The organism is Carboxylicivirga sp. M1479 (assembly GCF_007097485.1).
GTDB lineage: Bacteria > Bacteroidota > Bacteroidia > Bacteroidales > Marinilabiliaceae > Carboxylicivirga.
The window spans coordinates 57672-173014 of sequence record NZ_VKDE01000005.1 but is presented as its reverse complement, the minus strand read 5'-3'; the positions used below and the strand labels follow the sequence as shown (position 1 = coordinate 173014).

Below are 115343 nucleotides of genomic sequence, written 5' to 3'. Positions count from 1 at the left end.
TTAAGCGATACCATTGTTCCATACTCACCTCGCTGTATTAATTCTGCCGCGTGGGCTCCATAACGTGTTGCAAGAATTCTATCCTGAGGACTCGGACTTCCTCCGCGCTGTATGTAACCTAAAATGGTTTCGCGGGTTTCCATACCTGTCATCTTCTGGATTTTTTTACCAATATAGCTGGCTGCCGATTTCTTTTTAGGTTTCTCAATGCCTTCTGCAACCACTACAATTGAGTATGGCTTGCCAACTTTACTACGTTCCATCAGGCAATTACAAACATTATCCAAGTCAAAATCTAACTCTGGTAATAAAATCACATCTCCTCCACCAGCTATTCCTGAGTGTAAAGTAATCCAACCAGCATGATGCCCCATTAACTCAATAACCATAACTCTTTTATGCGAGTTAGCCGTAGTATGCAAGCGGTCAATTGCCTCGGTGGCAATATCCACCGCCGAATCGAAGCCAAACGTTACATCGGTACCAAATACATCGTTATCAATTGTTTTTGGAATACCAACCACATTTAAGCCCTCTTTTGACAGCAAATTAGCCGTTTTTTGGGTGCCATTACCTCCGATGCACACCAAGGCATCTAAACCAAGCTTATCGTAATTTTCCTTTATTATTTGAGGCTTATTTTCGGTTTCTCCATCTTCTACTTTAAAAGGTTTGAATCGCGATGTACCAAGAATTGTTCCTCCTACAGTAATAATACCCGAAAGTGCTTTTTCTTCCATGGGTGTAGCTTCCATATTCATTAATCCGCTAAATCCATTGGCAATTCCAACCACTTCCATGCCGTATTTTACAATTGCAGTTTTACCAACACCACGGATAGCTGCATTTATACCCGGACAATCGCCCCCGGCAGACAATATCCCAATTCTTTTTTTACCTGTTCCCATAGTATGATGTTTTGATGCTTAGCCCTGTTGGCCAATGCATGTTTGATTTCTTAATATAGCCTTGCAAACTGTTAAATTACTGCTTTTATATAAAATAAACACTGTGCCTATTTTATTGTTTCGATCATTCGTGAAATACTAACAATGGAATATCGGTATGAAACAGCATTTTACGTGTAATGCTTGGATGCAAAAAATTTGATATCATCGTACGTTTATGCCTTGTCATTGCAATAAGGTCGATGGAATTTAATTCAATAAAGGCATCTAAATCCGACACAAAATCTTCTCCCGAAATAATATCAAAATTAATGTGATAGTTACGATATGTTTGTGCACAATATAATCGCATTTCTTCCATGCGCTTTTTATCCCATTTATCGGGTTGAGATGCTTTAAAATGCGTGGCGAAAATTTTGGTTTGAAAAGGTGTTATTAAACGGATTAGTTTGTGCAAAGAGCGATAATCTCTTTCGCCAAAATCAGTTACAAACAACACATGGCTAATTTTTTCAGTATCAACTTGCGAAGCCGCAGGAACAGCTAAAACAGGTACTTTGGCATTTTTTATAACATCGCTGGTAACACTACCCAAGAGCTCTTTAATGGTTTCTCCCTTGCTAAGAGTTCCCATAATAATTACATCGGGATCGTCAATATTCCCGATTTCAACAATTACATCTTCGGGGTATCCGCATTCGACACGATAAATAAAATTAATTGAATCAGAAGCAGAGGTGTACTTTTGGATAGTAGACGCAACAAATTCCTTTAGGCGATTTTCGGTTTTAGCCAGATCACTTTCTTGATCTTTTTCCTGAAGAACATCACAACAACTAAGGAGGGTTATTGATGAGGGTACTTTTTTACCAAGATTTATGGCATATCGAAGTGCATTGATAGAATAATCGGAGAAGTTTATTGGGACAAATATTCGAACCATCATCTTTTTTTTAACTGTCTTAATCCCAAGTTACAAAAAAAGATAGTGGGCAAAAAATAAAAAAGCCGACCCAAGAGTCGGCTTTAGAATCAATATATGAGTTAATTAGATGATCAACATAGCATCGCCATACGTACCAAAACGGTATTTCTCTTTCACTGCTACTTCATATGCTTCCATAATAAAATCATAACCGCCAAAACCGGCAGCCATCATCATTAAGGTAGAAAGTGGTAAGTGAAAATTGGTAATCATTGCATTAGCAACCTGAAATTCATATGGAGGGAAGATAAACTTGTTGGTCCAGCCTTCAAATGGTTTAACATGACCATATGTTGACACAGAGCTTTCAAGCGTACGCATAACAGTAGTACCTACGGCACATACACGCTTCTTCTTATCTTTACCTGCGTTAATAATTTTAGTCGCTTCTTCGGTAATAAAGATTTGCTCCGAATCCATTTTATGCTTGGTCAAATCTTCTACGTCAACCTGACGGAAGTTACCTAAACCAACATGGAGTGTAATTTCAGAAAAATCGACACCTTTAATTTCCAAACGCTTCATTAGCTCACGACTAAAGTGCATACCAGCTGTTGGTGCAGCTACAGCTCCTTCGTGCTTGGCATATATCGTTTGGTAACGCTCTCTGTCTTCAGGTACCACCTTACGACCAATCATTGATGGAATAGGCGTTTCTCCCATTCCGTAAAGCGTTTCTTTAAATTCTTCGTACGAACCATCGTATAGAAAACGTAATGTACGGCCACGAGATGTGGTGTTATCAATTACTTCAGCTACAAGATTATCATCATCGCCAAAATACAATTTGTTACCAATACGGATTTTACGTGCCGGATCAACCAATACATCCCATAAGCGCTGCTCACGATTTAATTCGCGCAACAAAAACACTTCAATTTCAGCACCCGTTTTTTCTTTGTTTCCATATAATCTTGCCGGAAATACCTTAGTGTTGTTAAACACCATTACATCCTCATCATCAAAGTAATTGATCATATCTTTAAAGATCTTATGCTCAATTTCTTTGGTTTGTCTGTTCAGCACCATTAAGCGTGACTCATCACGGTTTTCCGCTGGATGCAGGGCAATTAACTCTTCCGGTAGGTTATACTTAAACTTTGATAACTTCATATATATTTCGTTTTAATATATTGCTTTACTACTTATCTAAAATCAAAAAAAACATCTCACAATGTAGCAAGATGATTATTTGTTGATAGATACCTGTTAACTATACACTTGAAGTGCTATTTTAGTTCAAACAGGCGTACCTTATACGTGGCATTTTTTATTTTGTTGCAAAAGTAGCAAGATTTTTTTCAAATTCCTCAATTGACATGGAATCTGACAAAAGATAAGGGCCAATGCGTGTGCGAATTAAACCTGTTAAATGAGCTCCTGAATCCACTTCATACCCCAAGTCGCGTGCCAACGAACGGATGTAAGTTCCTTTGGTGCATCCCACATCAATTTTCAGGTTGGGATTATTCCACTTCATTACCTTTAACTCATTAATGCATACTTTACGAGCTTTTAGCTCCACCTCTTTTCCCTGGCGTGCCAAGTCATATGCTTTACGACCATTTACTTTAAGCGCCGAAAACATTGGAGGTACCTGCTCAATTTCTCCACTTAATTTTTCAATTGCTGAATTTAACAACTCATCATTGATGTGTTCGTGAGGAAAATGCTTGTCGGCCTCTGTTTCCAAATCAAAAGATGGTGTGGTGGCGCCAAATTGCACATCTGCAATATATTGCTTATCCATCCCCAGGTATTGATCAATTTGCTTGGTGCCTCTTCCAGTACAAACAATTACCAAGCCCGTTGCCAATGGGTCGAGTGTACCTGCATGACCAACTTTAATTTTTTTAATGCCCAGGTAACGCTTTAAAGAGAGTCTGATTTTATTAACAACATCAAAGGAAGTCCATTCCAATGGTTTGTTGATGAGCAACACCTGTCCTTCACGGAATCGCTCTTCAGTATATTCAATATTCATCGATGAAATAATTTAAAAACAAACCTAACTTAAAACCATAATTGATGCACAATGGCTATGGTTCCCACGATGGCGCAATAGATAGAGAAATAAACCAACTTGCTGTTTTTTACCAGTTTAATCATCCAGGTACAAGCTAACAATCCTGTTAAGAACGCAGCAACAAAACCGACTACAACAGGCATTATTGATACATCGGCAGTTGTAAATTCACTGGATAACAAATCCTTGGCCATTTTACCTAGAATTAAAGGAACAACCATTAAGAACGAAAAGCGTGTAGCACGCGTTCGGTCAATTCCCAATAGCACTGAGGTAGAAATTGTAGCCCCTGATCGTGAGATACCTGGTAATATGGCAATTGCTTGGGCAATACCAATTACAACAGCATTGGAAAATGAAACACCCTTATCAGTTGTTTTGGCTTTATCGGCCAAGAAAAGAAGTCCTGCTGTAAGAATAAGCATGCAACCAACCAATAATATTTGGCTATCAAACAAGGCTTCCATTTGATCGTTGAACAATACACCAATAACAGCTGCTGGCACCATTGAAACAATAATCTTCAATGAAAAAATTGTTTGCTCGTTCCATTTAAACTGAAACAAGCCACTAATTATTTCAAATATCTCTTTACGAAAAATTACAATCGTACTAATGGCCGTTGCTCCATGCAACATTACCGTCATAAACATGCTCTCTTTGGCCATTGCATTATCGCCAAAAATAGCTTTTACAATCTCCAAATGCCCACTGCTACTAACAGGCAAAAACTCCGTTAACCCTTGGATTATTCCAAGAATTAAAGCTTCAACAATTCCCATAAATTAATGTGTATTACTTGTCTGTTTTTGGCTTTTTCATGATGGCATAGATTTCAAACATGAAACCAAATAACACGACAATTGGCGCCAGTGTAATTCGCCTAAAACTAAAAATCTCTTCGTTAAATACGGTTGGATCATCGCTTCGACCCCCTATCATTAAAACAAAGCCTAATATGATTATTGCAAAACCAATGGCTAATAATATGTAGTTTTCCTTTGCCAATGCAAATTGGAATTTCTTATCCTGTTCTTTCTGTGACATGTGATTATATTTATTAAAGTATCAATGATTTAATATAAATCATCGGTACGTAAATTCAAGTATTTATTAACGGCAAAAAAGGTTGATAAAAAGGTGATAAAAATACCGAGTAAGATCACAATTCCGAATAGGATGAGGATGAGATCCATGCTATTAAACCCGATTACTCCAGCCAACTCTTTACTGGTAAAATAGATCATTACAGCCAATAATGATATGGCCATTACCGAACCGACAAATCCATGCAAAACACTGCCTAATAAAATCGGTCGGCGAATAAAGCCTTTGGTAGCGCCTACCAACTGCATTGTTCGAATAATAAAACGTTTTGAATAAACGGATAAGCGGATTGTATTATTTATTAAAGCAATGGCAATTAACAAGAGCATTAAGGCAAAGCCTCCTAATACAATGGCAATTCGCTTAACATTTTGATGAACCAGATGTATAAGGTTTTTTTGGTAGATGATTTCCTTCACTTGAGGAAATTCCATAATTACCTTTTCAACTTTTACCAAACTATCGGGGTTGGCATATTGAGCAAACAGCTTAACATCGATGGACGACAGCAATGGATTGTAGCCTAAAAACTCAACAAAATCTTCGCCTAACTCTTCTTTAAGCTCATTCGCCGCCTGATCTTTATCAATGTATTCGGTTTGCTTAATAAACGGAGAAGTACTCATAAGCTTTTCCAGACGCTTTACTTCGGCTTCACGCGCATTGTCTTTAATCAAAATTGTAAAGCCAATGTTTTCTTTAACGTAAGTAGATAAGCGTTGCGCATTTAAAAACAGCAAACCAATGATACCTATAAGAAACAAAACCAGTGCAATACTAATGGTTGTGGTTATGTATGAACTGCGTAATTTACGCCCGCTTGTTATTTGTTTTGTTTTTGCCATTGTTCAGAATTACTGCAAAAATATAAAATGCCTTTAGATCAGCGGGAAAAGATGGCAATTAATCTTTGAATTAACAAAAATTAGCAATATTGCCTGATTTAGAATACGAGGAAATTATCTTCCAATATCTATAGTTTGAGTATGGATATGTACACAATTCGTTTGTACCAGTTTATTAGTCGTCTAATAGGTGAGTTACGCCAAAAGCTTCGCATCTGATCCGAGATAAGCTTATTCTCTTCGGGATAAGCATCAATTTGAATCACTTTATTACTGGCCGAATCGCCAAAGTTATTGTTTGCACTAGCATGTGTACCTGAGCCATCGTACCCTATGTGAGCCAACATTGATTCGAGTGGATAAACACACATTTTATTTTGCACCGAAGAAGCATAACAAAAACGAACTGCCCATGAATTGACTTTACCTACTTTTTGATGGAGTAACATGGGCGATAAATCAATTCCTCCCCTATTAAACTGTTGACGTTTCTCTTTAGATTGAATAAATGTATTGAAAGTATCCATTGTCCAATCAACACTTTGCCAACGATCAATCCAGGTACCCCAACCATATGAACTGATGCGTGGATATAAAAATAAAGAAGCTTTAAAATCCTTTGGAACCTTAATTGGTGGACAGAATGCACTCGTTGAAAATACCTCTTGATGCGGTTCAAAATAAGAAAGCATTGTATTCTTATTTATTAAAAAACTCTCTGAGCAGATTAAATCATCTTCTAAAACAATTACTTTTTTATGCTTATCTATTACTTCTGAAACGCCACTTATAATTGATTTTGCAAGGCCAAAATTATCTTCTCGCTCTGTTATTGTAATTGATTCAAAACCTGTAATAGCGCTGATAACTTTTCTCACTTCAGCAACTGCCACCTTTTCAGTCTCGTTACGAGCACCATCACTATAAATATACAAATCAGTCTGCTCGGCCAAAGTACATTTCTTTAAGGCATCAAGTGTTTGAGAAATATGTTTTGGTCTATTAAAGCAAAATACAATTACAGGTGCTAAAGCCATTATCGCTTTTTTAATTGTTCAATATCAATGATTCCAATGTCAAAAATATGTAAAAACAATTAAGCATTATTAGAATTTACGTTTCTTTGCTTTAAATTCAATCGCGACTCACATTGGGAATTGTACTTAAACAAACAATAAAAGGATCTCTCTACTCTTATTTGGGGGTAATATTAGGTGCACTTAATGTCGCTCTACTTTTTCCTATCCTTTTTTCCGAGGCAGAAATTGGGCTTATCAATATCTTTGTTTCGATATCAGCCATGCTGGGTCAAATCAGTTGCTTAGGCTCCAATGGTATTATCAGTTACTTCTTTCCAAAGTTTGAAGACAAAATAAGCCATCATAATCGCTTCTTCTCATTTATTTGGCTATACTCAATGCTGGGTTTTGCAGTGCTATCAATAATCTTTTACCTGATTGCCGACAAATGGCTTATTGAACGAATGCCCGATTCAGAAATACTGAGAGAATATAGCATATTAATACTTCCTCTAACTTTTTTCACTTTATCGTTTCTTATAGTAGATACTTTTGCTAGCTCAACACTAAAAGCTACTCTAGGCTCATTCTATAAAGAATTAGTAATGCGTATTGTCATCACCGCTCTTATAGCTTTATTCTATTTTGAACTAATTGACTTTGAAAAATTCCTTTGGCTATATGTGCTTAATTTTGCCATCCCAGCCATGGCTGTATACATTCATTTATATTATAAAGGAGACATTTCACTTAAACTTCCGTCTTTAAAAATATACCGTCCCCACATGAAGTCGATGGCCAGCATTGGCCTGTTTTTTATATTAAATGGCCTAAGTAACTCAATAGCCATTTATATTGATAAGCTAATGATCACCTATTATATAGGATTAAGAGGAACAGGAGTTTACTCCATTGCTAACTTCATTGGAACCATTGTAAGAATCCCTCGGTTAGCCATGGGTAAAATTTCAACGCCTATTATTGCACAGGCTATAAAAGATGAAGATTATGGTTCATTACAAAAATTCTTTCGTCTCTCGGTTATCTCACAAGTGCTAGTTGGTTTTCTAATATTCATACCAATATGGATCAATATTGATATTTTTCTTTCACTTTTACCTCCATCATACGCAGAAGGCAAATGGGTTGTGTTTTTTATATCGTTATCATTTCTGGTTACCTGTTTTCTGGGTATTGGAACTCAAATCATTCAATTATCAAGCTATTACAAACTCATCACATATTTTAATTTGATAATGGGCCTTGCTATCGTACTCCTAAATATTGTCTTTATTCCACTTTGGGGCATTGTTGGGGCAGCTTTTGCCACCCTCATATCAAAATCTGTACTTGTAATATTATTCTTGTATGTCATTCGGAAGAATTTTAAATTCGTCATCTTTATAAAAGAAAACTATTCTATAGTTTTAATTTCAACTCTTATTATAGTTGGCACAAGCTTTATTCCTGTTTTTCAGATACTAAATCACAATATCATTAATAGTATAGCTAACATCTTAATACGAACGATAGTGGCATTATCAATATGGGCGTACAGCATGAAATTACTCGGTATTTTCAATCAAACTGAACTAAAAACTTCCATTTTCAAGCGTTAGCATAAAAAACCATTTCTTAATGAGCACAAAAACAAACGAACATTTTTCAGAAGATACCATCTGGTATGACTATGACAGCAGCGGCTCAATTACGGAGAAAAAAATCCCATGGGTACTTCAAAACATACCGGAAGACACTTCATCAATACTAGATATTGGATGCGGCAATGGCATAATTACTAATGAATTATCAAAATCATTTAAAACTACTGGCGCAGACATGTCTGATGCGGCTTTAAAACAAGTTAATTGCCCTACAATTAACTGTTCCTCAGAATCAATACCTGTTGAATCTGAAAGTTTTGATATGGTATTTTCGAGTCAACTATTGGAACACCTGAACAATGAACAACTCGAAGCAAGTGTTAAGGAGTTTAAACGGATTGCCAGCAGGTACATTCTAATAACCGTACCACATAAAGAATTTTTAAAGTTTTGCGAAACAAAGTGCCCAAAATGCAATGCCGTCTTTAATACAAATGGTCATTATCAAAGTTTTGATTTATTGAGAATTAAAGAATTATTTTCTGATGACTTTGAATTGATAAAACATAGTTTGGGAGGGAGCTTGCACCAACAATATAATCCATTTTTAATGGACATTAGACAGAATCTAGGTAATCGATACTATAATCCGGTTAAATATACCATGTGTCCAAACTGTAAGAATGATGATTTCCCATTGGTAAAAGGCAATCTCATTTCAAAAATATGTAATGGCCTCAACAGAATTGTTTCGCCACGTGCTAACTATTGGATATTAACCTTATTTGAGCGACGAAACCATGATAATACTTAAGAAAGAAGACCGCTTAAGAAAACAGAATTTTTTTTACAGAAAGTACTTCATGAGACCAAATGCAAGATACTAGATATAGGTGCAAGCAATCCATTATGCACCTATTTTATGCCATAATGCTTTTATTATACAATGTATCAATCCACCGATTTTGATGTACTTGAGCATTTGATTTATCCAATGAAATTTTCGAATTAATTACAAAAGTATAAGCTAGTTATTGAAGTACAATTATGATTCAGTAAACCTTACATACACATTCCCCTAATAAGGACAGAACTATTGCTAATGGTTAAAGCACAAAGTCATTGATGAACAATTCAATATGTTATAGCAAAAAATTATACAAAGAAGTGGAAATCAGCTCCGAGAAAAGCTCTTGGATTCAGACCAACTCTTCGTTATTTTTATTACAATGTTTATGCTGTATCTTGTGAAAAATTCGTACCATATACAACAAGAAATTACAACGTTATAAAACCAATATAGTGATAGATAAAGAAATACTATTAATCGCACGCAACTTTCCACCCATGGGTGGCGTTGGAACCCGTAGATGGAGTAAATTCTGTAAACACCTTGCGAATAGAGGCTATACGATTCATGTTATCACTATTAACTATAAGAATATAGATACTGTTAATTGGCTGCACGATGTACAACACCCTAATATAATCATCCACCGCTTAAAGGGAATATACCCTAATTGGTTATTACGCCATAAGAAGCGTGGCTTTTTTGAGAAAAAAACATACGAAATATTTCGATTAATTTACCAGTTCAAATGTAACTGGATGGATAATGCACAGGGTTGGGAATCACAACTGATACCTTACGCTCGAAAACTTATTAAATCAAAATCGTTAAAAAACGTAATTGTTACTGCTGCTCCTTGTTCGGTAGCCTACATGGCAAGTATTATAAAGGTTGAAAACCCCAACATAAATCTCATTGTCGATTTTAGAGACAAGTGGAATGACGAGCCTCAATATGCCTATGGATCGGCGATAAAATCATTTGCCAAGAAAGAAAAAGCTGTTAACATGGAATTACAAACCATGCTTCATGCTGATAAAATAGTGGTTACTACTGAATCAATTAAAAAAGCATTTTCTAGCATTTACAAAACTTGTCAAGATAAATACGTCGTTATTCATAATGGCTACGATACAGATGAATATCTCACCACAAACACAGAATTGAACACGAATAAAGATGTATTGAACATTGTATATTTTGGCTCTTTACTAGGCCAAAAGCATTTAGCTATTGACCTATTAGCAAAGGCCATTAAAAAACTCGATGATCCATTTTTTACGCATCAATTTAAAGTGGATATTTATGGCATCCCCGCAGCAAACTACTCAAATCCTATACCTGATATTGTTAGATACAAGCCTCTCATTAACCCCAAAGAAATTGCAGCGACACTCAGCAAATACCAATGTGGTTTATCAATTCTAGACCCTCATCAATCTGATTTTATTGGATCAAAAGCATTTGATTATATGGCCACGAATAAAGCAATACTTCATATTTCAAATGGTGGCGACTTATTTGAATTATTAGAAAAAGAAAACCAATACTGCTCTAATTTCAAGTTAGATGAACTTGTAGAAACATTACTAAAGCTTAAAGTTGATTTTGAAAACAAACAATTAAAACAAGGAGATTTTAAAGCATTTGACATTAGTAAATTAACATCAAAATACGAGCAATTATTTGTGTAGAATCTATAATTATTTAGCCCATTTTAATAAACGATATTTCTTCAACTAAATCAGAAACCGCATAAACTTTATAACCTTTTTCAGATAATTGCCTGATGGCATTCTGCGTTTTCTTATTTCCTCCTTCGTATAGGCGATGATGAAATTCAATAAGAAATTGTTTCACCTCAATACCAGAGGCAAGAATATCGCCAATTACATCATATTCAGCCCCCTCAATATCCATCTTGAGAACATCAATACATTTATGACCTAGCTCTTCAGCTATTGTTTTTAAATCCTTAACTGGTACAGCAATTACATCTTCGGTATTGGTAATGTCATTATCAACCAAGCTACCTGATACATGCTGACTATTTTTCGGAAGAAAAAAAGATAAGTCTCCACATTTATCACTTATCCCAACAGGAATAAAATTAAACCCTGGAATTTCGTCCTGATTCTTAACCCAAGCAATTGATTTCGGTGTTGGATCAAAGCCAAATACATTACATGAAAATTGCTCAATAAGAGATTTATCAAAACTTATATCATGACCGATACCGAACGAATAAATAATAGAATTTTCATTTAAGTGCTCAGAATTAACATAAAAACCCCCATTTTTCGAACCTACCCACTCCTTTTTAACACTTACCTCACAAGAAACCCAAGGAGATTTCTTTGTGAGCGCTCTATAAAAATGAATTATTTTTCTAGTAAACTTATTCAAAACCTAACATTATTTAATAAACAATCATTCACAAAAGTGAAACTTCAATAATCCTTACAAATATCGAATAATCTCACTTATCATTCGGTATTATGCCGATAAAACATGACAATTAGCTGTTTATAACTCACACTAAGCATACGTTTGTGTGCAAATTTCGTATACGCCTCACAAAACATATCGAAATACTATTGGATACAGTAACCAGATTACCTAGCAGCTATTTAGACCACTATATTTTTATACTTAACTATTGACTTAAATGCAGATATATAACCTCTTCAATATCGCTCAAGGTTAACACTTGCGTTACATTGGTTTTTAAACCGTCAACATCAACCCCGCCGGCAACAATAAACTTGCCATCTACTTCGGCTCCTCTAAGACCATATGCACCTTCAGTTAAATCACCAACAATACTTATCCAACTATTACTTTCTGTGGAAAATAGTTCTGTACTATTTATGTGCTCACCGTTGTATATTCCACCAGTCACCACCAGGTGGCCACCTATGGTGCCAAGAGCAAAGTCCAAGCGTGTAGTATTTAATGGAGGATGGGTCTTCCACTCTTTCGTATTTATATTATAAGAATAGGTATTTAAACCATTATCCTCTTGTGAACTATAAACAAAATAGATGATACCATCTAACATGGCCATTTTTGTTCCAATATGCAGTTGTGGCAAAGTAAAAATTGTGGTCCAAGAATCCGTGGTAAAATCATACTCTTCAATTGAATTCACAAAATTGCTATTTGATAAAGCATCTTGACCGCCCGCTGCATATAATTTATTGTTATAAGCAAATATGTTATTACCCCAACGTCCAGTATTCATTGGAGAGATAGAGCTCCACACCTGATCGATAGGATTATAAACATCAACCCTAGTTGTTCCAAAGTGAGAATTATCTTCAAAACCACCTGCCATGTATATGAAGCCATTCGAACTAATAACAGACGCATGTACCCTTTCAAAAGGCATAGCCGCCCGCGTTGACCACTGATTTAATACCGGATCGTACACCTCAACATGGTCAGTTGTGAAGTCACCTTGCTCCTCGCCTCCAAAAGCATATAATTTACCTTCATATTCACAGGCTGCCACATAACGACGTTTAATATTCATAGGTGCTACACTTGTCCATTCTCCAGATTTCTTTTTTGTAACAATGGTATTTCCAGAGAAATCGTATCCATTGGGCGCTTCAGCCTCAAAACTTAATACTCCCGTACCTACTGGAACTGTATTTTGTTGACTCGGCACCCAGTTGGAACCATCGTACACTAAAACATCACCAATCGCTGGTTCTGATGCTTCAACAGGCTTATTTTGTAGGGCATTGGCGTTCCAAAGTGGACTCGTAGTTTTAGCACTTACCTGTTTATTATCTACTGTTATGCCCTCCCCTTCTTCAAGTTGAACATTAGCATCTTTGGCATACAAGGCATATGGAACACTGCTAAACGGGAATGCTCCCATATCTTCGTAAACACCAGTATTACCAATTGACACCTTCAATGCTAAGAAAAACTGTCCTGAACTCCAATCTATATCGCCAAACACATCATTGCTCAGTCCTTCTCCAATTTTCAAGTTGATCAGTCCGTAATCATTGGTTTGTGCAACATGCATTTCACTGTAAATGATTATTCCGCTTGGGCTATCTTTTACGAGATTAAGCTGTAATGAGACACTTTCATTTGAAACATACTGACCATTTGTATTTTTAATTATGGTCTGATAATTGACACTCTCTGGCACTTGCTGAGCAAATAGCACAGAAGCAATCAAAAATACGATAATACTTAATTGGAATTTTTTCATGACTGGGTATAAATTGACGGTATCCTATTGCTTAATGAGCAAATTCTTAAATACAACTTGATTATTATTAGTAAGCAATAAATAGTAACTTCCTGGACTTAAGGATGACACATCTATTTTGCTTGTTTGTAGTTCATTTTTAGAAACCAAACGGCCTTTGGCATCAAACAAGGAAATGAAATGCTTTTTATCCATGTCAACTCCTTTCAATATAAGAAAATCACTGACTGGATTAGGATAAAGCTCAATCCTCAAAGCATTTTCAGCTAAACTAGCTGGGGTACTTACTACTTTAAAGGGAATAAAACCTTGATGGAGTTGATAAGCACCTATTGCTACAGAACCAATTATGGGCTCCCCAACACTAGAGGTTAAAAGATATTCTCCTACTTGGTGATTGATGCCCAAAGAAGACACCAGTACCCGATCTTGTGAATAAAGACCCGCACTAAAGAGCAAGGTAATTAGGAAAAAAGTTATTTTCATTGACTTAGATTTTGATAAACAAAGATATAAGTATTTTGCAGCTAAACTAATAGCAACTTTTTTCTCTAATAGATGCCATTCGGCATAATATTTGCTTCAAATCAGACCTAACTTTAACACTAACTTTATGAAAAGGAATCAAAAAAATGGCCTTATCCGCCTTTTGAAAAACCCAGATTTTCCGCAGGTAATGCTGTTATATCAATTAATAATACTCATTATAATAACGATATTAATCATCTTCTAGCAACCTCCTTAACCAAGAAGTTCCGCCTCTGCAAACAAACTTTCCATACTTAGTTTTCCGATTAGCAGAGGTGGAATTTTTACAAAACCCCATCTGATTGCATCCAGGCTTGAACAAATTTTATCTCAGAGTAAGAGAATTTGTGATTCAGGTATTCTTTAATCTCCGACAAGGTGGTTCCAGCGCATTCTTTTACTCCCTTTGCAATCGCCTCGCGCTTTTCATAATCCACAAAATCGTTTAAAGACAAAATATCCTCCTGAATACAACGGGCAATATGCGATTCAATGGTTGTTTTAACCAAACCCCGTTCCTCAGCAATGGCGGCTATATCATTACCCTGCTTATATAGGGCACAAGTAACCAGATAAGTCGCTACTTTGGGCGTTTTTACAGCTTTCTCTTTCTTCTCTGCTTTTTTAGCTTTTGCCGATTGAGCTTGCTTCTGCAAATCGGGCTGGTCAATATCCTCTTTATTAACATCAATGCCTTGCAACGATGACTCCAGAAGAGCTTTTGCTTTTAACATGTTGTGCAGGATGGCGTAATACTGTGCCGCCAAATCCTTAAGCTCGGTCTGGTAAGCTTTAATGCCTTTTTGCTTACCCAATTCATCAATATGCTGAATGATAGAAGAATGGCATTGCTTAATTGGTGGCTGAAAATACCCAATGGCCTTATTAATTCGCTCAATAAGGTGTTGCACGTAATCAGCATCGTTGCCATGAACAATGCGTTGCACTTGATTACGAAAGCTATTGGCTACGCCTTGCAAAGGCTCCGTATCTTTCAGCAATTGTTCGGCCCATGATTTATACTGCTGCTTTTTTGAGCGCTTGGCATCCTTGGTGTAGGAGTTAACATGCTTGTGTATTGACACCACCAAATCGGTAAAGTCAAAAGCAGTCAGTACAAAGCTATTGAAGTATTTCTGCGACTCTTGCTGCAGGATTGGCTCTAACTGATCAGCATCCATTTTTTGCTGCACAAAGCCTTGCAAGGCAGCATCGGCGGCAATTCCCTGATGCGCTATGGGTGTTAACAACACCAATCCGTTTAATGATGTCAGGCGCGACAGGGCCACATAAACCTGACCAGCAGCAAATGCCTTGCCCACATCAATTATTGCTTTTTCAAAGGTCAAGCCCTGACTTTTATGCACTGTAATAGCCCATGCCAGCTTAATAGGGTATTGCTTAAACTCACCAACCACTTTCTCTTCAACCTCATTGGTTTCTTTATTAAGCGTATACTTTTTATTTTCCCAGGTATAATGCTCTACCATAACCGGATCACTACCATCAGAAAAGCTTACTTCAAGCTCATCGTTTGTTATGTGTGTGATGCTACCAATTTTACCATTGAAGTAGCGCTGCTGACCAGAGAAATCGTTTTTTATAAACATTACCTGAGCTCCTTTTTTAAAGGACATGGACTCCTGCAAAGGGAATTGATGCTCTTTAAAATCGCCCTTTACCTCTGAACGGTAGTTATACACTTTTTCGCTAAGTGCCTGAAGACATTCGGCATTTTTAGCGTCGGCAATGGAGTTATGCGTGGTCAATTGTATGTAACCATCGTTGTTTTGCTGATTAAAACCAGGCTTATAATACAGGTTTAGCAGCTCAATATCTTTGTTTGTTACTTTATTGTCGCGCAAGTTATTGAGTAAATCAACAAAGGTTTGATCTGTTTGGCGGTAAACCTTTTGCAACTCAATGTGCACAGGTTGATTATTTTGTAATACCTGTGCATCAAAAAAATAAGGACTCTTATAATAAGGCTTTAAATAGCTCCACTCATCGTGCTTAACCACTGGGGGCAACTGCAACATATCGCCAATAAACAGCACCTGCAAACCTCCAAAGGGTGTATTGTGCTGTCGGCGTACATGACGACAAATTAAGTCAATGGCATCGAGTAAATCGGCCCGCAACATACTCACCTCATCAATCACCAACAATTCCATTTGCTTAATCAAGTTTCGCTTTACCGTATGCATCTGAATATTCTTGATTAATGAGCGGGGCACATTAATGTGAGCGAGAGTTTGCATCCGACTTGGGTCAACACCATTATTATCTGGAATAAAAGAACCAAAAGGCAACTGAAACAAGGAATGTAAGGTAACTCCACCTGCATTAATAGCGGCAATACCTGTAGGTGCAGCCACCACCATGTTCTTATGTGTGTGTTCTTTAATACGATGAAGTAAAGTGGTTTTACCAGTTCCTGCTTTACCAGTTAGAAAAACACTTCGGTTGGTGGTGTTGATGTATTTTGAAACTAAAGATTGTAGTTCGTCGGACTGTATGCTCATTAATGCGGTATTAAGGTAAATGAAACGGCAAGATACAGCAAAAAGTCGTGAGTTAATAGTTCAACCCGCAATATGCATTAGAAAATCTATTGCGTAATGAAACTACTGCCAATCAAGACATAAGTCAACTTCTTTCAACTCACCATAGCGATGCTATGACTCGTTTCAAAAAGTTCTTGATTGTTTGTATTTTCATTCCTCATTACGATATTCTAATACATAATCCGAGTTCAAAGTACGAAGAGTTAGATAACAAGAAAAGCATCAATATTTATGTTTTTCCTATTACAATGCCATTGTTAAGCCTACCTTTGCCCAAAATTACAGGACGATGGCTCAAACAAACGATTACCGCACTTTAAGAGATGAGATAGATTCTTCAACCATTAAGTTATGGGATGAGCATGAGCAGAACATGGCTTGCAAGAAAGGTTGTGATAAATGCTGTCTTAATTTTGATGTTTTCCCCATTGAGTTTGATTATATAAAGGAACAAATGCAAGCGCACTACCCTCTTGTACTTGAGCAAAAACGTCCAGAAAAGCTTGGCGAAGCCTGTTTCTTTCTAAACCAACACCAGTGTAGTATATACAGCGTTCGTCCTATAATTTGCCGCACCCATGGCTACCCCCTATTGTACATGAATGAAGAGGGTGATCAATGGGAGCTTTCGCATTGCGAGCTTAACTTTACTAAAGTTGATGAAGAGTACTTTCATGAGGACAATTGTTACCTGCAAGACACCTATAACAGCCGATTGTTTATGATGAATAAGGAGTACATTAAAACAGCACATCCTGATAAAGGGGAGTTTGATTTGATTCCTTTAACAGAGTTGCTTAAGTAATGGTTTAGTTTAGGTTGATCCAAAAGTGATAGATAGCAATGTCTTCTTTGGCAACTCTTTCATGCTTAGAGATGTAGTCAGATTGAGGAAGATTACTAACTAATTTATCTTGCTCTGACCAAACAATGTCGGTTTCTTTTTGAATATTGAGATCAATCCATTTATTGATTTTAGATAGCCAATAGTTTCTATCATGATCCTGAATATAGCCAAGGATGGCAGCGTGGTTTAATGCATGGTCAAAACCATCTTGTTCCCTTTTCAATCGCTCAATGCCTCCATTTGGGTTGTTTACATAGTCGTAATGAGCTTTTTCTAAACGTTTAGCTTCAATCATAAAAATTGGTTTTGAAGCTACCTGATAAGGGGAAACATGGATCGTTATATCAATGCCTTTTTTCTCATGAAAGCGGAATAGGAAATTCTCTTTTCGCGCATGATCTGAAAAGAAAGAAAGGAGTTCCTGTGTAATGTCATCCTCATAGCATATGTTACTCTTAGTAGCTTTAAAGCTTTTGGCAAATAGTGGTGCTTTATTCTTGATGAAATTAAGGATGCTGACGATTGTTTGATTCGCAGGAATCGAAAAGTCATTAATGATGGGTGCATTGTGCTTTACTTCTTTTCCTATCATTAATATCCGCTATTTATAAGATCTGCACTAATGTCGCTGGCATCACGTAAGGCCACCGATTTTAACCAATACCTTAAAGTATTTGGCTTTATTAAGTAGATAATATCTTGCTTGTATAAACGTAGGATTCGTCGGTAAAGCACTGACTCTTGCTTGTTCTCAATCAAATCGCTTAAGTCACCATCTTTAAGTTTCTCCTTAAGCTCATTGCTTATTTTAGCATTTCCATATGCAAAAGGGAAGCAGGTGTAGGAAATAGTGTGGATGGGCTTCAAAGCTTTAAACTTTCGGTTCTGTGCCTGGTAAATCGGATTAAGATTAGTACATAGTATTTTGCCAAATTCTTCTAGTTCTACTTTAGAAACAGTTTGCGTATTAATCGCAGCCTTTTCTCCTTTCGATAGCTCTTCTAGTTTGTAATTTAAAACATCGTTTCTGATGATTGTCTCATTTTCTGAAAGCTCAAGAACTTTCTCTTTTAGGGGGTATGGCAGGTTTAAGAAGTCCTTTTTTAGAACGACATAACCTCCTGATCTGCTAATTCCTGCTTCTGCACTAGAAGATAGTATGAGAAGTTTGAAAAGTTTGTAGTTTTTCTTTAAGACACTCTCAATCTTTTTAAGCTCTTCTTGTCCTTTGGGAGCATGAATACCTAGTATACGGTGTTTAAAAATAATGTCTTCCTCAAAATACTTGATAATAAAATTATTCTTTCCAATAACCTCTTTGATTAACAAGTGAGGTGATGTAAAAATTTCTTTTATAGATTTTCTTGAACGTAAAAATTTTGTCTCTGTTTCTACTGATTTCCTTAAAACACCGTCTTCTGTAAAATCTTTAGTTTCAACTTTTGTTTTTCCTGTTAAGTGCTCAGCGTATTCTGTTTTTGTTGAAACAATGTAACCTTCACCATAAACCCAATTGTGATTTTCTTTTTTTTCTTTGAGGTACTCTCCTAGGGATCTTAGTTTAGCTAATCGGTTAACCAAGTAATATAATTGATTACCACCCATTAAATTTGCCTTCCAGATAAAAGGATCATGACAAGCGATTTCCTGCGATAGATAATTGATGTCGTAGTGATCAATCTCAAAATACAGTTTTTCATTGGTGGCCTTGGTGCGCTTTACACAAATATGAGCGATGCTGTTATCAGGCTTAGGTTTTTTGTTGCAAGCAAATACAACAGCAGTGGCGATCGTTTTTTCAAATAGTACACTGGCATTTCTTAATTCTGAGAGATCAATAATCTGCGGTACTTCATATCGCGAGAAAAACTCTTTTCTAAAATCAAGTGTATCATTGTAGAGTAGAGGACCCGATGGCATCACTAATGACAGCAGCCCATCAGGCTTTAATAACTTCATTGCTTGTTGCAGAAACAGCATTGCAATTTGATTCCGCGGTATATGGTAGTCACTTTGTATACTATATTGTTCAAATAACAGTTTAAAGTCTTTCTTCTTATCCTCAAACGGAGGATTACCAATAACTAAATCGAATTGACCATTGGGTGTTTTTTGCAAGTATTCAAAGAAATCACCATGATAGATATTCTTTTCCCGAAGGTTATCAAAGCGCAAATCCTTCCATATCTCCGTTGGCGTAAGCAGGTCGCAAAGGGCAATACTCAAACTAAAAACTGATAAGCGAACCGATGTTTCTTCAATATCAACACCATAAACCGATTGACGAAGAATCTGTTTCAAATCCTTTATCTCAGGATGGCATAGCTGACCTGTTTTGTCGAACTGCTTTTTTTGCCACCACTGCACCAATCGTTTAAATACCGAGACAAGAAAAACGCCGGAACCACAACTGATGTCGATCACCTTGTAGTTGTCCTTTGGTTGAGATATGGGCATACATTCATCAACCATTAGGTGAGCCAGATGAATGGGCGTAAACACGGCATCTTTTCTTTGGTCAATAAATTCTTCGTAAATACGGCTAATCAATTCAACCGGTAAATACTCGAACGAATAAAGCGGCCAAATCACTAATTGTTCTCCATCGTGTTTGGCGCCAAGATAGTTCGCCAATGAATTTAATGAGGTATTTTCCAGTGTATATCTTTCCCAATTATCTAATTCAAATATTTTACCGTTAAAATGTTTACTTAATTCATCAAATAGATTAACCGTTTTTCCACTTTTTAATACCTCACAAAAAGACGTAGCACCCTTATAGACTTTGAAATAATCTGATGGGAAAACATGATTCCCTTGTTCGTCCTTTCGTTCCTCAAGGTATTTAACAAGTATGGACAGTACAAGCAATTTATTGGCCAGTTCACGTTCCAGACCACTTTCTTCGATAAAGTGCTTGCGTACATTTTTAAGGCCTTCAATTAGTTTGTTTTCAGCACTTTCTTTATTTAAGAAATGCTTACTTACTTCTTTTTGCTCCCAAAAAGTTCCATTAGCAAACAGCTGAGCCGAAAACTTTTGGTATTCGTTATGAGAGTCTTTTACAAGTGATAATTGCTTAAACGGATTAATGCTAATGGCACCTGTTTCATCATTATATTTTACTTGCTTACGGGCATCGTAAATATTGATGTTTGTTTTATCAAAAACGTAGTATAAAGGCACAATGCCACTGCTCCATATTTTTCGATGGATATTCGCAATATCGTCATCAGATAATTGCCCGTTAGAGTTATCGAAAATAAATAACTGAGGTTTTGATGATTGATTGTTGGCAAAACGCCTGAAATAAACGGCCGATGCATTTAACTTTTTTGCGGTATTGAGAATTAAGCGTTCTTCAAACCTAAGTAGATCGGAGTTGTAATTATTATCGGTAAAAAACAGAGTAGAGATACTAGTGTCAGTATCAAATCCCAGATTAGAATATATTTTTTGGGGCTCAATCATTATTACAAAAATACACTAAAAATTGGCATCATCAAATGAGTGAATTACACTAAAAACATCAATGTTTATAATGAATTCAGAAGTCGATGTATTGAATGTAATTATAGCAACAAAAAAGGAGACAGCCTCAACCGTCTCCTCTCAAACCTTAACTCTTGGGTTAATAATTCTTTAGTTTTGTATAAGTTCTTCAGTTCGCTTACGGGTTGCCGGGTCCACAATCATGCGGGCCGACTTATATTCGAGGTAAAATTCCTTATCTTCATTAAAAAGCTCCATAAGCGGGTCAATCTTATCACTTAATATCTCCGTTGCATCGCCTATTAGCTCACCAATTAGTTCGTTGTTGGTTTTGCGTTCTGTTATTAACTGGCGAGGCTCCGAAAATGTAGTTTTGAAATCTTCCACTTCTTCTTCCAGTTGGCTTTTCAATTCAGGTGTTAAGCCATAAGGCGTAAGCGTTTCACCCATTGAATTAAGCAGTTCAAGCAAATTCTTGCAATAATCAAGTAACTGCTGATGACGCAACTGAGTGCTTAAAGCTGTTTCTGTCGTTTCCAATGTGCTAGCCAGATTTTCGTCTTTCAAAATAACAGCGTAGACCTTTAAAATATTACTTATTTTAAGTGCAATAGCTGCTAATTCGGCCCGGGCTACTTTTTTATTGGCAGCCGTTTTTACTGGTAAGGACTTCACTTTAGTTATTAGTGCTACGGTCTTTTCTATATTGGATTTCAGTTCTTCAACGCTTTGTGCCATCACCGGAACAAGCGCGACTTTCTCTTTGTATTTTTCCAGAGAAAGCAAGACAACCTTATGAGAGTGGTGTCTCGATTCAAGAGTTTTGTTCATTCCTTTAGTTTTTGTAGAGTTAAGGTTTATTATTAAAACTAAATTATAAAAATGTTAAATACTATTCAAACCTTATTCAAAATAAAATCTTCGAAGTACCACTAAGTTCCTGTGATAAGTTAATAAGTGATGATTAGATGGATGTTAACTAACACCAGTGTCTAATAAGCTTGTGTTAGAAGCAGCTAAACAAAGGTTAGGTGCTATACATTCAACATTATAGTCTGTTAAATGAAGATGAATGCCTATTAATTCATCATCAGGCTCTGCTAAATAGGCATGAGAGTTTATTAGCTACAAATTAGTGTGAATTAAATAAACATTAAGGTCTATTAATTAAGCATGAGAGTCTATAAAATTGAAATTAGAGTCTATTAAAAGATGATGAGCATCTGTTAAACTGACATTATACTAATATAATTGAGCATTAGCATTGACTAAATAGGTGAATAGTAAGCTACAGATGCAGCGAGGGTTTATAAAATTAAATTAGACCTTGCAATGCAGCTTATAATCTGAAATTGAAAGTAACTCCAAGGGTTGGTTCACTATTTGTGATGTTAATTATTCCTGGAGTTAACTTTAATGACAAGTCATCTGATATATTAAAGTCAAAGAAATGCGCATCTACGGCAGCTTCAATAATTTGCAGTACATACACTGCTGTTAATCCTATGTAACTTAAATCGCGATAACGTTTATAATATTGTTTTTTGCTCTGCAGTACTTCCTCGAACCATGCATCGTGTTCTGTTCTTATTTGTACTTCGCTGTAGTTTGGAGGTATAAAGCGTGTGTAGCGTTTGTTAAGATGGTCGTTAATTACCCAATCTTGATAAGCATTTTTGTATAGCTGATAATGTTTACTGTTAAAATCAATAGCATACACAAATGCTCCTATTCCTGCATAAATAATCGGTATCTTCCAATACTTTTTATTGTATGCTTGTCCAAGCCCGGGCAATATGGCTGAATAAAGTGTTGCTTTATGGGGCGAATGTTTAGGTGTGTTTGTAGACTGCTGTGCTTGGGCAAACAAACTAATCAACAGAAAACTAATTAGGCAAATAATGAATTTTGATGTATGAGTCATGGTTATGTAATATTATACGGTTAACCATCTGACAATACATCAATATTTATCACACACTTAATTTGTGTTAAATAGGAGCAATGCGTGTTAAATTAACAACACATTTTTCAATCTATAGCTGTTAAGGATCTGAGCTTGGTTAAGCAAGCTGCACATAAAGATCAGAGCCTAGTTCATTGTGTACAGTAGGTTGAATAGTTTATAGTTTAGGTCTCGCATCTTAGTTGTAAAGTGCCAACAAGTTGCCATCCCTTTTGCGTCAAAGGAAATTAATAATCAAGTTTTGAATAAAGATACGTTTCTGAGTTTTGTTATCTGTGTTGCAAAATCATCTCATTACTCATATCTCACAACTTCTTTTATGCTTTCGACTCACTCCACCCTATTCTCGTTACACCATTTCCAATGTTTCTCATGTACAGGATAATTACGGCATATGCCAGCACGAGCCTCGTATACGCCACAAGTAAAGTAGCCATTATCCACCTTTAGGAACATACAATCACCATTTTCCTTTGTTTTAAGAAAATGACCATCGTCGTAACTAGCTCCACGTGGCTCAGTAAAATCGTAACGGCTTAATTTGGTATACTTTTCAAGGGCTGTCATTTCAGCATCGTTTACTTCAACAAAAGGGAAATCGCGGCAACAAACACCACAGTTCTGACAGGTAAGCGAAGAGATCTTGTTTTCCATATTACAATTCATTTTATAGTGAAAATGATTAATTGCGAATGGAAAAGTAAGGGTATTGTAATATTGATAAATATTATCCCATCCAGTGCTAAGGTAAGGCCAAATAGCTGATGAGCCTAATTAATGGGGCATTTAATCGCTTAATTTAGTTTAAGGAATTTAAGGCAAAGAGGGCTAATTCTTATCGCGAAGAAGCAACATGCTATGATACACATTAAAAAAATGGCATCTACCCTACTTGTACCGATTACTATTCAAAATGCGCTTTTCGTTCTTTTCACTCCTAAAAGCACTATGAATATGTAGCGGCATTATACCAAGGTATTTTAAAATTTAAATGGTATTACTTGCAGTGCAAATGCCATATTCAATTATTCACTTGATAATATTCAATCTTTTCGCTAAAGATTTGGTGCAACAAGATGTTTATGTCGGTAAGCTGATAATAAATGACTTACTATTATTAATGACTGATAGTAACTTCCAGTTCGTAACCATCCAACTCAATTAGGGGCGATGACTCATTAACATTCAGATACTCGTAATGGAACGTTAAACGATTACTATCCCCAATTTTTGTTCGTGTGGCATAAACATCATCATCAATGTCTAAATCGAAGTATTGCCCCTCTCCTTTTAAGTGATATGGCTGGGGTGCTTGCATAGCTATGGAAGCTTCAATGTATTTACCCGATAGCTTCACTTGTTTAAAAGTACTTGATAAAGCACCTATATTCACCTCATCTTCGTAACCCGATAACTTTATTGACTGATTTACACGATCAATGTTAAAGGTATTGTATTTACCATCGTGTGAGTTTAATTGATTCAGTAGTCCTATTGACAATTGATTTTCATAAGCATCTCGCAGGGTTAGTTGATCTACCTCATCGGCATTGAATCGCATGTACTTGGCATCGATGGTCATATCTCCCACTTTCTCAAGCGTGCATCGCCCCTCATAGCCTGCCAAGCGAAAATCACCAACGCTGGCCAACTGCAATTGGGCATATTTTTGACTGATAGTGGCTGTTTGTACAGTGCCAGCACTAAATCGTCCCTCGTACATATCCAATTGAAGCGATGTGGCATTGCCTGCTTGTATGTTAGAATACTTGGCTTCCATATTAAAGGCAGTTGTTTCGCCACAAGCCAATTTAGTTTCATACAAACTAAGTTCGATAGCATCCGATGTATTTAATTTTACCTGTGAGTACTTTAGCTCTCCTTTAACAGAGCCGCTAACGCTGGCAAAACGAGCTTGTGTATCGTACAACATCAGCTTTAAGTCGCCCATTATATCGCTTTCGTAATTTACTTTAGAATACTTGGCGTCAATAGTGGCCATTACCGTTTGAGGAAGCCACACCTGGCACTTGGTTATTTTAAATTCCTTAAGCTTAATGCTTTCCTTTTTATTGGATTTGAAAACAACTTTACTCCATTTCATACCCATTATTTCCAAGTCAAAGTTGTTTTGAATAGCCAAGTCAATTTGGGCTCTGTTACCACCCAACACACCCGTTAAAATACCCGATTCAATGGCCTCGTTCAGCTTTTTAAGCTCCTCAGGCTTTCCATCGGCTATGTAACTCATCTCTATCTTTACCTTGTTGCCTTTGGCAGGCAATACATCCACATTAATTTGGTACAGTTCCAGTGCCACAGAGGGTGCATCTCCCAATGACAATTCCTTGCTAAACACTTTTGGTTCGCTGGTTTGCCCAACTGCCAACTGCCAACACATAAAAAAGGCCAGAAGAAAAGCTAAACTGGACTTAAATTCTAATCTGCTTCGATTTATTTTCATCTTTTTGTAGTTTACGTTTTTCATTAATCAGCCGCTCAATTATTCTCAGCCGCTTCTCATATGTATCCAGCATGATGATAACGGCGCGCTCGTTATACCCATGTTGTTTCATATCGTTCAATCCTTTTGTATAGATGGTGTCCAATAAGCTCAGCTCCTCCAATAAGGCCTGCTCAAAAACCATGTCTTCTGATGGCATGGAGATAAACTCATCCCACTTAAGGCTCACTGCTTGTATGTACTGACTCTCCTGTTTGGCCAGCTCTTCGCTTATAAAGGCCAAACTATCCAGTTGTTTATTCATCATCATTTCGTGACGAATAAATACGCCGATGCTGAGAAAGATGCCCGCCACAACAGCCACCCTAATAGCCCATTGTTTAAGCGAGAGGCGCTTTTGCTTCATGCGTTTATCGATCTGATTCCACATGCGATCCTCATCAGGCACAAAAACATCTCGTTCAGACTGCTTATCTTTGAAATAATTCTCCCAATTACCCGACATACAGTATGCTTTTTAATTTCGTATTCAACAATTTCTTAGAGCGATGAAACTGTACCTTACAATTGTTTTCAGTAAGGCCTGTTAGCTGCGCTATTTCGGCAAATTTATAACCCTCAACCACCCTCAGTGTAAACACCACCCTGGCTCCTTGTGGCAAATCAATTATTGCATTCATAACTTGCTCCATGGGCAGGTCATTATCTGGCTCATCACTTTCACTATCGGGCAATTCATCAACCCACTCCAGCTTAATTTCTTTATTTTTGTTTTTTCGAATAAGACCAATGGCCTCATGTATCACAATTTGCTTTAACCAAGCTCCAAAAGCCTTATTTTCTTTAAGGTTTCCCACTTTTTTAAAGGCCTTAACAAAAGCATCCTGCACCACATCTTCGGCATCGAACTGATTAGCCACCATGCGATAAGCCACATTGTACATTGCCCGTACATATTGCTTATATATGGCATGCTGTGCGCGCTCATCTCCACGTTTGCACTGCTCTACTATCCGTTCGGTCAGATTCGTTGATTCACTCAAGATTTCGGTTCTTTACTTTAAAGATGCCAGAATTAGCAAAAGGTTAAAAAAGGAAGATAAAATTTTTATTGATCCAGTAAATGCTGGTATAATCGATGATTTTCTTCATCGAAACAAACAAATATGACCAAAGAAACGGACTCACTTCTATAGTTTTTTACTGTGTTGATGGCAAGTTTTGCTGCTTCGACCTTTGGGTAGCCATACACCCCTGTGCTGATATTGGGAAAAGCAATTGTTTTCAGCTTATTGGCTTCGGCCAACTTTAATGAATTGATATAGCAGGCTTTTAGTAGCTCTTTTTCGCCCGTATTGCCTCCTTGCCATACTGGTCCAACTGTATGAATCAGCTTTTTGGCCGCTAACAAACCACTGCTTGTAATTACGGCCTCCCCTGTTGGACACCCACCTTGTTGTTCACGTATTTGTCGACACTCATCCATTATTACAGGGCCACCAGCCCGATGAATGGCGCCATCAACTCCGCCTCCACCCATTAACCTGGTGTTAGCAGCGTTAACAATGGCGTCTACTTGCAACTGGGTAATATCGCCTTTTATAACTTGCAGTTTCATACCGATCTATTTTAGGTATTTATCGTTTAAATAATTCATTATTTTGATGATGCGCTTTGCTTTTGTTTCTTCTTTTTTGGCCTCATAAATCCAGGTAACAACCTCGTGTTGCCAATTGGCTGTTTCTTTATTAAAAGCACCTAATAAACGATTATCTTCCAGCTCAAAGCAGTCAATTAACTCTTGTGGAATTTCAGCAGGCAGGTTATTGGGGAATAGTTGAATGCGAACACAATCGCCAGCCTCCTTTCCAATGGCTTTACGAATGGCTGCTTTAAGTGGCAACATCATTCGACCGTTACCAATCGGCATTAAGCGACCATGCTTCAATTCAAAATCATCAATAAAACCATGTACCTTAATCCAGTTAAACCACGCTTTCGAGTCGGGCTTTACTTCAGCAATTTCAGCATAGGTCCAGCCGCCTTTACCCGGAAACTTTTGGAGTACGTAGGTTTTATCAACCAGAGGCACAGTGTCTGTTGGTGTCATAAGTTCAAACTTTACCTAATAAAAAAAGAGAAGAACCAGGTCTTCTCTTCCAATATCGTTATTTGCTTGCACATCTACCTGACGGAAGCCGAAAAATTATATTTAAACGAGAATTGTAACTTCACAATGTCAGAGCTAAAACCATCGGAAAAATTTTCGCGCTTACCATACTGCAATTCTACACCCGCCATAATGTTTTTGGCTGGATAATACAGGAGGTTAGCTACGGCATACTTTCCTGTGGCATATGAATCAGGCGCTTGCCCGTTGGCATGGTCGGTATCTAACATGGAGAACCCTGCTGAGCTACTAAAACGCTCACTCCAATAATGATCGATAAAAGCCACAATACCCAAAACTGGCTGTGTCACTCCCTCAATGGGCTTTTCTGCGTTACCAGGGTTGTTTTTAATGCCAATATCGGTTCCTCCATCATTCATGTAGTTTTGAATAGCCTCGCCATACACCACCTGAAAGCGACCTGTTGTTGACTTGGAAAACTTGATGTTAGAACTAAGGTTCAATCCCCAACCTAAAACCGAATCAGATAGGTCCATGTTATCATCATCATTCCTATCTTCCCACTCAATATAGCGCAACATAGTAGCCAATTCTAAGTAGCCCCAATCAAAGGCCTTGCGATACTCAGCAGAGAAGTCTGGCAAGGGAAAACGTCCGTGCACCTGATCCCAATAGCCATCTTCGGCATACACACCACCATCGGCACTGGCACCTGGGCGCTCCAAAGCCAGTGTTAAGAAACTATCTCCTTTAATGGGCATCCATCGAAACTGAATATTACGGAAAAACACCATACCAGTTGGCCCCCAGTACTCAATAGTATTAGGAAAAACATCGATATCCATAAAAGGACTCCAATATTGACCAGCACCAAAATGCCCCAACTCGCCATAGGCGTGTCGCAAACGAAAAGTTGTTTGACCAGCATCTACTCCCGTTCCGAATAATTCAAATTCAAAAATAACCTTTAGATCTCCCAGGTCATTAGGCACTATACTCTCAAAACCTAGGCGTGTTTGACGCACACTATAGTAAATATTACCATCGGCACCATACTCATTTTTATAAGTTGGCAATTGCGATGGCCGAATAACATCTGTCCAATCGGGATGAATCTGATTAAAATTATAACCAGCATCCATCATAGCATGACCGTAAATACGAAAAGACAGCTCTTGACTCTCTTCCTGAGCAAGAGCTGTATTCCCTAGCAGTAGCACAGTAATTATTAACGAGTTGATGATTGTATATTTCTTCATGGCTACGCAATTATTTAACTCCAACCGATTGTGGATCGAAAATATTTACCTCAAGTTGCTCCGAAATATAAGCGATGGCCTTTTGAGCACGTACACTATTTCCAGCTGCATCTACCCTTGGCGAGAAAGCAGCAATTGCACCTTTACCCGGCACAATGGAAACAATGCCACCACCTACACCACTCTTCGACGGCAGTCCTGTTAAGTACGACCAGGTACCAGAATAATCGTACATGCCACAAGACAGCATCACCGAAAGTATTTGAGGAATGTTATCAGGGTTAATTATTTTCTTACCTGTAAAGGGATTGGTTCCATCGGCAGCTAGAGTGGCTCCCATGGCAGCTAGTTGTTCGGTAGTAATACCTACTGAACACTGTCGGGTATATAAATCAACGGCATCCTCAGGATCATCGTACATAACACCATAGGCATCTAACAAACGGGCAATGGCTTGGTTGCGACCGTTAGTTGCAGCTTCCGATTCGTATACATCTTGAATAATAAACAGCTCAGAACCAGCGCATGCACTATAATAGGCCAAAATATCTTTCCATTTTTGTGATTCAGACTCCCCTTTTAGCAAACTGGTTGTTGCTATAGCACCTGCATTAACCAATGGATTACCCACGCGGGTCGCTTGTTGCTCAATGGCGGTTACCGAGTTAAAGGGCAAACCTGTTGGTTCAGCACCCAACTTTTCTAAAATGGCTTTTTGCCCCATTTCTTCCATTACCATGGCTAGGGTAAACACTTTAGATATCGATTGAATGGAGAAACTAGCTTCTACATTACCTACGCTAAACACCTTTCCATCGACTGTAATTACACAAATGCCAAATAACTCAGAATCAACTTTGGCCAACTCAGGTATGTAATCGGCCACCTCACCTGTTTTATCATCTTTGTATTGCTCGTAAGCATCGTTAATAATTTTTTCGAGCAACTTATAATTTGGTGCAACCGGACTCTTTTTAACCTGAGCAAAACCCATGTTTCCAATGGCAAAAAATAGAATTACCATGGCATTAATTACATGTTTATTCATTGTGTTTAAGTTTAAATGTTAGTTAGTACGCTACTAACAACAGCCATATTATAGCCTATGTTTCAGTATGGAAAATGAAAGTTAAGTAAACGGCCTTAGGAAATCAATACAAGCAGCTTGATCCAGGTTTTATTTCCAAATTACAATTTAGGGTTCTCCATTTACCAAATGAATCTATCTTTGCGGCATGAAAAGGAAACTGACGAGGCCAGAGAGAGCATTTATACAAAAGGTAAGACAAACAGCCGGCAAAGCCATTAATCATTACGAAATGATTGGCGCTGATGACACTGTTATGGTGGCTGTTTCGGGAGGTAAGGATAGCTTAGCTTTGTTGGACATCCTTTCAGCACGCCGTAAGGGTATGCCCATTCATTACCACTTGCATGCCGCCCATATTATTACCGAAGATGTACCCTACGAGATCGATACCGAATGGCTACAGCGGTTTTGCGACGAACTGGATGTCACTCTTCATCTGGTGCGCACGCGTGCCAATCTGGAAACAGCTGGCAACAAAAAACCTTGCTTTGCCTGTTCGCGCAACCGCCGTAAAGAACTGTTTCAGCTTACGCACTCATTGGGCATTAAAAAGCTTGCCTTTGGTCATCACCTGGATGATGCAGTTGAAACCTTAGTTATGAACATGGCTCAGCATGCTAACATATCATCTATTCCTCCTTTTTTGAGCATGTTTGACGATCAACTGCAACTTTTACGACCATTGATTTTGCTTACCAACGCCGAAATGAAACAGTATGCAGAGATTATGCAGTTTCAATCACTAAAAAAGGAATGTCCCTACGAAGATCATACCATCCGCCAAAAGGCAAGAGACATTGTTGAACAAATGACAGCCATCAACCCAAAGGCACGCATTAATTTATTTAACTCAATGAAAAAGATTGACTTTAAGTATTTACCGTAGGTATTACATTAATATGATCATTACTTATTCATCAATCAACAAGTCAATAAACGCTTTCATCTTTTCTATCTCGCCTAAATAAATGTGAAAATAAGATGACCAGGCATTTTTGGATTTGTAAATAGGCATATCTACCTCTTTACCTCTGGCGGATTTGCAGGGATAATCGGCTTTTTGATTGTCATCTTCAGAAATTAGTGAATAATGAAACTCGTGCCCTTTGAACTCCACGTCATCTGCCCATACAGAGCGATAGCCTAATTTGAGTTTCATATTTTTTAAAGAAGTTGAGTAGTTAAAAACTCCTAACATGCTATGACTTGTTCCATCTTGCAGTTCCACTGATTTGCCCAAATACATCATACCTCCACATTCGGCTAGCAATTTACCGCCCTCCTGCTCAAACTTTTGAATGGATTGTATCATTGATGAATTAGCAGCTAATTCTTTTGCATACAATTCTGGGTACCCTCCTGGGAACCAAAGAATATCACACTTTGGTATAACACTATCAATTAATGGACTAAAATATATTAGTTCTCCTAATTGTTTAAGGCAATCGATATTGGCTGGATACATAAAATTAAAAGCCTCATCGTTGGCAATACCAAATCGCAAACCTGTATTTTTTTGAGCAGAGACATTTTCCTGCTTAGAAATTGAAGTCTCAGAAATTGAAAGCAATTCATCCAGATCAACATGACGATTAATTAAATCAGCAGCAACATCAACTGCCTTTTGCATGTGCAAATTATCGCTTAGGGACAAGCCTAAATGACGTGACTCTAATATTAAGTCTTCGTTTTTAGGCACATAACCTAAAGATTCAACACCTGCATCTTCGGCTGCCTCTTTCAGAAACTGGTAATGAGAATCTCCTGAAACTTTATTAAAAATTACTGCTTTAACCTTTACATCAGGATTGAAATTTTTAAATCCATAAAGTAATGGCGCTACTGAGTAGGCCGTGGCTGCAGCATTAACCACTAGTACAATTGGTAATTCCAAGGCTTGAGCAATCTCGGCCGAACTTCCCTTATCGCGTTTGGCTCCATCGAACAAACCCATTACTCCCTCCACAATGCCCACATCGGCATTTTGCATTTTTTGCTTATAAATTTGCTGAATGTGTTCCTTATCAGACATCCAAACATCTAAATTATAAGATTTTGCACCTGCAATTTTCGAGTGCTGCAATGGGTCAATATAGTCGGGACCGCATTTGAAAGCTTGTATATTAAAGTTTTTATCACGAAGAGCCTTAATAAGACCCAGTGTAACAATTGTTTTACCCGAATTACTAGATGGTGCCGCAATTAAAAAACTATGCTTCATAAATAGGTATTTGTTAGTGTTATGGTGGCGCAAATATAACTAAAACACAGAGCTGATAACAAACTTACACAAACCCTCAAAGTCTTTTTTAACATTGCATAACGCTGTAAACCAAAAAATAGCAGTACCTTTGCGGCTCATTTGGATTTTAGTTATGCAAGAGATTAGAAACGTTGCCATCATCGCTCACGTCGATCATGGTAAAACCACGCTGGTTGACAAGATGTTAATGGCTGGAAAGCTATTTAAAGAGCACCAGGAAGTTGGTGAACTCATAATGGACAATAACGATTTGGAGCGTGAGCGTGGTATCACCATCCTATCGAAAAACGTGTCGGTAATGTGGAAAAACACCAAAATCAACATTATTGATACCCCTGGTCACTCCGATTTTGGTGGTGAGGTTGAGCGTGTATTAAACATGGCTGATGGTGTATTACTTTTAGTAGATGCATTTGAAGGACCAATGCCGCAAACGCGTTTCGTATTGCAAAAAGCAATCTCTCTAGGCTTAAAACCAATTGTGGTTATCAACAAAGTAGACAAACCAAATTGTCGTCCTGAAGAAGTTCATGAGTCAGTATTTGACTTAATGTTTTCATTGGAAGCAACAGAACAACAGTTAGATTTCCCATCGGTATACGGTTCAGCCAAAGAAAATTGGATGAGTACTGATTGGAAACAAAAGACAGATAACATTGAAGCTATTTTTGATGCTATTATTGAGCACATACCTGCTCCTGAATACAACAAAGGAACGCCTCAATTACAAATTACCTCTCTTGATCACAGCAAATACCTGGGTCGTATTGCTATTGGTCGTTTGCACCGTGGCGAGTTAAAAGTTAATCAGGACGTAAGCTTGGTTAAGCGTGATGGCAGCATCAAACGCACTCGCATTAAAGAACTAAACGTTTTTGACGGTCTTGGACGCACCAAGGTTGATCAGGTTACATGTGGTGAGCTATGCGCCCTAATTGGTATTGAAGGATTTGATATTGGTGATACCATTGCCGATTTCGAAAACCCAGAGCCATTGGAGCCAATCGCCATTGACGAACCAACCATGAGTATGTTATTTACTATTAACAACTCTCCTTTCTTTGGTAAAGAAGGAAAATTTGTGACATCGCGCCACATTAAAGATCGCTTGGACAAAGAGCTTGAGAAAAACCTTGCTTTACGTGTTGAAGAAACAGATTCAGCAGATGCTTGGAATGTATACGGACGAGGTGTGCTTCACTTATCGGTATTAATTGAAACCATGCGTCGCGAAGGTTATGAATTACAGGTAGGTCAGCCTCGTGTAATCATCAAAGAAGAATTGGGTGAGAAGTTGGAGCCAGTTGAGGATTTAACCATTGATTTACCAGAAGAGCACTCAGGTAAAGCTATTGAAATGGTTTCTCAGCGTAAGGGTGATCTTAAATCGATGGAGAAAAAAGGGGATCGTGTTAATCTAGAATTCAACATTCCATCACGTGGCATCATTGGCTTACGTAGCAACATGCTAACAGCCACGCAAGGTGAGGCTATTATGGCACACCGTTTTATTGAGTTCCAACCATGGAAGGGTGATATTGAAAAACGTATCAATGGTTCTTTAATCGTTATTGAGTCGGGAACTTCAATTGCCTACGGAATGGATAAACTTCAGGATAGAGGCAAATTCTTTATTGCACCTCAGGAAGATGTTTACATGGGTCAGGTTATTGGTGAAAACAACCGCGAGGGCGATTTAACCATTAACGTAACCAAAGCGAAGAAGATGAGTAACATGCGATCTTCGGGTGCTGATGACAAAGTAAAATTAGCTCCTCCTATTCGTTTTAGCTTAGAAGAGGCATTGGAATATATCCAAGGAGATGAGTATGTTGAAGTAACACCTTCAAGTATTCGTTTAAGAAAAATATTCCTTTTGGAACACGAGCGTAAGCGTTCAAATTTAAAGTAAGCGATATAAACGGTAATTCTCGGATTACCGCTGAAGATACAAAGGAGATGGCGAACAGTCATCTCCTTTTTTATTATGGCATAGTCATTTCTTCTGATAAAATAAACAAGCGAGCATTTTCCTTTGCTTAGCGAGTAATTTGCAATAGCTAGCGAACATCCTCTCCCATCTAGCGAGCATTTTACAGCAGGTAGCGAGCACTATTCGATAGGCAGCGAACTAAATTACCAAGGTAGCGAACAATTTCTCAGTCGGGAAAATCCTCGCTTGCGAGAGAAAATTGCTCGCTAGGTAAAGGAATACTTTCGCTACTCATACATCAGAGCTCGCTATCGACAAGAAAAAGCTCGCTAATGTCCATAACGGTTAGCTTTAAGATGTTTACTTTATCAAGCTAGCAATAAAACGGGGTTCGATTCTTTTCTTACTCACTTTCTCATACAAGTGCGCAATTTGAATCAAACGACTTTCTGTCCAGGGCTTACCAAAGAAAGATACTCCTATTGGCAGACCTTTAATATTACCCGCTGGAACTGTTATACTAGGATAACCAGAGATAGCAGCCAACTGTGAACTGCCTCCTCCAAAATTATCTCCATTAACGTAGTCAATACTCCAGGCAGCCCCATTGGTAGGCGCCATAACAGCATCAAGCTTATTGTCATTCATCAACTTATCAATGCCTTTATTACGCGCTAGCTCCAAACACTTCTCTTTGGCTTCTTTGTATTTTGAATCATTTAAACCATCAGTTTCATTAGCCGCCTCAAATATCTCTTGCTCAAACCACGGCATTACCTTATCAGCATTCTTATTATTGTATTCTATTAGCTCATTAATGGTACTAAATCCACAAGCAGGGTGTGATTGAAGATACTTTTCCAATCCATCTTTAAATTCACAAATCAGAACCGTCCACTCATATTGCCATAACTGATTCACTTCTTCTGAAACGGCCAACTCAATAACGTCTGCCCCCTTACTTTTCAACTGTTCAACAACCTCATCCATAATTGACTCTACTCGCTTATCAAAGGCTGAACTTTTACTTAGATAACCTATCCGCGCGCCCTCCAAAACTGTGTCATCAAAATTGAGATAGACTGCTGGTTCTTGTGGTTGGCTTTTTGTTTTTAAATCATCAGCATCAACTCCTGTTAAAGCAGATAATAAAATAGCTGCATCAGTAACGGTTCTGGCCATAGGACCTGCTGTATCCTGACTGTCAGAAATAGGAATAATACCGGAGCGAGACAACAATCCAACGGTTGGCTTAATTCCCACCACACCATTTATTCCTGAAGGACATACAATTGAACCGTCGGTTTCGGTTCCAATAGCTAATGGCGCCAAATTAGCCGAAACGGCCACAGCAGAACCTGCCGAAGAACCACAAGGCGTGCGATCCAACACATAAGGATTACGCGTTTGTCCACCTCTACTACTCCAACCACTACTCGAATTAGTTGAACGAAAATTAGCCCACTCACTTAAATTAGCCTTAGCGAGTAAAACAGCACCCGCTTCACGCAATTTGGTTACAATAAATGCATCTTTGGTAGCAACATGATTAACTAAAGCCAATGAGCCAGCCGACGTTACCATCGAACCAGCCGTATCAATATTTTCTTTAATAATAACGGGAATTCCGTGCAGAGGACCACGTACATTTCCTTTGCTTCGCTCATCATCTAAAGCCCTTGCTATTTCAATAGCATCGGGGTTTACCTCAACCACAGCATTGGTAGCAGGGCCATTTTTATCCACTTGCTCAATTCGCGTCAAATACATCTTCACAATCTGTTCCGATGTTAATTCTCCAGCTTGCATTTTCTTTTGTAACTCAGCAACTGTCATTTCCGAAAGTTGAAAATCATCAACAAAATTATTGCTTTGCGTTTTTTGATGTTGCTTAGACTGACAAGCTGTAATACTTAAACCTAGTCCAGCCATAACCGAACTCAAAAGAAAATCGCGACGTTTCATGTGGATATATTTTACTTTTTATTGTCACATGGAACTCTCAAATAAATTTAATCATCCTCCTGTGTGAAAATTTGGATAATCAAATTTACATGGTCGTTTCATGTGCTAAAATTTGGATTCATTTGCCATATGGCACTCGCCAATTTTGTCATCCTCCTGTGAGAGAAGTAATTCTCATGGCTCGTTTCATGTGGATTTATTTAATAACTGCTCAAAATAGCAAAATACTTACACGTGAACAAAACCACTCGGTTCAAATCATCAAATCTGCAAGTCATTTATAATCATTAAGTAAAAAATTATTAAAGAAAATTTGGAATTGACAAAAACCTCTTTACATTTGTAGTGTACTATTTCACTATAACAGTAAAATAATAGCAATGATAGAAATCAATAACCTAAGTTTTGCATACAAAAAGCAAGCATCCCTATTTCACAATCTTTCAATAAACGAAGATGATGGTCAAATAATTGGTCTATTGGGAAAAAACGGCGCTGGTAAAACCACTTTACTTCAGTTAATATCGGGCTTATTAAGCCCAAAAGACGGGCAAATTTCAGTTAACAACTATCGCCCCGAACAACGCCATCCAGCATTTTTAGAACAGCTTTATTTTGTGCCAGAAGAATTTATAATGCCATCGGTAAAAGTGATGGATTTTGTTGAGGCTATGTCTCCATTTTATCATCGCTTCGACACAACTCTACTACACGACTTGCTCAAGAAATTTGAACTTGACTTGAACAAAACACTGTCAAAAATGAGTCATGGGCAAAAGAAGAAATTCCGCATTGCCTTTGCACTCGCAACCAAATGTCAAGTTATCATACTTGATGAACCAACTAATGGTTTAGATATACCCTCTAAAGTCATTTTTCGTCAAATAGTTGCAGGTTCGCTTGAAGATGATCAAACAGTTATTATTTCAACGCATCAGGTAAAAGATGTTGAAACACTAATTGATAAAATTCTTTTGGTTGATAATGGTCAAGTCATTTTCAATAAAAGCATTATCGACATTTCTGAGAAGTACGACTTTAAAATCGTTAGTCACTTACCAAGTGATGCCATTTACAGCGAACTCAATCCTATGGGTTACAAAATTGTTACTCAAACCAATGGCATGTCTTCAGAGGTAGATATTGAGCTTTTGTTTAATGCAATAAATAATGGCATAACGTTTAACTAGCAAACTAATAAGGAATGAATCATATTTTTAATATTAACAGATTTGGTAAGCTCATTAAACAGCAATACCATCTTTCGAAGAAAACTGCAGCTCTTACATTATCATCTTTATTTATTGTGTATACAAGCATCTCATTATTGGTAATTCTGGCAGATAGGCATTTTAGAGCTGATCATTGGATTCCGATGTTTATCATATTTACAGCAGGTGTAGCGATCCCTTTTGCTGCCTACGGATTTCCTTCTTTTAGAAGCAAAGACAAAACCTTTGACTTTATTCTATTACCTTGTTCAGTAACTGAAAAGTTTACCCTTAACATCATTATTAGAATACTTGCTCCAGGTTTGATTTTACCAGCCCTATTTTATGTCAGCGCTAACCTTGCTGCAGAATTAGCATTATGGCTCTCTCCCGACCGTTTTCTGGAACCATTCAGATTCTCAATACTCTACAAACACATCGACAGCGATCAATTTCTATATTTTGCAACGGCTATTATTTTATTGGTCACTATCATACAGTCTCTATTATTTGCCGGAGCTAGTGTTTTTAGCAAACGCCCACTCATTAAAACCTTAGTTATTTTTGGCATCACAACAGCCATCGTCATTTTTTACTTTTATGTTATTATCGAGGTTGCTGATCTTTACAAGGGCAACAAACAACCCTGGTTTACCGATTTAAACATAAAAGAAACAACTGCTGCATTACTGTTGATATGCATTGAATTATTTGTATTAATCAGCACTTGGGCATACGCCTTTTTCAGAGTGAAAGAAAAACAGATAGCATGATGGAATTTAAAAATAACAAGGGCATCTTTCAACAGATAGCCGATAATATTTGTGAACGTATTTTATCAGGCGAATTTAAGGCCGGAGATAAAGTGCAGTCCGTTAGAAAATTAGCAGCCACCTTAGGTGTTAATCAAAACACCATAATGAGAACTTTTATAGAATTGCAACACAACAACATTGTTGATAACCGAAGAGGCATTGGTTATTTTGTAACAGATAATGCTCCTAAAATGATTCGAGACATGCGCAAAGAAGAATTTACCCAAGAAATACTCCCTGCTTTTATTCAACAAGTTAAATTACTGGAAATTACAAAAGAAGAACTTGAACCTTTGTTTAACCAATTAAAAGAGAACGAAGATGAAAACAAGTAAGAAAATACTAATCGGTTTTATGTCAATTATTTGCTTGAGCCTTTTATCATTTATGATAACCGTAGACAAAGGCAGTAATCTCGAATTTGTAGAAAAAGAGGAGTCCTTACCAAATTTTACAATTATTAAGGCCTATAACGACTGCAAGGTAACATTAGAAACAAACGATGTTGCCAGCATTAACTTTTCTCACATAAAAGATTCAAATGCACTAAAGCCCTATACACTCAGTGGCGACACCTTAATTCTTAATCAACTTAAATCTGGTAAACACAACTTACACTATTCAGTAAAAAGTACTAATATTCAAGAACTTATTATTGACAAAGCCAATGTAGGCATAAATATTCAGCAAGATTCAATTAAAATCAGCAGCTTAAATAATGGATGGTTAAGGGTTTACAAAAACAGTTCAATTAATCATTTACAACTTAATGTCATTAACAAATCAAGGAGTAATTTTTATACCGATCAGATCAACACGCTTGAATTACATGCTAACGATTCAGATGTAACCTCAAACAACCGCATATCAAAGGTTAGCTTAAAAGCAGAAAACAACGCAAGTGTAAGACTACAGCATGTTAAAAAATTAAGTGTTGAATGTGACTCTACTTCTACTTATCAAATTTATTAACAATAAATTACAACCTTTAAAAACAGTATCTTAGGCATATCAATGTACATCAACCTACATACACATCATCCTACTGGCAGTGTTACGAATACTGAAGTTATCAACTTAAACATCAACTCTATTCGAAATACACTGCCCAGATACTGTTCTGTAGGCCTCCACCCATGGGACATTGACTCATCACACAAACAACAGTTATTGTTGCTTCGTAAGGTGGCCAGTACGAAAAACATTGTGGCCATTGGAGAATGTGGTCTTGACAAACTCAAAGGCCCCAATTTAGCTGTACAACTTGAAGTTTTTAAGGCACACATTGAAATATCTGAACACACTCAAAAGCCTTTGATTATTCATTGCGTTAAATCCTATAACGAGATTATTAAATTAAAAAAAGACATCCAACCAAGTCAGGCATGGATATTCCATGGTTTTAATGCACCAAAAGAAACAACTGAACAAGCCCTAAAGCATAACTTCTATTTCTCACTAGGAGCTTCATTATTTAATTCCGAAGCAAAAGCCCAGCAATCACTACCATATATTCCGCATAATAGACTATTTTTGGAAACCGATGACAATCCACAGCTAAGCATTGAATCCATTTACAAAAAATCCGCATTATTATTAAATCTTGATACATCTCAATTACAAGAGATTGTTAAAGATAACTTTAAGCGTTTATTCAATGTCGATACTCAACATCATCAATCCATTAAATTCTGACTGGACAACCTGGGCAATAACCATTATCTGTGCTTTTTTTATTGGTGTATCCAAAAGTGGATTAAAAGGACTCTCCATGTTTGTAATTCCTCTATTTGCTCATTTATATGGCGGAAAAGCATCGGTTGGAATCATATTACCATGCCTATTAATGGGTGATTTAATGGCTTTACGCTTTTACTACAAGAGTGCCAATATCAAACTCATACTTAAACTAATACCTCCTGCTATAATTGGCATTATTATCGCCGTTATAATAGGTTCTAAAATTAGTGATGCACAGTTTAAAATAACCATGGGTACGGCCATCTTATTTTGCCTTGGGCTACTTCTTATTAACGAATTTAAAGGAAAAATAGACATCTCTGGCTCAAAGCTTTTCAGCAACTCACTTGGACTAACAGGTGGTTTTGCAACCATGATTGGAAATGCGGCAGGTCCAATTTTCAATTTATACCTATTATCTATGCGCTTACCAAAGGCGGCATTTATAGGCACTGGAGCATGGTTCTACCTCCTACTAAACTCCTTTAAAATACCTTTTCATGTGCTAAGCTGGCAAACCATCAACGGGCAAACATTTCAACTCAACCTGCTTATGTTTCCTATTTTAATACTCGGCACCTTTGTTGGCAAAAAAATAGTTGGCTACATCCCAGAGAAACCCTATCGTTATTTTATCTACACTATCACTTTGTTATCAGCTATCTTACTCTTTATCAAATAACATACAAACATCAACTATCATTAGATGCCTTTTGTCATTTAAATTATAAGTTGATTGTTGTACCTTTATCCGCAGATATAGAAAAATTACACTCGTACTAAATCATACAGAAATGAACGATATCAATTGGAGCGACTTGTCTTTCAGCTATATGAAGACAGATTACAACGTTAGATGTTACTACCGCGATGGAAAATGGGGTGAGTTAGAAGTACACTCTTCAGACCAGGTAAGTATTCACATGGCTGCCACAGGTTTACACTACGGACAAGAAGCATTTGAAGGACTGAAAGCTTTCAAAGGTCAAGATGGAAAAACACGCTTATTCCGCATTGAAGAAAATGCAAAGCGCATGTACAACTCTGCTGTTGGAACAATGATGGCTGAGATTCCTGAAGATATTTTCGTAAATGCCGTTCTTAAAGCAGTTGAGCTAAATAAGCGTTTCGTTCCTCCATATGAGTCAGGTGCATCGTTATACATTCGTCCATTATTAGTTGGAACAGGTGCTAAAATTGGCGTTGCCCCTACCGACGAATACCTATTTATGGTATTTGTTATGCCTGTTGGACCTTATTTTAAAGAAGGTTTCAAACCAACTAACATGATGATTTCACGCAAATACGACCGTGCCGCTCCTCTTGGAACAGGTAACATCAAAGTTGGTGGTAATTATGCAGCAAGCTTACGTGCTGGACATGAAGCTCACGACAAAGGTTATTCGGCAGTGCTTTTCCTTGATAGTAAAGAAAAGAAATACATCGACGAATGTGGCCCGGCCAACTTCTTCGGTATTAAAAACAATACATACGTTACGCCTAAATCAGACTCTATTCTTCCATCAATTACCAACATGAGTTTGTGTCAGTTGGCAGAAGACATGGGAATGACAGTGGAGCGTCGTCCTATTCCTTTGGAAGAGTTAGGAACTTTTGAAGAGGCTGGTGCTTGCGGAACTGCTGCCGTAATTAGCCCAATTGGTCAGATTGATGATATTGAATCAGGTAACTCTTTTGTGTTTAGCAAAGACGGCAAACCGGGTGCTATATCTGAAAAAATCTATAATAAATTACGTGCTATTCAATATGGTGATGAACCAGACACACATGGTTGGGTCACTGTTGTTGAGTAAATGAAGTGCAATTATAAGATACTTTAGCAATACATAAAAAATGGGATTCGTAGTTACGAGTCCCATTTTTTTGTTTTACAACAGCATTTTATCTAAAAATCTTATAATCTATCATTACCTTTGAACCTTTACAGACGATACGTTATGACCGATTTAAGAATTGAGAACCTCAATATCATTGCTGAAGAGCCAATAATTACACCCGACGAGCTAAAGCGTCAATATCCCCTGAGCGATAAAACCACCAAAACAATTTTGGATGGACAAAATACAGTCAAACGCATTCTTCACAAGAAAGACAAACGTTTATTGGTGGTTGTAGGTCCGTGCTCTATTCACGATATTAATTCGGCAAAAGAGTATGCTGGCAAACTCAAACAATTGGCTGATGAAGTACAAGACACACTTTATCTGGTAATGCGCGTTTATTTTGAAAAACCACGAACAACAGTTGGTTGGCAAGGACTAATAAACGATCCCTATTTAGATAACAGCTGCCAGGTAGAAGACGGCTTAAAAATGGCTCGTGAACTATTGCTACACATCTCTGAACTTGGATTACCTGCAGCGGGCGAAGCATTGGACATTGTAACACCTCAATACATTCAGGATTTATTTTCCTGGACCGCCATTGGCGCCAGAACAACAGAATCGCAAAGCCACCGAAACATGGCCAGCGGACTTTCTTCGGTTGTAGGTTTTAAAAACGGAACCAAAGGAAGTATCGACATTGCCATTAACGCCAGAGCATCGGTTGCAGCTCCCCATAATTTTGTTAGCATTAACCCCGATGGCAAAGTAGCGGTTGTTAAAACAAAAGGGAACCCCAATTCGCATATTATTTTGCGCGGAGGAAAAGGTCCTAACTATTCTGCAGAACACATTGCAGAGTACGAATCGGAACTTAAAAAAGCAGGTCTAGAGCCACGAATTATGGTTGATTGCAGTCACGCCAACAGTGGCAAAAATGCCAATAACCAATCGGTAGTTCTAAATGATATTGCCCAACAAATTAGTAATGGTAACAACTCCATTATGGGTGTGATGATCGAAAGCAACCTGAAGCATGGCAATCAGAAGCTAGACAATATATCAGAACTTGAATATGGTGTTTCTATTACCGATGAATGCATTGCGTGGGACGAAACCGTAAGCATCATTAGAGAGCTTCGAGAAAAACTCAAATAAAGAAGATTAAAAGCGCTTATTTTTAATCACATACCAAGAAAAACGTAAACTAATAGGTACATGCCTTAATGAAGTTGGAATTAAGCCGAAATAACGGCGCATAATATCAAAGCGCTCCTTGAGTCCGGGAACGATGTTTTGCTTGGTTAAACCACCCTCTAAAAAGCGAGATAAGACCATGTTGGTATTTTGAACATACTTGGCATCTTTCAAAGCCCTTAAGCACCATTCAAAATCGGCAGAAAATCGATAGCTGGTATTGTATTGGCTCGCAATTTTTGTGGAGACCAATATGGATTGATGACTGACCAACATTCCATTTTTAAAACTTTTCCAGGTCAAGTTAGCAGGCGGCTGCAGTCGCCTCTCTCCTATTTCATTACCGTTAATATCAATCAGCAAGGTATCGCCATACGCCACATCTGGCCAATTTCCTCCCCAGGCATCCACCATGCTCTGAACCGTGTCACTTGCATAAATTTCATCGCCTGAATTAATAAACCACACATAGTCTCCTGTTGTCAAGTTCAGACCTTTATTCATGGCATCGTACAATCCACCATCAGGCTCACTAATCCACTTTGAAATAGATGATTGATTAGCTTCTATTAAACTAACAGTTCCATCATTTGATGCACCATCAATAACAATGTATTCGATATGAGGATATGACTGACATGCGATACTGTCAATGGTTTTTTGAAGCGTATCAATCCCATTATAAACAATTGTAACAATGGATATAACAGGATTATTATTCATCTTTTACTTTAATACCGATTCATAAACCGCTTTATACTGCTGTGCCACCACCTCCTCAGAATAACAATCAACAGCTTTTTGACGTGCATTTACACCTAATTTATTAATATCAGACACAAATAAAGTCTCGTAAATACCAGTGGCTAAACTAAGTGAGTTCTTCACTTCAGCCAAATAACCTGACTCTTGGTGCGAAATCATTTCAGGAACTCCACCAATACTAAAACCAACTACGGGCGTGCCACATGCAATGGATTCCATCACGGTATTGGGTAAATTATCTTGTAAGGATGGCAACACATAAATATCGGCTGAACTGTATAAATCAACCAAGGTTTCAGGGTCTGAAATAAACTTAAGAGAATGAGTTTTAAATGGAAAAAGTTTAACTGTTTCAGCATTTGCCTTTCCAAAAACCACCAACTCTGTATTATCCTTAACAACCGGAAAGTTCTCAGCTAATATATTCAATGCCTCAATAAAATAGCGCATCCCTTTTCGTGGATCATTCACATTTGCCGCACCAAACAGAATGAGTTTTTTATCTTTTGGTAAACCCAACCTTTCACGCACTACATCCTTATCTCTGGGAGCATACAACTCAGTATCAATAGGATTGGGAATGTTGTAAAAGTTTTTCCTACGTAGTAATTTACTCTCTTGAGAAAGAGTTCTTAACCATTTACTACATGTAACAATACTTAAAGGTGCTTCGTTATATATTTTACGTTTCTTAGCAAATATTTGAGCTGATAAATCCTTTTTACCCGACTTGCGCAAAAAAGGACAATAGGAGCAAAATTCTAAAAACTCCAAGCAGGTTCCTGCATAATGACATCCTCCGGTGAAACTCCACATATCATGCTGCGTCCAAACAATTGGCTTTCCGCACGACAATAATTTACCAAGCGTTTCAATGGACAAAAAACCCTGATTAACCCAATGCAAATGTATCACATCGGCTTCCTGAACCAAGGGGTGTTGAGTAATGTCAATTCCTGTATTTGCAGGCGAAAAAGCGAAGCGAACTGAAGCATTGCGTTCATAGGGCAAAAACGTTAAACGCTCCCAGGCAAAGCGAACAAAAGCTTTCTGTTTATAAGTAAAACCTGTTCCAACAGGGTAAACACCTTCTTCATCGCGATGCTGATCTTGAACCAATAACTTGGATTCAACTCCATTACGTCGCAAAGCACGGTTTAAGCGATTAGCAGCTACTGCTGCTCCACCTCCTGCATCAGTCTTATTAATTTGTAAGATTTTCAAGCTAGTGATTGTGAATTTGGATTGTAAAAGTAACAAATCCAAGCATTATGCAAAGCCTTAGCAGGTAAATACATCAATGATCCAATTTTGTTGGATAATCAATGTTATAATGCAGCCCCCTACTTTCTTTTCGTTTACGTGCCATTTTAATAATGAGGTAACCCACATTAATTTTATTGCGCAAATGGCATATTTTTTCCGATACTTTTGAATCCTGGTACAAGGCTTCCGTCTCGCGATACAAGACCTCTAATCGATCATATGCACGGTTTAGTCGGATTTTCGATCGTACAATACCCACATACTTACTCATGATTTGCTGCACTTCCTTGTTCGATTGGGTTATCAAAATCATCTCCTCGGGGTGTGATGTTCCTTCATCGTTCCAATCTGGAATATGCTGATTACAAACCGAATCCTTCAGTTTTTCAATGGCATCTTCAGCAGCTGCATTGGAAAAAACCAAGGCCTCAATCAAGGAATTACTTGCCAAACGGTTGGCACCATGCAAGCCAGTTGAAGCACATTCGCCGGCTGCATACAAATTATTTATTGAGCTACGCCCTTTTAAATCTACTTTAATACCACCGCATAAATAATGAGCTGCAGGCACAACAGGAATCATCTCTTTGGTTATATCAATTCCTAAAGACAGGCATTTCTTATAAATATTAGGAAAATGCTGCATGGTTTCCTCAGCATCTTTATGTGTCACATCAAGATACACATACTCCTCTCCTCTGTTTTTTAACTCATTATCGATGGCTCTGGCCACAATATCACGTGGCGCTAAACAACCACGCTCATCATACTCCTCCATAAACTCCTGACCATTCTGACGGCGTAATATACCGCCATAACCACGCATGGCTTCAGTTATTAAAAAAGATGGTCGTTCCGATAGATTATACAATGCGGTTGGGTGGAATTGTACAAATTCCATGTTTTCGATAATGCCTTTGGCCCTAAAAACCATCGCAACACCGTCACCAGTGGCAATTAAAGGATTAGTTGTTGTTTGGTAAACACTGCCTATGCCTCCTGTAGCTAATAAGGTGGTTTTAGCTAAGAATGTTTCAATCTGACCATTATCCTTATTAAGAATATACGCTCCATAACACTCAATATCGCGCATCCACGGTTCAGTTACCTTACCCAAATGATGCTGGGTAATAACATCTACTGCAAAATGATTTTCATAAACCTGAATGGAAGAATGGTTTTTAACCTCATGAATTAATGCACGTTGAATCTCCTCACCTGTATTATCCTTATGGTGCAGGATACGATGCTCTGAGTGACCTCCCTCACGATGCAAGTCAAACCTACCGCTTTCATCCTTATCAAAGTTAGTTCCCCAATTGAGTAATTGTTGAATTTGCTCAGGCGCCTCTTTTACCACCTTTGTTACCGCTTCAATATCGCACAAACCATCACCGGCTATTAGGGTGTCTTTCACATGCTTATCGAACGAATCAGGCTCATACATTACTGATGATATACCTCCCTGAGCATAAGCAGTATTTGTCTCCTTAATTTCAGTTTTACTTACAACAGCAACAGAACCATACTTAGCCACTTTTAGTGCATAACTTAAACCTGCTATACCTGAACCTATGACTAAAAAATCAAATTCTCTTCTCATTAGGAAAATCTTTGTACAGGATACAAATTTATAATAGTCCGTTAGTTTTTAGCTAGTGACGGCTAATTAATTTTACGATTATTCCTCAAGAGCTTTTAAATTATCATACGAAAGCATCCATACTAAACCTTATTCTACGCGCATTTTAGTTCTTGATATTAGCCGATCGCCATCCGCTTTTATCTGAGTAACTTCTACAATATAATCCGATGAATCATCTCCTGTATAGAACTCTACCACGTCGTTTTCATTCATCAATTGACTTTCGAAAGTTTTAAAAAACAAAAGATTCCGATAATCGGCCAACGGAGAATTCTTTACTTTTTCTATAGAATAATCTGGACTAATAAAACAATATGAATTTTGGTAGCCATTGTGAACCTGTCGAAAAATTCGCGTATCGAACTCCATATTACCCATATCACCGTCTTTGGTAAAAAACAGAAGTAATCGACCTAAGTTCTCATTCAACAAGTAGTAATTGAGATTCAGAACATCAATCTTACTCAGGTATTCAGGACTCATCTTTAGAATGCGATCAATATCAGCTATTGGTACACCATCCATAAAAACCATTGTTTTACCATCTCTTGGATAATAAGAGTCATCTTCATAAACACGAAACTCATACTTTCCTTTTGATTTGCGAAGTACAACACTTGGCACTATCTCTTTGATAATTTCCTCAACCGTTGGTAGTTCAATGTACTTATCGATTAAAACTGACTTTTCAGGGTAATGGTAAAATGCATGCTGACTCTCAATTGAATCCATCATTGCCAAATCTGGCAAATGCCTGTCGTAAACAGCACTAACCTGCATATTAACAATGGCCTTGTTTATGGCATTCACCCGAAGCGAATCCATGTATAACAAGGGCATTTCATCGCTGAATTGATTACTAAAATTATCTAATAAGGTAATTTTATAATTTAGTTTGGCTGTATCAATCAAATAGGGTTGAATAACCATTTCTTGCTTTCCATACCTATTTGCTTCAAAAGCAAAACGCCCTTGTTCATCGGTCGTTGCAAACTCAAGAATTGGATTGTTACCAACAAAGCTTAAAGTTAATTTTTCATCTACGATTGCGTGGCCATCATCAATATTGGATATTGTTCCACTAATAATTTCACCTTTAAGTTCTGGCGCCAGAAGCTGCTCGTTCAATTGCTGACTTTGCGCAGGCTGCTTTTGCTTCTCTAAGTTATTATACAAACATGCCTTTGCTACTGAAACCACAGTGCTAACAACATCTTTTTCATATTCTATCTGGAAGCTTACTTTTTGTCGATTAGCATATGTTGTTTTTAAGCCAGTTATCAGCTCACTTGATTCTGACATTAAATCCACCTTATCATCATTATTTTTATTGGCTTCATTAATATTAGGCAATGAGTTTTTTACAAAAGGATTAATGACGGATACTAGTTTAGTATCGAAATAGGAAGCGTCAAAATTCGTCATCCAACGGGTGTAGGTTCTTAATAAGTAATTTCCTGTTGATATTGTATCGGGCAACAGAATTTTTGTCGCTGCCCGCCCATTATGAAGCAATACTTTCTCTTGAATAACAGGTTCATTATTGGAGTTTATCAATTCAAGATAGGCCACCTTACTGGAAATTGTATGAGAATCTTCACTTAAAGTAGTACTCGTCAAATTGAGCCACAACTCTTCTCCTCCTATATAAACATCACGATCACTTGTTAAAAGAATTCGCTCTTGTCCCATGGCTAGCTTGGTTAGGCAGGTAGCAATGAGTATTAATAAAACTATTTTTTTCATTTGTTTAAATTTTGTTTGATTGCCGCATGGAACTCGCCAGAATTAATCCAACTCCTAAGTGAAGTAAATCTCATGACTCCATTCATATACTTAATCTTCCCAAAACCAGGGTTTATTTATGTTACCTGTAACTTGGCAGTCGGCACACTTTGGGCTAGTAAGTAAAAAACCTGCTAATCTTCCAGAATTTTCGTCGAAAATTCCATCGTGCATATAGTAAGACCCATTCAACACCTGCTGTTCATATATCTCCATTAATGAAGTGTAAGGCTTACCATCAACTTTAAACGAATCCACTCTGCAATTATGGTCATATGGAATTATTGGTAAACCTAAGTCCGTCGCATCTGATCGATTAATGTATAGCCGCTTAGAGCTAACACTTCCTGTTTGAAAGAAACCTAAAACAGGTTCTTTGGGATTGTTTATATTCTTTATATTTCCAACGATAGAAAATGGTTGGGTTCCCGCAAAATCACCAACATCTTCAGATGAAACCTTTAATTTACTCCAAAAATCAAATTCATTTCGCGAGATACTTAGTTGTTTAACCAATATACTATATCGAACAGAAAGTTTATCAGTGGCTTTTGAAGGCACAAAACAAACTTTTTTGTTTTTTATTTGTGTATTTGATTGATTGGCAAAAGAATGAACTACCATTTTATTCGATTGTGAGTGCTTCCAGCATTGTACGTTCTCCGCTGGTATTAAAACCCAATCATCGCTTTCTTCATCGTATGCCATTTTGGTTGGAAAAGGTACTTTAAACTTCCAATCCTCGTCATAAATCCATCTAACAAAGCCACCATTATATGAACCTCCATCAACCATAATATCAAGGCCAAGAAACTCTTGCGTTTGATCTGCACTCCAATCTTTCCCTCGTTTGTAATGAACCTTATTGATAGATGATTTTGGCAAAATTTCACATGCCACAGATTCATATTCTTGTCCATCGGTTGTTCTAATTGAAAGCACATAAGTATTACCGACCTGAACTTTGAATTGAAATGAATCAGTCTCATATATACCAGGCGCTATTTCCGTCAACACTTCTTCATTATTGAATTGATCTCTAATAATTACCAGAGCATTCGACACTTTCTGAGGTTCTTCGTCTAAATTAGAAATTGATCGGGATAAATAAACTTGGTGGTTCTTATCTTCATCCGTAATTAAAGCATCTACAATTAAAAGATTTTCGTAATCAGAAACATCTAATTTATAAGGTTCTAAACAAGAGTACAGCGCTATAGAAATAATAAGCGCATAGAATAGTTTTCTATACATTGAGAGTAGATTAAGTATTGGTCATGTTTAATTGTGATTCAAAGCTGCAAAAAATAATTTAGTTATAAAACTAAAATCTTAGTTCTAATTCATTAACAATCCAGTTGTTTTATTAAATTTGCTCCAAACACAACAATTAACCTATTTATGTTACGCCCTAATCTACAGCATTTTTGCTGTTTTGCTATACTTTTAAGTATAAGTTTAGTAAAACTAGCAGCCCAAAATACTGGTGAAATAACTCAAAGCAAAAGTAAATTAGCTATTGAGGTGTACGAAAACCAGTTTAAAAATGAGTTTTTATTCATTAATGGCAGAGAATACAAACCTTACCATCTTCCAAAACACGAGAACCCATACCTTGAATCCGTTGCAGGTTTTGGAACCATTTATATGCAAGGTTATGTTTTTGAGGATAAAAAATTAAACTATGACATTTACAAAGATTTGCTGATTGTTAATCCTGAGTATTATGACTTTGCGAATGTTTACATCGAACTAAATAAAACACTGGTTGATTCATTTAACATTCAACTGGAATCCAGGTCCTACCAATTCATCAACTACAAAAAAGAAAATTGCCTAAACACCTTGAATACCGGTTTTTACGAATGTCTTTATAAAACCAGTAAAACTGAATTACTAATTAAGCATATGGTACTGCTTGGGGTTGATAACGCTCTTGACACCTACCAATACAAGCAACAACGATTTCTACGTATCGACAATCGATATTATAACATTACCAAAAAGAAACAACTGCTTGCATTATTTCCTGATAAAAAGAAAGTCGTACGAAAAAAAATTAAATCCATCTACTTCTCTTACAACAAGATGTCTGGAAAGCAATTAACCCAACTCATACAATTCACCGCGACCCTATAAGCCTAAGCCATGAAGCGCCTCTCCGTATTATTTTTATTACTCCCTTTTATTATCATTAAAGGTCAAACAGTTAGTTTCCAAAAAGATTCTGTTTCATTTGAGAATATAATTAGTCAAATTCAAAACCAAACAGAATACCATTTCTTTTATTCTCCGGAATGGACCGACAGCTTGCACTTTGATGTCAACTTCCAAAACAGTAACATTAAGCAAAGTATTGATTGGTTAGCATCAGTTAGCCAGTTAAAATACACCATTATAGAACCCAATAAGGTTGTATTTACCAAGAATTACCAAGTAAAAAATAACTATTCTACTCTTTTTGCCAATTACATAAAAGACAAAGAATCCATTCAACTCGACTCTATAGTATATGAGGCACCCAAAAGAGATAAAGAAGAAGAAACGACAATTAGTAAAGAGTATTTAGTTTTTTCCATTGGTAATCAAGGCCAAGGCACACATACAAAACAAGCCACATTAAGCGGTAAAATAACCGATATAGAAAGTGGCGAACCCTTGGTAGGAACTGTCGTGTATGTTAACGACTTAAAAAACGGCACCATTACCAACCTATATGGGCACTATTCATTTTCCTTACCCAAAGGTCGCTATAAGGTTGAGTACCGCTCCATTGGAATGAAAACAACATTTCGAAATATTGTCATCCACTCCGATGGCTCATTGGATGTGGAGATGAAAAGTAAACCAACATCACTAAAAGAAGTAACCATCACTGCCAAAACAGAAGACCCGGTGCGCAACCTAAGAATGGGGATGGATAAAATAACCATGAAAACACTTAAACAACTACCGTTAGGTATGGGTGAGGCTGATGTTATAAAAACCACATTATTATTACCCGGTGTTCAAAGTGTTGGCGAGGCATCTAACGGTTTTAATGTAAGAGGAGGAAGTACCGACCAAAACCTAATTCTATTGAATGATGCGCCGATTATGAATACCTCCCATTTTTTCGGGTTCTTTTCGGGATTTAATGCCGACCTAATTAAGGATATTACACTTTATAAAAGTGGCATACCAGCCAAGTATGGCGGGCGTGTTTCATCGGTTATGGACATGACTGTAAAAGAAGGAAACCGAAAAGAGACCAAACTTAATGGTGGAATTAGTCCGGTTTCTGGTCGATTAACACTGGAGTCGCCCATTGTAAAAAATAAGAGCTCATTTATTATTGCAGCGCGCACCACCTATTCCGATTGGGTTTTAAAGCTTTTAGATGATCCAAAACTTAAAAATAGCTCAGCTAATTTTCATGATTTACAAGGTAGTTTCTCGTGGGATGTAGATGATAAAAACAGCCTTTATTTATCTGGATATTATAGTCATGATGATTTTGATTATTATACCGAAGATGCTTTTGCCTATAATACAATTGCTTCAACCATTAAATGGAAACATATTTTTAGTCCAAAATTGTTTTCCACATTTTCTGGCATCATAAGTAATTATGACTACACCAACGAATCACGTGCCGACTCAAGCCTATTGCACGAAATCGATTACCAACTGAATCAATATAGCTTTAAATCCGATTTCTCCTATTTGTCAAATAAGAACCATAAATTTGATTTTGGATTAAATGCCACTTGGTACAACTTAGCTCCTGGCACCCAAACACCAACATCCACTCAATCGTTAATAGCTTATAAAGAACTGGAAAAAGAACAAGCATTAGAAGCAGCTCTTTATATTAGCGATGAATTTGAGTTAACTAACTTCATGTCTCTATCAGCTGGATTACGGTATTCGATGTATACCAATTTTGGTCCTAAAACCCAATTCAATTATACATCAGGATTGCCCCGAACGGTGGATAATATAAGCGATACTACACACCATGGCAACGGAGGTATTACCTTTTATTCAGGTCCCGAATTGCGTTTTTCATCCAATATACGCTTAAGTGGAACCAGCTCCATTAAACTCGGTTATAATCGCATGTATCAATACATACAAATGATATCTAATACAGCCGCCATGGCGCCAACCGACATTTGGAAATTAAGCGACAAATACCTTAAACCACAACGTGGCGATCAATACTCCATTGGTTTTTATAAAAATATGAGAAGCAACAGTATTGAAGCATCAATTGAAACCTATTATAAAAAGCTGGACAACATTATCGATTATAAAGGCGGGGCTCAACTCGTGATGAATGAACATTTAGAAACCGATGTGTTAAACGGAAAAGGTAAAGCCTACGGTGTTGAAATGATGGTTCAAAAGAAAAGAGGCAAATTAACCGGATGGGTCAATTATACCTATTCCCGTATTCTGCATAAAATCGACAGTGAATTTGATGAGGAACAAGTTAATAATGGCGACTATTTTCCGGCCAACTACGATAAACCACATGATTTTAAATTTGTTGCCAACTATAAATTTAGCCGACGTTTGAATGTCTCATCCAACTTTTTTTATAGCACAGGGCGACCGTTTACGGCACCAGTTGCTTATTACGAATTTGGTGGTAGCCAAAAAGTATATTACTCTGATCGAAATACCATGCGCATGCCCGATTACATCCGTTTAGATATGGCAGCAACTATCAATGGTAATTTAGTAAAGAAAAAAATGAACCATAGCTCCTGGACTTTTGCAGTTTATAACCTAATGGGACGACAAAATACTTACAACATCTTCTTTAGAACGGAGGGAGAACAAGTGCAGGGCTATAAAATGTCAATTTTTGCTCAACCCATATTCACTGTTACTTACAACTTTAAATTCCGAGGTAACGCCAAAAATGATTTTTAAGATATATTGTTAGAAACAATGAGGATGTGCCATTGTTATTAAGCATAACACATCCATCATTTTTTGAAAAAAACTCTCATCATATTACTTGGCATCACCAGCTTAACAGCTTCACTTGGAGACTCGTTTAACATCTTTGTTTTTAAGCTGAATCAAGAATACATTGCCAAATATTTATGTGTAGAAAAAGATGTGGAAGATAATAGTTGCCAAGGTTGCTGCCATCTGAAAAAGCAAATGGAACAACAAAATGAGCAGGACAAAAGCAACCCTAATCCTGTCAAGCGAAAACTCATCATTGATTTTTTTAGGATCAATAAGCTGATGCTTACACCAATAAATCCTGTTCAATCCATTAAGTATTGTTGGACACTTCTATTGATAAAGCAATCGTTTTACAGCGAAGTTTTTAAACCTCCCCAAGTACTGATGTAACATATAATCAATCTCTTACTCATACACTATCTACCTTTGAAGTGATAGCTGTGTGCGCGCCTATGTTTCATCATCTACAATCGTAAAATGAAAAATATAAACGTATTGATGGTGTTTTGGATGTGTCTTATTTCATATCAAGTATCTGCTCAAACAATACAGCTACTTGATCAGAAACATCAAACACCTATTATTAATGCCAGTTATTCGTATGGCACAACGCGAGGTATAAGCGATAACAAAGGAATGATCGCCATTACCAATGATCAGCAATCCACATTAGTTATTTCGCACTTAAACTATGGGCAACTAAGTATACCAAGTGCTGAAATAGCGTCCATTATTCAACAAGGAACAATTTATTGGTCGAGGCTGAAATTTGAAATACAGCCAGTGAGAATTATCGCCCTACACGAAAACCTTGACGACTCATTATCTATTCTTGTTAATAATCAACACCGCTTATCGCATGATGCAACCCAAGTTTTGGCCCAAGTGCCCGAAATAGCACTGATTCGTAAAAGTGGCAACTATGGCTTTGATCCTGTACTTAGAGGATTCAAATACGAGCAACTGAACATTGTTTTGGATGGTGCCCAAAGTGCCAATGCCGCTTGTCCTAATCGGATGGATACGCCCAGCAGTCAAATACCAGTTAACATGCTATCGCAAATTAGCATTTTAAAAGGCCCCTATTCCTTACGCTATGGCAATGCTTTTGGAGGCACCATTAACTTTCAAACCGAACAAGCCACTTATGGCCAAACACCAAAGGTAAACGGTCGTTTGTCGGGCAGTTATGAGAGTAATGGTACTATTTATCGCAGCGAAGGACGTATTGGCTTCAATGGTTCAGCATACGATATTAAACTATTTGGAGCTTTGTCGAGCGGAACGAATTATGAAGATGGCGATGGACGAGAAGTACAGTCTGGCTTCTACCGTAACAACTTCGGTAGCATAATGAATTTTCGACTAAACGACAATCAGAACATCCGTTTGAATGTGAGTCATAACTACGCCAAAGATGTTGACTTTCCTGCATTACCTATGGATTTGCGCAAAGATGATACTTGGCTAGGTAGCATCCACCATAACACTCGGTTTAACGGCCATCTGCAAACATGGAGTACGAGTATATATAGTACTTATGTCGATCACTTGATGGATAACTTTGACAAACCAACTGATCCACGCATGGTTGATGCCGTTACAGCTGCTAAGACGCTTAATTATGGTGGTCGAACCGAAGGGCATTGGGTATTTGATAGCAATCAACTTTATGTGGGTGCCGATTTTAGGGGCGACAAAGCAGAGGGCGAACGGAGCCGTCATTTTTTAATGGGTCCGAATACGGGAAACACCGTTTACGACAATGTGTGGCAAGATGCAGCAATTAATAAAATGGGCATTTTTGGAGAGTTCCAGCAGAATTTTCAGCACTGGCAGTTGGTGTATGCAAGTCGCATTGAGTATAACCAGGCCAAAGCACACAAGCCAGACGATGCTTTTGCCGCCTATTATAGCAGCATGAGTTCTAACACCATCAACCCCTCATTCAGTATTGGGATTAATCGTTCATTATCATCCAAATGGCGTGCTGAGTTATGGTTGGGTCATGCCCAGCGAAGTGGCAGCCTAAGTGAACGCTACATTAACTTTTTACCAATAGGAGTTGATCCCTACGAGATGCTTGGTAATCCACTATTAGACTCGGAAAAAACAATCAAGTCGACCTTAGTATTAACTATAGCAGTGGTTCAGCACAATTGCAACTCACGGGTTTCGCATCACTAATAAATGACTACATCTCGTCGGAGATACGGGATGATATACCACCTAAAATGCCGAGTGCTCCGGGTGTGCGACAATATACCAACATTAAGCAAGCTCAGTTAATAGGTTTTGAAGCAGTATACCTACAAAAGCTAACTGCTCGCTTGCAACACCGCTTAAGTTTAGCTTATACCCATGGCGAAAATAAAGACAGCAACGAGCCTTTAGCAGAGATTCCACCCTTGGATTTTCGTTACGTTCTTAGTGGTCGCTATTTTAATAATCGCTTACGACCACAGCTTAATTTACGTCATGCATGGCAACAAAAGCGCGTTGCATTAAGTTATGGCGAAAGTAGCACACCTGCTTTTACTTTACTTGATGCATCGATTAATTACCAGTTCAACAAGTTTATTGAATCAAATCTGGCCATTCACAACATATTGGACAAAACCTATTACGAACATTTATCACGTTCAGTAAAAGGAAGTAGCGAAGCCATTTATGCACCTGGCAGAAGCTTTGTATTCACTCTTGTAGTATACCTTTAAACCATCGGATGTGATCTTTACTTGTAGTGTTCAATAAAGATCACATCCTTTCACTGGCTTTTTCGCACTTTCCTTATAATTTTGAAAGCCATGAACAAGGTTCTTCTAAAACACTACAAAAAAAAACTGTGGGCACTCCTACTATCTGCACTAGCAGCTTACTATTTTTGCTTACCTACTACCTTGTTTCAAACACCCTACTCTTCTGTATTAAGCGATAGAAATGGAGAATTATTATCTGCTCACATCGCCGACGATGGCCAATGGCGATTTGAAGCATCTGATAGTGTTGCCGATAAATTTTCCCAGTCTATTATTCTTTTTGAGGATGAGTATTTCTATTATCACCCCGGGTTTAACCCCGCTTCATTTGCGCGAGCCGGCTACCAAAATTTACGTGGAGGACGAATTAAAAGTGGTGCCAGTACCCTTTCGATGCAAGTAATTCGATTGGCTTTTAACAAAAAACGAACGCTTTGGAACAAGCTGATTGAAACCATACAAGCCACCCGTTTAGAATTGCGCTATTCAAAGGATGAGATACTGGCATTATATGCTGCCCATGCCCCATTTGGTGGAAATGTGGTGGGCATTGAAGCAGCCGCATGGCGCTATTTTGGTCGTTCATCACACGAGCTTTCGTGGAGCGAATCTGCACTATTAGCTGTTTTACCTAACGCTCCGGCTTTGATTCACCCAGGAAGAAACAGAGAAACCTTATTGCAAAAACGCAACAGGCTACTGAATAAATTATTAAACAAGCACATTATTGATTCGACTGAACATTATCTGGCTTGCGCCGAGCCATTGCCCGAAAAGCCACTGCCATTACCTCAAGTAGCTCCTCACCTGCTCCATACACTACACCAAACAAAAGCTAAAAACAGTTACCGCTCAACACTTGTTAAAAGCCAACAAGAACAAGCTAAGCAGCTGGTCGATAACTTTTACAGCATTAATCGACATAACGCTATCAATAATTTGGCCGTTATTATCATTCATAATCCCAGTGCCAAGGTATTGACCTACGTTGGTAATTCTGCCTTTAATTCAAATGAACACGGGCACGATGTGGACATCATCCAGGCACAAAGAAGTACAGGTAGTACCTTAAAGCCTTTTTTATATGCAGCGGCTTTGGACGACGGTTTATTGTTACCGCACATGCTTCTGGCGGATATACCAACCTATTACAGCGATTTCTCACCCAAAAATTACACACGCCAATTCGATGGAGCTGTGGCAGCCCACTCGGCTCTTTCACGTTCCCTGAATGTTCCCTTTGTCCGCTTACAAAATAACTATGGAACCGAGAAATTCCATGCTTTACTGCCAAAACTTGGTTTATCCAGTATTAGCAAATCAGCCTCACATTATGGATTATCGCTAATATTAGGAGGTGCCGAAACCAGTTTATATGAATTATCATCGGCCTATTCATCCATGGCACGTAGTTTAAGCACCTATACCTCCCATTCGGGGCAATATATTACTTCTGACTATCGCTTAGCACAATTAACTGAAGAACAAGAGGTAAAGACAGGTGGATATACTTTTACACCGGATGTAATATCAGCAGCATCGGTTTACCATACTTTTGAAGCACTAACCAATGTGCAACGACCTGATGAAGAAACTGGATGGGAAAACTTTACCTCGGGCAGAAAAATTGCCTGGAAAACAGGCACCAGTTTTGGTTATCGCGATGCCTGGTCAATTGGAGTAACACCCGAATACACGGTTGGTGTGTGGGTGGGTAATGCCAGTGGCGAAGGACGACCAGGAATTATCGGTGGTAGTGCGGCTGCTCCCGTTATGTTCGAACTATACCGCCAACTGCCAACTACCTCATGGTTTGAACAACCCTTTGACGATATGCAATTAACCGCTATTTGTCAGCAGAGCGGGTACAAAGCCTCACAACACTGCCACGATATTGATTCACTTTACATTACAGCAGTCAAACACGACTTACCAGTTTGCCCTTATCATCGCTTAGTGCATTTAGATAGCAAGGGCCAGCAACAGGTTAATGCCAATTGTTATCCACCCCACTCCATGCATCACAAAAGTTGGTTTGTGCTACCTCCCGTTATGGCCTGGTATTATCAATCTCGCCATCCGCTTTACAAACCTTTGCCACCTTTCAAACAGGGATGTAAAGCCCAACAGCAAACAATAGAAATCATCTATCCCCAGGCCTATGCACAGCTTTATGTTCCGCGAGAAATAGATGGCAAGCTGGGCCGCATCATTTGTAAAGCCACACACCAAAAGCGGTCGGCACGTTTGTATTGGCATCTCGACAATGAATATTTGGGAGAAACAATTTACACGCATCAAATGGAAATTGCACCTGATAAAGGCTCGCATACCCTACTCATTACTGATGAAGATGGAAACTCAATAAGCAGGCAGTTCGAGTGCCTCGGGAAAGGCAATACCGTTCACTAATCAAAATGTGCCTTTAGTGCATTCCATTTCTAAAACCACCTTGATTATGTGACGGCATTATACCAGCGCATTATGAAATATAAATGGTATAATTAGATGTTTATTCATTCATACTTATCCCTTTAACCCGGATTATGTATTAGAATGTAGTTATGAACATTGAAAGTGCAATAAAACAAGGTTTTATCGAAACGAGGCATAGCACCGTTCTGGTGAGTTGAGATGAAATAACGAAGTGACTTGTTATGAAGCAATTTCAATGTGTAATAGATTTTCTAATGCATATTGCGGGTTTAACTCAACTTTAACTTTTAATGGGAGTCCCTTTATAATGCAAAGAAATGCACGATGAACTGCGTCATTAACAAGCTTATCCACTTCACATTTTGAACTTTCACACACATTATTTGCTTATCTTTAACGGTATCATTTGCCTTTGTACCTAACAACTTGGTACTTTTGTATGAAATATTAACTTTGTGAACCACTCTAAAATAAGAGCTTTAATGAGATTTACTTTAAGCTAAAAGCTCGACAACTCAGGTAAAAAATTAGAAAAACAGAATATGAACAACTTTTTAAGAACCGGTAAAGTGAAATGGATTGCAAGCATGTCGCTTGTAGCAGTGATGTTGTTAGGACTTTACAGTTTTAATGATGATAAACGCAACTTCGATGTTATAAAAAACCTCGATATTTTTTACACGCTTTTTCGTGAGCTTAACAGCTACTACGTGGATGAGACCAATCCTGAGAAATTAATTTCAACAGGTATTGATAACATGCTGGAGTCATTAGATCCTTATACAACCTACATACCCGAGTCGGACATGGAAGATTTCCGTTTTATGACCACAGGTGAATATGCTGGTATTGGTTCATTAATTTCAAAGCGCGATGAGTACGTTGTAATTGCCGAACCTTATGAAGGTTTTCCGGCAGCAATTGCAGGCTTAAAAGCTGGTGACAAAATACTCGAGATTAACGGCAAAGACATGGTTGGGAAGGCTACCTCCGATGTGAGCGACAACTTAAAAGGAGCCGCTAACACAACCTTAAAAGTTAAGGTGGAACGTCCGGGAGAGAAAAAACCTTTAACCATTGAAATTGAACGCAAGAAAATACAAATTAATGCGGTGCCTTACTATGGAATGGTCAACGACGAAACCGGTATTATTCAACTGAATAACTTTACGCAAGACTGTGCTCGTGAAATTGAAAAAGCATTTTTAGATTTACGCGATAAGCAAGGTGCCAAAAGCATTGTACTCGATTTACGTGCTAACCCAGGTGGTTTATTAGATGAAGCAGTGAAAATTGTTAACCTTTTTGTGCCATCAGGCTCTGAAGTAGTTAGCACACGTGGTAAGGTTAAGCAATGGGACAAAAGCTACAAAGCCATGCGTCAACCAATTGATACTGTAATGCCTTTGGCTGTACTCATCAGTCGTGGTTCAGCATCAGCTTCTGAAATTGTATCGGGTGCTTTACAAGATTTAGACCGCGCTGTGGTATTGGGTCAGCGCTCCTTTGGTAAAGGATTGGTTCAAACAACACGTCCTCTGTCGTACAACGCCAAGCTTAAGGTAACTACAGCCAAATATTATATTCCATCGGGCCGATGCATTCAGGCAGTTGATTATACACACCGTGATGAAGATGGTGCCGTTGGTCTTGTTGCCGATTCACTCATTAGTGAGTTTAAAACAAAAAATGGTCGTTCTGTATTTGATGGTGGTGGTGTATCACCCGATATTAAAGTTACATCGCACAAATACGCCAATGTAACTTTTGCACTGGTTGTACAGCAAATGATTTTTGATTATGCCACTGAATTTGTATTGCGTAACAAAACAATTGATGCGCCTGAAACATTCACCATTTCTGATGAAGAGTATACTCAATTTATTGCTTTTGTTGAAGCTAAAGAAGATTTCAAATACGAATCATTATCGCAAGAAAAGCTGAAAGAATTGGTTAAAACAGCCAAACGCGAAGGTTACTACGAAAAAGCTGAAGAAGATTTTACCGCTATGGAGGAGATTCTTAAGTTGGATGTAGCCAAGGATATGAATCAATTTGAGGACGAAATAAAGGAGCTAATGGTGCTGGAGATAACCAAGCGCTATTATTACCAAAAAGGTTCTATTAAAGCCAGCTTACAGAATGACATTGAATTGGAGGAAGCTAAAAAGCTTTTAAAAGATATGAGTCAGTACAATGGCTTACTGGATGGATCAGTTGCCAGCCACGCTGGTGACAGACGATCGCGTTCGAAGAAAAGCTAAGATATAAATTACAATGAAAAATCTAAAGCGCTTGCCATACTGGTAAGTGCTTTTTTTGTGTTTATAACCCACTTGTAGTAAGGGTTTTCAATTTTGGCATAGGAATTGATTACTAGCCACCTGTCTAAAACAATTCGATTAATTATTTGTCATTACATTATTGACTAACATTAGAAAAACTCATCATGAAACAAAAAGTAACTTTTATCATCGCTACCCTATTGTTTGCATTCTTAAGTAGTGCTTATCAACCGATACAAGCTCAAGAAAAGGATGATGCTAAAAAGGAAAAAAACCTTAAGAAACAACGTAAAAAGTTCGAAAAGAACAAGTCGGTTGCCGTAAAGGAAATGTACAAGGCTTATCCCTCTTCTCAGGCAGAAATGGCCAAATCCTATGGTTATGCTGCCTTTGCCAATACAGGTGTTAACCTGTTTGTTTTGGCCTCGGGTAATGGAGGTGGTAAAGCGCACAACAATGTAACTGGTGAAGAAGTATATGTAAAAATGCTTTCGTTTGGTGCAGGAATAGGCATCGGTTTTAAAAAATACTATGCCGTATTTCTATTTAGCGATAAAGCGGCCTACGACAACTTTTTAGAGAGTGGTTGGTCAGCCGATGGCCAGGCGGATGCGACTGCTGACAGTGGTAAAGAAGGTGAAGGCGGATCTGTGGCAGTAGGAATGACCGTTGCCGAAGGTGTTACCTTGTATCAAATTGCTGATAAAGGCCTAGCCGTTCAAGCCACCGTACAGGGAACCAAATTTATTGTTTCAGAAGAATTAAATGCGCAGTAGTTTACTGCTTACTTATAATAAAATATTTTGTTCGGGTGTGAGCACTGATTATTCAGGAGCTCACACCCGATTTTTTTTTTGTTCTTTTACTTAGCTCGAAAGTAATCATAGGCTAAGCTGGCTATCTCGGCAATTATCACTTGACTTTCTTCGGTACTTTCCATTGAATTACTTACAAAAACACTTAAATAAAAATACGATCCATCGGGCATGTAAACGATTCCAATATCATTTAAAGCTCCCGTTAAACCAGTGTTATTTTTACCTGAATGACCAGTTTTATGCGCTATTATAGTTTCAGTAGGTAATTGTCCCCGAATACTTTTTTGACCCGTTTGCGTGTCTTTTAATGTCTGCAAAAGAAAATCGTAACTATCCTTACTTAAAAGCTTGTTGGCATTGGAGTGGAACAAACGTAATAATTGCTTGGCTGCCTTTGCCGTGGTCCAGTTGTCATACTGATTGATCCAATTAGACTGCATACTTATTTCGTTATGCACAATGGCAATGTCTTGAATCCCCAGCGCGTGTAAATAATCTTGTAGCACATGCACCCCTCCTAGTCATTCAATTAGCATATCGCAGCCCAAATTATCGCTCCAGGCCACCGTATTGTACAATACCTCTTGTATACTTAGCTCTGCCCCATTGGGGTATTTTTTGCGCAGCGGACTCCATAAATGAGCATAATTACTAAGCATCTCTTTATTAATTACCAATGTGTCGTCTATTCGTAAACGGTCTTTATCAACCTGATTGAGAACAGCCAATGCCAAATGAAACTTAAAAACACTTTGCATGGGTAAGTGCTTATCGCCATTGATCGAAAGCGTATCATTCGCATACATGCCCTGAATAGCCACCCCAACAAAAGCCGTTTTTGTGTTTAAAACTGCATAAATACTATCTCGTAATGAATTTATCGACTGAGCTTTAGATTCAGTAGAATATACGCTAAAAAGAAGAATTGAAAGTATGATGTGTTTCATTATTGGTTTGGAGTTAAGTATGTGAAAAATGTTTACTTTATAAATAATGCCACTCGTAAATTATTGCATAGGATTTTAAGCTATGTGTATCAAACTCATATAATTTCAGTAGCATTAAAATTTAAACATTAGCTGATAGTTTTGAGTCAATCTTTTTGCGGCAACTGAAATGTTATTGTTGAATTCCATAAACAACTATAATAAACAGCTTCTTACTCGTTAATCTCTAAAACCTCTATGCCAATATCTGTTCCCAACCAAATGTTTCTATCAGGCGCTTGTTCTATAGCAAAATAAGCGTTTTTGTAGGAGTTACCTCCATCATTTTCTATCACATCAGACTTTGTTTTATGCCATTGCATGCCATCGTAGTAAGCATAGCCACTTCCAAAAGTGCACCAGTAATTATCATCCTTATCCACCATTATCGTACTAAATTCCTCAGTATAAGTCCCCTCCTCCATGGTTGTAAACTCTACACTGTTTCCATCAAATTCGAAAATGCGCGGACGCTTATCACTTCCTCCACAATACCCATTTCTAATTGTTCCACAAACCTGATTCTGGTTATTGAATTCTATTTTACTGATCCAACATAATTCCTGACCGAAATCATCACGGTCATAAATGGTCCATTGATCATCAGAAATACGAACAAGAAAAGTGTCATTAACTTTATGCGTTACCGAAAGCCAAACATTGTCTTCATGGTCAATGGCTATACAAGTCACTTCATTGCGAGGTAGTGCAGAGTTATCGGGTAAAAAAACCTCAAAGTCGTTTCCATCGAACTTAACTAAACCACCCTCTCTAAAACGATTTGATGCCGCCCAAATATTATTTTTAGAGTCAACAGCAAGGGACCAAACAACATCTTCAGGAATATTGGAATTGACGGTAGTATAGCTTGTAAAGTTAGCACCATCAAACTTAACTAAACCATCAGTCCCCAGCCATACATTATCATCATTATCAATTTCAATATCCCATATTGGTGCATTATTTATTGATGAATTACTGGCATTAAACACCTTTGTTTCGGTTGAATTATGTTTAACCAAGCCCTGACTAAGGGTGCCTATCCAAACCGTCCCCTCACTATCAAAGGCAAAGCAATTAACACAAATTGAATCTAAAATGTTGGTGTTTTCCGGAGTAGGATTTGGCTCTGGCTTGTTTTGTTCGCAAGCGATTATTACAATACTAAAAAGCGCTAAATAGAATAGATTTTTCATTAGAATAAAGGTTAGTTAGCTTATTAACTAGAATAGTATTAGATACATTCGTGCTTAAGGCATCCTGAAATAAAGGTAGTTAAAGTGTGTTAATTGACAAGTATTAATAACAATAAGATACCTTAATACTAACCACTTATGAGCTTAATTAACAAATCAATTGCTCTAAAATTGGTAATTACCCCATTATATAACACCAATAGACTGCTAGTTGTATTTTTTTAAGACAAGCTTATTACAGCCCGTTTTGATACTGAATACAAGTTGTTGTACCCAATTGCTCTTGCAGACTATGACTTGCACTTAAATCACCCTTTAAATGCTCAGTAAATAGTTTCACCAAAGCTTTTTTATCAGCCACTTTATTGGTTTCACTAGGGTTGTTACGTAAATCGATTAAAAAACTGCTAAAGGTATTGGGTAAATCGGTATGAATGGTACTATTTAAAAAGTGGTTTTGATGATAAATATGGTGGTACTCTCCCCTATTTTTATCGATGGAGAATGTGGTGTTTTTTAGATTCGTTAATGTGGCCGATTTATCACAAGTAACCATGCACTCATCGTCCATGCTCTCTTTTTCGCAGCCTACAGTTTGTTGAAACAAACACTGACGACTGGACATAAGTACAATCGGATGAAAAATACTGTAATGCAGCTGAAAATCATCAGGACGGGTAATGTTTTTAATCTGATGCTGCTTAATTTCGTTGGAGATAAAAGCGCCTGAACAGTTAAAGCTCTCCTTTAAACAAAGCAAAGCGTATGAGTTAACAATGTTCAACTGCGGTCCGGCAATCCAATTGCAAGCAAGCTTGTTGGCTTCAAAGGCAATACCCGTATTATCACAAACCAATTTCTGAGGTTTTAAGGCCTGTAAAAACGCCACTGCTGTTTTGTAGTCAGCGCCGATTAACACGGCGGGAAACCATGGTGTAATCTGAGGATATTTGTTAAACAAGTTCAGCAACTCATCAAAGCTAGCACCCATACTATTGGGTAACTTAAAATACAAATCAGCCTCACAATCACTCAGCTCCTGCACCTCTTCTGCGGTTGAAACCAGTACCGACAGATGCGGTTTGCCAGGCTCAATTTTGGGTTTATTCAATACTGGTTTTGGAACGGCCAGGTGGCTTTCCCTGGAGTTTTTAATAATGTATAATAGCTTATTTTTAAGTACTGTTAGCTCCTTAAAGGGTAAAAACACATTCGGCATCAATTGTTTCAGATCGATGGCATCCAAACTATATTCGGTATCGTTGATGGCTTTAAAACGCGAGAGCAACATTTTTTCATCCAACGCTTTAACCCCCCTATTCATGAGCAGCACATCCGACAGTAATTCAAAGCTGTGCTCGGGTGTTTTAACTTGTATCTTTAAAGGCTCGCCCACCCGCCCCATTAGACATAAACTTAAGGAGCCTTTGCAAGTACTTAGGGCATCAATTTTCTGCTTTATTTCCCTGCGTAAAAGGCCCTTTTCAGCATACAGCTGTTCTTCGGCACGCTCAATACCTGCAACTGAAGCATCGTCGTTTAACTTTGCCAAGTGGGTAGATGAATAATCACGTGGGTTTTCGATAAACATCTGTTGATGAATATCGCCCCTTAAAAAACCATTGGTGAAGTTGCGGTTAAACACCTTGTACAGCATTTTATCCATTGGCTCCAATGCTTCATTATTGTACCAACGTTTGAGTTGCTTCTGGTAGGCTTCAACCACCAAGTACACATAATGGTACTTTTTAATGCGTCCCTCAATTTTTAAGGAGTCAACACCTGCCTCGGCCAATTCTGCAATGTTTTCAAAGGCGGAATTATCTTTTAGGTTAAGCGGAAACTCACTGCCTTGAGAGGTGGTTTGGTACTGATCGCGACACGGCTGACTGCAACGACCTCGATTGGCTGAATTACTGCCATGTAAAGAACTCATGTAGCACAAGCCAGAGAATGAGATACAATACGAACCGTGCACAAACACCTCAGTAAGCAATTGATGGCGGTGTGCTTCGGCCGTTAATGCCTTTATCTCACCCATGTTTAACTCGCGCGATAGATTAACACGGGTGGCTTTTAATGCACTCAAAAATTTAATCTGCCCCTCATTGTGTGTGGTCATCTGAGTAGAGGCATGTATCATCATGCTCCCGTAATATTTATTCAGGATATAAAACAAGCCCAAATCCTGAATAATAATGCCGTCAATGCTGGTGTTCACTAATTTGTTAAGCAAGCGAATAAGGTCGGGTATTTCGCTTTCGACAATAATTATATTGAGGGTGATAAACACCTGGCATTGGTGCTGATGAGCCAAACGCAATATGCCGTTTAAATCATCGTAAGTAATGTTGGCCGCACGGTTACGTGCATTAAACTTATTAAGTCCGCAATACACAGCATTAGCCCCCGATGCAATGGCTGCTTTTATGGCATCAATATCTCCACCTGGTGCTAATAATTCTATCTTTTGTGTCATGCTTTTCAACTCTTATACCATTAATATTTCACAATGCATTGGTATAATGCCGTCACATAATCAACGTGGCTATAGAAATGAAATATACTAAAGGCGCTTTTTGATTAGTAAACGGTATTAATGCGTACTTGTATTTGAGGCTACGAAGCTAGCAAAAAGAAATATGAATGATTTAAAACCAATGTTGTCCTAATTATTTTTCACTCAAGCCGTGATGGCTCTTACTTTTTTCTACAGTCAAAAAAGTAAGCAAAAAGTCCGCCGGCTGCACCCATCTCACTCAAAAAACTAGGATTCATGACTGAAATTGTTTTAATCTCACACTTTTCGTTCCTCAAACTGCTTAAACAGAAAAACAATTCTTAACCGTCATGTTAACCCTGTTTTTTGGCTCACTGGCTGAGGCCGGTTCGTAACAAGACGTTTCGAGCTATTAATAAAAACGTTTAGGACGCTATTGATATAAAATCAATGCAGGGCAAATTAATACACTGTTTGAGTCCGCTGCCCAAACTCAGCTCCATTTCGTGTTTTGAAGTAAATAAGTTGTAAGTCCTTTACAACTATGAATACAAACCTTTCTAAAACACAAAAGAGCTAACAATCGTCAGCTCTTTTGTATTAAGTCTTTCATTGGAACTACCCTATAAGCGTATTTCCTTTACTCGTCCTTCAGACCCATCCTTTAGGCGCACTTCAATGCCTTGAGGATGAAAAGGGCCAGTAGTAATGATGTCTTTAACAACTCCATGAGACAGTTGTCCAGAGTGCTTATCCCTATTTTGCACAATCGACACTTTAATACCTGTCTTAATGTTCTTTTTGTCTCTTCCGTCCATGTTGTTTTTTTCCCGATTATAACATTAAATTTACCTTACTAGGTAAAAAGACGCGAACCTTTTCATTCGCCAATAGCTGGCAAAGATTACCTTTTTTATTCATCTATATGCATTATAAAACCTTAAAAAACGTCAACGCCATCATAATAATCATCAACAAAACAAACCTATAATGGTTAAAGAATATAGAATGAGCACCTTATGGAATCATGATATCTTATATGGTATTTGTCTAAATATTAGATAAGCATAAATCATATCCAAATCCCATTATCAATTGACATTATTAGGTATTACTTAATACTTTGAAGCATCGTTTATAAACCTAACACACTATGTACATGTACAAACTTATATTTATCCTCTTGTTTATTCCCACCATCCTTGTTAGTCAAAACGATAGCACTAAAACAGAAAAAGCATTAAAAGTAGTGCCACTGATAACCAGTACACCACTCATGGGTTGGGGCTTTGGTGTGTCATCATCCTATCTGTACGATGCAGATAAAAGCACAGCTTCCAAATCGCAATTACTGATCGAGGGTCAATATACTACCACAAAAAGTTATAATGCCCTGGTCCGAAATAACCTATGGTTAAACAACAATGCCTTTTTGTCCTCCTCACAAGTGGTATATTCCAGCATCAACAATGAATTTAGCGATAAAACCTACGGTGAAGTAGAATACAATATCAACACCATTATACTAACTGAATTATTAATGTTTCGGGTTGCCGATCGCATTTACTTTGGTACCCCATTAAGCTATAAACGTCTTCAGTACAAACCCAATAATCAGGGTGGAGATGACTTTATAAGCGGCAATGGCATAACCAATGAAAATTCGGCTGGAGTAGGCTTGGCACTTAGCTACGATACGCGAAAGAACAAATATTTTCCATCAAAAGCAGCATGGATTACCGCACGTATTAATACTAACCCAAGTTGGCTAGGCGCCGATAACTCATATGGTGCTTTAATAGTAGATGCCCGATACTACGCCCAAGGATTTAAAGATAACGATGTATGGGCCTCACAGTTTTATGGCCACTACAGCTCCGATAAAGCACCAGACAATGGACTGCCCACCTTATCGGGTAAAACGCAGTTAAGAGGCTATCCGGCCGGACAATTTAAAGCGAAGTACCAAACAGGTGCCCAAACAGAATACCGCTACACAATAAATAAAACACGCTTTAGGGCCGTTGCCTTTTTTGGTGTTGCTAACCTATCGGGTGGCTCCTACGGCTTTGAAGGCAACTCGCGCGACGATGATGGCTGGTACACTTGCGAAGGACTTGGATTACGGTATATGCTACAACAAGTTACAGGTGTTGATCTTCGCCTTGACTTTGTGCATACAAGCGAGGGGGATATTTCGTTTTATCTGAAAGTAAACCAGGCTTTTTAATTCAGTATAACTTCTGGCTGGCTTACTTTCTTTTTTCCATTAAAATTAACATTGACACCAAAAAGAAAGGATTTAACCGTCGAATTATTGGTTAAATCATAGCCAATACCCAAACTCACAAAAGGGCTCAATACCTGATTTGCAAAAAATGCCTGATTGATGGCAAATGCTATCACTGGTATAAAATCAGTATCATCTTGCATTACAGAAACACCACCATAACCTGAATAATATGTTGCACTACTTTTATATGTGACATGGTTAAGTGAAAGACCTCCGTTAAAAGAAGTAGGAAAGTGCTTAGTCGCATTTATAATGCACGATAAGCCAAAATTAAGCCCCACAACCGATACTACTGAACTACTCATGTAACTCAACTGTATACTGGTGCGTGAATAGTATTTACGTTCTTTATATGGCGATAAGTAACCTATAAATACCTGAGGATTCACTTCCTCATTAACCTTTTGACTCGTTAAACCAAGAGAGAATCCACCTTTAAAAACGAAACTAAAACCCATGGCATTAAAGTGGTCATCGTCAGTTATCCCTTGTCCATAAACCAAAGATATTCCACCTCTGTCTCTGAAAAATTCTTCTTGTGCATAAGCAGCCATCGACAAGAATGCCAATAGGCTTGTAATAATAAGCTGTTTCATCATAATCTGGGTCATAAAAATCTGTCGCAAGATAGGCATGCAAATCGACTTTCTTGATTAAAAAAATACGACCACCGAAAGCACTAAGCTTCAATGATCGCATTCTATTAATCTCATTTAGCATTTTTCCAGGCACATAGCACTAGTTACTAGACACTAGTCACTTCCAATTAATGTGCCTCTAACCAGTTTATACCAACGCCCATATCCACATCAAAAGGCACCGATAAGCTAATGGCATTTTCCATTTCTTCCTTAACAATGGCTTTCACTTGTTCTTCCTCTGTTTTCAATACATCGAAGTTCAATTCATCATGCACCTGAAGAATCATTTTAGAGGCGATATTTTCACTAATAAAACGTTTTTGAATATTCACCATGGCTTGCTTAATAACATCGGCCGCTGTACCCTGTATTGGTGCATTAATGGCATTTCGTTCGGCCATGCCACGCACTACTCCATTGCGAGAGTTAATATCACTGAGGTTACGCTTACGCCCAAAAAGTGTCTCCACATAATTGTTTTCGCGCGCTGTGGCTATGCTACCATCCATAAAAGTCTTTACACCCGGGAAACTCTCAAAGTACCCATCGATAATCTCCTTGGCCTCCTTACGTGAGATCGTCAAACGTTCGGCTAAACCAAAGGCTGATATACCGTAGATAATACCGAAGTTGGCCGTTTTAGCCTTACGTCGCATATCGCCTGTTACCTCGTCCAAAGGCACTTTAAAAATTTTCGCTGCTGTGGCTGCATGAATATCTTCGCCGCGATTAAAGGCATCAATCAAATGCTGGTCTTCGCTAAAATGTGCCATCAAGCGCAGTTCTACCTGCGAGTAATCTGCCGATAAAAACACATGCTTATCATCCGACGCCGTAAAAGCTTTCCTTATTTCCTTACCATTCTCGTCGCGGATAGGAATATTCTGCAAATTAGGGTTGTTTGAACTCAAACGCCCTGTTACCACGGTTGCCTGACTATAGCTTGTATGTATTTTACCTGTTTTAGCATTGATTAACTTAGGCAAGGCTTCCACATAGGTATTCAATAACTTAACCAATCCACGATACTCCAATATGGCAGGTATAATCTCGTGGCGATCTTTCAATTTCTGCAGAATCTCTTCTCCTGTACTGTACTGACCGCTCTTTGTTTTCTTAGCTTTTTCATCAAGTTTTAAATGCTCAAACAGCACTTCGCCTACTTGCTTAGGACTAGATATATTAAACGGCATACCAGCCAATTCTTCTATCTTCTTCTCCAGCGCAATGATAAGTTCACGTAGTTTTTCGGCAAACTCCTTTAAAGCACCGTCATCAAGAGTTACACCCTCAAACTCCATATTGGCCAAAACCTCAATCAAAGGCATCTCAATGTCATTAAAGAGTTTCTCCACATCACTACCTTTCAGCTCCTCCTGAAATTTCTCAGCCAACTGTAAAGTGATATCCGCATCTTCAGCAGCATAATCAACTATATCAGCTTGTGCTATATCACGCATGTTCTTTTGCTTCTTACCCTTTGGTCCTACCACCGATTCGTATGAGATTGGCGTGTAATTGAGGTAGGTTTCAGCCATAAAGTCCATACCGTTTTTCAAACCTGGATATAAAAGATGATGGGCCACCATGGTATCGAAAAACGGCCCCTTAATGGTTATATCGTAGTTTTTAAGTACCAACATGTCGTACTTCAGGTTTTGAGCTACTTTGGTAATTTTATCATCAGCAAAAATAGCTTTGAACGAAGCAGTTATGTCGGTATCAACCACCCCATTGTTCATCACAGGCACATAATAGGCTTCATGGGCTTTCCAAGAGAATGAAAGACCTACCAACTCGGCTTCCATGGCATTTACCGAAGTTGTTTCTGTATCAAAACAAAATTGTTTTTTAGTGCTTAGTTCGGCACGTAAAGAAGCCAGCTTTTGGGCGTTATAAACCATGTAATAACGGTAGCTTACATCTTTTAAAGTTTGATGCGAGGTGTAAGCTTCCTCAATAACTTCGGACTGAGGCGCGGCTGGACCACCAAATAAATCGCCCTGAACAGGTGCTGTGCCATACAAAGCATTTATACGCGAAGTAAGGTTTTTAAACTCCAACTCATCAAACAGTTTATTTATGGCATCCATGTTTGGTTTTTCGCGCTTTAAAGCTTTCTCATCCAAGTCCACTGGTACATCTAAACGAATAGTTGCCAAGCGATAAGACAATTCGACCTGCTCACGGAAGTTAATCATGTTTTCCTTTTGCTTGCCTTTCAGCTCCTCAATGTGCTCGTAGATATTTGGGATATTTCCATAGGCCTTAATCAAGTCCTTAGCCCTTTTCTCTCCAACACCTGGGCAGCCAGGAATATTATCAGCCGCATCGCCCCATAAAGCCAAAATATCAATAACCTGAATTGGCTCACTTACCGAAAACTTTTCCTTAACCTGATCGATGCCCCAAATATCGATACCACCACCCATACTGCGTGGTTTGTACATAAACACATTTTCTTTAACCAGCTGTGCATAATCCTTATCTGGAGTGACCATATAGGTATTATAACCTTGCTCCGATGCTTTGGCCGAAAGCGTACCAATCACATCGTCAGCCTCAAACCCCTCCTTTACAATAACGGGAATGTTCATGGCTTTAATCAAGTCTTGAATATAAGGAACCGATAGCTTTATATCTTCGGGAGTGGCATCGCGGTTGGCTTTATACTCAGGGTACTCTTCGTGACGAAAATTAGGCCCTGGGGGATCAAAAACAACAGCTATGTGCGTTGGATTTTCTTTGGTTAAAATCTCTAACAATGAATTAGTAAAACCAAATACGGCGGAAGTATTAAACCCTTTTGAATTGATACGGGGATTGCGAATAAACGCATAATACGCCCTGAATATTAATGCATAAGCATCCAACAAATACAAATCCTTTTTTTCGTCAGCCATAGCTATATTTTGTTTTTTTGCTAAAGATAAGCATTAGCAATTAGCTTATTTGTTACCTAAGCACAATAAAAAAGGATGATATCACTATTAGAAAACTAATATGGTGATGTCATCCTTTGTAAGAGATCATTAACCTAGTGGTTAATAGTATTATTCATTATCACTCGCATACCACTCGGCATAACTGGTGGCTGTTTCGTTTAATTTAAGGCTGAATAACTCAATATTCATTGGCAATCTTTTTTTAATGCGTTCAGCAAAATCAACCAACATATTTTCGCATGTAGGCTGATAATCCACTATCTCGTGACGTTGACCCATTTGCGGCAAAGCCAATAACTGCTCTGATGGTGCGTTTTTACTCAACACAATTGCATGATCCAATTTATCAACAATCTCCTCGTTAACAATGCACTTTAAATCGCCAAAGTCCATTACCATCCCCAACTTAGGGTTACTCTCATCCTCAATAGGTTTACCAAGCACGGTTACATTAAGAATGTACGAATGCCCATGTAGGTTTTTACACAAACCATCGTAATTCCACAAGGCATGAGCCATTTCAAACCTAAACTCCTTTGTCAATCGTATCTTTGCCATCTTCCTCTCATAAAAAAAGACTGAATCAATCAGTCTTTAAATTATTCTAATCAATTCTTTGTCTTACTGAACAATTGCACACTTTCCAACGCAATCAACAATATTACGCAAGCTATTGTGCTTTAAATAATAAAACGTGTTTTTCCCTTGACGCTCGCTGGCCAATACACCTTTATCCTTTAAAATACCCAAATGATGCGAGGTAGTTGATTGTTCTATATCAAGCAGCTTATGAATTTCGGTAACGGTTAATTTACCTCCATCTTCTAAATGACTTAAAATAGCTATACGCATAGGATGAGCAATAGCTTTAAGCATACCTGCGGCTCTTTCCAACAATTCTGTATCTAAATCTTTTATTTTCATCGTCTGAGCTTAAATATTAAATTACTTACAAATACAAATATATAACTATCTTGTTATATTAACGTTACGCTCGGGCAAAAATATTTAAATATTTAGATAATATCAATATGATATACAAAAATCCTTAATAATAATTAAATTTGGCGTCCATTGATTGGTACGCTAATGGCGTACACTGAAAGTAAGAAATATGTCAGATACAGCACTTATAAAAGCTCCTATTAAGGAGGAAATGAAAAAATTTGAGCCGTTTTTTAAAGAACAGCTGAAATCTAAAATTCCTTTGCTTGATATCATAACAAACTATGTATTAAGACGTAAAGGAAAGCAAATGCGTCCAATGCTGGTGTTTTTATCTGCCAAATTAAATGGCGAAATAACAGAGGCCAGCTACATTGCCTCCACGCTTATTGAGTTACTTCATACAGCCACATTAATACATGATGATGTAGTTGATGAAACCTATCAACGACGCGGTTTTTTTAGCATTAACGCCCTTTGGAAGTCGAAAATAGCTGTACTAGTAGGTGATTTCTTTCTGTCGAAAGGATTAAGCTTGTCCTTGGCGACCGATCAAATTGATGTGTTGAAAGTAGTTTCCAACGCCGTAACAGAAATGAGTGAGGGTGAACTTTTGCAAATTGAAAAATCGCGCAAACTTGATATAACGGAAGAAGTATACTACGATATTATTCGAAAGAAAACAGCTACCCTAATTGCAGCATGTACGAAAGCTGGAGCACTTTCGGTTAATGCCAGTCAGGAACGTTTACAAAACATGGCTGAGTTCGGGGAGAACCTGGGTATAGCTTTTCAGATTCGCGATGATTTATTTGATTTTGAACAAAACGGATTAATTGGAAAACCAACGGGTAACGACATAAAAGAAAAGAAGTTAACTATCCCTTTAATACATGCTCTTCAAAATACTGATAGTAAACAAAGAAAGAAAATATTGAAGATGATACGCCGTCATCATAAAAATGAGAAAAAGGTGCAGGAAATTATTGCTTTTGTTAAGGCCAATGGTGGTATTGAATATGCCAATACACAAATGGAACAATACGCTCAGAAAGCAAAAGAATCATTATCGAGCTATGATGATTCAGAGGTTAAAACAGCCCTATTAACAATGGTTGATTACACCTTAAAGCGTAAGAAATAGAAGAATAGTACAATCCATTCGTTTACCGAGTAAAATCGATGCAGTTTACTTTTAATGTATCAACTTTACTCAGTAAACAATTAGATCTTTTTTAGAAGTATTTTATTTCCTTTCTATAACCATTTTCTATTTCTGCCACATCGCTCAACAAGTTATTGGCTAAACGACTTGCTCCTATCCTAAACAACTTATTATTTAGCCACTCATCTCCACAAATCTGCTTAACTAAGCAATAATATACAAGTGCATCTTCGGCTGTTGAAATACCACCAGCAGGTTTAAATCCTATTTTCTTCCCCGTTGCTTGATGGTATTTTTTAATCGCATTAAGCATTACAAAAGCCGCTTCAAATGTTGCGGCAGGTTGTTGCTTACCAGTGGAAGTTTTAATAAAATCAGCACCATAATCCATGGCAATGACACTGGCAATCCAAATTTCCTGAGCTGATTTCAAAGCACCTGATTCCAAAATCACTTTCAAGTGAGCATCTCCCATAACTCCTTTTATGGCATTGATCTCTTCCCCAACAAACTCATAATTACCTTCCATAAACTCGCCGACCGACATCACTATATCAATCTCGTTAGCTCCAAAATCAATAGCACGCTGCGTTTCCAACTTTTTTACATCTAAATAAGTTTGTGATGATGGAAAACCAGCTGACACAACAGCACGTCCAATAGTGGCATCTTTTAAACCACTTTTAAGCACTGATGAAAACACGGAATGCACACACATTGCTGCCACTTGTGGTACAAAATCAAAATGTTCGTGTAAGTCATTAACTTTATCAACAAAGTCACGAATATCATCTGATGAATCCTCTGTATTTAATGATGTTAAATCGATACAATTAAATAGTTGCTTCAGTATTTCCTTATCACTTTTAAGCTTTGACGCTTCATCTTTTGCTGCTTCAATACCTTTATGAATTTGCTCGTCACTTAAGTCAAAAGGATATTGATCTAATAATCCATCCATATATGTAGCTTTAATGCCCATAGCTTGACACTATAAGCTTGGTTATCTATTATTTTAGTTTATCATTATTAAGATGACGCTCACTATCGCGTTTTGTCTTTTTCTCCATATTCTTTGCAAAAGCCTGCTCCAGATCAATGCCTATTTGATTGGCCAAACACACTAAAACCCATAAAATATCGGCCATTTCATCGGCCATATCCACATTTAAGTCATCTTTTTTAAAGGATTGATCGCCATATTTACGGGCCATTACGCGAGCCAACTCGCCTACCTCCTCGGTTAAAATTGCCATATTGGTTAGTTCACTAAAATAGCGAACGCCATAGGTTTTTATCCATTTATCAACCGTTTCTTGTGCTTCTGATATTTTCACTATTCTTTGTTTTTAGAGTCAATTAGTATAGTTACAGGACCATCATTGATTAGTTGCACCTGCATATTGGCACCAAATTTACCTGTTGCAACACGAATATTTCCTTCCTGCGCCAATTTATTAATCAACTCCTCGTAAAGCGGTATGGCTAAGTCAGGACCTGCAGCGTTGATATAAGAAGGTCTGTTGCCTTTTTTTGTACGTGCTTGTAAGGTAAACTGACTAATGACTAATAGTTCGCCCTTGACATCCAAAATGGACTTATTCATTACACCATCCTCATCATTGAATATCCTTAGGTTTAAGGTTTTTTTAACCAACCAGTCGATATCTTCTGATGTATCGGCTGGTTCAATACCAACCAATATCATAAAGCCATGATTAATAGCTCCATGCACCACTCCTTCAATCGATACGGCAGCTTCACTTACTCGCTGTATAACTAAACGCATTCTTTCAATTATTAAAAAATACCAAAATACGATATATCTTTTAATCTTTACCTTTGAAGTGAACATTTCAATGCTGGAAAACAAAAAGTAACTAGCAGCAGTTATGTTAGCATTAAATCACGTTTATGAAAGGACTAATCAGCATCACAAATAATCCAGCATTTAACCTGGCAACAGAAGAGTATTTATTGCGTCAAACAGCACTAGATATCTTCTTTTTGTACACAAATTCGCCATCAATAATAGTTGGTAAGCACCAAAATACCCTTGCTGAAATAAATTTCTCCTATACATCAAAACACAAAATTCCTGTTTATCGTCGCTTATCGGGTGGTGGAACGGTTTTTCACGATGATAATAACTTAAACTTTTGCTTTATTCAAACAGGTATAAAGGGGCAGCTAGTCAACTTTGAACAATACTCACAACCTATTCTTGATGCTCTCAAATCTTTAGGCATAGATGCCAGCTTTGGCAAGCGACATGATATTCAAATTAAGAATAAAAAGGTTTCTGGAAATGCCTCGCATGTCTATAAAAGTAGAGTGATGCATCATGGAACACTTCTATTTAATTCCGATTTATCAACCTTAAGTAATGCATTAAAAAATAACCCTTTAATTATTAAAGGTAAATCTGTTAAATCAGTTAGAAGTGAGGTTACAAATATTTCAGAATATTTATCGACACCAATGAAATATGAAGAATTTGTTTCCTATGTATTTAAGCACCTTTTGAACCATTATCAACAAGCGGATGAACTAGTACTCCAAACAAACGAAATAGATCAAATTAAAAGCCTGGTTAAGGATAAATACTCAGGTTGGGAATGGAACTATGGCTATAGTCCAAATTTTGAAATCAACAAAAGATATAAACTTGTTGATGGTAGCAGAATTAAAAGTCGTTTAAAAATTGAAAAGGGCATAATTAAAGAATCTGAAATAAAATCCTCAGATCAATCGTTAAATCACATTCTACGTGATTTAGCAAATCAGATGGTAGGATGTAATCATGAATATAATTCAATTAAAAATATATTATATAAAGAACAATTCAAGAAAATTACGAAAGAAGATAAAATTCAAATATCAGATGGTTTTTTCAGTTAGATTGTGAAATATACAGAAATATTTATCGCAGCACTATACACTGATTACTAGATTATTAAACAGATTTAATTGAATTAAAGTACGAATATACCTTCTTAGCTTTATCATTCCCTACCACCTCTCTTAAATTTTCAATTTTAGCGTCCTTTATATTGTTAAATGACTTAAAACTTTTAAACAATAACTCAATTGTTTTATCGCCAATACCTGGTATGTTATTTAGCTCGGATTGAATAAAATTGATGGAACGTTTTTGACGATGAAACGTAATTCCAAATCGATGCGCTTCGTTTCGTAAATGTTGGATAATTTTTAAGGTTTCTGAATTTTTATCCAAATACAAAGGAACAGGATCTCCAGGATAAAATATTTCTTCGAGACGTTTAGCAATACCAATAACTGATATTTTATCCATCAAACCAAGTTCGCTTAATATTCGAACAGCTGAGCCCAACTGTCCCTTTCCGCCATCGACAACCACCAATTGAGGCAATCCTTGCCCCTCCTCTTTTAAACGTTTATAACGACGATAAACAACCTCTTCCATGGATGCAAAATCGTTTGGTCCCTCTACAGTCTTAATATTAAAATGACGGTAATCCTTTTTATAAGGCTTTCCATTTCGGAAAACTACACAGGCTGCCACTGGGTTTGTACCCTGTATATTGGAATTATCGAAACATTCGATGTGCCTTGGAAGAACCTTTAGGCGCAGATCAGCTTGCATTACTTTCATCAAACGTTCCTCTCTGGGTTCTTTTTTATGAAGTGATTGTTGTTTTAGTTTATCCAATCGGAAATATTTAACGTTTCGTTCAGATAAATCCATTAACTTCTTCTTATCCCCTATTTTAGGTACTACAAACTTCGTGTTTTCTATTTCTAAATCTATGTCAAAAGGTACAAGTACTTCTCGTGCTAATATTTTTAATCGTTCTTTAATTTCTATTATAGCCATAAGCAAAATCTCATCCTTATTCTCGTTCAATTTCTTCTTGAACTCCATGGTATGAGATTGAATTATCGCTCCATTTATTACACGAATAAAATTGACATAGCCCGTTTTCTCATCATCGATAATACTAAATACATCGACATTTGTAATTTTAGGATTAACAACAGTCGACTTACTTTGGTAAGTTTTAAGTAATTCAATCTTCTTTTTAACCTCATTTGCCAATTCAAATTCAAGCTCCGAAGCATAGGTAAGCATTACATCATTCATGTATTTCAACACACTAGATATATTACCTTGAAGTATTTCTTTAATAGAACTGATGTTATTTAGATAGTTTTCTTCAGCGTAAGAACCAACACATGGTGCCTTACATTTACCTATATGAAACTCAAGACACTCTCTAAATTTACCGTTTTGAATGTTAGCTTCACTCAGATTATGCTTACACGTTCGTAAGGGATATATCTGTCTGAATAATTCAATTAAGGTTCGAACCATTCCCACTGATGTATACGGTCCAAAGTAGGCGCTCCCATCCCGAATAAAATTACGGGTTTGGTGCACACGTGGAAAACGTTCGTTTCGAATAACAATATACGGGAAGGATTTATCATCCTTTAATAGGATATTATAACGCGGCTGATACTTTTTAATAAGGTTGTTTTCCAGAAGCAAAGCATCGGCTTCCGTATCGACAACAATGTGTTTTATGTCGTAAATTTTACGTACTAGAATACGCGTTTTGCCATCATCGTGTTGTTTTGAAAAATAGGATGAAACACGCTTTTTTAAATTTTTAGCCTTTCCAATGTAAATAATTGCACCGTCGATATTATAATATTGGTAAATACCTGGGGTGCCAGGTAAAGATTGAACCAATAATTTTAGTCTTTCTTCTCTACAAATTTCATTATTCTTCATCTACGAATAAACTGGTTAATGAGAATGTATTCACATCAAATAAACCCTTATCTCCTATTTTTAACGATGGAATAACCAATAGTGGCATAAAGGCAAGTGTCATAAAAGGAGCCTTCATCTTACACCCCATTTGTTGAACAAATTGATTTAATCGAGTGTATTTTACAGCTACCTCTTCTCCTTTATTTGCAGACATTAGACCAGCGACTGGTAACTCAAGCGATAAAAGTTCATTATCATCACAAGCTACAATACCGCCTTTAGAATCAATAACAGCGTTAATTGCTTTTACTAATTGATCATCATCACACCCTATAGCCACAATATTATGACTATCGTGAGCAACAGAACTAGCCAAAGCACCACCTTTTAATCCGAAGTTTTTAATAAACCCAACAACTGGAGGAGCATCTTTATAACGATTAATCACGACTATTTTTAAAAGATCATTTGCAACATCAGCATCAATAACATTTCCTTTTTTATACGTAGTATGCCATTTGTACTCCTTTGTTAATAGCTCACCTTCCTCAGCTTCTATTACACGAAGTATTGCATTGTCAGTAGGTGCAATTACCTTAATATCTTTCGACGAAATAGCTTTACAATTAAACGAATTAATAGCACTTACATCAGTTAATTCAAAAAGAGATATACCATTTTCTGCAACTTTTACACCATCAATATAGGTCGATTGAATATTAAATTCTTCTAGGTTATCTACTAAAATAAAGTCAGCAGCATCCCCTTCCTTTAATAATCCAACAGGTAGTTTATAGTGCTCAACAGGATTTACTACTGCCGTTTGATATATTTCAAAGATCGAATACCCCTTGTTTAAAGCCAATCGTACAAGACGATCAATGTGTCCTTTTTCAATGATTAAATCAGGATGACTATCATCCGTACACAACATTGTTGTTAAAGGAGACTTCCGAATTAAGGGATGAAGTGCTTCAAAATTACGAGCTGCACTACCTTCTCTTATTTGTGTTTTGATACCGAAAGACACCTTTTCAAGGGCCTCTTCTATCGAGAATGATTCATGATCGGTTGTAATTCCACCTTGAGCATACTTTCGTAAATCGTCTCCTAAAATACCTGGAGCATGACCATCAACAGGAACATTGTATTCTTTAGCCAACGAAAGCTTTTTCAACACTTTTTTATCGCCATGAATTACACCTGGAAAATTCATCATTTCAGCTAAAAACATCGCCCCTTCTTTCAATAATTCTTCCACTTCAGAGCTGTCAATTCTACTTCCTGAAGTTTCAAAATCAGTAGCTGGAACACAAGATGGAACACCAAAAAAACATTTTAAAGGCACTTTTTTAGCATCTTTATTCATGTACTTTACCCCATCAATACCTAAAACGTTTGCGATTTCGTGAGGATCAGACACCACTCCTACTGTTCCACGTGGAACAACTAAATCAGCAAAACGCGATGGAATGAGCATACTACTTTCAATATGAACATGACTATCGATTAAACCAGGTAATATATAATTGGAATAATTACCAGTAGTTTTTAATACCTTTTGTACTCTTCCGTCTTCAATATATATTTCTGCAGGATAAATACTTTTATTAACAAGGTCTACATAATTGGATTCTATACGCATATTCAAAATTGTTTCACGTGGAACACTACCTTCCCATTAATACCAAAAGAACATTAATATCGCTCGGCGAAACTCCAGAAATACGACTAGCTTGACCTATAGTTTGTGGTTGTATTTTACCAAGCTTTTGACGAGCTTCGGTTGATAAGGTTTTTATAGTGTCGTAATCAAACTTCCCCTCTATTGAAAGATTTTCTAATCGCTTGAATTTATCGGCCAATAATTTTTCACGATTAATATAACCCGAATACTTTAATAATATTTCAGCAGATTCTAGAATTTCAATTCGTCTGGACTCATCAATATCATCAACATATCTTTTAAAGTCAGGTACACCTTCCAATAAATCGAAGATTCGTAATTGAGGACGCATTAATAAATCGATTAACTTCACACCTTGTTTAAGAGGCGAAGTTCCCTTACTCTCCAACCACGAATTAACCAATTTCGTTTTTACACTATAATCTTTTAAGAAGGAAATTAGATTATCGCGTAGCGCAATTTTTTCTTGTAGATATTCCAGTCGTTCGGCAGAAGCCAAACCAATCGAATGACTTTTCGGCGTTAATCGCGTATCTGCATCGTCTTGTCGCAATAGTATCCTAAACTCAGCACGAGAAGTAAACATACGATAAGGTTCATCCACACCCTTGGTTACGAGGTCGTCAATTAAAACTCCTATATAGGCTTCATCACGGGTTAAAACAAACTCATTTTGATCGTTGATTTTTTGGTGGGCGTTAATACCTGCCATTAAACCTTGAGCAGCAGCCTCTTCGTACCCCGTAGTTCCATTAATTTGACCAGCAAAGTATAAATTACTTATAGCTTTGGTCTCCAAGGAGTGCTTTAATTGAGTAGGCTCAAAAAAATCATACTCTATTGCATAACCAGGACGAAATACTTTAACATTTTCTAAACCCTCCACTAACTTGAGCGCATCAATTTGTGTTTGCAAAGGTAAAGATGAACTAAATCCATTTAAATAAAATTCAATAGTATCCTGCCCCTCTGGTTCTAAAAATAATTGATGACGATCTTTAGAAGCAAAGGTTACTATTTTTGTTTCAATACTTGGGCAATAGCGAGGACCAATACTTTGAATAGTTCCATTGTACATTGGAGATTCTTCCAAACCTGATTCCAGTACTTTATGGACCTCAGGATTTGTATAAGTAACAAAACAACTACGCTTTATAAGACCGTTATCTGGAGATGGTAAATAACTAAATCGATAGTTTTCTTCATCTCCTTTTTGCTCTTCTAGTTTAGAGAAATTTACACTCCTTTCATCAATTCTCACAGGAGTACCCGTTTTCATGCGTCCAACCGTAAATCCTCTTGATAATAATTGTTCAGAAAGACCTTTTGAAGCTGGTTCAGAAACACGACCACCCTCGGAACTTACTGATCCAATGTGCATTAGGCCATTTAGGAATGTTCCTGTAGTTAAAACAACAGCCTTAGCCAAGAACTCGACCTTATTCGCAGTTCTAACGCCCTTAATTATGTTATCTTGAAAAATAAATTCAGTAACTGAATCTTGCCAGAAAAAAACATTTTCAATTTCTTCTAACTGCTTACGCCACTCATAAGAATAAACAACACGATCACATTGTGCTCGCGGACTCCACATCGCAGGTCCCTTTGAACGATTAAGCATACGGAACTGAATTGAAGATTTATCAGTTATGATTCCTGAGTAACCTCCAAGTGCATCTATCTCCCTCACAATTTGTCCTTTGGCAATTCCACCAATCGCAGGATTACAAGACATTTGAGCAAAGCGTCCCATATCCATCGTAATCAATAGCACTTTACTACCTAAATTTGCGGCAGCAGCAGCAGCTTCACAACCAGCGTGCCCTCCTCCTACGACAATAACATCGTAATTAAATTCCATACGTTAAAAATTATTCATTTACTGATAGATAAACAGCAAATTTAGTGAAAAGTTGACAACAATGATAAAGCTTTATCTTCCTGCTGTCTCATTATCTGTTTTTCAGAGTCCGTGAAATCTTTGAAACCTATTAAATGAAGTATTCCGTGAATTATAACACGGTGTAGTTCCTTATTGAAATCTTGTTTAAATTCAATGGAATTACTTTGAACCGTATCTAAGCTAATAACTAAATCACCAGATATAACAGAACTGGTACATTCATCAAAAGTGATAATATCGGTATAATAGTCGTGTTGCAAATAAGTCTTATTTACATACAAAATATACTCATCATTACAAAAGACGTAACTTAGGGTTCCAACTTGTTTATTATGTGACTCAATTACCTTCTGAATCCAGGCTTTTGTATTAGCATTTATATTTTGAGGAATAGAGATATCCTCAGATAAGAAGTTAATCATTTGTAATATTAAAGATCATTTTAACCACACTACCTTCTTCTTCAAACTCAATTTCATCGGCTAAATGATGCATAAGAAATACACCTCTACCGTGGGTTTTTTCAAGATTTTCAGGCTTTGTAGGGTCTGGTATAGTTGTGTAATCAAAACCAGTACCTTCGTCTTTAATTATAAATTCTACTTTGTCCTCTTCAATTGAATATTCAACAGTAACTATCTTTTCTTTATTTAACTTATTGCCATGAACAATTGCGTTATTAACCCCTTCGACAACTGCCAATAATAATTTACCATAGATATCACTATGTAAATCAAATGTATTGGATAAATCGTCGATAAGTTTTTCGACAATATTTATATTTTTAGTTTCGGAGTTGAATTCTAATTTATTCACAGTCAATTCCATTTAATTCCAGTTAAAATTAAAAAGATAATCCTTTAATAGAAAGCATAATAGCAATTTATATATCCAATCACATCATTTCTACGTAAATAAACTGATATTGTTTTAATTTAAATCAATTATTTACTTAAACAACCATAACTCAGGGTTCAATTTCACACTTTCTTCCCAAATTTCAAAGTGTAACACACCAGAATTTTCACCATTGCCACTGTATATTGTACCGATAACAGAGTTTTTTGTTACGTTTTGACCCTTTTTAACACCTACTACATCAAGGTTTGCATAAACTGTAAGAAAACGTCCATGACGTATTAAAACAGCCTTATTATAGCCTGGTATTGGCACTATACGAGAAACCACACCACTAAAGACACATTTTGCTTCTTTATCGTTTGATGTTTTAATATCAATTCCATTATTATTAACCTTAACATACTTTAATACAGGATGTTTGTGCTCACCAAACTGACTAATAATAACACCCTCTTTAACAGGCCAGGACATCTTGCCTTTCGATAAATGAAAATCGGATGGTTCCACACTTTCCTTAGCTAATTCCGCAATTAACTTTACAATGGTTTCTTCCAGCTTTTTTAAAGCTCGTTTTTGCTTACGAATCTGCACTTTTAAAGAAGACTCCTTAGAAAGTAATTTCTTAATACTTCCATTTAAGTTTTCTTTATCATTAAGTAAGGATTGTTGCTGCTTTTTAAGCCCTTTTAAAGCGTTATTTTGAACCGTAAGCTTCGTATTAAGAAGATTATAACTATCTTCTAATTCCTTTGATTTATCCTGTATTAAAACACCTTGATTATGTCTAAAGCGATTATATTCCTTTAGCATTGCATAACGTCGGTAAGCTTCGTTGAAACTTGAAGAACCAAAAAAGAACGATAGCTCATTATATCGTTTTTTATTGCTGTACATTTCAACAATAAGAAGACTATATTGATCTTTTAAGGATGTAAGCTTCTCTTTATTAATGGCAATATCGGATTCTAGTTCTTTGATATCAGATTCAAGCAATATAATTTCTTCGTCGTAAACATCAATTAATTTTTGACGATCTGATATTTGCCGATTTAATAACTGAACATTTTGATACGAATCCTTTTTTTCCTTATTAACTTTAATTAAAAGGTTATTGGCATAATTAATACGTTTACTAATTTTTTCCTTTTCTGATTCAAGCTCCTTTAAACTTTGGGACCAAGTACCAGTAATGATATTTAACAGTAATACAACAAGTAATAACCTTTTAATCCTCATTATTCATGTATAATTTCTTGTACTTACTCGATACTTTAAATCCAATAGAATTAGTTCCGTTTACTTCTATATTGTCGAATTCGATATGCAGTTTAAAAGCTTCAGTTCCACGTTCACCATTAATATCCAAAACGGATGGTAACAAAGTCTTTTCATCAGACAAGCTATGATGATAAGTAATTTTAACTTGGCTATTTACACCAAAATCTTTAATATAAACTTCAGAAATTTTAAACACCTCAGGAAGAATGGAGAATTGATGAAACAAGATATTATCCACCTTTTCCTTTTTGTACTTTCTGCTATACTTTCCCTCTCTAACGGATTGAAATTGATATAAATCGTTACTGCAGTAATGTTTATACTTCTTAATAAATCGATCTTGATCTATACTTATCGGATAAGTAAATAATTCGTTAGTAATTATCCTTTGTAAAGTATAGTAATCTAGTTCGATCATAAATTTATCCCATAATAATTTATAATCTCCTTGCGTATAGGTCTTTTTACGACGATCAATAATTTCAACACCAGTTTCCGTTAAACGAACACGATACCATTCAATACCCATTAATATGGAAACCACAATGGAAGAATCTTTTAGTAAATACAAATTTCCTTTAAACGAATAATCTTCATTTGGAAGCTCTACATCGGCTTTGAACTTTTTATAAAACAACGATTCGTAATCTAAATACTGCTCTTCAACTGAACTGAATAATTTTGAATCTGATATATTCCTAAGTTCACCCTTTTTGGTATAATAAACATGCGAAGTTTTACAACCAGCAAGCGTAATTAATGCCAATATTACAACAACCAACTTCCTCATAACTCAACTACTCAATATATGACTTTGTATCAATCTTTTCTTGAATTTTATTGCTTTCACTGCCCATTTCAAGAGCCTTCTGCCATTGTTCTACAGCTTTTTCAACATTACCGTTTTTAAAGAGAATATCGCCATAATGTTCTACAATAACATCACTTGAGTTCCCACCATTATCAAGCGCTCTTTCAATTATGTATTTGGCTTCAAAGTAACGTTCACGTTTAAATAAAACCCAAGCATAAGTGTCTAAATAAGTAGCATTACCAGGTTCCATTTCTATACACTTACTACTCATTCGTTCGGCCTTATCCAGGTTGCGGTTTTCCATAGTTAAATAGTAACTATAGTTATTTAGTACAACAATATTAAGCTCATCTATTTTAAGCGATTTTTCGTAGGAATCAAAAGCTTTTTTAGTGTCTTTTTGGCTGTATGCTACATCGCCAATATTAGCATAAAATTGAGCTTCTAAAGCCTTGTTTTCTCCAACTTTTTCAAGTCCTAACTCCAGTAAAGAAATCGCTTCATCATGTTGATCTAATTGACTGGCTGAACTACCTGCTAAGAGGTAAAAAAACGAATTATTTGGAAAATGGTTAATCGCAACTTTCGCATTACCATAGAGCTTTTTAAAATCTTGAGAATCTATCATTAATAATAGATAATCTTGCCATATCATTTCATTTTTATCCTCGATAGATAATGCATCCTTGTACGCTAAAAGAGCATTTTCATTATCTTGAATACTCCTATAAAAATTACCCTTGTATACGTATGCCCTTGCTTCATATGGATGAGTATCAATAACAATATCAAGAAATTCAACAATAAAAAACTCGTTTTGCTTTATGGTTTTACTATCCATTAAAAACGGAAGAATACGCTGAAATTTTACTTCAAAAGGAGTTGTTTTGCTTGCTAATCCTTTTTTATAGAAGTCAATAAATGTAGTAGTATCGTTCGCTTGAAAAGCTAAATTGCCAAGACTAAAATAGGCCGTTACATTTCCAGGATCTTTTTCTAAAACAATGTTGTAATACTCTCTTGCTTTTTCTTCATCCTCTAAATACAAATAATAGTCAGCTATAAAGCCGTAGTATCTAGCTTCTTCGGGATATTTTGATACCAACTTATTCAATTCGTTAAGCGCAGATTTATTCTTACCTATGTTTAGAAGTATTTTTTCCTTTTCAAGAATAATAACTTCGTTTAATCCCATTCGCTTTTCTAATTTATTATATGTGGCGAGAGCTTTATCGAAGTTTTTGTTTCGCTGGTATAACTGAGCTAAACCGTAAAGATATTCATCATTAGTAGGATAGTCCTTTACAATTTGCTCATAGATTTTAATGGCCTGTACACCCAACTTATTTTGTTGGTACAACTCTGCTAACATTAAACGATACCAAATATTATTTGGCTCAAGCTGTATTGCACGCTCCAATAATCCCTGAGCTTTAACAGCTTCTTGGCCAGCAGCTAAAATATTAGCTAACTCATACATGGCAGCACTGCTTGTCGCATCAATCTTAAGACATTCGCTTAAGTACATTGCCGACTTCTCCAGGTTGCCTTTCATTTTCTCACGATTCGCCTCGTAGAAAAAATAATCGAATTTGCGCTTTTGAATATCAGTTAGTTGTACTTTTTTAATCTGTTCGCTACTAACGTTTGCTGAACTTGTTTTAACACTACTACATCCTGTTAAAACAACTATTATCAGTAATGCACTCCACTGAAGTATTTTCATTGCATCTGTTTAAAACTATAAATACTAGTTAGTTCCTGTATGTCCGAAACCACCACTACCCCTACTAGAATCTTCCAATACTTCAACATCTTGAAGTTTTACTTTTTCGTAACGGGCAATTACCATTTGGCAAATTCTTTCGCCATCATTAACGGTAAAATCATCGTTGGATAAATTAACAAGAATAACCTTTATTTCCCCCCGGTAATCAGCATCAATTGTACCAGGCGTATTCAAAACGGTAATACCAAATTTTGCAGCCAAACCACTTCTAGGTCTAATTTGAGCTTCATGACCATCGGGGAGATGAATGTACAAACCAGTAGGAATTAATAATCGCTGCAAAGGTTTTAAAATTATAGAGCCCTCAATATTGGCACGCAGGTCCATGCCCGCTGAATGTTCTGTACTATAATGAGGGAGATGATGTTTACTTTTATTGATAATTTGTACTTCTGTCATGATATAATCTTTATTAATTCCTTCCTTTCAATCATATAAAGAAAGGCAAAATAGCTCACAAATATAATGCCTTTGATAGCGAAATGAAATACTTGATTATCTGAAGATAGTAAATGGCTTATATAAACAGCCAATACTCCCACTATAATATGTAATCCTATTCGGAATAAAGGATAATTAATGGGATAATATTTCTGCCCAAGTAAATAGGATATAATCGTCATTAGAACGAAACAAACTAAGGATGTAATGGCAGCTCCAAGGTAACCCATTAATGGTACTAAAATAATATTACCAATAATGGCAAGCATGGCACCTATTCCACTAATTAGTGCACCATAATTGGTTCTATCGGTAAGTTTATACCACAATGATAATGAGTAATATATACCAAAGAAAAGTTGTCCTAAAAGAATAAACGGAATAATGACATTTCCCTCAAAATATTCGGGCAACAATAGGTAATTAACAACATCAATAAAAACCAGAACACCAACGAAAATAATCATACCAAAAATCACAAAGTATTTCAATACTCGAGCGTATAAATCCTTGGTGGCATTTTGCTTTCCTTCTTTAAAGAAAAATGGTTCAAACGCTAAACGATAACTCTGAATAAAAATAGCCATTAATATCCCAATTTTGTAATTGGCACCATATATAGCAAGAGCATCCATGGCGTTTTCACTTATTAAATGTGGCATTAAAATCTTATCAATATTTTGAATAAGCATACCAAATAAGCCAACAATCATAATAGGATATGAGTAACGTAGAACTAGTTTAATTACCGCCCTATCATATTTAGCCTTAACAAAGAATATTTTTGGAACGATTATAATGGCTATTAATAAAGAGCTAATAAAATTGGATAGAAAAACGTAATAGAGCTTGTTGTTCGGGTCATAAATTAATTCAAAAGCCTCATATCCATTTTCAATAAGATAAGGACAAAGAAGCATGTAAAAGAGTACAATTACGATGTTTAGGATTACAGAAAGAAACTTCAGTAAGGCAAATCGTACTGTATGGTTATTAATTCTTAAATCGGCGAATGGAATACTCATTAAAGCATCCAGAGCGATTATCCAGGATGCAACTACAAAATATTCTGCAACTAAAAACTCATTACCCAGATAAAAACTTATTTCATTCCTAAAAACATAAACAAGCACACAAAACACTAAAGAGCAGAATGCGATTAAGGAACCAAGGTTTTTTAATAAAACAGCCCGGTTACCATCTTTCGCAAATCTAAAATAACCCGTTTCGAAACCAAAGGTTAAAACAACCAATAAAACAGCTATGTAACTATAAATATTAACAACGCCTCCTACCTGAGCAGGATCCATTAAACGAATATATAAGGGCATTAATAGCCAATTGAGCAGGCGTCCCAATATAGTGCTCGCACCGTAAATTATTGTATCGCCCGCAAGCTTTTTAAGTTTACTCACTTTATTAAGAAAATAGGTTTCCCTGGTTTAATTTGGTTTCACGCCCTAAATGCTCATATGCGTGAGCTGTAGCCATTCGGCCACGAGGTGTTCTCTTTATAAAACCTTCCATAATCAAAAAAGGTTCGTATACTTCTTCAATTGTACCAGCATCTTCGCCAACAGCGGTTGCAATGGTACTAACACCCACAGGTCCACCGCCGAATTTATCGATGAGTGTTACCAATATTTTATGGTCCATGGTATCTAAACCAAAGGTATCAATATTTAAGGCATTCAAGGCTAACTTACTAATATCTAAATCTATTGTACCGTTGCCTTTTACTTGTGCAAAATCACGAACTCGTCGCAATAGTGCGTTAGCAATACGTGGTGTTCCACGGCTTCTTCGTGATATTTCATCAGAAGCATTTTTATGAATTCTTACTTCCAAAATATCAGCTGATCGTTCGATAATGTGAGCGATTGTTTCGGCATTATAATACTCCAAATGACTATTGATACCAAAGCGAGCACGCAAAGGAGCAGTTAATAAACCACTACGCGTTGTAGCACCAATCAATGTAAAAGGATTTAAATCGATTTGTATACTTCGTGCTCCAGGCCCCTTATCAATAACAATATCAATACGAAAATCTTCCATCGCACTGTAAAGATACTCTTCTACGATTGGACTAAGGCGATGTATCTCATCAATAAAAAGTACATCATTTTCTTCAAGACTTGTTAAGATACCAGCTAAATCGCCAGGTTTATCAAGTACTGGACCGCTTGTTAGTTTAAAACCAACGCCTAATTGATGCGCTATTATATTAGAAAGGGTTGTTTTACCAAGTCCTGGAGGCCCATGCAAAAGAACATGATCAAGGGCTTCACCCCTCATTTTAGCAGCCTGTACAAATATTTCTAGATTTTCGACAATTTTATCCTGTCCCTTAAAATCATCAAAAGAGAGAGGGCGTAAAGCCTTTTCAAAATCTCTTTCGGTATCACCATTTCCCCGTATGTCGAAACTCATAAATAACTCTTATATGATATTTAGTTTCTTTAAATTTCCAAAGAACTCTTGTAAATCAAATGGTTTGGCCATGTATTCATCCATCCCATATGACAAACATTTTTCACGATCTGCATCATAAGTATTAGCAGTTAAGCCAACAATTGGCATATGATCGTGGGTTTGTTTTTCCTTTTCGCGTATGGCTACGGTAGTTTCTAATCCATCCATAATCGGCATCATTAAATCCATTAGAATTAAATCATATTGACCATTTTCTAATTTTTCTAATGCTTCTTTACCATGATTAGCAATATCAATTTTAAACCCGTATTTAGATAAGTTGAGGAATATAAGCTTTTGATTTAGCACATTATCTTCAACTAATAATATAGATACTGGATGTTCTAATTTTTCCATTTAGGTTAGGTTATTAAAATTACAAGCCCGCTTTATGCGAAATATCCAACATACGATTGATCGGTTTAACAGCATCTAAACGAATTGTCTCATCCACCTCAATGCTTGGCCACTCATACTTTAAAGCATTATATAATTTTTCAAGTGAGTTCAGCTTCATATACTCACAATCATTACAAGCACATGTTGAATCGTTTGGCGGAGCTGGTATAAATACCTTATCGTTGCTTTCCATTTGCATCTGATGAATAATACCAGACTCAGTTGCAACAATAAATTTTTTAGCATCACTTTTAATGGAGTAGTTAAGTAGAGCTGCAGTGCTACCAACGAAATCGGCTAATAATAATAAAGGTTTCTTACACTCAGGATGTGCCAAAACCAAAGCTTCAGGATGCTGTTCTTTTAGTTCAACTATTTTCTCAACAGAAAACTTTTCATGAACGTGGCAAGCACCATCCCATAAAACCATCTCTCTACCAGAAATACTATTTAGGTAATTACCTAGATTTCTATCGGGGCCAAAAATTATCTTTTCATTCTTAGGTAAACTATCAACTATGTTTTTGGCATTGGTTGATGTTACCACTATATCAGATAAAGCTTTAATCTTAGCCGTTGTATTAACATAGGTTAAAACGGTATAATCAGGATGCTTATCTACAAATGACTTGAATTCATCTGGTGGACAGCTATCAGCCAAACTACAACCAGCATTTAAATCAGGTACAAGTACGGTTTTTTCAGGCGACAAAATTTTTGCTGTTTCGCCCATGAAATGTACCCCAGCTAAAACAATGATTTTAGAGTCGGTTTTAGCCGCTTTTTGTGCCAAGGCTAAACTATCCCCAACAAAGTCAGCAATGTCCTGTATTTCGTTTGTTTGATAGAAATGAGCCATAATAATAGCGTCCTTCTCCTCTTTTAAACGTACGATCTCTTTTTTGATATCGATACCAGTTGGAACCTCTTCGTTCACAAATCCACTTTTCAACCAACTACTCTTTATATTCATATTATATAATAGAAAGAAATTTAAAATATATAGTAATAATGATATCCTGTTAGCAAGGTTAGTATTTTTTATGAAAAAACATTGTATGTGATGTTATCATCTTTAGATAAACAAATACTAACGTCTTATTAACATGTTTAAAATCTGTTAATTTATTGATATTAATGCCTTTTTAAACTCTATCAACAAACTGTTAATAGGGTTCAAATTTAATAATTTCTTTGTTTGTTAATGTTTAAAGTGGGGTTAAAAACCGTTCAAAAATCACATTAAAATAATTGGCTTACTAACACGGCTTATTGAACTAGGTCCTTGTATTGTAATTATATTCTTAATAATCAAGACAAAGTTTTACTTTTTAATCCCACAAAGTTCACAAGTTTTTAACATTAAAATAAGGGGTTTTAAACAGGTTTTTAGCACCAAGGCTTCAATGTTTAATTTACGGATTAAGGGATACTTATCGTTATCCTATAATAATAATTGATAAGAAATGAAAGGATGTTTATAAGTGTATAAGCAGGTATAAAGTCAGGTTTTAATTGCTCATTCAGTGTACATTAATTTATATCTTTGTAAAAAAAAAGCATCATGATATTTAAATCTATTGCATTAGCTGCAGATCATGCTGGATACCCAGCTAAGGAAGCCATAAAAAATTACTTACTTGAAAATAATATTGAAGTAAAAGACTTTGGAACATACAGTGAGGATAGCACCGATTACGCTGATTATGCGCATCCTATGGCTGCTTCGGTTGAAAATGGAGACTATGAAATTGGTATTGCCGTTTGTGGGAGTGGCAATGGTATTAACATGACTGCTAACAAACACCAGGGCGTACGTGCTGCCTTGTGTTGGACTGTTGATATCTCTGAAATGGCACGATTGCATAATGATGCCAATGTATGCACTGTTCCAGGTCGTTATGTATCTATCGAAGATGCTATCGCTATTGTTGATAAGTTTGTTAATACGGAATTTGAGGGTGGTCGTCATCAAAATCGTATAGATAAAATTCCTGTTTAATATTGTATACATCTATATTTCAATGTCCCCTCTCGCAGATTGGGGACATTTTGTTTTTATGGACGCTAACTTATTAAATTATACCAAAAATAATCTGCTGTAGCATCATTTGTCTTGTCATTGGCTTTCGTATTTGTATAAATAGTCGATAAAAATTAGAAAAGAATAAAAAGAGATAAAGGTTTTTTATTGATTTTATTACCTTAGCCACAAACTCAGTAAACATGTTATCGAATACTTGTAAATATGCTATTAGAGCAGTTATATATTTAGCTGTTAATGATGAAGAAGGTAAGAAAATTGGCATTAAGCAAATTTCAAAAGATCTGGATATTCCAACTCCTTTTTTAGGAAAAATACTTCAAAGTTTAGCGAAACAAAAACTATTAAAGAGTACCAAAGGTCCACATGGTGGCTTTAGTATCGGTCGAGTTGCTTCAGAAATTACTTTGTACGATATTGTTTCTATTATTGATGGAAGTGATGTATTTACCAATTGCTTAATTGGGATGCACTCATGTAAAAGTAATGGTAAAGAAGGTTACGCCTGTCCTGTGCACGATCAATATAGTTCTATACGTAAACAAATGTTTGAGTTCTTTTCAACCGAAACCATTGAAAAAATTCTTTCAAACATGGAAGAAAAATCGGATTACATCAAGTTATAAATTTGGATTGCCTATACGGAAACAGTACACACGTTTTTATAAACGAGTTGTTTTTGAATAGACTAACTGCAAAAAATGCTGCAATTATACCGCAGCCGTTTGCTAACATATCCCACCAATCTCCGCTTCTATAGTTGGTCATTGAAAATTGTAGAATTTCCATAATGCCTCCATATATTAATGGTAGAATAAGAATTTTTGAAATGCGTTTCAAGGTTTTGTGATGATGTAGGTAATACTCGAACATAAACACAAAACCCAATGTAAAGTACATGAGAAAATGAACAACTTTATCGAAATGGGGTATTATCTTAAAACTATCTGTTTTTATATTACTTGTATTTAATAAGCTTAAAACCGTAATTAAGCAGATAATACCGATTGTTTTGTTGTATTTTTTTAAATAATAAAGCATTCTGTTTCTTGGTGTTGATAACTACTGGATTTTTGTTTAAAAACTGTTGATAACCCGTTAATAAAGCACTGTAGTACAGTGTTTCACGTGAAACATTTTCCCCTATGGCTGGTATTTACATACATGTTCCCTTTTGTTATACACGATGTTCATATTGTGATTTTTACAAAACGACTGATCAACAATTAAAAAGCGAATATATTAAAGCTGTTTGTAAAGAAATAGATTTGAACGCTTCTTTTTTGAAACATGAAGATATTCGAACGATATATTTTGGTGGCGGAACACCATCTACCTTAAAATTAAATGAAGTTGAAACAATTATACATCATCTACAGTCATACATTAATACACGGCTCGTAAAAGAGCTGACCATGGAAGTTAATCCCGACGATGTTACCGAGGAATATATTCAGGGACTTGTTAAAATGGGTGTTAACCGATTAAGTATGGGCATACAAAGTTTTGTAGATGTTCATCTTCGAAAAATGAATAGACGACACAATGCACAGCAAGCAAAAGATGCCATTAGAATTGCAAAAGAAAATGGTATTGCTAACATGAGTATTGATTTGATTTATGGCTTGCCTTATATGAGCTTTGAAGAATGGAAGAGTAATGTACAATTTGCGATAGAAAGCAATGTACAACATATTTCGGCTTATCATTTAACATTTGAAAAAGGAACTTTGTATTACGATTACCTTAAAAAGGGCAAATTGGCCGAAATTCCTGAACAAAAAAGTATTGAGCAATTTGATTACTTACTGAATGAACTAGATAAAGCAGGTTTTATTAATTACGAGATTTCTAATTTTGCCATTGACGGTTGTGAATCGCAACACAATAGTAATTATTGGACTGGCGTAAAATACCTCGGATTGGGACCATCAGCCCATTCATTTATTGATAATAATCGTCGATGGAATGTACGAGATACTGGTAAATATATTCAAGCTTTGTCTAGCGATGGTGCTTATTTTGAAGAAGAAGAACTGACGGATAGTGATCGATATAATGAATTGGTAATGCTTGGTTTACGTACATCAAAAGGAATAGATATATCTTCCATTGATAACTTTAACCCTATCATAAGAACTTATTTTAATGATGAGTTAAAGAAGCAAGTATCGCATGGCAATGTTGTTTTGAATGATGGATTTTGTTTAGTTCCAAGCACTAAAAAGATGATTACTGATCGAATTATATCCGACTTTTTTTATGTGGATAATGATTAAACAATGTATAGGCTTATTTGTCATACTCCATAATTGAACATTCATTTATGGAAAATAAGAAAGGCATATTGGCCACCTATGGTTCTATCGTATTAAATATTTTTTTATTTGCCATAAAATTATGGGCAGGCATCGTTAGTTCTTCGGTTGCTATTATTGCTGATGCCTGGCACACTTTAAGTGATAGCATATCTTCAGTAGCTGTTTTAATTGGTTTAAAAGTATCTGCCAAGCCTGCTGATGACGAACATCCATACGGACATGGACGAGCCGAAGTAATTGCCTCCATCGTTGTAAGTATGTTATTAGCCATTATAGGCTTTAGCTTTTTAAAAGAATCGATAATAAAATTACAAAGTAAAAGCGACGTTCAATACGGAACTATTGCCATTGTGGTCACTGTTATTTCATTCTTAGTCAAGGAGTTTATGGCTCAATACTCCATTCGTATTGGAAAAAAGACAAATTCAAAATCGATGATTGCTGATGGATGGCACCATCGTTCCGATGCTATATCCTCTTTGGTAATATTAGTAGGTATTTTTATAGGTAATCATTTTTGGTGGATGGACGGAGTATTGGGAATTTTAGTTTCAATACTATTATTCTACACCACCTACTCCATTTTAAAAGAAAATATAAGTCACTTATTAGGCGAAGGAATTGAAGATGAGCTGAAAGATGAAATAATACTTTTGGCCGATGAAGTGGCTGAGTTTAATATACATCCTCATCACTTTTTAGTTCATCAATATGGAAACCATACCGAAATGACTTTTCATATACGTTTACCATCAACTTACACCATACACAATGCACATGAAATTGCTACTGCTTATGAAATACTCATAAAAAAACGAACCAACATACAAGCAACTGTGCATATTGATTCGTTAGATCTATAAAGTTTTATTTTAGTAGTTTAGAGACTTTCCTGTTATCCCCATAAAAATATCTAAACCTCTTAGTTCATCTTTTATTTTTAGCAATTCGGCTATTTTTATAAAACCGATTTTATAACTGTATTCTGGACCTTTGTACTCTTCTGTAATGGATTCAAAATTAAATTTGTCAAGAATTTTAGCATCAGAATAGCGAAGATAGAGTTCTACTTTGTGCTCTTTTGAGTAGTTAAAATCTTCGGCATAATTCATTTTTTTATACTCGTAAGCATAATTGTGTGCCAAAGCCGTAATGTCAGAAAGAACCGCTGACCCTGTAGGATGAGCTCCTGCACCTTTTCCAAACATAAACTGTTTATCGTAGGCTTTTCCTTTAATTACTACTCCATTGAATTCATCTTCAACACTATAGATGTATTTATCTTTACGTACAAAGCGTGGTAAAACAAATAAAGTAATGTTATTTCCTTCCAAGCGTTCTACCTGTCCAACTAACTTTATTTTGTAGTCTTTTTCACGAGCATACTGAATATCAAAATCTGATATGTTAGAAATACCGTAGGTTAATACATCATCTGGGTTGATAACTGCACCAAAACTATGTAAGGATAAAATAATTAGTTTGTATAACGAGTCAAAACCTTCCACATCAAATGTAGGATCACTTTCAGCAAAACCTAAATCTTGGGCATCTTTTAGTGCAGAATCGTACGACTGGTTATGATCGAATATTTTTGAAAGTATGTAGTTTGATGATCCGTTTAAGATACCCGTAACAGATAGTAATAAATCATTGTCGTAATACTCTTCCAAATTGCGAATAACTGGAATACTTCCACAAGCTGATGCTTCGTATAATAATGAAACCTTGTTTTCTTTTTGAAGCTGAATCATTTCAGCCATGTTTTCGGCTAGCATTTTTTTATTGGCCGATACAACATGTTTGCCATTCTGAAGCGCTTTTTTTACGATACTGTAAGCCTCGTCAGCATTATCAATTAGTTCAACAACCGTATTGATGTTAGGATCGTCCAATATATCGTCGGCGTTGTAACAAAAGTTGTTCTCAGGTAGTGATCGTTCTTTTTTGTTTTTTACACAGATTTTTGAAATTTCAGCGTCAAATGATGGACTGGTTTTAAGTACTTCATATAGCCCCTGTCCTACTACACCAAAGCCAAATAGACCGATGTTTAATTTTTGTTTCATGGTTAATGTTTTTACAAACGCAGAAGTTTGTTCGTGGTTTATGTTTTGCTTTGCAAAAGTAAACGAAAATAAAAACCATCCAATGCGAATTAACATTAGATGGCTTGTTTATTTAAAGTTTTGAAAACGCGGCATTTAAATCAGCCTTAATATCGTCGATGTGTTCGATACCAACCGATAACCGCAATAGACCAGGTTCAACGCCTGACGCTTTTTGAGCTTCAATACTTAATTGCTCATGTGTAGTTGAACTAGGATGAATAATTAAGGATTTAGCATCGCCGATATTAGCTAAATGACTGATGAGCGATAGGTTATTTATGAATGTGTCACCTGCTTTTGCATCACCCTTAATTTTAAAGCTTAAAACACCACCAAAGCCTTTTTTCAAATACTTTTTAGCAAGTGTATGGTAAGGGCTTGATTCTAAACCAGGATATTTTATGTATTCTACTTGTGGATGATTTTCCAACCACTCAGCAATTGTTAAAGCATTACTTACATGTCTATCAACTCTAAGCGATAGCGTTTCTAAACCTTGAATAAGTAAAAATGAATTAAATGGACTAAGCGCTGAACCGTAATCACGTAGGCCCTCAACACGTGCTCGAATAATGAATGCAATGTTGCCAAATTGACTTTCAGCACCAAACGTTTCCCAATATTTTAATCCGTGATAACCTTCTGATGGCTCTGTAAATGATGGAAATTTACCATTACCCCAATTGAAATTACCGCCATCAACAATTACTCCACCAATAGATGTACCATGTCCACCAATCCATTTTGTAGCTGATTCAACTACGATATTGGCACCATGCTCAATAGGACGAAATAAGTATCCACCGGCACCAAAAGTGTTATCCACAACCAAAGGGATTTCGTACTTTTTTGCTACTGCAGCAATGGCTTCAAAATCCGGAATATTAAATTGAGGGTTACCAATTGTTTCAATGTAAATGGCCTTAGTCTTTTCATCAATTGCTTGCTCAAAATCAGCCGCCTGATCACCATCAACTATTTTAGCTGTGATGCCTAACCGTTTGAACTGTACTTTAAATTGATTGTAGGTTCCTCCATACAAATAGGATGTAGATACAAAATTATCACCTGCTTCAAGAAAGTTACTTAGTGCAATAAATTGTGCTGCTTGACCGGAAGATACTGCCAATGCTCCTACTCCACCTTCTAAGGCAGCAATGCGTTTTTCAAACACATCTGTTGTTGGATTCATAATTCGGGTGTAAATATTGCCGAATTCTTTTAATCCAAAAAGATTAGCCGCATGTTCCGAATCCTTAAAAAGATAAGAACTGGTTTGATAAATGGGTACCGCTCTGGATAATGTAGTTTCGTCAACTTCTTGTCCGGCATGTAACTGCAGTGTTTCAAATTTTAAATCAGACATACTATTTAGTTTTTATGGTTAATGTTTTGCTTAACCCTCTACCTGTGCTTAACGCACCGGTCTGTTCTAAATATTTGTTGATTTTTCAGATACGATGCGTTGTGACACTTAAGGTGTCATCATCATACACATCATCATATGAGAAGTAGCACTATATGTAGTACTTACATTTAATGTTGTAGAGGCAATATGTAATAAATCTCTGTTCATTGCGTTTACAAATAAAGAGAAAATACTCTTAATTTCAAATGATTTGTAAAATTCTCTAATCCTTAACCAAGAAAAATAAGAGAACCTGATTTTATTATTGACTAATACGCAACCTTTTTATTATTTTTGCGTCTTGGTAATGGAATCGGGAGTTGAATAGTTTTATTAACCGCTGAATGAATTTCAGCATAACCCTTTTAATACTATGAAAACTCAAACTGTTACAACGGTAAAGAGCTGGTTAAGTGGTATTGATATTCCTGTACGATTTTTGATTTTACAGGTGTTTATTTTATCTCTTATTGCTTTAATTATTGCTTTTTAAGTTGAAAAATCGAATTAAAACATGAATACAGGTGTTTTAATTCGATTTTTTATTTTTTCAACGTTTCTTTTTCTTCCTTCCTCTAAAAATTATTGGCAAAATTTCTACAGTTAGCTTCCGCAGTAATTGATTATTTGTCATCACATATAAGCTTGTAACTTAGAAGTAATCTAAAGAGGACTTTATAGTGTTAAAAAATCTTTAAAATAAGGTTATGGAAATATTAATACTTTAAAAAAAATCACATCTTTGGCCTCTGAAAAAGGATGGATCATCCTGTTAAGTATTGCAATGGTAAATTACCTCTACATTACAGTTTATTATGGACTATTCACTATTTGATTTTTTAACCCTTATCGGTTCATTGGGGTTATTTCTCTTCGGTATGAAGATGATGAGCGAGGCACTACAAAAAGTTGCTGGCTCCAAAATGCGTAGTATTTTATCTGCCATGACCTCTAATCGCTTTTTTGGCGTTTTAACAGGGTTTTTGGTAACTACAATCATTCAGTCTTCATCGGCAACTACCGTTATGGTGGTTAGTTTTGTAAATGCTGGTTTAATGTCACTGGTTGAGTCTATCGGTGTAATTATGGGTGCTAACATCGGAACCACGGTTACTGGTTGGATGATTACTTTACTTGGTTTTAAAGTAAAGATAAGTGCTTATGCTTTACCTATGATTGGTTTAGGTTTGCCACTTATTTTCTCTAAAAACTCTTCGCGTCGTTCATGGGGCGAATTTTTAGTAGGTTTTGCTTTATTATTTTTAGGTTTAGAGTATCTAAAGGGTTCTGTTCCTGATATTAAAGGTAGCCCTGAAGTGCTAAGTTTTGTTGAGAACTGGACCGGAATGGGTTTTGGTTCGACCTTAATTTTCTTAGCTATAGGCGCGTTATTAACTGTTGTTATTCAATCATCAAGTGCAACAATGGCACTTACTTTTGTAATGTGTCATCAGGGATGGATTGAATTTCCTTTGGCCGCCGCCATGGTTATGGGAGAAAATATAGGAACAACAATAACGGCCAATATTGCTGCTGCAGTTGGTAATGTATCTGCAAAACGAGCCGCACGTGTTCATCTTCTGTTTAACTTGTTAGGTGTGGTTTGGATGTTAATCGTATTTACGCCTTTTGTTGGTGCCATCGAGCAATTTGTAACAAAAAGCAATGGAGTATCTCCACTTGAGTCTACTGCAGCCATTCCAACGGCCTTATCAATTTTCCATACTTCTTTTAATGTTATTAATGTACTACTGTTTATTTGGTTCGTACCATTATTTAATAAAATAGTTATTAAAATGGTGCCTTCATCAGAGGTTGAAGAAGAGGAATTTAGACTTAAGTTCATTACTACTGGGATGTTATCAACGTCTGAGTTATCAATAATGCAGGCTCGTAAAGAAGTGCATTGGTTTGGTAAGCATAGCCATAAGATGTTTGGCTTTGTTCGTAAAATCCTTAATCAAAATAAAGATAGTAAGTTTAGTAAGCAGTATGCTCGTATCGAAAAGTATGAAAATATTTGCGATGATATAGAGGTTGAAATTGCAAATTATCTTTCACAAGTAAACCAAGGAAAATTGAGTGATCTCGGTCGTAAGCGTGTTCGTTCAATGCTAAAATTGGTTGATGATTTAGAAAGTATTGGAGATTGTAACTTTAATTTAGCAAAGACCATTAATCGTATGCGAAATGCTAATATTAAGTTCGACGATGAAATTCTTAAAAAGCTAGAGCTAATGTTTAACCTTGTTGATGCTTCTTTAGAAGTGATGATTAGTAACCTGGATGATGGTAATGAAGATATTCATATGACCAAGGCTCGACAGCTAGAAGATGAAATTAACAATTACCGTAACCAGTTAAAGGTTGAGCATTTAGATAACCTTAAAAATGGTGTATACGCTTATGAAGCGGGGATTATTTTTAATGATTTATTCTCTGAGTGTGAGAAACTGGCTGATTATGCCATTAATGTTACAGAGGCTTTGGCTGAAGTTAATCCGCAATAGATAATTAACTTAATTATATAGAAAGGCTGTTTCGAAAGAAACGGTCTTTTTTCATTTTATTGACCTTGTATAGGAATGACTGTGTTTATTCGAAAGTATTGATTTGCTAGAGATGTGATTATCCGTAATTTACCATGATAATTGCTTTACTCAAAAGAGCATAATTGTTTTTGGCGAGTTTCATTTGACAATAAAAACAAAATTTGAAGCATAAAAAAAGGCCCGGGTAGAACCGAACCTTTTTTTCATCTGGATTTTATCTGATATAAGGGAAAGGGCTTAACTTTCACTTGTTAAATATATATAAAATTTTAATCCATGCTACTTCCCATGTTGGAAATATAGGTATGTAAACCACTAATATTTAATTATTTAATAGATCGATAAATTCAAAAATATTTGAAGTACCCTTGGATTTGATATGTAAATAATTGTTAAATGTTGTTTTTTAATTATGACCCCCTAAAAATTACAGGATAAAGATGAAAAAAACACAAATTTAACAATTAGACCCCTTTAAAGTGTTTTAAAGAAAAATTACCTTATTTATATCAAGTAAAAATAAAATTACTCGCTATCGCTAAACTTTAAATCTTTAACCATTACCTGTAAGGACGTAACACCGTTATATACATTCTCTTCTACGGTATAACACACATCAAACGGATCGTTTGACTTTACCTTATCAATTACGTGGCCCATTGAAAACGCGATGCCTCTTTTTATGGCAGCCGAGTGTTCTTCAATGATTTCAAGTTTTAAGTGATCTCTTTCTTTTCCAACGCATTTACTGGTACCATAGTCAAATACCTGATGCGAAACGAACACAGGTTTCATGTTACCAGGACCAAAGGGATGAAATTGCTTTAGAATGCGATAGAACTTAGGGTTGATATCTTTTAAATGAAGTTTCGAATCTATTTCTACTTGCGGAATTAATTGTTCGGGCAAAATATTATCTTCAACATACTGTTCAAAGCGCTTTTGAAAGGCGGGTATGTTATCAATTTTTAAGGTTAATCCTGCTGCATACATATGGCCACCAAAGTTTTCGAGTAAATCGCTACACGACTCAATGGCTTTGTACAAATCAAAACCGTCCACCGAACGGGCACTTCCTGTTGCCAAACCTTTTGATTCGGTTAAGATAACCGTTGGACGATAAAATGATTCAGTTAACCTGGATGCCACAATTCCAATGACTCCCTTATGCCAATCTTTGTTATAAAGTACTGTCGATTTTTTCTTGAGTTGTTCTGGGTTGTTGGCAATTAAATCGTGTGCTTCAACCGTGATACTTCGATCAAGGTCTTTTCGTGTTTCGTTGCACTCATCAATGTCTTTACCCATAATGCCAGCGTTACCCGAGTCACGGCTAACCAATAAGTCAACCGCATCACTGCCTGCATCAATTCGGCCAGCTGCATTAATGCGAGGACCTATTTTAAATACAATATCGCTGATGTTGATTTCACGATCTTCGATACCCGCAATTTTAATGATTGACTTAAGACCTATCACTGGATTAGAATTTAGCTTTTCAAGTCCATAGTAGGCTAAAATGCGGTTCTCTCCTGTAATAGGTACAATGTCGGAAGCAATACTTACCGCCACTAGATCGATTAAATCGTAAAGCTGCGATTCTTTATAGTCTTTGTAACGACAAAAGCCTTGCATAAGCTTAAAGCCAACACCACATCCCGATAAATTTTGATCTGGATAAGTACAGTCTGGTCGTTTAGGGTCTAAACAAGCTGCTGCTTGCGGTAAAACATCGCCAGGTGTATGGTGGTCACAAATAATAAAGTCAATGCCTCTATCGCGCGCGTATTCAGTTTTATCAACTGCTTTAATGCCACAATCCAGTGCAATAACTAAAGTAATCCCCTGTTCCGAGGCATAGTCTATGCCCTTATACGATATGCCATATCCCTCCTCATAACGATTAGGAATGTAATAATCTATTTGATTGTAATGCAGACTAAGAAACGAATAGACCAATGCAACACTTGTTGTACCATCTACATCGTAGTCTCCATATATCAGAATTTTCTCTTTGTTTTCAAAAGCTTTTGAAATACGCTTAACAGCTTCCTCCATATCCTTCATTAAAAAAGGATTGTGTAAGTCTGTTAGCTTCGGGCGAAAAAAGGCCTTTGCTTCGTCGTAATTAGTTACACCCCGCTGTACAAGCAGGTTGGCTAATACGCGATTAATATTCAGAACCTCGGATAAGTGATTAATTAGCTCTTGATCACTTTCGGGTTTTATGCTCCACCTTTTTTCCATCTCCCTATGTTGCCCGTTTAAGAGCCTAAATTTTTCGAAAAATTATCTTAAATCAAAAGCCGAAAGTGTAATTGTTAATAAAATTTAATTTTAAGTTATGTATAAATAACGCTATGTTATTTATGCTCACTTGTTTAATTGTAAATTAAATATTTCAACTAATTTCTTTAATAATAAATCTTTGACTTCCTGCATGTCTATTTTACGACCAAGCTCCTTTTCCATCGATGTAACACCTTTATCAACAAAACCACAAGGATTAATGTGATTGAAGTAGCTTAAATCGGTATTTATATTTAATGCAAATCCATGCATAGATACATAACGACTGGCTTTAACTCCTATTGCACTAATCTTGCGCGATTTTCCTGGAACAGTGGTGTCTAACCAAACGCCTGTGGCACCATCTAAACGTTCGCTTTTAATACCGTATTCGGCTAGTGTTTGAATAATAGCCTCTTCCAGATTATGAATATAGGTTTTTACCGTCAAGCCAAGTTCTTCCAGATCTAATATTGGGTAACCAACTAATTGACCAGGTCCATGGTAGGTAATATCTCCACCACGATTAATTTTGTAAAAGGTAGCATTTATTTGCTTCAGAAACTGTTCGTTAATGAGTAAGTTGTTTTGAACACCACTTTTACCAAGTGTATAAACGTGTGGATGCTCCACAAAAAGCAAGTGATTGGTTATTGGCTTTAAATCTGATGTATTATCGCGGTTGTGAAGTTTAACATCCACCACTTCAGCAAAAAGCTGCTCTTGATAATCCCACACCTCTTGGTAATCTTTAACCGCCAAGTCTTCAAATACTGTATATCCCTTGTCCATTATTGTTTGTTTAAGGCGTTAATGTGTTTTTCGGCGTGATACGATGAGCGCACCAGCGGACCGCTTTCAACGTATTTAAAACCCTTTTCAAGGCCAACTTGTTTATATTTTTCAAATTGTTCGGGTGTTACGTATTCCGAAACAGGTAAGTGATTTTGTGTTGGTTGTAAATACTGGCCTATGGTTACAACTGAAACACCAGCTGCCAACATATCATCCATGGTTTCAAAAACCTCTTCTTCAGTTTCGCCCAAACCTAGCATAATACCCGATTTGGCAACCATACCACCATCGGCAATGTATTTCAATACTTTCAGGCTTAAATCGTACTTAGCCTTTGTTCGGATGACTGGTGTTAAACGACGCACTGTTTCCAGGTTATGTGATATAACTTCTGGTTTGGCATCCATTACCTGCTGTATTAAATGGTAAAGACCATTAAAATCAGGTATTAGTACCTCCATGCTAGTGTTAGGATTAAGATCCTTTGTTTTGGTAATAGTAGCCGCCCAAATACCAGCACCTCCATCTTCCAAATCATCGCGATCAACCGATGTGATAACCGCATGCTTTAATTTCATTATTTGAATGGAGCGTGCAATACGTAATGGTTCTTTGATATCTACAGCATCGGGTTTGCCAGTTTTTACATTACAAAACTTACAGGCACGTGTGCATATATCGCCCAATATCATAAAAGTAGCCGTACCTGCTGCCCAACATTCTGCTGCATTTGGGCATTTACCGCTTGTACAAATGGTATGTAATTTATTGTCGCGAATGGTATTATTCATCCACTTATAATCACTGGTATTAGGGAGTTGTATTTTTAGCCAATCGGGTTTTACTATTTTACTTTTAATCTTAACCATGGTCTTACATATTTAGCCTTTACAATGTGGCAATATTACTTAAAATATATTGTCTAAAAAATGAGCAATATTGGCTTTTAGAGCCATTACTTTCCTTAGTAAACTTGCTATTACCGTAACAAAACAGAGGATTTAGTACATTGTTCATCATCCTTTTGATAACAATAATGTGTTGTAGGGCATGCCCAAATTACAATATATCATATAATTCATCTACCTAATTTATATATCTTGCGCAACTTCAATAAGCAACCTTTAGACAACAAATTATAATAATTAAAAGACAGATGAGACATTTTCTATTGCTATCATTGGTTATGGTATTAGCACTTACGGCTTGCCAGTCGCCAAAAAAAGAAGCAATCAATGGAGAAAATCCATTTTTTGCTAAGTACGACACTCCTTTTAATGTTCCACCGTTTGACCAGATACAGCCTGAGCATTATATACCAGCTATGGAAAAAGGAATGGCAGCACATAAACAAGAGATTGAAGCTATTATTAATAACACCGAAGCACCTACGTTTAACAACACGATTATTGCTTTGGATGATGCCGGTAAAATGTTATCAGAAGTAATGTCGGTATATTATAGCCTTAAATCGGCACATGGTACTGAGGGCGTTATGGCCATTGCCGCTGAAGTGGGTAAAAAAATGAGTGCCCATGGCGATGATATTAGTTTAAACCCTGCTTTATTCGCTAAAGTAGAGGCCGTTTACAACATGCGTAATGACATAGAGTTAACAGGCGAGCAACTAATGTTGTTAGAAGATACCTATAAAGGTTTTGTTCGCAGTGGTGTTAGTTTGGCTGATGATAAAAAAGTTGAGCTACGTAAAATTAATACGCGTTTATCGGAGCTATACAATTCTTTCTCTACAAATGTATTGACTGAAACAAATAACTTTAAACTGGTTATTGATAATAAAGAGGATTTAGCTGGATTACCTGAATCAGCTGTACTAGGAGCTGCTGAAACAGCTACAGAAATGGACATGGCAGGTAAGTGGGTATTTACTACTCAAAAGCCAAGCATGTTGCCGTTTTTATCGTATGCTGATAAGCGCGAATTACGTGAGCAATTATACAAAGGTTACTACATGCGTGGTAACAATAGCAATGAACTAGATAACAAAAAGATTATCGAAGAGATTGTTAACCTTCGTGTGCAAAAAGCTCATTTATTAGGTCATGAAACTTATGCCGATTATGTGTTGGAAGATCGCATGGCTAAGACATCTGATAAAGTATATGAATTATTAGAGGAACTATGGTCACGTGCAATTCCTGTTGCTAAAAAAGAGCGTGCTGCCATGCAGGCTATTATTGACCGTGAAAAAGGCGGTTTTGAATTAGCTTCATGGGATTGGTGGTACTATGCCGAGAAAGTACGTCAGGAGAAATATAACCTGGACGAGAATGAAGTGCGTCCGTACTTTGAATTGAATAATGTACGCGATGGTGCATTTGATGTGGCTACCAAATTATGGGGTTTACAGTTTGAAGAAATTACAGAAGATTTTCCTAAGCCTCATGCCGATGCTCAGGTATTCAAAGTAACTGAAGCTGATGGTTCACATAAAGGTATTTTGTACATGGACTGGCACCCACGTGCTACTAAAAAACAAGGTGCCTGGTGTGGAGCATTCCGCAAACAGAGCCGTCGTGGTGGTGTAGATACGCCTCCTGTTGTTACCATTGTGTGTAACTTCTCTAAGCCTGTGGGCGATTTACCAGCTTTATTAAGCTTCGATGAGGCTTCAACTCTTTTCCATGAGTTCGGACATGGCTTGCACCAATTATTAAGCGATTGTACTTATACTGGCTTATCCGGAACTTCTGTACCTCGTGATTTTGTAGAGCTTCCATCACAAATTATGGAAAACTGGGCTGGTGATCCTGCCGTGATGAAAGAATATGCTCGTCATTACAAAACAGGTGAAGTAATTCCTGATGAATTAGTAACTAAGTTGAAGAACAGTGGTCATTTTAACCAAGGTTTTGCTACTACTGAATACCTGGCTGCCGCTTTATTAGACATGAATTACCATACACAGAAAGAAGTTAAGCCTATTGATGTTAATCAGTTTGAAGAAGATTATTTAGCTGGTATTGGTTTAATGCCTGAGATTATCTCGCGTTACAAGTCAACTTATTTTATGCATATTTTTGCCAGTGGCGGTTATTCAGCTGGTTACTACAGTTACATTTGGTCGGGTGTGTTAGATGCAGATGCCTTTGAAGCATTTAAAGAAACAAGCTTATACGACCAGACAACCGCACTTTCTTTCCGCGAAAACATTCTTGAAAGAGGTGGTACCATTGATGCGATGGAAATGTATAAGAATTTCCGTGGACGTGAGCCTAAGATTGAAGCATTACTTCGTCAGCGTGGCTTAAACTAATAGCGACCCTTATAGTCAATCAACAATAAATAACAAAAGCGGCTATCTCTTTGAGGTAGTCGCTTTTGTATTATACCGATTGTTCAATTAAATGAGACTTATCTCAAACTGTGTTTTACTAAGTCTCTACATTGATATCCCGCAAAAAGCGCGGGACAGGCTATCAGCATTTACCATTGTAATTTCAATGCTTCGCTTAGGCTCACTTTAAAAAACAATTGGTATAATTTGCCTTATCAGGCGGATTCCTCATTTTTTTAGAAAAACGAGGAGCAAAAAATCTTATTGAAAGAGGTGATTGCTGCGCACCAGAGATGGATTTATTGCTACAGGCTTCCCCTTTCCTTCGTCAAGGCCGCCCTTCTGCAATATCCACTCTTATCACTTACTTTCAATGTACGAAACTATCGTTTCGAGTGGTGGATTTGAGTATTGTATTGAGGATTTTGGTTTGAATAATTTTGATTAGTTTTTTTTATGCGCCATGCATAGTGGCCTCTTTTAATATTGGTTTCGTTTTGAAAAAAGCCTTAGTAAAACCGAGAAGACAAGATTAAAAGCAGCCTTGAATTTTTGTGATTAGCGAGTTAAGAACCAAACTTGTTTGAATTCTTACGAGTGGAACAAAAATCATTTCAATATTCTTTTGTATCCTTTTCTCATTAAGGAGAAAAAGGATAAGCCACTGCGGCTTGAGCAGAAGAGAACTAAATTGGCTTTTATCATTCTCTTTCAATAGTTCGAAATCTCCTTCCGATTGAGTAAGTGGTTGTGAGAATAAACTCTGTGTTCTTCTTTATCTCTGCGGTAAAATTTAAATCATTTGTTCTTCTGTTTTCAGACTAACTTATTAGAGGAGTGCATATGGAACCATAGTTATACCGATTGTTCAATTAAATGAGCTGCGTTTGACTAAGTCTCTACATTGATATCCTGCAAAAAGCGCGGGACAGGCTATCGGCACTTATTATTGTAATTTCAATGCTTCGCTTAGGCTCACTTTAAAAAACAGTTTCGGCATAAACCCATGATATAAGCAAAATGCTCTATCAATCATTTTGTTATTCATTTGGTATGACATCTCTATTGAATGATGTGAATAAAGAGATGTCATCCGTTTACCCCATAAAAAAAGCCCACTTGAACGAGCAAGTAGGCTTTGATAAATAATGATGTTTTTTTACAGCTAGTTTTCTTCTATTGCTTCAATACTCTCTGTTTGTTCAACTATTCCTTTGGATGATCCGTATATAACGTAGTCGGTGTAATAAGCCTCGTTTTTACCCTTCCAAATGAGTTTACCCACTTCGCATAATTCGCTTAGTAGCTTGTATAGCTCATTGCCCATTTTATTTCGCTCAAGTGTTTTTTCGCGTCGTAGGGTAACGGCTGTTGCCTGTTCATCAATGGCATCATCTAATTTGCTACGACTACTCATTAATATATCCAAGCTTTCTTGTGTAACATTACGTTTTGCTAAAGCCGGCAGTCTTGTTTCGCATACCTGGTAGGCATGCAGGGCTTTTTGAACCAGTTCATTATCATTAAATTTGTTAATGTTGTTTAGTTTCAGAACTTTAAGTTCTGGTGAGCCGTTGCCATAAGTTAGTCTGAATCTGTTTTTTAAATCGGTTAATTCATACACTAGTTCCTCGCGGTATGTGTTTTTTTTAGTGGTTGCCATCTGCTGCACACCTTCGTAATAATCGTCTGATGAAAAGGCCTTGAGCGCTTCTGTTAGAGCAATAATTTGCTCCGTTGTTTCAACAGGATAACCATAATTCAAAAATGCGGCTTCGTCGCGTTTAAATACTACAGCCAATTTATCGCCTCGTTGGCATAATTCGGCATTGGTAAATCTAAATGTTGGTAATTCCTCCATTATCAATTTGTTAAAGGTTAATTATTCTAGTGTGTGTGGATTTTGAATAATTAATAGGCGATAAAAGTATGTTTAAAAATTTCGATATAATGTATTGACATTTTAAATAGATTTTAATATTAAGGTGTTTGATATGCATGATTTAATCAAATGAAAATAAGTGATTTATAACTTTTTAAAGAGCTTGTGATTAAGTGCAAAAAGGTGACATTAACACTACATTATGGTATTTATTATAGCTGCAATTATTCATCTTAAAGGGTACATTATAAGTGGTGTTGGTAAGGTGTGTTTTTTTGTTTTATCATTTGCTCGTTTATGGGTTTCAGGAGCACAAAAATTTTGGATATGTGTACTTAAACTTTGGAAAAATGAATCGCATGGTTAGCAAAATGAGTCGCAACGTTGGAAAAATGAACTGCATTGTTGGCAAAGCTTATCGCATAGGCAGAAAAGTCTACTTGAAAGACGACTATGTGAATCGCATGGACAACCCAATGCACTTGAACGTGTTCGTAGACCATTTGAAAAGGATAAAAATGTATCGCAAAGCTCTTAAGATCGATATGCCTTTATTAAGGTTATTTAACTAAAGCTCAGGCGGTGAAATAATGGAGAGTGACTTTTTCTTTCCTTTATTCACTTATCTTTGCGATTGGACAAATGCCACCATTGTAACCTTATAAGCATATTGATGAACGACCTTAAAATCACCAATCGATTATTACTGATCATTGTAATCCCGTTTATTTTCTACTTACTAAAAGTGCTCTCCTTCATATTTGTGCCACTGGTTTTGGCCATGTTCATATCGCTTTTATTCAGGCCTATAATGCGATGGTTCGCCAAGAAAAAGGTGCCCAAGGCATTGAGTATTTTAATGGTAATTCTGATTATTACCGCTGTATTTAAAGTGGGTGGTGAGCTAATAAAACTATCCAGTCAGGAAATATTATCGGCCGATAGCCAGTTTTTTCAAACAGCTGAAGAAAAGATTGTAGGCTTTATTGTGTCTATTGAGGACTTTTTTGGCATTACCCGTTTACAGGGAGAGACGGTTTTTAGTCATTATTTTGAGAATAATAACATGCTCAACAATATTGGTATTACCATCGATTTTATTGGTAATGCCTTGTCGCTAACATTGACCACTGCCTTTTTTGTTGTGCTATTATTATCGGGCTCGATGAATTTTGAGAACTTACTTAATTCAACGCTTTTTAAGGTCAAGTATTCGTCGGTAAAGGCTTTTCGCCGTGTTGAAAAGGACATTATAAAATTTGTACAGGTTAAGTTTATCATTAGCCTGATGACTGGTATTGGCTTTAGCTTGGCTTGTGTCTTCTTCGATGTAAGTTTCCCTATTTTCTGGGGTTTGTTTGCTTTTGCTATCAACTTTGTGCAAATGATTGGTTCTATTATATCGGTGGCTTTGCTGGCTTTATTTGCCCTGGTAGAACTCGACCCAACTGGCACACTAGTCTTTTTTATTTTAACAATTACGGCCGTTCAGGTGGTAATGGGTGGCGTGCTTGAACCCGTGTTTATGGGTAAAACCTTTTCGGTGAATGTGATTGTGATATTGGTGATGCTTATGTTATGGGGATATATTTGGGGTATACCTGGCTTGATTCTTTCTATTCCTATTACCGTATTTACCAAAATTGTATTGGATCAGTTTCCCCGCTATAAAATGGTTTGTAGCATAATAAGTGGCAAAAACGCATAAAATATATCGTCTTGGCTTGACTGCTTGAGCCGTATTTATTGATCCTACTTCAATTATAGCTATTCGTAAAGACAAAGTAACTTAGCATGCAATAGAGCACTCTGAGTTTTCTTGAGTGTTCGTTTACCTATTGTAACGAGATGGTAACATTTATTCTAGATATGTATTTGTTATGGAGGGAATTGTATAGCTTGTACATTATTTAGGTGGCAGTAGAGTAAACAATGTTTCAATTATTCAAGCATGCTCAAAGCTGTTGTATTATTTTTATTATTATTCTAGCATCAAATCTCCTCACAAAACAACTAGCTATTCTCTAATTTAATACGTCCATTTATTCAGTCGCTTTGGTGTTTTGTCTTGCTCAAATTCGAATATTACGAGCATAATATCATTACAACAACCTTTTTATTACGTTAAACCACCCTTTAGTACTATTTATTCAGTACTAAATACCCCTAACTCTTCAGGGTACGTGCCGTAATATTGTTGTGTATAAACAAGTTAATATTCCTGACTGGAAATATTTAGCCCTAATATGATTTTAATCAACAAATAAATAACCAGATGAACAACTCGTTTCTAACATTTCAGCTTAACAACGAATTATTTGCTTTAGGAGTAGAGCAGGTACTCGAAATTATTGAAGCATCGCAAGATCAAAAAATTACCCATTTGCCAAAGGCAGGCCATACCATTGAGGGAGTAGTTAATTTCAGAGGCAACGTCATTCCAGTTATCAATACGCGCTTAAAATTTGATATGGATACCTACGGAGCAGATGATAAGTTTGTTATTATGGTTCTTAACCTAACAATGAATGGTACTGAGCAAACCATAGGAGCATTAGCCGACAAAGTGGTGGATGTTATTGAGCTTGAAGAAAAGGATGTACAGTCAGTACCAGAAGTTGGCCAAGGGATTAATTCTGAATTCATTCAAGGTGTGGTCTACAGGAATGATCGATTCATCATGCTATTGGATATGGAGAAAGCGATTAGTAATGATGATATCATTCAATTAAAAAGTGAAGAGGAGCCTACCAAAGAGGAAGAGCTTGAAACCGCTTAAAGTAATTGTAATGGTAGATGATTATAATTATAGCCATACTTATAGAACGATGAGAAATCAACGTTTAATCGCTGGCTTACTCCTTTCCCTTGCATTTTTATTAACAGTAGTAAATGCCAGTTGTCAGATAGATGAGTCCTTATCTTTTGAAGCTTCTTATACCAGTGATTTTGTGAATAGTCCTTATAGTACACTTAATACAGGTAATGCCTACATGGGCGTTATAGATTTAGCAACAACTCTTAATACCGAGGCAGCTAATTTGTGGAAAGGCGGTGAGTTTTACTTTCACATGGAAAACACACATGGCGCAACACCATCTGCCGACTTGGTTGGCGATTTGCAGGTGTTTTCGAATATTGATAATGGGGATTATACCTATTTATATCAGCTATGGTACAAACAAACATGGGGCGATTTTTCCATCATTGTGGGTAATCACGACCTGAACTCAGAGTTTGTGGCCAGTGAATATGCGGCTGAGTATATTAATAGTTCCTTTGGTATTATGCCTTCCGTATCCATGAATGTGCTGGTATCTATTTTTCCTAAGCCTTGTTTGGGCTCTGTGCTGCAGTATAATGTATCAAATCGTTCGGTATTTAAAGCAGCTATTTATGAGGGTGACCCTTTGTGTTTAGATGATGAACCGTATAACACGAGTTTTTCATTGAATATGGATGATGGATTTTTATCCATCGGTGAGTATGCCTATTCTCTGACCTTAAGTGAACATTTGACAGGCACCTATCATGTGGGAGCTTATTATCATAGTAAGGCATGTAACGATATTTCTAATAGTGAGCTACAACACGAGGGTAATTATGGCTACTATTTTATAGCTGATCAAATGCTTACAAAATCTAGTTCGGGCAATAAATCATTAGCTGGCTTTTTAAAGATTGGTGTGGCACCCGAGGATAGAAATGAATACCCTTTCTTTTGGTCACTGGGGTTTAATTATTATGCTCCATTTACTAAGCGATCAAATGATATTTTTGGTTTAGCATTAGCCAGTCTGTCAATAAATGAAAATTTGGTGGGTAGTGATAAACCGTATCAATATAACTACGAGCAAGTGATAGAGTGTTTTTATAAGACACCTGTGACTAAGAATATTACTATTCAACCTGAAGTGCAGTACATTATTAACCCTGGAGCCATAGCAAGCAATAACAACACCGCTATTGGCTTAGTAAGAACATATATTAACTTTTAACTATATTAAAATGAATTTTAAGAATTTAAAAATTAGTCAGCAATTAGCGTATAGCTTCGGGCTCGTATTAGCCATTTTCGTTATATCCAATCTTATTCAGATAAACCGATTGAATCAACTTGGTAATTTGGAACACGAAGGAGCTGCACGAAGTGAGGCCACCATTTTAGTTACTGAAGCAGATGCCTTGCCTTATCAGTATTACGCTATAATAGCCGATGCCATTATTCTTAGAGATATTGACAAAATAATGGTTAGGTGGAACGCCATAAAAGAAGAGGCTTCAACAGATATTTCGGCCATTGCTAGCTTATTAGACACAGATGCTGAAAAAAGGGCTTTTTCTGAAGTTAAGCGAGCCAATAGCGAATTAATTAATCTGTTTGAAAACGTTATGGTGCCTGCTTTGCGCAAGGATGTAAGCGAAGAAAGTGGTTTGGATATGGCGGCCTTGGATGAACAATTGATTGATATAGTCACACGTTTCTCAGAAAATTTATTGGCCATTAGGGCTTCGTTAATGGATGAAAATGCTGAAGCTGATGAATTGTATGATTCTACACAGAGCAGTCTGGTAAATCTTTCTATTATCTTTTTAGTTTTAGCAATTGTTCTGTCGATTATCATCGTTTTATACATTACACGTGCCATTACACAAACCTTAGGTGGTGAGCCTAATGAGTTAGATGTGATTGCCAAAAAAATGGCTAACGGAGATTTAACGATAGATACAGGTTCTATAGATAAACGCGTAGGTGTTGTTAAAAATATGCTGTTAATGGTTAATCAGCTGCGTGGAGTTATATCAAGCATTAGTAACGGAGCGGATAATATTTCAAGTGCCAGCCAGCAGTTAAGCTCAGGTGCTCAAAGTATTTCTTCTGGTGTAAGCGAACAAGCAGCATCGGCCGAAGAGGTGTCATCATCAATGGAAGAGATGGCAGCTAATATTCAGCAGAATACCGAAAATGCTTTACAGACCCGTGAAATTTCAACGCAAGCCAGCAATGCCATAGAGGAAGTTGTATTGGCTTCAGAAAATAGCTCAAGCGCTGTTAACGAAATATATTCGAAAATAAATGTAGTGGTGCAAATAGCCGAGAAAACAGATTTATTAGCTATTAATGCTGCTGTTGAGGCAGCGCGTGCTGGTGAAGAAGGGAGAGGTTTTGCTGTGGTAGCAGCTGAAGTTAGAAAGTTGGCTGAGCGAAGCCAAACAGCGGCCAGTGAAATCGTTGCTTTGGCCGAAAATGGTATGAAACTTACCAATGAATCAACAGGGCAGCTTAAAAGCATAGTTCCTAACATTCAACAGACCTCTCAACTGGTTGATGAGATTGCTTCCGCTAGTCAAGAGCAGGAAACGGGTGCTAGTCAGGTTAATTCGGCCATTCAACAGTTGAGTATGGTAACCCAGCAGAATGCATCCTCATCAGAGGAAATGGCCAGTAGTTCAGAAGAGATGTCGTCTCAGGCAAGTGAGCTTGAAGAAATAACAAGCTTCTTTACTTTGGGTAATCAAAGAATGAAAAGAAGCTTTACTAAACAGCAAAATGGCTCTGTTAAAAAGGTAAGTAATGCTAACGGACATACTAAACAAGCTGCTAGCAATTTTGATATGGGTAATTTATCCGATGTATTAAACGAATACGAGAATATTTAAGTTTCCTATAGTTTTTCATAGATTATTTTGGTTTGGCACTCAATAGCTTAGGTTATTGAGTGTTTTTTTTGAATAGAATAGATCGCTCCTTTTTGATTGCCTGACCAAATGATTGCACTAATACCATCTATCATTCATAATGGTTTGGTATGTGTCTGTAAGATAACCACTCTGGCTCTCCTCTTTCCCTTTACAGGGGGAAGTACCACCGCTAGGTGGTGATGGGGGTTAAAATTAAACGTTCTTACATTAGAGGTGAGCCTAATTATTATAGATGAAAATCAA

At 36.8% G+C, this 115343-nt stretch carries 96 protein-coding genes and 1 pseudogene (1 of these 97 only partly in view); 35 read left to right on the top strand and 62 right to left on the bottom strand.

What is annotated here, in order from left to right:
* The 8 genes from FNN09_RS05695 to FNN09_RS05660 all read right to left on the bottom strand — a co-directional run.
* On the bottom strand, nucleotides 1-908 hold the 5' portion of the coding sequence (locus FNN09_RS05695; protein WP_143300527.1) for a 6-phosphofructokinase. The gene continues 115 nt to the left of window position 1, outside the view; the window shows 908 of its 1023 coding nt (coding positions 1-908); the start codon lies at nucleotides 906-908; its stop codon lies beyond the left edge, outside the window.
* A 124-nt stretch (nucleotides 909-1032) separates the two neighbouring features.
* Entirely contained in the window at nucleotides 1033-1851 is an 819-nt protein-coding gene (locus FNN09_RS05690) for a universal stress protein (protein WP_143300526.1), read from the bottom strand.
* A gap of 105 nt (nucleotides 1852-1956) precedes the next feature.
* Nucleotides 1957-3006 (bottom strand): tRNA preQ1(34) S-adenosylmethionine ribosyltransferase-isomerase QueA, encoded by a 1050-nt coding sequence (queA, locus tag FNN09_RS05685; protein ID WP_143300525.1) that lies wholly within the window; start codon nucleotides 3004-3006, stop codon nucleotides 1957-1959.
* 157 nt (nucleotides 3007-3163) lie between these two features.
* On the bottom strand, nucleotides 3164-3877 hold the full coding sequence (gene truB, locus FNN09_RS05680; protein ID WP_143300524.1) for a tRNA pseudouridine(55) synthase TruB: 714 nt from the start codon (nucleotides 3875-3877) through the stop codon (nucleotides 3164-3166).
* Nucleotides 3878-3906: 29 nt separating this feature from the next.
* Nucleotides 3907-4701 carry an undecaprenyl-diphosphate phosphatase gene (locus FNN09_RS05675; protein ID WP_143300523.1) on the bottom strand — a complete coding sequence of 265 codons (795 nt, stop codon included), beginning with the start codon at nucleotides 4699-4701 and terminating at the stop codon, nucleotides 3907-3909.
* A 13-nt stretch (nucleotides 4702-4714) separates the two neighbouring features.
* Nucleotides 4715-4966, bottom strand: a complete 252-nt coding sequence (locus FNN09_RS05670; protein ID WP_143300522.1) for a DUF3098 domain-containing protein — start codon at nucleotides 4964-4966, stop codon at nucleotides 4715-4717.
* Nucleotides 4967-4995: 29 nt separating this feature from the next.
* Nucleotides 4996-5871 (bottom strand): ABC transporter permease, encoded by an 876-nt coding sequence (locus FNN09_RS05665; RefSeq protein ID WP_143300521.1) that lies wholly within the window; start codon nucleotides 5869-5871, stop codon nucleotides 4996-4998.
* A gap of 128 nt (nucleotides 5872-5999) precedes the next feature.
* A complete protein-coding gene (locus FNN09_RS05660) occupies nucleotides 6000-6908 on the bottom strand; it encodes a glycosyltransferase family A protein (protein WP_143300520.1) in 909 nt (302 codons plus the stop codon).
* A 113-nt stretch (nucleotides 6909-7021) separates the two neighbouring features.
* On the opposite strand from FNN09_RS05660, the gene FNN09_RS05655 reads away from it, so the two are divergent.
* The 3 genes from FNN09_RS05655 (at nucleotide 7022) to FNN09_RS05645 (ending at nucleotide 11038) form a co-directional block, all read left to right on the top strand.
* A complete protein-coding gene (locus FNN09_RS05655) occupies nucleotides 7022-8509 on the top strand; it encodes a lipopolysaccharide biosynthesis protein (protein WP_143300519.1) in 1488 nt (495 codons plus the stop codon).
* A gap of 19 nt (nucleotides 8510-8528) precedes the next feature.
* Entirely contained in the window at nucleotides 8529-9308 is a 780-nt protein-coding gene (locus tag FNN09_RS05650) for a class I SAM-dependent methyltransferase (protein ID WP_143300518.1), read from the top strand.
* Nucleotides 9309-9796: 488 nt separating this feature from the next.
* Nucleotides 9797-11038: a glycosyltransferase gene (locus tag FNN09_RS05645; RefSeq protein ID WP_143300517.1), complete on the top strand. Its 1242-nt coding sequence runs from the start codon at nucleotides 9797-9799 to the stop codon at nucleotides 11036-11038.
* Between the two features lie 13 nt (nucleotides 11039-11051).
* Here FNN09_RS05645 and FNN09_RS05640 read toward each other — a convergent pair whose 3' ends face one another.
* The 4 genes from FNN09_RS05640 to FNN09_RS05625 all read right to left on the bottom strand — a co-directional run bounded on the left by FNN09_RS05640 (nucleotide 11052) and on the right by FNN09_RS05625 (nucleotide 16631).
* Nucleotides 11052-11750, bottom strand: coding sequence for an FkbM family methyltransferase (locus FNN09_RS05640; RefSeq protein WP_143300516.1), 699 nt, complete (start codon nucleotides 11748-11750; stop codon nucleotides 11052-11054).
* Between the two features lie 250 nt (nucleotides 11751-12000).
* Complete coding sequence (locus tag FNN09_RS05635; RefSeq protein ID WP_143300515.1) at nucleotides 12001-13578, bottom strand: kelch repeat-containing protein; 1578 nt, start codon at nucleotides 13576-13578, stop codon at nucleotides 12001-12003.
* Nucleotides 13579-13602: 24 nt separating this feature from the next.
* The gene (locus FNN09_RS05630; protein ID WP_143300514.1) at nucleotides 13603-14064 is read right to left on the bottom strand and encodes a T9SS type A sorting domain-containing protein; all 462 of its coding nucleotides are present in this window, start codon (nucleotides 14062-14064) and stop codon (nucleotides 13603-13605) included.
* A gap of 326 nt (nucleotides 14065-14390) precedes the next feature.
* Nucleotides 14391-16631 carry a helix-turn-helix domain-containing protein gene (locus tag FNN09_RS05625; RefSeq protein WP_143300513.1) on the bottom strand — a complete coding sequence of 747 codons (2241 nt, stop codon included), beginning with the start codon at nucleotides 16629-16631 and terminating at the stop codon, nucleotides 14391-14393.
* Between the two features lie 331 nt (nucleotides 16632-16962).
* Between FNN09_RS05625 and FNN09_RS05620 the strand changes: the two genes are divergently transcribed.
* Entirely contained in the window at nucleotides 16963-17478 is a 516-nt protein-coding gene (locus FNN09_RS05620; protein ID WP_143300512.1) for a YkgJ family cysteine cluster protein, read from the top strand.
* A gap of 4 nt (nucleotides 17479-17482) precedes the next feature.
* On the opposite strand, the gene FNN09_RS05615 is transcribed toward FNN09_RS05620, so the two are convergent.
* From FNN09_RS05615 to glsA, 12 genes are all read right to left on the bottom strand, one after another.
* Nucleotides 17483-18112 (bottom strand): hypothetical protein, encoded by a 630-nt coding sequence (locus FNN09_RS05615; RefSeq protein WP_143300511.1) that lies wholly within the window; start codon nucleotides 18110-18112, stop codon nucleotides 17483-17485.
* Nucleotides 18112-20991, bottom strand: a complete 2880-nt coding sequence (locus FNN09_RS05610) for a class I SAM-dependent DNA methyltransferase (protein ID WP_143300510.1) — start codon at nucleotides 20989-20991, stop codon at nucleotides 18112-18114. Before FNN09_RS05610 ends, FNN09_RS05615 begins: the two co-directional genes overlap by 1 nt.
* A gap of 171 nt (nucleotides 20992-21162) precedes the next feature.
* Nucleotides 21163-21843 (bottom strand): hypothetical protein, encoded by a 681-nt coding sequence (locus FNN09_RS05605; protein WP_143300509.1) that lies wholly within the window; start codon nucleotides 21841-21843, stop codon nucleotides 21163-21165.
* Between the two features lie 508 nt (nucleotides 21844-22351).
* The gene (locus FNN09_RS05600; protein ID WP_143300508.1) at nucleotides 22352-22936 is read right to left on the bottom strand and encodes a DUF5683 domain-containing protein; all 585 of its coding nucleotides are present in this window, start codon (nucleotides 22934-22936) and stop codon (nucleotides 22352-22354) included.
* A 372-nt stretch (nucleotides 22937-23308) separates the two neighbouring features.
* Nucleotides 23309-23632, bottom strand: a complete 324-nt coding sequence (locus FNN09_RS05595; protein ID WP_185968886.1) for a YkgJ family cysteine cluster protein — start codon at nucleotides 23630-23632, stop codon at nucleotides 23309-23311.
* 463 nt (nucleotides 23633-24095) lie between these two features.
* Nucleotides 24096-25442, bottom strand: a complete 1347-nt coding sequence (locus tag FNN09_RS05590) for a hypothetical protein (RefSeq protein ID WP_143300506.1) — start codon at nucleotides 25440-25442, stop codon at nucleotides 24096-24098.
* Complete coding sequence (locus tag FNN09_RS05585) at nucleotides 25411-25947, bottom strand: hypothetical protein (RefSeq protein WP_143300505.1); 537 nt, start codon at nucleotides 25945-25947, stop codon at nucleotides 25411-25413. The genes FNN09_RS05590 and FNN09_RS05585 overlap by 32 nt, the downstream gene beginning before the upstream one ends.
* Complete coding sequence (locus tag FNN09_RS05580; RefSeq protein WP_185968885.1) at nucleotides 25937-26485, bottom strand: RNA polymerase sigma factor; 549 nt, start codon at nucleotides 26483-26485, stop codon at nucleotides 25937-25939. The genes FNN09_RS05585 and FNN09_RS05580 overlap by 11 nt, the downstream gene beginning before the upstream one ends.
* Nucleotides 26486-26550: 65 nt before the next feature.
* Nucleotides 26551-27060, bottom strand: a complete 510-nt coding sequence (locus FNN09_RS05575; protein WP_221932425.1) for an O-acetyl-ADP-ribose deacetylase — start codon at nucleotides 27058-27060, stop codon at nucleotides 26551-26553.
* Nucleotides 27061-27066: 6 nt separating this feature from the next.
* The gene (locus tag FNN09_RS05570; protein WP_185968884.1) at nucleotides 27067-27552 is read right to left on the bottom strand and encodes a YdeI/OmpD-associated family protein; all 486 of its coding nucleotides are present in this window, start codon (nucleotides 27550-27552) and stop codon (nucleotides 27067-27069) included.
* Between the two features lie 74 nt (nucleotides 27553-27626).
* A complete protein-coding gene (locus FNN09_RS05565) occupies nucleotides 27627-28832 on the bottom strand; it encodes a DcaP family trimeric outer membrane transporter (RefSeq protein WP_143300502.1) in 1206 nt (401 codons plus the stop codon).
* A 10-nt stretch (nucleotides 28833-28842) separates the two neighbouring features.
* Nucleotides 28843-29880, bottom strand: coding sequence for a glutaminase A (gene glsA, locus FNN09_RS05560; RefSeq protein WP_221932424.1), 1038 nt, complete (start codon nucleotides 29878-29880; stop codon nucleotides 28843-28845).
* Nucleotides 29881-30067: 187 nt separating this feature from the next.
* On the opposite strand from glsA, the gene FNN09_RS05555 reads away from it, so the two are divergent.
* A complete protein-coding gene (locus FNN09_RS05555; protein ID WP_143300501.1) occupies nucleotides 30068-30808 on the top strand; it encodes an ATP-binding protein in 741 nt (246 codons plus the stop codon).
* A gap of 24 nt (nucleotides 30809-30832) precedes the next feature.
* Here the strand turns inward: FNN09_RS05555 and FNN09_RS05550 are convergent, their stop codons facing one another.
* Nucleotides 30833-32143, bottom strand: coding sequence for a cobyrinate a,c-diamide synthase (locus FNN09_RS05550; protein WP_143300500.1), 1311 nt, complete (start codon nucleotides 32141-32143; stop codon nucleotides 30833-30835).
* Nucleotides 32144-32297: 154 nt separating this feature from the next.
* Between FNN09_RS05550 and typA the strand changes: the two genes are divergently transcribed.
* Nucleotides 32298-34097, top strand: a complete 1800-nt coding sequence (gene typA, locus FNN09_RS05545; protein WP_143300499.1) for a translational GTPase TypA — start codon at nucleotides 32298-32300, stop codon at nucleotides 34095-34097.
* A gap of 381 nt (nucleotides 34098-34478) precedes the next feature.
* Here the strand turns inward: typA and FNN09_RS05540 are convergent, their stop codons facing one another.
* Nucleotides 34479-36083 (bottom strand): amidase, encoded by a 1605-nt coding sequence (locus FNN09_RS05540; RefSeq protein ID WP_143300498.1) that lies wholly within the window; start codon nucleotides 36081-36083, stop codon nucleotides 34479-34481.
* Nucleotides 36084-36463: 380 nt separating this feature from the next.
* On the opposite strand from FNN09_RS05540, the gene FNN09_RS05535 reads away from it, so the two are divergent.
* From FNN09_RS05535 to FNN09_RS05500, 8 genes are all read left to right on the top strand, one after another.
* Entirely contained in the window at nucleotides 36464-37273 is an 810-nt protein-coding gene (locus FNN09_RS05535) for an ATP-binding cassette domain-containing protein (RefSeq protein ID WP_143300497.1), read from the top strand.
* A gap of 14 nt (nucleotides 37274-37287) precedes the next feature.
* Entirely contained in the window at nucleotides 37288-38067 is a 780-nt protein-coding gene (locus tag FNN09_RS05530) for a hypothetical protein (RefSeq protein WP_143300496.1), read from the top strand.
* Nucleotides 38064-38444: a GntR family transcriptional regulator gene (locus FNN09_RS05525; protein WP_143300495.1), complete on the top strand. Its 381-nt coding sequence runs from the start codon at nucleotides 38064-38066 to the stop codon at nucleotides 38442-38444. Before FNN09_RS05530 ends, FNN09_RS05525 begins: the two co-directional genes overlap by 4 nt.
* A complete protein-coding gene (locus FNN09_RS05520; RefSeq protein ID WP_143300494.1) occupies nucleotides 38431-39081 on the top strand; it encodes a hypothetical protein in 651 nt (216 codons plus the stop codon). Before FNN09_RS05525 ends, FNN09_RS05520 begins: the two co-directional genes overlap by 14 nt.
* Nucleotides 39082-39123: 42 nt before the next feature.
* On the top strand, nucleotides 39124-39804 hold the full coding sequence (locus tag FNN09_RS05515; protein WP_143300493.1) for a TatD family hydrolase: 681 nt from the start codon (nucleotides 39124-39126) through the stop codon (nucleotides 39802-39804).
* On the top strand, nucleotides 39767-40531 hold the full coding sequence (locus FNN09_RS05510; RefSeq protein ID WP_143300492.1) for a sulfite exporter TauE/SafE family protein: 765 nt from the start codon (nucleotides 39767-39769) through the stop codon (nucleotides 40529-40531). The genes FNN09_RS05515 and FNN09_RS05510 overlap by 38 nt, the downstream gene beginning before the upstream one ends.
* Before the next feature lie 112 nt (nucleotides 40532-40643).
* The gene (locus FNN09_RS05505) at nucleotides 40644-41663 is read left to right on the top strand and encodes a branched-chain amino acid aminotransferase (protein ID WP_143300491.1); all 1020 of its coding nucleotides are present in this window, start codon (nucleotides 40644-40646) and stop codon (nucleotides 41661-41663) included.
* 144 nt (nucleotides 41664-41807) lie between these two features.
* On the top strand, nucleotides 41808-42851 hold the full coding sequence (locus FNN09_RS05500; protein WP_143300490.1) for a 3-deoxy-7-phosphoheptulonate synthase: 1044 nt from the start codon (nucleotides 41808-41810) through the stop codon (nucleotides 42849-42851).
* Nucleotides 42852-42857: 6 nt separating this feature from the next.
* Here FNN09_RS05500 and FNN09_RS05495 read toward each other — a convergent pair whose 3' ends face one another.
* The 5 genes from FNN09_RS05495 to FNN09_RS05475 form a co-directional block, all read right to left on the bottom strand.
* Nucleotides 42858-43613, bottom strand: coding sequence for a glycosyltransferase family 2 protein (locus tag FNN09_RS05495; protein WP_143300489.1), 756 nt, complete (start codon nucleotides 43611-43613; stop codon nucleotides 42858-42860).
* Between the two features lie 3 nt (nucleotides 43614-43616).
* Nucleotides 43617-44879, bottom strand: a complete 1263-nt coding sequence (locus tag FNN09_RS05490) for a glycosyltransferase family 4 protein (protein WP_185968883.1) — start codon at nucleotides 44877-44879, stop codon at nucleotides 43617-43619.
* A gap of 73 nt (nucleotides 44880-44952) precedes the next feature.
* Complete coding sequence (gene nadB, locus FNN09_RS05485) at nucleotides 44953-46524, bottom strand: L-aspartate oxidase (RefSeq protein WP_143300487.1); 1572 nt, start codon at nucleotides 46522-46524, stop codon at nucleotides 44953-44955.
* A gap of 129 nt (nucleotides 46525-46653) precedes the next feature.
* On the bottom strand, nucleotides 46654-48312 hold the full coding sequence (locus tag FNN09_RS05480; RefSeq protein WP_143300486.1) for a hypothetical protein: 1659 nt from the start codon (nucleotides 48310-48312) through the stop codon (nucleotides 46654-46656).
* Between the two features lie 90 nt (nucleotides 48313-48402).
* A complete protein-coding gene (locus FNN09_RS05475) occupies nucleotides 48403-49605 on the bottom strand; it encodes a DUF4249 domain-containing protein (RefSeq protein WP_143300485.1) in 1203 nt (400 codons plus the stop codon).
* 147 nt (nucleotides 49606-49752) lie between these two features.
* Between FNN09_RS05475 and FNN09_RS05470 the strand changes: the two genes are divergently transcribed.
* The 8 genes from FNN09_RS05470 to FNN09_RS05435 all read left to right on the top strand — a co-directional run bounded on the left by FNN09_RS05470 (nucleotide 49753) and on the right by FNN09_RS05435 (nucleotide 61575).
* Complete coding sequence (locus tag FNN09_RS05470; RefSeq protein WP_143300484.1) at nucleotides 49753-50490, top strand: hypothetical protein; 738 nt, start codon at nucleotides 49753-49755, stop codon at nucleotides 50488-50490.
* A gap of 9 nt (nucleotides 50491-50499) precedes the next feature.
* Complete coding sequence (locus FNN09_RS05465) at nucleotides 50500-53274, top strand: TonB-dependent receptor (protein ID WP_143300483.1); 2775 nt, start codon at nucleotides 50500-50502, stop codon at nucleotides 53272-53274.
* 63 nt (nucleotides 53275-53337) lie between these two features.
* On the top strand, nucleotides 53338-53709 hold the full coding sequence (locus FNN09_RS05460) for a hypothetical protein (protein WP_143300482.1): 372 nt from the start codon (nucleotides 53338-53340) through the stop codon (nucleotides 53707-53709).
* Nucleotides 53710-53796: 87 nt separating this feature from the next.
* Nucleotides 53797-55506 carry a TonB-dependent receptor plug domain-containing protein gene (locus FNN09_RS05455; RefSeq protein WP_143300481.1) on the top strand — a complete coding sequence of 570 codons (1710 nt, stop codon included), beginning with the start codon at nucleotides 53797-53799 and terminating at the stop codon, nucleotides 55504-55506.
* Nucleotides 55479-56036: a TonB-dependent receptor domain-containing protein gene (locus tag FNN09_RS05450; protein WP_255434048.1), complete on the top strand. Its 558-nt coding sequence runs from the start codon at nucleotides 55479-55481 to the stop codon at nucleotides 56034-56036. Before FNN09_RS05455 ends, FNN09_RS05450 begins: the two co-directional genes overlap by 28 nt.
* A gap of 90 nt (nucleotides 56037-56126) precedes the next feature.
* Complete coding sequence (gene pbpC / locus FNN09_RS05445; RefSeq protein WP_143300479.1) at nucleotides 56127-58490, top strand: penicillin-binding protein 1C; 2364 nt, start codon at nucleotides 56127-56129, stop codon at nucleotides 58488-58490.
* A gap of 566 nt (nucleotides 58491-59056) precedes the next feature.
* Nucleotides 59057-60778, top strand: a complete 1722-nt coding sequence (locus tag FNN09_RS05440; protein WP_143300478.1) for a S41 family peptidase — start codon at nucleotides 59057-59059, stop codon at nucleotides 60776-60778.
* 185 nt (nucleotides 60779-60963) lie between these two features.
* Nucleotides 60964-61575 carry a YSC84-related protein gene (locus FNN09_RS05435; RefSeq protein WP_143300477.1) on the top strand — a complete coding sequence of 204 codons (612 nt, stop codon included), beginning with the start codon at nucleotides 60964-60966 and terminating at the stop codon, nucleotides 61573-61575.
* Nucleotides 61576-61661: 86 nt separating this feature from the next.
* Here FNN09_RS05435 and bla read toward each other — a convergent pair.
* The 4 genes and pseudogenes from bla to FNN09_RS05410 all read right to left on the bottom strand — a co-directional run bounded on the left by bla (nucleotide 61662) and on the right by FNN09_RS05410 (nucleotide 67117).
* Nucleotides 61662-62423: pseudogene (gene bla, locus FNN09_RS21445) on the bottom strand (class A beta-lactamase).
* A gap of 353 nt (nucleotides 62424-62776) precedes the next feature.
* Nucleotides 62777-63799 (bottom strand): two-component regulator propeller domain-containing protein, encoded by a 1023-nt coding sequence (locus FNN09_RS05420; RefSeq protein WP_143300474.1) that lies wholly within the window; start codon nucleotides 63797-63799, stop codon nucleotides 62777-62779.
* A gap of 235 nt (nucleotides 63800-64034) precedes the next feature.
* Nucleotides 64035-66278 (bottom strand): peptidase U32 family protein, encoded by a 2244-nt coding sequence (locus FNN09_RS05415; protein WP_143300473.1) that lies wholly within the window; start codon nucleotides 66276-66278, stop codon nucleotides 64035-64037.
* A gap of 644 nt (nucleotides 66279-66922) precedes the next feature.
* Complete coding sequence (locus FNN09_RS05410; RefSeq protein ID WP_143300472.1) at nucleotides 66923-67117, bottom strand: YwbE family protein; 195 nt, start codon at nucleotides 67115-67117, stop codon at nucleotides 66923-66925.
* 341 nt (nucleotides 67118-67458) lie between these two features.
* Between FNN09_RS05410 and FNN09_RS05405 the strand changes: the two genes are divergently transcribed.
* Nucleotides 67459-68529 (top strand): BamA/TamA family outer membrane protein, encoded by a 1071-nt coding sequence (locus tag FNN09_RS05405; protein WP_185968881.1) that lies wholly within the window; start codon nucleotides 67459-67461, stop codon nucleotides 68527-68529.
* On the opposite strand, the gene FNN09_RS05400 is transcribed toward FNN09_RS05405, so the two are convergent.
* From FNN09_RS05400 to FNN09_RS05385, 4 genes are all read right to left on the bottom strand, one after another.
* The gene (locus tag FNN09_RS05400; RefSeq protein ID WP_185968880.1) at nucleotides 68526-69188 is read right to left on the bottom strand and encodes a hypothetical protein; all 663 of its coding nucleotides are present in this window, start codon (nucleotides 69186-69188) and stop codon (nucleotides 68526-68528) included. The genes FNN09_RS05405 and FNN09_RS05400 overlap by 4 nt on opposite strands.
* Before the next feature lie 170 nt (nucleotides 69189-69358).
* Complete coding sequence (gene polA, locus FNN09_RS05395; RefSeq protein WP_143300469.1) at nucleotides 69359-72136, bottom strand: DNA polymerase I; 2778 nt, start codon at nucleotides 72134-72136, stop codon at nucleotides 69359-69361.
* 150 nt (nucleotides 72137-72286) lie between these two features.
* The gene (locus FNN09_RS05390) at nucleotides 72287-72736 is read right to left on the bottom strand and encodes a 6-carboxytetrahydropterin synthase (protein WP_143300468.1); all 450 of its coding nucleotides are present in this window, start codon (nucleotides 72734-72736) and stop codon (nucleotides 72287-72289) included.
* A gap of 63 nt (nucleotides 72737-72799) precedes the next feature.
* Nucleotides 72800-73102 (bottom strand): helix-turn-helix transcriptional regulator, encoded by a 303-nt coding sequence (locus FNN09_RS05385; RefSeq protein ID WP_143300467.1) that lies wholly within the window; start codon nucleotides 73100-73102, stop codon nucleotides 72800-72802.
* Between the two features lie 190 nt (nucleotides 73103-73292).
* Here FNN09_RS05385 and FNN09_RS05380 point away from each other — a divergent pair, with 190 nt between their 5' ends.
* Nucleotides 73293-74267 carry a polyprenyl synthetase family protein gene (locus tag FNN09_RS05380; protein WP_143300466.1) on the top strand — a complete coding sequence of 325 codons (975 nt, stop codon included), beginning with the start codon at nucleotides 73293-73295 and terminating at the stop codon, nucleotides 74265-74267.
* Nucleotides 74268-74358: 91 nt separating this feature from the next.
* Here FNN09_RS05380 and deoC read toward each other — a convergent pair whose 3' ends face one another.
* The 3 genes from deoC to dtd are packed head-to-tail and all read right to left on the bottom strand — an operon-like array spanning nucleotide 74359 to nucleotide 76077.
* Nucleotides 74359-75249, bottom strand: a complete 891-nt coding sequence (gene deoC / locus FNN09_RS05375; RefSeq protein WP_143300465.1) for a deoxyribose-phosphate aldolase — start codon at nucleotides 75247-75249, stop codon at nucleotides 74359-74361.
* Nucleotides 75250-75298: 49 nt separating this feature from the next.
* Complete coding sequence (locus FNN09_RS05370; RefSeq protein WP_143300464.1) at nucleotides 75299-75625, bottom strand: nucleotide pyrophosphohydrolase; 327 nt, start codon at nucleotides 75623-75625, stop codon at nucleotides 75299-75301.
* On the bottom strand, nucleotides 75625-76077 hold the full coding sequence (gene dtd, locus FNN09_RS05365; RefSeq protein WP_143300463.1) for a D-aminoacyl-tRNA deacylase: 453 nt from the start codon (nucleotides 76075-76077) through the stop codon (nucleotides 75625-75627). The genes FNN09_RS05370 and dtd overlap by 1 nt, the downstream gene beginning before the upstream one ends.
* Before the next feature lie 125 nt (nucleotides 76078-76202).
* Here dtd and FNN09_RS05360 point away from each other — a divergent pair, with 125 nt between their 5' ends.
* Entirely contained in the window at nucleotides 76203-77189 is a 987-nt protein-coding gene (locus tag FNN09_RS05360; RefSeq protein WP_143300462.1) for a lipoate--protein ligase, read from the top strand.
* A gap of 55 nt (nucleotides 77190-77244) precedes the next feature.
* Here the strand turns inward: FNN09_RS05360 and uvrC are convergent, their stop codons facing one another.
* From uvrC to nadA, 13 genes are all read right to left on the bottom strand, one after another.
* Complete coding sequence (gene uvrC, locus FNN09_RS05355; protein ID WP_143300461.1) at nucleotides 77245-79068, bottom strand: excinuclease ABC subunit UvrC; 1824 nt, start codon at nucleotides 79066-79068, stop codon at nucleotides 77245-77247.
* A complete protein-coding gene (gene ade, locus FNN09_RS05350) occupies nucleotides 79058-80695 on the bottom strand; it encodes an adenine deaminase (RefSeq protein ID WP_143300460.1) in 1638 nt (545 codons plus the stop codon). The genes uvrC and ade overlap by 11 nt, the downstream gene beginning before the upstream one ends.
* 25 nt (nucleotides 80696-80720) lie before the next feature.
* A complete protein-coding gene (gene mnmG, locus FNN09_RS05345) occupies nucleotides 80721-82598 on the bottom strand; it encodes a tRNA uridine-5-carboxymethylaminomethyl(34) synthesis enzyme MnmG (RefSeq protein ID WP_143300459.1) in 1878 nt (625 codons plus the stop codon).
* A gap of 41 nt (nucleotides 82599-82639) precedes the next feature.
* Nucleotides 82640-83062 (bottom strand): rRNA maturation RNase YbeY, encoded by a 423-nt coding sequence (gene ybeY, locus FNN09_RS05340; protein ID WP_143300458.1) that lies wholly within the window; start codon nucleotides 83060-83062, stop codon nucleotides 82640-82642.
* Nucleotides 83055-83456 (bottom strand): ATP-binding protein, encoded by a 402-nt coding sequence (locus tag FNN09_RS05335; RefSeq protein ID WP_255434046.1) that lies wholly within the window; start codon nucleotides 83454-83456, stop codon nucleotides 83055-83057. The genes ybeY and FNN09_RS05335 overlap by 8 nt, the downstream gene beginning before the upstream one ends.
* Before the next feature lie 132 nt (nucleotides 83457-83588).
* Nucleotides 83589-84737, bottom strand: coding sequence for a murein hydrolase activator EnvC (locus FNN09_RS05330; protein WP_143300456.1), 1149 nt, complete (start codon nucleotides 84735-84737; stop codon nucleotides 83589-83591).
* On the bottom strand, nucleotides 84727-85569 hold the full coding sequence (locus tag FNN09_RS05325) for a DUF4292 domain-containing protein (protein WP_143300455.1): 843 nt from the start codon (nucleotides 85567-85569) through the stop codon (nucleotides 84727-84729). The genes FNN09_RS05330 and FNN09_RS05325 overlap by 11 nt, the downstream gene beginning before the upstream one ends.
* A 7-nt stretch (nucleotides 85570-85576) precedes the next feature.
* A complete protein-coding gene (locus FNN09_RS05320; RefSeq protein WP_143300454.1) occupies nucleotides 85577-87319 on the bottom strand; it encodes a tetratricopeptide repeat protein in 1743 nt (580 codons plus the stop codon).
* A 24-nt stretch (nucleotides 87320-87343) separates the two neighbouring features.
* On the bottom strand, nucleotides 87344-87781 hold the full coding sequence (gene dut / locus FNN09_RS05315; protein ID WP_143300453.1) for a dUTP diphosphatase: 438 nt from the start codon (nucleotides 87779-87781) through the stop codon (nucleotides 87344-87346).
* Nucleotides 87778-89238: a lipopolysaccharide biosynthesis protein gene (locus tag FNN09_RS05310; RefSeq protein ID WP_143300452.1), complete on the bottom strand. Its 1461-nt coding sequence runs from the start codon at nucleotides 89236-89238 to the stop codon at nucleotides 87778-87780. Before FNN09_RS05310 ends, dut begins: the two co-directional genes overlap by 4 nt.
* 4 nt (nucleotides 89239-89242) lie before the next feature.
* Complete coding sequence (gene ruvB, locus FNN09_RS05305; protein WP_143300451.1) at nucleotides 89243-90256, bottom strand: Holliday junction branch migration DNA helicase RuvB; 1014 nt, start codon at nucleotides 90254-90256, stop codon at nucleotides 89243-89245.
* A gap of 9 nt (nucleotides 90257-90265) precedes the next feature.
* Nucleotides 90266-90655, bottom strand: coding sequence for a response regulator (locus FNN09_RS05300; RefSeq protein ID WP_143300450.1), 390 nt, complete (start codon nucleotides 90653-90655; stop codon nucleotides 90266-90268).
* Between the two features lie 19 nt (nucleotides 90656-90674).
* Nucleotides 90675-91649, bottom strand: a complete 975-nt coding sequence (nadA, locus tag FNN09_RS05295) for a quinolinate synthase NadA (RefSeq protein WP_255434041.1) — start codon at nucleotides 91647-91649, stop codon at nucleotides 90675-90677.
* 612 nt (nucleotides 91650-92261) lie between these two features.
* Here nadA and rpiB point away from each other — a divergent pair.
* Both rpiB and FNN09_RS05285 read left to right on the top strand, forming a co-directional pair.
* Complete coding sequence (gene rpiB / locus FNN09_RS05290; RefSeq protein ID WP_143300448.1) at nucleotides 92262-92699, top strand: ribose 5-phosphate isomerase B; 438 nt, start codon at nucleotides 92262-92264, stop codon at nucleotides 92697-92699.
* Between the two features lie 224 nt (nucleotides 92700-92923).
* A complete protein-coding gene (locus FNN09_RS05285; RefSeq protein ID WP_143300447.1) occupies nucleotides 92924-93367 on the top strand; it encodes an Rrf2 family transcriptional regulator in 444 nt (147 codons plus the stop codon).
* Here FNN09_RS05285 and FNN09_RS21560 read toward each other — a convergent pair.
* On the bottom strand, nucleotides 93357-93782 hold the full coding sequence (locus tag FNN09_RS21560; protein ID WP_143300446.1) for a VanZ family protein: 426 nt from the start codon (nucleotides 93780-93782) through the stop codon (nucleotides 93357-93359). The genes FNN09_RS05285 and FNN09_RS21560 overlap by 11 nt on opposite strands.
* Nucleotides 93783-93886: 104 nt before the next feature.
* Here FNN09_RS21560 and hemW point away from each other — a divergent pair, with 104 nt between their 5' ends.
* Nucleotides 93887-95020 carry a radical SAM family heme chaperone HemW gene (hemW, locus tag FNN09_RS05275; protein WP_143300445.1) on the top strand — a complete coding sequence of 378 codons (1134 nt, stop codon included), beginning with the start codon at nucleotides 93887-93889 and terminating at the stop codon, nucleotides 95018-95020.
* Nucleotides 95021-95067: 47 nt separating this feature from the next.
* Nucleotides 95068-95925, top strand: a complete 858-nt coding sequence (locus FNN09_RS05270; RefSeq protein WP_143300444.1) for a cation diffusion facilitator family transporter — start codon at nucleotides 95068-95070, stop codon at nucleotides 95923-95925.
* 9 nt (nucleotides 95926-95934) lie between these two features.
* On the opposite strand, the gene FNN09_RS05265 is transcribed toward FNN09_RS05270, so the two are convergent.
* On the bottom strand, nucleotides 95935-97131 hold the full coding sequence (locus tag FNN09_RS05265) for a homoserine dehydrogenase (protein WP_143300443.1): 1197 nt from the start codon (nucleotides 97129-97131) through the stop codon (nucleotides 95935-95937).
* A gap of 112 nt (nucleotides 97132-97243) precedes the next feature.
* Nucleotides 97244-98539, bottom strand: coding sequence for an O-acetylhomoserine aminocarboxypropyltransferase/cysteine synthase family protein (locus FNN09_RS05260; protein WP_143300442.1), 1296 nt, complete (start codon nucleotides 98537-98539; stop codon nucleotides 97244-97246).
* An 857-nt stretch (nucleotides 98540-99396) separates the two neighbouring features.
* Between FNN09_RS05260 and FNN09_RS05255 the strand changes: the two genes are divergently transcribed.
* Nucleotides 99397-101091 (top strand): Na/Pi cotransporter family protein, encoded by a 1695-nt coding sequence (locus tag FNN09_RS05255; protein WP_143300441.1) that lies wholly within the window; start codon nucleotides 99397-99399, stop codon nucleotides 101089-101091.
* A gap of 567 nt (nucleotides 101092-101658) precedes the next feature.
* Here the strand turns inward: FNN09_RS05255 and recJ are convergent.
* The 3 genes from recJ to lipA all read right to left on the bottom strand — a co-directional run bounded on the left by recJ (nucleotide 101659) and on the right by lipA (nucleotide 105086).
* Entirely contained in the window at nucleotides 101659-103380 is a 1722-nt protein-coding gene (recJ, locus tag FNN09_RS05250) for a single-stranded-DNA-specific exonuclease RecJ (protein ID WP_143300440.1), read from the bottom strand.
* Between the two features lie 126 nt (nucleotides 103381-103506).
* Nucleotides 103507-104214 (bottom strand): lipoyl(octanoyl) transferase LipB, encoded by a 708-nt coding sequence (lipB, locus tag FNN09_RS05245; RefSeq protein ID WP_143300439.1) that lies wholly within the window; start codon nucleotides 104212-104214, stop codon nucleotides 103507-103509.
* The gene (lipA, locus tag FNN09_RS05240; RefSeq protein WP_143300438.1) at nucleotides 104214-105086 is read right to left on the bottom strand and encodes a lipoyl synthase; all 873 of its coding nucleotides are present in this window, start codon (nucleotides 105084-105086) and stop codon (nucleotides 104214-104216) included. The genes lipB and lipA overlap by 1 nt, the downstream gene beginning before the upstream one ends.
* 287 nt (nucleotides 105087-105373) lie before the next feature.
* On the opposite strand from lipA, the gene FNN09_RS05235 reads away from it, so the two are divergent.
* A complete protein-coding gene (locus FNN09_RS05235; protein ID WP_143300437.1) occupies nucleotides 105374-107494 on the top strand; it encodes a M3 family metallopeptidase in 2121 nt (706 codons plus the stop codon).
* Between the two features lie 1186 nt (nucleotides 107495-108680).
* Here the strand turns inward: FNN09_RS05235 and FNN09_RS05230 are convergent.
* Entirely contained in the window at nucleotides 108681-109376 is a 696-nt protein-coding gene (locus FNN09_RS05230) for a hypothetical protein (protein WP_143300436.1), read from the bottom strand.
* Between the two features lie 694 nt (nucleotides 109377-110070).
* On the opposite strand from FNN09_RS05230, the gene FNN09_RS05225 reads away from it, so the two are divergent.
* The 4 genes from FNN09_RS05225 (at nucleotide 110071) to FNN09_RS05210 (ending at nucleotide 115058) form a co-directional block, all read left to right on the top strand.
* Nucleotides 110071-111105 carry an AI-2E family transporter gene (locus FNN09_RS05225; protein WP_143300435.1) on the top strand — a complete coding sequence of 345 codons (1035 nt, stop codon included), beginning with the start codon at nucleotides 110071-110073 and terminating at the stop codon, nucleotides 111103-111105.
* A gap of 567 nt (nucleotides 111106-111672) precedes the next feature.
* Nucleotides 111673-112176 (top strand): chemotaxis protein CheW, encoded by a 504-nt coding sequence (locus FNN09_RS05220; protein ID WP_143300434.1) that lies wholly within the window; start codon nucleotides 111673-111675, stop codon nucleotides 112174-112176.
* Nucleotides 112163-113395, top strand: coding sequence for a carbohydrate porin (locus FNN09_RS05215; RefSeq protein WP_143300433.1), 1233 nt, complete (start codon nucleotides 112163-112165; stop codon nucleotides 113393-113395). Before FNN09_RS05220 ends, FNN09_RS05215 begins: the two co-directional genes overlap by 14 nt.
* Nucleotides 113396-113405: 10 nt before the next feature.
* Nucleotides 113406-115058, top strand: a complete 1653-nt coding sequence (locus tag FNN09_RS05210; RefSeq protein ID WP_143300432.1) for a methyl-accepting chemotaxis protein — start codon at nucleotides 113406-113408, stop codon at nucleotides 115056-115058.
* Nucleotides 115059-115343 lie beyond the last annotated feature (285 nt).

Coding starts and splice junctions, on each gene's coding strand:
- FNN09_RS05285 (WP_143300447.1), top strand. CDS start 92,924: ATGTTATCGAATACTTGTAAATATGCTATTAGAGCAGTTATATATTTA.
- FNN09_RS05550 (WP_143300500.1), bottom strand. CDS start 32,143: ATGAAGCATAGTTTTTTAATTGCGGCACCATCTAGTAATTCGGGTAAA.
- FNN09_RS05620 (WP_143300512.1), top strand. CDS start 16,963: ATGGCTCAAACAAACGATTACCGCACTTTAAGAGATGAGATAGATTCT.
- FNN09_RS05325 (WP_143300455.1), bottom strand. CDS start 85,569: ATGAGGAAGTTGGTTGTTGTAATATTGGCATTAATTACGCTTGCTGGT.
- FNN09_RS05210 (WP_143300432.1), top strand. CDS start 113,406: ATGAATTTTAAGAATTTAAAAATTAGTCAGCAATTAGCGTATAGCTTC.
- lipB (WP_143300439.1), bottom strand. CDS start 104,214: ATGGACAAGGGATATACAGTATTTGAAGACTTGGCGGTTAAAGATTAC.
- FNN09_RS05410 (WP_143300472.1), bottom strand. CDS start 67,117: ATGGACGGAAGAGACAAAAAGAACATTAAGACAGGTATTAAAGTGTCG.
- FNN09_RS05265 (WP_143300443.1), bottom strand. CDS start 97,131: ATGAAACAAAAATTAAACATCGGTCTATTTGGCTTTGGTGTAGTAGGA.
- typA (WP_143300499.1), top strand. CDS start 32,298: ATGCAAGAGATTAGAAACGTTGCCATCATCGCTCACGTCGATCATGGT.
- FNN09_RS05660 (WP_143300520.1), bottom strand. CDS start 6,908: ATGGCTTTAGCACCTGTAATTGTATTTTGCTTTAATAGACCAAAACAT.
- FNN09_RS05465 (WP_143300483.1), top strand. CDS start 50,500: ATGAAGCGCCTCTCCGTATTATTTTTATTACTCCCTTTTATTATCATT.
- FNN09_RS05555 (WP_143300501.1), top strand. CDS start 30,068: ATGAAAAGGAAACTGACGAGGCCAGAGAGAGCATTTATACAAAAGGTA.
- FNN09_RS05610 (WP_143300510.1), bottom strand. CDS start 20,991: ATGATTGAGCCCCAAAAAATATATTCTAATCTGGGATTTGATACTGAC.
- FNN09_RS05455 (WP_143300481.1), top strand. CDS start 53,797: ATGAAAAATATAAACGTATTGATGGTGTTTTGGATGTGTCTTATTTCA.
- FNN09_RS05665 (WP_143300521.1), bottom strand. CDS start 5,871: ATGGCAAAAACAAAACAAATAACAAGCGGGCGTAAATTACGCAGTTCA.
- FNN09_RS05575 (WP_221932425.1), bottom strand. CDS start 27,060: ATGAAACTGCAAGTTATAAAAGGCGATATTACCCAGTTGCAAGTAGAC.
- FNN09_RS05230 (WP_143300436.1), bottom strand. CDS start 109,376: ATGGAGGAATTACCAACATTTAGATTTACCAATGCCGAATTATGCCAA.
- dut (WP_143300453.1), bottom strand. CDS start 87,781: ATGACAGAAGTACAAATTATCAATAAAAGTAAACATCATCTCCCTCAT.
- FNN09_RS05420 (WP_143300474.1), bottom strand. CDS start 63,799: ATGAAAAATCTATTCTATTTAGCGCTTTTTAGTATTGTAATAATCGCT.
- ybeY (WP_143300458.1), bottom strand. CDS start 83,062: ATGATTAACTTCTTATCTGAGGATATCTCTATTCCTCAAAATATAAAT.
- FNN09_RS05625 (WP_143300513.1), bottom strand. CDS start 16,631: ATGAGCATACAGTCCGACGAACTACAATCTTTAGTTTCAAAATACATC.
- uvrC (WP_143300461.1), bottom strand. CDS start 79,068: ATGAAGAATAATGAAATTTGTAGAGAAGAAAGACTAAAATTATTGGTT.
- deoC (WP_143300465.1), bottom strand. CDS start 75,249: ATGGATGGATTATTAGATCAATATCCTTTTGACTTAAGTGACGAGCAA.
- FNN09_RS05330 (WP_143300456.1), bottom strand. CDS start 84,737: ATGAGGATTAAAAGGTTATTACTTGTTGTATTACTGTTAAATATCATT.
- recJ (WP_143300440.1), bottom strand. CDS start 103,380: ATGGAAAAAAGGTGGAGCATAAAACCCGAAAGTGATCAAGAGCTAATT.
- FNN09_RS05405 (WP_185968881.1), top strand. CDS start 67,459: ATGTACAAACTTATATTTATCCTCTTGTTTATTCCCACCATCCTTGTT.
- FNN09_RS05670 (WP_143300522.1), bottom strand. CDS start 4,966: ATGTCACAGAAAGAACAGGATAAGAAATTCCAATTTGCATTGGCAAAG.
- FNN09_RS05615 (WP_143300511.1), bottom strand. CDS start 18,112: ATGATAGGAAAAGAAGTAAAGCACAATGCACCCATCATTAATGACTTT.
- FNN09_RS05380 (WP_143300466.1), top strand. CDS start 73,293: ATGTCAGATACAGCACTTATAAAAGCTCCTATTAAGGAGGAAATGAAA.
- FNN09_RS05535 (WP_143300497.1), top strand. CDS start 36,464: ATGATAGAAATCAATAACCTAAGTTTTGCATACAAAAAGCAAGCATCC.
- ruvB (WP_143300451.1), bottom strand. CDS start 90,256: ATGAGTTTCGACATACGGGGAAATGGTGATACCGAAAGAGATTTTGAA.
- FNN09_RS05270 (WP_143300444.1), top strand. CDS start 95,068: ATGGAAAATAAGAAAGGCATATTGGCCACCTATGGTTCTATCGTATTA.
- FNN09_RS05220 (WP_143300434.1), top strand. CDS start 111,673: ATGAACAACTCGTTTCTAACATTTCAGCTTAACAACGAATTATTTGCT.
- ade (WP_143300460.1), bottom strand. CDS start 80,695: ATGCGTATAGAATCCAATTATGTAGACCTTGTTAATAAAAGTATTTAT.
- rpiB (WP_143300448.1), top strand. CDS start 92,262: ATGATATTTAAATCTATTGCATTAGCTGCAGATCATGCTGGATACCCA.
- FNN09_RS05520 (WP_143300494.1), top strand. CDS start 38,431: ATGAAAACAAGTAAGAAAATACTAATCGGTTTTATGTCAATTATTTGC.
- mnmG (WP_143300459.1), bottom strand. CDS start 82,598: ATGGAATTTAATTACGATGTTATTGTCGTAGGAGGAGGGCACGCTGGT.
- FNN09_RS05675 (WP_143300523.1), bottom strand. CDS start 4,701: ATGGGAATTGTTGAAGCTTTAATTCTTGGAATAATCCAAGGGTTAACG.
- FNN09_RS05385 (WP_143300467.1), bottom strand. CDS start 73,102: ATGAAAATAAAAGATTTAGATACAGAATTGTTGGAAAGAGCCGCAGGT.
- FNN09_RS05415 (WP_143300473.1), bottom strand. CDS start 66,278: ATGACACAAAAGATAGAATTATTAGCACCAGGTGGAGATATTGATGCC.
- FNN09_RS05540 (WP_143300498.1), bottom strand. CDS start 36,083: ATGAAACGTCGCGATTTTCTTTTGAGTTCGGTTATGGCTGGACTAGGT.
- FNN09_RS05260 (WP_143300442.1), bottom strand. CDS start 98,539: ATGTCTGATTTAAAATTTGAAACACTGCAGTTACATGCCGGACAAGAA.
- FNN09_RS05565 (WP_143300502.1), bottom strand. CDS start 28,832: ATGAAGAAATATACAATCATCAACTCGTTAATAATTACTGTGCTACTG.
- FNN09_RS05690 (WP_143300526.1), bottom strand. CDS start 1,851: ATGGTTCGAATATTTGTCCCAATAAACTTCTCCGATTATTCTATCAAT.
- FNN09_RS05255 (WP_143300441.1), top strand. CDS start 99,397: ATGGACTATTCACTATTTGATTTTTTAACCCTTATCGGTTCATTGGGG.
- FNN09_RS05515 (WP_143300493.1), top strand. CDS start 39,124: ATGTACATCAACCTACATACACATCATCCTACTGGCAGTGTTACGAAT.
- FNN09_RS05400 (WP_185968880.1), bottom strand. CDS start 69,188: ATGAAACAGCTTATTATTACAAGCCTATTGGCATTCTTGTCGATGGCT.
- FNN09_RS05530 (WP_143300496.1), top strand. CDS start 37,288: ATGAATCATATTTTTAATATTAACAGATTTGGTAAGCTCATTAAACAG.
- FNN09_RS05605 (WP_143300509.1), bottom strand. CDS start 21,843: ATGAACAAAACTCTTGAATCGAGACACCACTCTCATAAGGTTGTCTTG.
- dtd (WP_143300463.1), bottom strand. CDS start 76,077: ATGCGTTTAGTTATACAGCGAGTAAGTGAAGCTGCCGTATCGATTGAA.
- FNN09_RS05440 (WP_143300478.1), top strand. CDS start 59,057: ATGAACAACTTTTTAAGAACCGGTAAAGTGAAATGGATTGCAAGCATG.
- FNN09_RS05585 (WP_143300505.1), bottom strand. CDS start 25,947: ATGTCGGGTAATTGGGAGAATTATTTCAAAGATAAGCAGTCTGAACGA.
- lipA (WP_143300438.1), bottom strand. CDS start 105,086: ATGGTTAAGATTAAAAGTAAAATAGTAAAACCCGATTGGCTAAAAATA.
- FNN09_RS05480 (WP_143300486.1), bottom strand. CDS start 48,312: ATGAAAAAAATAGTTTTATTAATACTCATTGCTACCTGCCTAACCAAG.
- FNN09_RS05510 (WP_143300492.1), top strand. CDS start 39,767: ATGTCGATACTCAACATCATCAATCCATTAAATTCTGACTGGACAACC.
- FNN09_RS05360 (WP_143300462.1), top strand. CDS start 76,203: ATGAAAGGACTAATCAGCATCACAAATAATCCAGCATTTAACCTGGCA.
- FNN09_RS05600 (WP_143300508.1), bottom strand. CDS start 22,936: ATGACTCATACATCAAAATTCATTATTTGCCTAATTAGTTTTCTGTTG.
- FNN09_RS05225 (WP_143300435.1), top strand. CDS start 110,071: ATGAACGACCTTAAAATCACCAATCGATTATTACTGATCATTGTAATC.
- FNN09_RS21560 (WP_143300446.1), bottom strand. CDS start 93,782: ATGCTTTATTATTTAAAAAAATACAACAAAACAATCGGTATTATCTGC.
- FNN09_RS05475 (WP_143300485.1), bottom strand. CDS start 49,605: ATGTATAGAAAACTATTCTATGCGCTTATTATTTCTATAGCGCTGTAC.
- FNN09_RS05390 (WP_143300468.1), bottom strand. CDS start 72,736: ATGGCAAAGATACGATTGACAAAGGAGTTTAGGTTTGAAATGGCTCAT.
- glsA (WP_221932424.1), bottom strand. CDS start 29,880: ATGAATAAACATGTAATTAATGCCATGGTAATTCTATTTTTTGCCATT.
- FNN09_RS05505 (WP_143300491.1), top strand. CDS start 40,644: ATGAACGATATCAATTGGAGCGACTTGTCTTTCAGCTATATGAAGACA.
- FNN09_RS05525 (WP_143300495.1), top strand. CDS start 38,064: ATGATGGAATTTAAAAATAACAAGGGCATCTTTCAACAGATAGCCGAT.
- truB (WP_143300524.1), bottom strand. CDS start 3,877: ATGAATATTGAATATACTGAAGAGCGATTCCGTGAAGGACAGGTGTTG.
- FNN09_RS05495 (WP_143300489.1), bottom strand. CDS start 43,613: ATGAATAATAATCCTGTTATATCCATTGTTACAATTGTTTATAATGGG.
- FNN09_RS05235 (WP_143300437.1), top strand. CDS start 105,374: ATGAGACATTTTCTATTGCTATCATTGGTTATGGTATTAGCACTTACG.
- queA (WP_143300525.1), bottom strand. CDS start 3,006: ATGAAGTTATCAAAGTTTAAGTATAACCTACCGGAAGAGTTAATTGCC.
- FNN09_RS05595 (WP_185968886.1), bottom strand. CDS start 23,632: ATGGAAAACAAGATCTCTTCGCTTACCTGTCAGAACTGTGGTGTTTGT.
- nadB (WP_143300487.1), bottom strand. CDS start 46,524: ATGAGAAGAGAATTTGATTTTTTAGTCATAGGTTCAGGTATAGCAGGT.
- polA (WP_143300469.1), bottom strand. CDS start 72,136: ATGGCTGACGAAAAAAAGGATTTGTATTTGTTGGATGCTTATGCATTA.
- pbpC (WP_143300479.1), top strand. CDS start 56,127: ATGAACAAGGTTCTTCTAAAACACTACAAAAAAAAACTGTGGGCACTC.
- FNN09_RS05320 (WP_143300454.1), bottom strand. CDS start 87,319: ATGAAAATACTTCAGTGGAGTGCATTACTGATAATAGTTGTTTTAACA.
- FNN09_RS05470 (WP_143300484.1), top strand. CDS start 49,753: ATGTTACGCCCTAATCTACAGCATTTTTGCTGTTTTGCTATACTTTTA.
- FNN09_RS05650 (WP_143300518.1), top strand. CDS start 8,529: ATGAGCACAAAAACAAACGAACATTTTTCAGAAGATACCATCTGGTAT.
- FNN09_RS05570 (WP_185968884.1), bottom strand. CDS start 27,552: ATGACACCAACAGACACTGTGCCTCTGGTTGATAAAACCTACGTACTC.
- FNN09_RS05635 (WP_143300515.1), bottom strand. CDS start 13,578: ATGAAAAAATTCCAATTAAGTATTATCGTATTTTTGATTGCTTCTGTG.
- hemW (WP_143300445.1), top strand. CDS start 93,887: ATGGCTGGTATTTACATACATGTTCCCTTTTGTTATACACGATGTTCA.
- FNN09_RS05630 (WP_143300514.1), bottom strand. CDS start 14,064: ATGAAAATAACTTTTTTCCTAATTACCTTGCTCTTTAGTGCGGGTCTT.
- FNN09_RS05500 (WP_143300490.1), top strand. CDS start 41,808: ATGACCGATTTAAGAATTGAGAACCTCAATATCATTGCTGAAGAGCCA.
- FNN09_RS05300 (WP_143300450.1), bottom strand. CDS start 90,655: ATGGAAAAATTAGAACATCCAGTATCTATATTATTAGTTGAAGATAAT.
- FNN09_RS05435 (WP_143300477.1), top strand. CDS start 60,964: ATGAAACAAAAAGTAACTTTTATCATCGCTACCCTATTGTTTGCATTC.
- FNN09_RS05590 (WP_143300506.1), bottom strand. CDS start 25,442: ATGAAAATAAATCGAAGCAGATTAGAATTTAAGTCCAGTTTAGCTTTT.